Source organism: Streptomyces sp. SID8374, assembly GCF_009865135.1.
Taxonomy (GTDB): Bacteria; Actinomycetota; Actinomycetes; order Streptomycetales; family Streptomycetaceae; genus Streptomyces.
On sequence record NZ_WWGH01000002.1, the window covers coordinates 1,376,082 to 1,491,424 of the forward strand.

A 115,343-nucleotide genomic window follows, 5' to 3' on the forward strand; every position below is an offset into this window, starting at 1 on the left:
CCGATACGTCCCGTTCCGATGAGTCCGATGCGCATGGCCCCAAGGTGGCCTTCGCCCGGTCATCATGTCAAGCGTTTGTCCTGACAAATGAACCGGCACCCGCGGTGACCATGGCTTTGTCCGGACAATCGAACTAGGCTCGCCCCCGTGACCGCACAAGGAGCCGATCAGCCGCTGCCGCTGAGCGTGGACCGCACCAGCCCGGTGCCGCTCTACTTCCAGCTGGCGCAGCAACTGGAGGCCGCCGTCGAACAGGGCCGGCTGGCCCCCGGCACCCTGCTCGGCAACGAGATCGACCTCGCCCACCGCCTCGGCCTCTCCCGCCCCACCGTCCGCCAGGCCATCCAGTCGCTCGTCGACAAGGGGCTGATGGTGCGCCGCCGGGGCGTCGGCACCCAGGTCGTGCACAGCCAGGTCCGCCGCCCGCTGGAGCTCAGCTCGCTCTACGACGACCTGGAGGCGGCCGGCCAGCGCCCCGCGACCAAGGTCCTGCGCACCACCATGGAACCGGCCACCGCCGAGATCGCCGCCGCGCTGGGGGTCGCCGAGGGCACCGAGGTCCACCTGGTCGAGAGGCTGCGCTACGCCCATGACGAGCCGATGGCCCTCCTGCGCAACCACCTGCCCCCGGAGCTGCTCGCCCTCCCGGCGCAGGAGCTGGAGTCCACCGGGCTCTACCGGATGATGCGAGCCTCGGGCATCACGCTGCACAGCGCCCGCCAGTCCGTCGGCGCCCGCGCCGCCACGGCGGGGGAGGCCCGGGCCCTGGACGAGGAGCCGGGCGCGCCTCTGCTCACGATGGAGCGCACTACGTACGACGCGACGGGCCGCGCGGTGGAGTTCGGCTCCCACGTCTACCGCGCGTCGCGCTACGCGTTCGAGTTCCAACTCCTGATCCGCGCCTGAGCCCCCCCAGCCGGCCCGGGCGCCCACATGCAGCCTGTCCGGCGTTGCCCCGTCCTGTGCGGCCGCTCAATCCACCTGTTCGACGTCGATCCATCGTGCGCGGGTGCCCACATGCAGCCCGTCCGCGTTTGAGGACGGAACCCTTGCGTGGGTGGGCCCGCAGGCAGAGGATGCCTGAGGCACGGGCCCCTCATGGGCGACCGGTCCCCACACCGACGGTTCCGTCCTCAAACGCCGGACGGGCTGGGAAGGGGCACCCCGACCGGGCTGGGGGTGGCACCCCCGCCAGGCTGGGGGCGGCACCCCCAACAGTCTGGAAGGCGCCCCCCGGGCGGAAGCGCGCACGGCTCGGGGATACTGGGCAGCCGGCCCGGGGCCCCGTACACTCCCCGGCCCGGTCAAGCGCACAGCGAGCAGCAGCAGAAGGGCACGGGCGTCGTGGCAAGGGTTCGAACAGGGGTACGCGCACTGGGCGCCGTCCTGGCAGTGGCGCTGGCAGCCGCAGGATGCAGCAGCACCGGCGGCAAGCGGGCGGAAGAGCGCGCGGCCGAGGCCGCCGAGGGCCGGGCCGCGGTGAACACGCCCCGCTGGACCTTCGCCATGGTCACCCACTCGGGCGACGGCGACACCTTCTGGGACATCGTCCAGAAGGGCGCCGAACAGGCGGCCGTCAAGGACAACATCAACTTCCTCTACTCGCACGACGACGAGGCCAACCAGCAGGCCCAGCTCGTCCAGACCGCGATCGACAAGAAGGTCGACGGGCTGATCGTCTCGCTGGCCAAGCCCGACGCCATGAAGGCCGTGATCGCCAAGGCCGTCAAGGCGGGCATCCCGGTCGTCACGGTGAACTCCGGCTCCGCGGAGTCCAAGGAGTTCGGCGCCCTGACCCACATCGGCCAGGACGAGTCGATCGCCGGTGAGGCCGTCGGCGACGAGCTGAACAAGAGGGACCGCAAGAAGGTCCTCTGCGTCCTGCACGAGCAGGGAAACGTGGGCCACGAGCAGCGCTGCGCCGGGGCCAAGAAGACCTTCGACGGCACCATGCAGAACCTGTACGTCGACGGCACCAACATGCCCGACGTCACCGCGTCCATCGAGGCCAAGCTCCAGTCCGACAAGAGCATCGACGCGGTCGTCACCCTCGGCGCCCCCTTCGCCGACGCCGCCGTCCAGGCCAAGCAGACGGCGGGCAGCAAGGCCGAGATCGACACCTTCGACCTCAACGCCAAGGTCGCCACCGGCCTCCAGACCGACAAGCTCGGCTTCGCCGTCGACCAGCAGCCCTACCTCCAGGGGTACCAGGCCGTGGACCTGCTCTGGCTCTACCGCTACAACCGCAACGTGCTCGGCGGCGGCCTCCCCGTCCTCACCGGCCCGCAGATCATCACCAAGGACGACGCGGACGCCCTGGCCGACTACACCAAGCGGGGCACCCGATGAGCGGCTCCACCGCCGCGCCCGACCAACTCGACGAGCGGCTGGTCCGCACCTCGCCCCTGCGTAAGCTGCTCGGCCGCCCCGAGCTCGGCTCGGTCGTCGGCGCGGCAGCCGTCTTCCTCTTCTTCGCGATCGTCGCCGACAGCTTCCTCCGGGCCTCCAGCTTCGGGACCGTCCTGTACGCGGCCTCCGTCCTCGGCATCATGGCCGCCCCGGTCGCGCTGCTGATGATCGGCGGCGAGTTCGACCTCTCCGCCGGTGTCCTGGTGACCAGCTCCGCGCTGATCTCATCGATGTTCAGCTACCAGATGACGGCCAACGTCTGGGTCGGCGTCTTCGTGTCGCTGCTGGTCACGCTCGCCATCGGGGCGTTCAACGGGTTCATGTTGACCCGCACCAAACTGCCGAGCTTCATCATCACGCTCGGTACGTTCCTGATGCTCACCGGTCTGAACCTCGGCTTCACCAAGCTGATCAGCGGCACGGTCTCCACCAAGGCCATCGGGGACATGGAGGGCTTCGAGTCCGCCCGCGCCCTGTTCGCCTCGACGCTCACCCTCGGCGGCGTCGAGTTCAAGGTGACGATCCTGTGGTGGGTGGCGCTCGTCGCCCTCGCCACCTGGATCCTGCTCCGTACCCGCTTCGGCAACTGGATCTTCGCCGTCGGCGGCGAGGCCGACGCCGCCCGCGCGGTAGGCGTCCCCGTCATCCGTACCAAGATCGGGCTCTACCTGGGCGTCGCCTTCGCCGCCTGGATCTCCGGCCAGCACCTGCTCTTCAGCTACGACGTCGTCCAGTCCGGCGAGGGCGTCGGCAACGAGCTGACGTACATCATCGCGGCCGTCATCGGCGGCTGCCTGATCACCGGCGGCTACGGCTCCGCGATCGGCTCGGCGGTCGGTGCCTTCATCTTCGGCATGACCAGCAAGGGCATCGTGTACGCCGAGTGGAACCCGGACTGGTTCAAATTCTTCCTGGGAGCGATGCTGCTCCTGGCCACCCTGCTCAACGCGTGGGTGCGCAAGCGCGCGGAGGCGACAACATGACGGCCACGTCCGAGAAGAGCGCGGGCCCCCTGGTCGAGCTGGACGACGTATCGAAGTTCTACGGCAACATCAAGGCCCTGGAACATGTCTCGCTGGAGGTCCACGCGGGCGAGATCACCTGCGTCCTCGGCGACAACGGCGCCGGCAAGTCCACCCTCATCAAGATCATCGCCGGGCTGCACCGGCACGACGCGGGCCGCTTCCTGATCGACGGCGAGGAGACCACCCTCGCCAACCCGCGCGACGCCCTGGACCGCGGCATCGCCACCGTCTACCAGGACCTCGCCGTCGTCCCGCTGATGCCGGTCTGGCGGAACTTCTTCCTCGGCTCCGAACCGACCATCGGCGTGGGCCCCTTCAAGCGCCTCGACGTCCGCAGGATGCGCGAGACGACCCGTACGGAACTCCTCCGAATGGGCATCGACCTGCGCGACGTCGACCAGCCCATCGGCACCCTCTCCGGCGGCGAGCGCCAGTGCGTGGCGATCGCCCGCGCCGTCTACTTCGGCGCCAAGGTCCTCGTCCTCGACGAGCCGACCGCCGCGCTCGGCGTCAAGCAGTCCGGGGTCGTCCTCAAGTACGTCGCGGCCGCCCGCGACGCCGGGCTCGGCGTGGTCCTCATCACGCACAACCCGCACCACGCCCACCTCGTCGGCGACCGGTTCATCCTGCTCAAGCGCGGCGCGATGTCCGGCAGCCACACCAAGGACGACATCACGCTGGACGAACTCACCCGTCAGATGGCGGGCGGCAGCGAGCTGGAGGAGCTCAGCCACGAGCTGGAACGCACCCCCACCCCCACCCTCCCGGGCGGCCCCGCAGCGGCCGACGACGCCCCCTGACCGGAGACCCGCCCCGGCGCGGCCCGACCCCGGCCGACGGCCCCCGGGGCCCGGCAGTGGCAGAATCGGGCGCGGCGGGCGCCGTCCGCCGCCGGCCGCGACAGCGGCCCGGCCCCCCAGACCCCGCAGGGACGATGAGCACGTACCGCGACTTCGCACACCGCGGCTCCGCCCGCGCCACCGTCCTCAAGACCGTCGGCACCAAGGAGCGCCGCTCGCACCTCACCGCCCCCCGGGTCCCCACGGTCGGGATCGACATCGGCGGTACGAAGGTGATGGCGGGCGTCGTCGACGCCGACGGCAACATCCTGGAACAGCTGCGCACCGAGACCCCCGACAAGTCCAAGAGCCCCAAGGTCGTCGAGGACACGATCGTGGAGCTGGTCCTGGACCTCTCCGACCGACACGACGTCCACGCGGTGGGCATCGGCGCGGCGGGCTGGGTCGACGCCGACCGCTCCAAGGTCCTCTTCGCCCCGCACCTCGCCTGGCGCGACGAACCCCTCCGCGACGCCATCGCCTCCCGCCTGGTCGTCCCCGTCATGGTCGACAACGACGCCAACACGGCGGCCTGGGCGGAGTGGCGCTTCGGCGCCGGGCGCGGCGAGGACCACCTCGTCATGATCACGCTCGGTACGGGGATCGGCGGCGCGATCCTGGAGGACGGCCAGGTCAAGCGCGGCAAGTACGGCGTGGCCGGTGAGTTCGGCCATATGCAGGTCGTGCCCTCGGGCCACCGCTGCCCCTGCGGCAACCGGGGCTGCTGGGAGCAGTACAGCTCCGGCAACGCCCTGGTCCGCGAGGCCAAGGAGCTGGCCGCCGCCGACTCCCCGGTCGCGCACTATCTGCTGGACCGGGTGAAGGGCAACATCCCCGACATCACCGGCCCGCTCATCACCGAACTGGCCCGCGAGGGCGATGCCATGTGCATCGAACTCCTCCAGGACATCGGCCAGTGGCTCGGCGTCGGCATCGCCAACCTGGCCGCCGCACTCGACCCGTCCTGCTTCGTCATCGGAGGCGGGGTCAGCGCCGCCGACGACCTCCTGATCAACCCGGCCCGGGACGCCTTCAAGCGCCACCTCACCGGCCGCGGCTACCGCCCCGAGGCCAGGATCGCCAAGGCCCAGCTGGGCCCCGAGGCCGGTATGGTCGGCGCCGCGGACCTCGCCCGGCTGGTCGCCCGCCGCTTCCGCCGGGCCAACCGGCGCCGCGTCGAACGGTACGAGCGGTACGCGCAGATCTACGACCAGGCGGCGAGCACCATCCGCAACACCCGTTCGACCCGCACGGTCGACTGAACCGCGGCCGCCCGCCCGGCGTCCCAGTCTCCGTACCCCGCTCCGCAGCACGAGGGACCACCTGATCATGATCGCAGCCGACCACCCCGTGGTGCCGCCCCAGTCCGAGTCGCCGGGCGACGGCGGGGGCAAGCCGCCCGAGAGCCCCCGGCGGGTCTTCCGGCGGCGGTTCATCACGGCGACGATCATCGTGCTGCTGATCGGCATCCCGGCGGGCTACCTCCTGGTCTCCGCCGGCCAGAGCCGCCGCTCGGGCAAGGACAAGGAGGCCGAGGCGGCCGCCCAGGGCCTCCGTGAGGGCTGGCCCTCCAAGATGCAGCGCCGGATCTTCGAGATCCCGATCCCCGGCAACGCCGTAGGCGTCCAGTACTACGAGACGAACAACTGGAAAGCCAGCCGGATGTACACCAAGTTCCGGACGACCTCCGCCGGACTCGACCGCTTCCTGACCGGCATCGGCACCGGCCGCGCCGCCCTGGAGCCCGGGAAGGTCAACATCAGCGCCCGGGACATCAACGTCACCGGCTGGTACTTCGGGGCGAGCGAGAACTGGGCGAGCACCACGCACACCAACAAGAAGCCGCGCCCCACCCAGACCATCACGGTCAATATGACCGACCCGGCCAGCCCTGTCGTCTATGTCGTATCCGCGGCGACCCCCTGACCGGCACCTGGAGGGGCGCTCACTAACCTGGAGCGAGTGAGCGAAGTGAGCGAGACGACCCCACAGCCCGCGCAGGCCCCCCACCCGGGCGGCCCCGCCCCGCACCCCGGCCCGCCCGTCCCGGCGGCCCCGTCCCCGCAGCCGGGCACGGGAACGGTGCCGGGCGCGACAACGGCTCCCGGGTACGGCGCCTCGCAGCCCGGCCCCGGGCGCGCACCCGCCTACGGAGCGCCGCAGCCCACAGCGCCCGGCTTCCCGCAGCCGCCGGGTTCCGATTTCCCGCAGCCGTCGGGGCCGGGGTCCCCGCAGCAGGCGGGCCCTGGTTTCCCGCAGCCGACGGGCCCCGGCTTCCCACCGCCGTCCGGGCCTGGGGCCTCGCAGCCGACGGGGCCCGGGGCCCCGCAGCCGCCGACGCCGCCGCAAGCCACCCCCGTACAGGCGCCGCAGGCCACCCCCGTACAACAGACTGCCCCCACTCCACACACCCCCGGCCCCACCCTCACCCCACAGGCCCCACAGGCCCCACAACCGGCCGCCGACGCTCCCGGCACGCTCCAGTACCGCTTCGACGGGCCCGAGGACGCTCCCGTCCTGGTGATCGGGCCCTCCCTCGGGACGACCTGGCACATGTGGGACCGCCAGATACCCGAGCTGTCCCAGCACTGGCGGGTCTTCCGCTACGACCTGCCGGGCCACGGCGGCGCCCCCGCCCACGCGGCCTCCTCCGTCGCGGAGCTGGGGGACCGGCTGCTCGCGACGCTGGACGGGCTCGGGGTCCAGCGGTTCGGTTACGCGGGCTGTTCGATCGGCGGGGCGGTCGGGGCGGACCTGGCCCTGCGCCACCCGCACCGGGTGGCCTCGCTGGCGCTGGTCGCCTCCTCGCCCCGGTTCGGCACGGCCGACGAGTTCCGGCAGCGCGGGGTGATCGTCCGCACCAACGGCCTGGAGCCGATGGCCCGTACCGCGCCGGAACGCTGGTTCACCCCCGGCTTCGCCGCCGCGCAGCCCGCCATCGTGGAGTGGGCCGTACAGATGGTCCGCACCACCGACCCCGGCTGCTACATCGCGGCCTGCGAGGCGCTGGCGGCGTTCGACATCCGCGACCACCTGGGCCGGATCGGCGTCCCGACGCTGGTCCTGGTCGGCGCGGAGGACCAGGTCACCGGACCCGCCGAGGCGCGCACGCTGGTCGCCGGGATACCGGACGCCCGCCTCGCCCTCGTTCCCGGCGCCTCCCACCTGGCCCCGGTGGAGCAGCCGGCGGCCGTCTGCGACCTGCTCCTGACGCACTTCTCCACCGCCTGGCAGGACGCTCCCACCGCACGCCCCGTACCGCCGCTCGTCCCCGGGCCGGCCACACCCGCCACCCCGTTCTCGCCGCTCGCCGAGATCGCGGCGGCGCCCGTCGCGCCCGAGGCCGCCGGGGCGGAGCGGGACGACCGGTACGAGCGGGGCACGAAGGTACGGCGCGAGGTGCTGGGGGATGCCCACGTCGACGCGGTGAACGCCTCGGCCGACCCCTTCACCGAGGATTTCCAGGAGCTGGTCACCCGGTACGCCTGGGGCGAGGTCTGGAGCCGGGACGGACTCGACCGCCGTACCCGCAGCTGCATCACACTCACCGCGCTCGTCGCCTCCGGCCACCTGGAGGGCCTGGCCGCGCACACCCGTGCCGCCCTGCGCAACGGTCTGACGCCCGCCGAGATCAAGGAGGTTCTGCTCCAGACCGCCGTCTACTGCGGCATCCCGGCGGCAGGTGCGGCCTTCACGATCGCGCAGTCCGTCATCCAGGAGGAAACGACCCCGCCCGCGTAGCAGGATGGAGCCATGAACGCATCGCCTCAGGCACTCACACTGACCAAGAAGACCCACTCCTGCGTGCGGATCGGGAAGGAGGGGCGCGTCCTGGTCATCGACCCGGGCGGCTTCTCGGAGGACGACGCGGCGCTCGGCGCCGACGCCATCCTGGTCACGCACGAACACCCGGACCACTTCAACGAGGCCAGGCTGCGGGCGGGCCTGGAGGCGAACCCGGCAGCCGAGATCTGGACCCTGCGCAGCGTCGCCGACCAGCTCTCGGCCGCCTTCCCGGGCCGGGTCCACACCGTGGGCGACGGCGACGCGTTCTCGGCGGCCGGGTTCGACGTCACCGTGCACGGGGAGCTGCACGCGGTGATCCACCCGGACATCCCCCGGATCACCAACGTCGGCTTCATGGTGGACGGTTCGGTCTTCCACCCCGGCGACGCGCTCACCGTCCCCGAGCGCCCCGTGGACACCCTGCTGCTGCCGGTGATGGCCCCCTGGAGCAAGATCTCCGAGGTCATCGACTACGTACGCGAGGTCAAGCCGCGCCGGGCGATCGATGTCCACGACGCCCTGCTGACGGACCTCGCGCGCCCCGTCTACGACAACCAGATCGGCGCACTCGGCGGCGCGGACCACGACCGGCTGGCGCCGGGAGGCGTCACGGAGCTCTGAGGCGCGGCGGGCGTTCGGCGACTGTCAGTGGGAGCCGCTAGGTTGGTGGCCATGCGCATCGCCACCTGGAACGTCAATTCGATCACCGCCCGGCTGCCGAGGCTGCTGGCCTGGCTGGAGAGCAGCGGCACCGACGTGCTGTGCATCCAGGAGACCAAGTGCACGGCCGAGCAGTTCCCCGCCGAAGCCCTGCGCGAGCTGGGGTACGAGTCCGCGGTCAACGCCACGGGCCGGTGGAACGGGGTCGCGCTGCTCTCCCGGGTCGGCCTCACCGATGTCGTCTCCGGGCTGCCGGGCGGCCCGGATTACGACGGTGTCCAGGAGCCCCGCGCGATCTCCGCGACCTGCGGCCCGCTGCGCCTCTGGTCGGTCTACGTGCCCAACGGCCGTGAGGTGGAGCACGAGCACTACACCTACAAGCTGGCCTGGCTGGAGGCCCTGCGGAAGGCCGTGGCGGCGGACGCGGCGGGGTCGCTGCCCTTCGCGGTCCTCGGCGACTTCAACGTGGCCCCGACCGACGAGGACGTCTGGGACCCGGCGCTCTTCGCGGGCGCCACGCACGTCACGCCCGCCGAGCGCGCGGCTCTCTCCGCCCTGGAGGGGGAGGGGCTGGGCGAGGTGCTGCCCCGCCCCCTCAAGTACGACCGCGCGTACACCTTCTGGGACTACCGGGAGCTGCGCTTCCCCAAGAACAAGGGCATGAGGATTGACCTGACCTTCGGCAACCCGGCCTTCACCGCCGCGGTCAAGGACAGCTATGTGGACCGCGAGGAGCGCAAGGGCAAGGGCGCGTCCGACCACGCACCGGTCGTGGTGGACCTCGACCTCTGACGGAGCGGCCTCAGGCGCAACCCACGGTTGACACCCCTCGGGTGTCAACCTAAGGTTGACGCATGACGCAGCCACTGCCCGCGACACCGTCCGTGCGCCTCGACGACCTGATCGAGGCCATCAAGAAGTCCAACCCCGACGCACTGGAGCAGCTCTCCGGCGCGGTCATCGCCGCCGACCACCTCGGCGATGTGGCCGACCACCTCATCGGCCACTTCGTCGACCAGGCGCGCCGCTCGGGCGCCTCCTGGACCGACATCGGCCGCAGCATGGGGGTCACCCGCCAGGCCGCCCAGAAGCGCTTCGTCACCAAGAAGGGCGAGGAGGCCTCCGACCTGGACCCGAGCCAGGGCTTCGGCCGCTTCACCCAGCGCGCCCGGAACGTCGTCATGGCGTCCCACAACGAGGCCAAGACCGCCGGCCACACCGAAATCGTCCCGGCTCACCTGGCGCTCGGCCTCCTCGCCGAGCCGGAGGGCATCGCGGCCCGCGTCATCACGGGCCAGGGCGTCACATCGGCCGCCCTGCGCACGGCGGCGGAGGCAGCCTTGCCGGCCCCCGCCGACGAGGTCCCCGAGCTGATCCCGTACGACGCGGACTCCCGCAAGGTCCTGGAGCTGACGTTCCGCGAGGCGCTGCGGCTCGGCCACAACTACGTGGGCACGGAGCACATCCTGCTGGCGCTGCTGGAGTTCGAGGACGGCGCGGGCCTGCTGAACGGCCTGGGCCTCACCAAGGAGGCCACCTCGGCGGCGGTCGAGTCGGCGGTGACGGAAGCGGCGGCCGCACTCTGGCAGCAGAACTCCTGACACCCGCTCCGGGGTTCAGTGAACCGGGGGAGGGCGGCGGGCTCGAAGCGCCACGGGCCCGCCGCCCGGCCGTCGGTCTCCGCCGCCCCGGGGCTCAGTGAACCGAGAACCCGCCGTCCACGAAGAGCGCCTGCCCGGTGACGTACGCGGAGGAGGGCCCGGCCAGGAACACCGCGGCCCCCGCGAAGTCCTCCGCCAGCCCGTTGCGCCCGACGAGGGTGCGGGCGGCGAGCGAGGCGACCTTCTCCGGGTCGGAGGCGAGCCGTTCGTTGAGCGGGGTCAGCACGAACCCCGGGACCAGGGTGTTCACGGTGACGCCGTACGGGGACCACGCCTCGGCCTGCGACCGGGCCAGCGACTCGAGCCCGCCCTTGGACACCCCGTACGCACCGCTGTTCACAAAGGCGCGGTGGGCCTGCTGCGAGGTGACATGGATGATCCGCCCGTACCCGCGCTCGGCCATCCCCGGCCCGAAGCGCTGCCCCAGCAGAAAGGGCGCCTTGAGGTTCAGGGCCATGGTGGTGTCCCAGACGTCCTCACCGAGCTCGTCGAGATGCGGCCGCAGGTTGATCCCGGCGCAGTTGACGAGGATGTCCGGCTCCCCGAAGGCGGCAACAACCCCGTCCCCTGCCGCCCGCACCCCTTCGGCGCTCCCCAGATCGGCACTCACCCAGGCGGCCCGGCACCCCTCGCCGGCCAACTCGTCCACGGTCGCCTTGAGTTCGACCTCCCGCCGGGCCACCACAACCACGCTCGCCCCGGCCCGCGCCAGCGCCCCGGTGATGGCCCGCCCGATCCCGGAACTGCCCCCGGTCACGACGGCGACCTTGCCGGCCAGCGAGAACAGGTCGGACACATATGTCTGCGCACTCATGTCCGTAGCCTAAGCGCTCGTGTTTCCACGGCTGGGCGAGCGGCAGCACCGCCCCCAAGGCCCGCGCCCTCACCCCCTTCCCCCAGGGGTCCGCGCGCCCTGTGGTGCGGAACCTGGCGAGGATGGGACCCTAGTGGTATGAACATCCCTTTCTTGGACAACTGGCGTAAGCGTCAGGGTGGTACGCAGGGGCAGGCGCTCGCCGCCGCCGTCGAGGCTGATCCCGACGGTGTGGCCGAGCTGCTCGCCGAATGCGAACTGCTGCGTGCCCGGGCGGGGCAGCAAGGACTTGAACTCGACGACACCCCGGCCTCGTTGGCCGCCCTCGACCAGCTGCCGCCCCGCTGGCGCGACGACCCCGAGGAGCTGCCCTGGCTGGGCAATGACGCGGGCCTCTACCTCGGCACCGTCATCGTGCGCACCGTCCCGGGGTCCGCATGGGACATCTGGCCGAGCGGGCAGCCCGTGGTGCGGCTGGAGTCCGGGCGGGAGATCGACGTGGTCGCCGCCGGGCTGGACTGGGCGATGGCGGGCAGCCCCGAGCTCTCGCAGGTGTACGCGGAGTCGGCCGAGAACTGATCTCGAATGGCGATAAACAGCCTTATGTGCCATTCGCGCGTGTCGGGTGCGAAGTCCCTTTTCGGGATGGATAGTTTGCGCTGACCTCGACACAGCGACAAGTGGGTAGGGCAGCGCATGGCCGTCGATCCGTTGATCGAACTGAGGGACGTCAACAAACACTTCGGAGAGTTGCACGTACTTCAGGACATCAATCTCACCGTCGGCCGCGGGGAGGTGGTGGTGGTCATCGGCCCCTCCGGCTCCGGGAAATCCACCCTCTGCCGGGCGGTCAACCGGCTGGAGACGATCGAGTCCGGCTCCATCCTGATCGACGGCAAGCCCCTCCCCGCGGAGGGCAAGGGTCTCGCCCAGCTCCGCGCCGAAGTGGGCATGGTCTTCCAGTCGTTCAACCTCTTCGCCCACAAGACCGTCCTGGCCAACGTGTCACTGGCCCAGCTCAAGGTCCGCAAGCGCAAGAAGGAGGAGGCCGACCGGCGCTCCCGGGAGCTGCTGGACCGGGTCGGCCTCGCCTCCCAGGCCGACAAGTTCCCCGCCCAGCTCTCCGGCGGCCAGCAGCAGCGCGTGGCGATCGCCCGCGCCCTGGCCATGGACCCCAAGGCGCTCCTCTTCGACGAGCCCACCTCCGCCCTCGACCCGGAGATGATCAACGAGGTGCTGGAGGTCATGCAGCAGCTCGCCCGGGACGGCATGACCATGGTCGTGGTCACCCATGAGATGGGCTTCGCCCGGTCCGCCGCCAACCGCGTCGTCTTCATGTCCGACGGCCGCGTGGTCGAGGACCGCACCCCGGAGGACTTCTTCACCGCCCCGGAGAGCGACCGCGCCAAGGACTTCCTGTCCAAGATCCTCAAGCACTGACGGGGGGCTTTCCGTGTCGCGTACCAGCAGTTTGCGTACCAAGAGTGACCGTCACCGTCACCGCCGCAGCGCCGCCCTCGCCCTCTGCCTCCTACTCACCGTCCTCGCCGCCGCCTGCGGCAAGGAGGGCAGCCCGCCGGTCAAGGGACCGGCGCCCGAGGCGCTGCCCGTCTACCAGGTGGACCAGGGCTTCGAACTGCCCGCGTCGCCCACCTGGCGCAAGGCGGAGCGGCGCGGCCACCTGGTCGTCGGTGCCAAGGAGGACCAGCCCTACCTGGGCGAGAAGGACCCCGCCAGCGGCGTCTACTCCGGCTTCGACATCGAGATCGCCCGGATGATGGCGGCCTCGCTCGGCTTCGAGCCGAAGACCATCCGCTTCCGGACCATCGCCTCCGCCAACCGCGAGACCGCCCTCCAGAACGGCCAGATCGACTACTACGTCGGCACCTACACCATCAACGACATGCGCAAGAAGCTCGTCGGCTTCGCCGGGCCCTACTACATGGCCGGTCAGGGGCTCCTGGTGCGCACCGACGAGGACGACATCAAGGGCCCCCAGGACCTGGACGGCAGGACGGTCTGCTCGGCGGCCGGTTCCACGCCCTACCAGCGCATCGCCGAGGACTACCCCAAGGCGGTGCTCGTCGCCTACGACACGTACTCGATCTGTGTCGACAACCTGCTGACCTACCAGGTCGACGCCGTCACCACCGACGACGCGATCCTGCTGGGCTTCGCGGCCAAGGCGCCCGACGAGATGAAGGTCGTCGGCAAGCCCTTCTCCGAGGAGCCGTACGGCATCGGCGTACCGCGCAACGACAACGCGCTGCGGGCCGCCCTCAACGACGCGCTGGAGGCGAACGAGAAGAACGGCAACTGGAAGAAGGCGTTCGAAGCGACGCTGGGGCGCTCCGGCGTGCCCGCGCCGACCCCGCCGCCCATCGACCGCTACCCGGCCAACTGAGGGGGACGGCCCCACCCATGGACGTACTGACAGACAACTTCTCCCTCTACGGCAAGGGCTTCCTCGGCACCGTCGAGTTGACCGTCTACTCCTCGGCGCTCGCCCTCGCCCTCGGCTTCGTGATGGCCTCCTTCCGCGTCGCGCCCGTCGGCTCGCTGCGGGTGCTGGGCACGGTCTGGGTGACCGTGCTGCGCAACACCCCGCTGACGCTGCTGTTCTTCGCGGTCCTCCTCGGCCTGCCCCGTTTCGGCCTCGTGCTGCCCTTCCAGCTCTTCGCCGTCCTGGCGCTCGGCTGCTACACCTCCGCCTTCATCTGCGAGGTGCTGCGCTCCGGCATCAACACCGTGCCCACCGGCCAGGGCGAGGCCGCCCGCAGCCTCGGGATGACCTTCGGCCAGACCCTGAGCGAGGTCGTCCTGCCGCAGGCCTTCCGCTCGGTGATCCCGCCCGTCGGCTCCACCCTGATCGCGCTGGCCAAGAACTCCGCGATCGCCGGCGCGTTCAGCGTCACCGAACTGCTCGGCACCTACCGGACGCTCAACGAGCTGGGCTACAGCATCATCTGGACGTTCATCTGGATCGCCGTCGGCTACCTGATCATCACCCTCACCATCAGTGCGCTCTTCAACGTGATGGAGAAGCGCTGGGGAGTCGCACGATGACCCATGTCCCCTCGGCCACCGCGCTCTACGACATCCCGGGGCCGCAGACCCGTAAACGGCATCTCCTGTACGGGATCGTCTCGACGGCCGTGATCCTCGCCCTCGTCGGCTGGATCATCTATCTGCTCTTCGACACCGACCAGTTCACCGCCGAGAAGTGGCGCCCCTTCGAGTACAAGGGCATCCAGGAGCTGCTGCTGCGCGGCCTCGGCAACACGCTCAAGGCGTTCGCGTACGCCGCCGTCCTCTCCCTCGCACTCGGCGCCGTCCTCGCGGTCGGCCGGCTCTCCGTGCACCGCCCGGTGCGCTGGATCTCCACCCTGCTGGTCGAGTTCTTCCGGGCCATGCCGGTGCTGGTGATGATCTTCTTCATCTTCGTGGCGCTGAAGGTGCAGGCCCTGCCCGCCCTGGTCGCCGGACTGACCCTCTACAACGGCTCGGTCCTCGCGGAGGTCTTCCGGACCGGGATCAACTCCGTGGACCGGGGCCAGCGCGAGGCCGCGTACGCCCTCGGGATGCGCAAGACACAGGTCACGACGTTCGTCCTGGCTCCCCAGGCCGTACGCGCGATGCTGCCGACCATCATCAGTCAGCTGGTGGTCGCGCTCAAGGACACCTCACTGGGTTACCTGATCACCTACGAGGAATTCCTCCACGCGGGAAAGCTGATCGCGTCGAATCTCGACTACGATCTTCCCTTCATCCCCGTCGTGATGGTGATCTCTCCGATCTACATCGGCATGTGCATGTTGCTCTCGTGGTTCGCCACCTGGGTGGCGCGAAGGCAGCGGCGCAATCCGAAGACGGAGGCGGTGGGGGTGGCCCCGGCCGAGCCGGGGAAGCTGCTGCCGGGAGGGCAGTAGCGGAGCATGTCCCGCCCGGCAGCAGTCGGTGATCACTTCTCGCGCAGCGGGACCGAGAGATGACTCGGGTCCGTGGAGGGCGAGGAGAAGGTCAGCTGCGCGCCGGTCGGGTTGTGCTCGATGTAGAGCGGGTCGACGGTGTCGACCACCAGGGCGAGCCGGTGACCGGCCGGGAGGTCGTAGGCCGTGGAGAACAGCTCCAGGTCGACGGGGAACGGCCGGCCCGGCGTCTGCCCGTGGAACGTGTACGGGGCGTTGCTGACCAGCTTGCCCACGCCGAGCGGGCCGACGTCGTAGAGGTACGCGACGAAGGTGCCGCTGGACTTGGTGCTGGTGACGGTGGTGTGCAGCTCGGCCGTCCCCCGGATGCGCTGCTCGGAGCCGTACTTCTCCGACTGCCACACGCTCGCGAAGGTGCGTGGCAGAAGGGGTACGGAGACGGTCGGCGGGAGCTTGATGAGCTGGTCCAGCGCGTTGGAGAGCAGCGTGATGCCCCCGTTGGCGCCGGAGTCGACGTTCGCCAGCACCTTCTTCGTACCGTCGAGTTGTATACGGTTCTTGAGCGCGCCCACCGACTTCCAGTCCGCGTACCCCTCGTACCCCTTGTCCGTACGGGACTTGAGCTGGACCGGCTGCTCGGTGTCGATGCCGTTGCGCTCGCCCTTGAGGTAGCGGTCGAACCAGCGCCGTGTGCTCGTCCAGGTGTCGTTGGGCAGCCCGAACAGACCGGTCAGCTCGGCGGTCGCGTGGTCGCCGGGGCGGAACTCCAGCCGCTTGGGGCCGGTGAGCTTCTCGTAGAACGAGGCGTACTGGTTGGGCGGGAAGATCGTGTCGCCCCAGGCGTTGCCCATCATGATGGCCGCGCCGTTGGCGTTGATCCTGTCGAGGTGGGTGACGGGGGAGCGCTTGGCGCCCCAGGCGATCATCTCCGGCTCCTTGACCAGGTTGGAGCCGAGGAAGTCCTTGAGCGTCTGGGAGAGTTCGTCGCTGGGGCGGCCGGTGATCAGCCCGGCGCCGCCCAGCAGGGCGGCGGCCTGAAGGTGCTGGGTGCGGCCGCTGTAGATCGAGTCGATCAGGTCGGCCCAGCCGCTGAGCGCGGCGACCGCCTTGATACGGGGGTCGTGCCCGGCCGCCAGCAGGCTGATGCCGGCGCCGTAACTGACCCCGCCCATGCCGATGCGGTCCGGGTCGGCCGAGGTGTTCGCCAGCGCCCAGTCGATGACGGCGGAGGCGTCCGCGATGTCCGGGGGACCGGCCACCTCGATCTTCCCGCCGGAGAGCCAGAAGCCGCGTGAGGTGTAACTCACCACCACGTAACCGGAGTCGGCGAGCTTCTGGGCCTGCGCCAGATACTCGATCTGGGGCATGGCCCAGCTGGTCGGGAAGACGATGAGGGGGTGCTTGGCCCCGGCCGCCGCTCCGGACGGTCGGAACACATTGCCCTTGAGCGTGATGCCCCCGGAGCCGGGGATGTCGTGGAACGTCAGGCCCGGCGCGGAGGCGCTCGCCGAGGCGGGGGCGGGTGCGGCACCCGCCGCCGGAGCCGCGCCGAGGGCGGCTCCGGTCAGCAGGACGGCGGCGGTGGTGATCGAAGCGGTGGTGCGCAGTGCCGGTTTCGGACGTACCACGGGTCACTCCTCACGCGTGTCAGTGCAAAGTGACCCGACGGTAACCCCGGTTGTTTACCGCTGGTAACTACCAGGCGTGTTGCGTGAAGGTAACGATTGTTGGACGTCCTGTCAGTAGGCCTTCCGTTGTACGGAGGTGAGTGCGCGGCTCACTTCAGCGCACTCTTCGTCTGCCAGTCGGCCCAGGACACGTTCCACGCGCCGTACCCGTTGCCCTCGGCGACCGTGCCCTTGGCGTCGGCGCCGGTGATCTCGAACGGGTCGCCGACCCGCACCTGCCCGTAGAGCGCGGACGCGTTCGCGTCGCTCATCCCGAGACAGCCCGAGCTGCGGTTGGCGTTGCCGAAGTAGCCCGCGTTCCACGGCGCGGCGTGCGCGTACATCCCCGACCAGGTCAGCCGCATGGAGTAGTCGACCATCTTGTCGTAGGCGTCACCGAGCCCCACCGTCTCGGAGCGCATGTTGATCGTGCCCTCCTTCGACATCAGCACGGCCGTGCCCCGCCAGGACGCCTTGTCGCCGCCCGGGGTGCCGCCCGACATCGGCGCCTGGAACACCTGCTTGCCGTCGCGGTGGAGGGAGAGGCGGTGTCCGTCGAGGTCGACCTTGACCACCTGGGCGGCGCCGATGGTGAACGTCGTCGTGTAGTCCCGGACGAACCAGCCGCCGTCCGCGCCCGTGTCGATGCCGTTCAGCTCCGCGGCCAGGGTGACCTTCGTGCCGGGCTTCCAGTAATCCTTCGGCCGCCAGTCGATGCGGTCCTTGCCCGAGTAGTCCTGAAGCCAGCCCCAGGAGCCCTCGGTGCTGTTCGAGGTGGACACCTTCAGGGCCTTCTCCACCGCCGCCTTGTTCTTCACGGGGTGGTCGAAGACGACCGACAGCGGCTGGGCGATACCGACCGTGGTGTTCTTGCCCGGCGCGAGCGAGAGCTTGTTCACCTTCTCCGCCTCGGCGGTCGTGAACGTGGCGGTGTCGCTGCCGCCGTCCGCGTCCTTCGCCTCGACCGTGTACGCGGTGCCCGGCGCGGCGACCCGCTCGGATATCCAGGTCCGGCCGTCGGCGGATATCTTCCCGGCCAGCGCACCGCCCTCGCCCGCCGTCACGGACACCGACGCCAGCTTGCCCTTCGCCAGGGTGACCTTCACCGGTCCGCCCGGGGCCGCTGCCTTGCCCTGGAGGTTCACCGAGATGCTGGTCGCGGGCGCCTTGCCGTCCCCGCCTTCCTGTGCGGCGGAACCGGACGCCCCGCCGCCCGAACAGGCCGTGAGTGCGGCGGCGAGCAGCGCCGCCGGGACGGTCAGGGCGAGCCGGGTGCTCCGGCGGGCGGCCGGGGCGGTACGACGGGTGCGCGGGCGTGCAGAACTCAACGGAAAAACCTCCAGGGCGGCAAGACTCGACAGGTGAGAGGCGATTTCCCCCCTGTCGGGTTCCGTTTCCCTCATGTCGGGTTCCGACCGTGACCTTGCCGCGCTCTGCCCATGACCTCGCTCGTGCCCCGCCTCTGACCTCGCCTGTGCTGCCCGCGCCCCGCCTGCACCGGTGCTGGAGCGTGCGGAGTACCCTCCACCGTCGGCCGGAACTTCGGAACCCGGGAGAGCTCAGTGGGCAGAACCGTCGAACCCGGGGAGGCCGGGGAGGTCGGAGGGGCCGAGGAGACCGGGGAGGTCGGAGGGTCCGGCGTGCCCGAGGGGTCCGGGGAGGCCGGAAGGGCCGACGTGCCCGAGGGGGCCGCAGAGCACGGCCGGGCCGTGGAGCCCGACGAGGCGGGGGAGCAGCCCGGGATATCGCCGGCCCCGGCCCCGTCCGCCTCCGCCTCCGTCCTGCGCAGCGGGGCCGTGATGGCGGCGGGCTCCGTCGTCTCCCGCGCCACCGGCTTCGTCCGCTCGGCCGTCGTCGTCGCCGCGCTCGGCACCGGGCTGACCGCCGACGGCTACACGGTCGCCAACACCGTGCCCAACATCCTCTACATCCTGCTCATCGGCGGCGCGCTCAACGCGGTCTTCGTCCCCGAGCTGGTCCGGGCCGCAAAGGAGCACGCCGACGGCGGAGCCGCGTACACCGACCGGCTGCTCACCCTGTGCACCGTCGGGCTCCTCGCGCTCACCGCGCTCGCCGTGGCGGCGGCGCCCCTGATCGTCGGCGTCTACACCGACTACGACGGCCGCCAGGCCGAGCTGACCGTCGCCCTGGCCCGCTACTGCCTGCCGCAGATCCTCTTCTACGGACTCTTCACGCTGCTCGGCCAAGTCCTCAACGCCCGGGGCCGGTTCGGCGCGATGATGTGGACCCCGGTCCTCAACAACGTCGTGATCATCGGGGTGTTCGGCCTCTACATAGGGGTCGCCGCCACCTCCGACGGCACCCTCACCGACCCGCACGCCCATCTCCTCGGTTGGGGCACCACCGCCGGGATCGCGGTGCAGACCCTCGCCCTGATCCCCTCCCTGCGCTCCGCGAAGTTCCGCTGGCGGCCCCGGTTCGACTGGCGCGGCAGCGGGCTGACGCGGCCGATGCGCTCGGCCGGCTGGCTCGTGCTGCTGGTCCTCACCAACCAGCTCGCGTACTGGGTCGTCACCCGGCTCTCCACCACCGCCGGGCAGCTCGCGGACGAGCAGGGCGTGGCGGGCGGCGCGGGCTACACCGCGTACAGCTACGCCTACCAGCTCTGGGTCGTCCCGCAGGGCATCATCACCGTCTCGCTCGTCACCGCGCTGATGCCCCGGATGAGCCGGGCGGCGGCCGACGGGGACCTCGCCGGGGTGCGGCGCGATGTCGCGTACGCCCTGCGGACCAGCGCCGCCGTCGTCGTGCCCGCCGCCACGGCCATGCTGGTCCTCGCGCCGTGGGTGATGGGCTCGGTCTTCGGATACGGACGCACCACCGACGCCGACATCACGGTGATGGCCGGGATCATGATGGCTTTCGCGCCCGGGCTGATCGCCTTCTCCGGGCAGTACGTCCTCTCGCGCGGCTTCTACGCGATGAGCGACACCCGCACCCCGTTTCTGCTCAACCTCGTGGTCGCCGCCGTCAACGCGGGCCTCTCCGCCGCCGCTTACTGGCTGCTGCCCGCCCGCTGGGCCGTGACCGGGATGGCCGGAGCGAGCACGGTGGCCTTCGTCGTCGGCTTCGCCGTCACCGGGTACGTCCTGTCCCGGCGGGTCTCGGCCACGGGCACCGGGACCCTGCCGCGCTCGCCCACCCTCGGCGCCCACCTCCGGCTGATCGCCGCCTGCCTGCCCGCAGGGGCGTTCGCCTACGCGGCGGCCCGCGCGGCCGCGGGTGCGGGCGATGTGGCGGCCGCCGGAGCGGGGACCCTCGCGCTGCTCCTCGTCGTGGTGCTGCTGGCCCGGCCGTTCGGGATCGGTGAGATCACCGCGATGGTGGAGGGCGGCCGGGCCCGGCCGCGGCGCTGAGGGCGGCGCCGTACGCGTGGTGCTTCTGGGGGCGGTTCAGAGCTCCAGGTCGACATCGAGGCCGACGTTCTGGCCGCGCAGCCAGAAGTCGAGGGCGAGGACCAGCTCGGTCCCGGTCCGGTAGCCGGGGCGCGGGTCGTCGGCGGTGGCGGCGGTGGCGGCGGCGAGCGCGTCCTCGTCCAGCAGCTCGCGCACCGGCGCGTCCGGGCCCTCTGTGGCGCGCTTGAGGGAGGTCCGCAGCCCGTCGAGGTAGCGCCGGTCACGGCTGGTCGGGTACGGGGCCTTCACCCGGTCGGCGATCTCCGGCGGCAGCAGGTCCCGGGTGGCGGCACGCAGCAGGCTCTTCTCCCGGCCGTCGAACGACTTCATCGCCCAAGGGGTGTTGAACACGTACTCGACGAGACGGTGGTCGCAGAACGGCACCCGCACCTCCAGGCCGACGGCCATGCTGGCCCGGTCCTTGCGGTCCAGCATCCAGGGCAGGAACCGGGTCAGATGGAGATATCCGATCTCGCGCATCCGCCGGTCGGCGGCGGACTCGCCGGCCAGTCGCGGAACTTCGGCGAGTGCCTCGTGGTAGCGCTGCGCCCGGTAGCCCTGGAGATCGATCTTGGCCAGCAGCGCGGGGTCGATCAGGGATTCGCCGGGGCCGCTGCCGGGCCCGGAGATGCCGGTGCCGAACGGCGGCGCGAGCCACGGGAAGGTGTCCGCCGTGATGGTGTCCGGGTGGTTGAACCAGCGGTAGCCGCCGAAGACTTCGTCGGCGGCCTCGCCGGACAGCGCGACCGTGCAGTGGCGGCGGACCTCCTGGAAGAGCAGGTAGAGCGAGGTGTCGCCGTCGCCGAGGTCGAACGGCAGGTCGCGGGCGCGCATGATGGCCTCGCGGGCGCCCCGGCCGAGCAGATGCCCGGGGGAGAGCGTGACGACCTGGTGGTCGGAGCCGACGTGCCGGGCGAGCAGCTCGGCGAACGGGGCGTCGGGAGTGCCGCGCCAGTCGTCGGCCCGGAAGTCGTCGCCGTGCCGGTCGAAGTCGAGGGCGAAGGACCGGATCGGCGGGGCCCCGAGGGCGGTCCGGTGGCGGGCGGCGAGAGCGGTGATGATGCTGGAGTCCAGCCCGCCGGAGAGCAGCGTGCCCACCGGCACGTCGGCCACCAGCTGCCGGGCGACGATGTCCTCCAGCAGCTCACGGACCCGGCCGACCGTGGTCTCCAGGTCGTCGGTGTGCTCGTGGGACTCCACCGCCCAGTAGCGGCGCAGGGTGCTGCCGCCGCGCCCGACCCGGAGGGTGTGGCCGGGGAGCAGCTCGTACATGCCCTTGTAGACCGCGTGGCCGGGGGTCTTGGTGAAGCCGAGCAGCTCGGCGAAGCCCTCGGTGTCGATCGCGGGCCGCACCGAGGGGTGGGCCAGGATCGCCTTGGGCTCGGAGCCGAACAGTACGCCGCCGTCGGGAAGCGGCCAGTAGTACAGCGGCTTGATCCCCAACCGGTCGCGGACCAGCAGCAGTTCCTCGGTGCGGGCGTCCCACAGCGCGAAGGCGTACATGCCGTTGAGGTGCTCGGTGAAGTCCTCGCCCCACTCCAGGTAGGCGTGCAGCACGACCTCGGTGTCGCTGTCGGTACGGAAGCCGTGCCCACGGATCAGCAACTGCTTGCGCAGCTCCCGGTAGTTGAAGACCTCGCCCGTGTAGCTGATGGCGACGACCGGCTCACCGCCGTGCTCGAAGACCATCGGCTGGCTGCCGCCCGCCGGGTCGATGACGGAGAGCCGACGGTGGCCGAGGGCCACCGAACGGCCGAGCCAGAGACCGTGGGCGTCCGGCCCCCGGCAGGCCATGGTGGCGGTCATCGCGTCGGCCACCGGGGCGGTGACGGGGGCTGCCGGGTCGAAGGAGACCCATCCTGCTGTTCCACACATGGTGATGTGGCCTCTCTCGGACGTGGACGTGGTGGTACGGGGTCAGACCCGGGCGGCGGACCGTTCGGCCGGCGGCGGGCTGAAGCGCTTGAACGTCCAGGTCGTCCACATCACGACGAGGACGAGCAGGAAGCTCGCGGCGGTCGCCCAGGCCATCGCGAGGGACCAGTCGGCCGTGGCCGGCCGGTCGCCGGCCACCGTGAAGAACAGCGCGCCGATCGCCGCGACACCGGCTGCGCTCGCGAACTGCTGGGTGGTGGTGAGGATGCCGGAGGCGGTCCCGGCGTCCTGCGGCGGTACGTTGATGAGCGCCGCGCCGAACAGGGCGGGCAGCACGACACCGTTGCCCGCGCCGACCAGGCAGAGGCAGAACACCACCCACGGCAGGCCGACGGCGGAGTCCGATACCGCCAACGGCACGGCCAGCAGGGCCAGTCCGAGCGCGGTCACCCCGCCGGAGACCACCAGGGCGTTCATGCCCCAGCGCGCCGTGAGCCGCCCGCCGATCATCGAGGTGGCGGTGAACAGCACACCCATCGGCGAGAACATCAGCCCGGCCTGGAACGGGTCCAGCTTCAGCCCGGACTGGAGGAGCAGCGTCAGGGTGAACATGAAACTGCCGAAGTAGAGCATGAACGCCGCGCCCGCGATCACGCCACCGCGGAAGGAGTCGCTGCGGAACAGCGACAGGACGAGCACCGGATTGCCGCCACGAGCCGCCAGCGCCCGCTCCCAGCGCAGCGTCGCCACCATCACCGGAACGGCCAGGGCCATGCTGACCCAGGTCCAGGCCGGCCAGCCGGAGACATGGCCCATGGTCAGCGGCACCAGCAGCAGGGCGAGCGCGAACGAGACGCCGACCGCACCGACCGGGTCCAGACCGGCCCGGATGCGGCTGATGTGCGCGGGGAGCACCCGCAGGGCGGCGAACGCGATGACCAGGCAGAACGGCACGTTGATCAGGAAGATGGTCCGCCAGCCGAGCCCCGCGAAGTCCGCCGAGATCAGCGCACCGCCGAGCACCTGCCCGGCGATGGACCCCAGACCGGCGGCGGCGCCGTACCAGGCCATCGCCTTCCCCTTCTTCTCGTTGGGGAAGTACGCGGTGATGACGGCCAGGACCGGCGGCACCATGACCGCCCCGGCCAGACCCTGGGCCAGGCGGGCGGCGATCAACTGGCCCGGATTGACGGCCAGTCCGCACAGCAGCGAGGTGAACCCGAAGGCGAGCGTGCCGATGACGAACAGGCGTCGGTGGCCGTAGCGGTCGCCCAGCCGGCCGGCCGTGATCATCCCGCCCGCGTAGGCGAACGCGTAACCCCCGACGATGAGTTCGAGCGCCGCCGGGTCGGCGTTGATGCTGCTCTCCAGGGAGGGAGCGGCCACGTTCACCACGAAGAAGTCGAACTGGGCGAAGAACATCGCCGACAGCAGGACGAGCAGCACCGGCCCGGTGCGCAGCAGGAGAGGGGGAGCTGCTGCCGTCTCGGGTTCGTGCGGATCGTGAAGCGTGGTCATGGCACTCCTCGGGGCCTGCGGCGGCCCGACGGCTGGGACGGACGGGGGTGGGGACGGGGACAGGGCTTGTGCGGGAGGTGGGGCGGGGCGTCCTACGTGGGTGAGCGAGGCGCTACGGGGGCGGGGCAGGGGCTCGTACGGGGGCGGCGCGGGTGGACGAGGTGCGGGCGGCCGTGGCGGGCGGCGGCTGGTCAGCCGCGCTTGCGCCTCCCGTGGATCGCGCACGTGATCCGTGCGGTGCAGACCCGGCGGCCCGCCTCGTCCGTGATGACGACCTCGTAACTGGCCGTCGTCACGCCCAGATGCAGGGCCGTCGCCACACCGGTCACGGTGCCCGAGCGCACCGGCAGGTGGTGGGTGGCGTTGAGGTCCACCCCGACGGCGATACGGCCGTCTCCGGCGTGCAGCGCCGCGCCCAGCGAGCCCAGGGACTCGGCGAGGACGGCGGAGGCGCCGCCGTGCAGCATCTGCTGCAACTGGGTGTTGCCGGTGACCGGCATGGTCGCCACCACCCGCCGGGGGGCGGCCTCCAGGAAGGTCATGCCCATCCGGCCGGCCAGAGTGTCGGCGCCGGCCTCGTTCACCCAGGCCGCTGCGGCCTCCGGGCCCGCCTCGGGGGTGGGCGGCGCGGCGAAGGTGGTCATGCCGGGACCGCCGTCGGGCCGTGGTCGGCCGATACCGATACCGATACCGGCGCCGGAGCCGCCACGGCTACCGCCTTCGGGTCGGCCGGTTGGTACGTCTCCAACGCGGCGTACTTCTCGCGCAGTTGGCGCTTCAGTACCTTTCCGGTCGGGCCGAGCGGGATCGCTTCCGGGGTGGGGGCGATCTCCAGCAGGGCCAGTCGCGGTTGGCCGGCCCGGTCGAGGGCTGCGTTGGCCCGCCGTAACAGGTCATCAGCCGCGGCTTCCTGACGTAACGTCACCATGGCTGCCGCTACGGTCCGGCCACGGTCACGCGCGGCGACCACCGAGCAGTCCGCCAGCTCCTCGACGGCGAGCAGCAGCTCCTCCTCCATCAGCGCCGAGTAGCCGTCGCCCGCCTCGGTCCTGATCCGGTCGACCGCCCGGTCCACGTGGAAGAACTCGCCGTCGGCCGAGCGGCGCACGAGGTCGCCGGAGAGCCAGTAGCCGGCGAGCATCGTGCGGTACGTGGTGTCGGAGTCGTTCCAGTAGCCGTGCGCGAGCGCCTCGCTGCGGACCCCGAGCAGGCCCACCTCGTCCGCCGCCGCCTCGGTGCCGTCCTCGCGCAGGACCGCGACCTCGGCGATCGGCACGCGGGTGCCCAGATGCCGTGCCCGGGCCGGGGAGTCGGGGGTGAGCACGCGGCGCAGCGCGGCCCAGCCCAGCTCGGAGGAGCCCAGGCCGTCGTCGATGACCGAGCCCGGCGTACGGGTGCCATCGGGGTGGGTCGTGTGCCCCAGCCGCATCAGTCGGCGCATGTGCGCGTCGTGGCCGCAGTCGCCGAGATTCACCCACACCGCGACGGAGTCGAAGTCCGCCGGCTCGGGGTCGTGCGTCGCCAGGTGCGACAGCGCCTCGTTGAAGGCCAGCACGACGTTCGGCCGGTGGGTGGCGCAGCCGCGGGCGATACCGGGGCCGGTCGGGTCGGACCAGCCGACCGTGGGCACCCCGGCCAGCAGCGAGTAGAAGGTGAACGCGATGGCGCTGGAGTGCGACTGCGGGGCACCGGCGAGCACGACGGAGCCTGGCCGCTCCGGGTGGTTGATCAGCCGGTAGCGGGCACCGGCGACACTCTGCCGGTGCGCCCAGACGACCGGCTTGGGGTTGCCGGTGGTGCCGGAGGAGTGGCAGATGACCACCGGGTCGTCGTCCCCGTGCCGGTACAGCTGGGAGGGCTTGGGGGCACGTTCGCCGAGGGTGCCCACCTCCTCGTCCAGGGCGGTCCAGCGCAGCCCGGCGAGCGCGCGCTCACGCCCGGCGAGCAGGGCGAGCCGCTCCCCGTCGGTGAACAGGCCGACCGAGCCGGTGCGTTCGACCAGGCCGAGGGCGAGTTCGGGCCGCATGCGGCCGTTGATCAGTACGCCGATCGCGCCGATGCGGGCCAGTGCGGTCAGATGCACCTGGTACGCGAAGGTGTCCGCCAGATAGACCGAGACCCGGTCGCGCGGCCCCACGCCCCGGTCCAGGTACCAGGCCGACCAGGCGTCCGCCAGCGCGTCCAGCTCGCGCAGGCTGAACTCCGACCGCGGGGTGCCGTCCAGGCCGGTCAGCGGCAGGTCGGCGAGCAGCACCGGCAGGTCGGCCGCCGGGTTCGTCTCCGCGGCGATCCGCCAGGCGTTGCCACCGCCGAGACCGGGGAGCTCCGCGAGCCGGAGACGTGCTTCGGGGGACAGCAGCGTTGTGGACGTGAGCGGCATCGATTCCCCTGGCCTCGGTCGGACGAGCTCTCTGGCATGGACGGCGGAACCCCGCCGTGCGGCGCGTGCAGAAGTTATAAGGGGCTTCTCCGCCATCGCCATCGCCCGGCGAAAATGCGTCAGGTCGGCTTCCGTGTGAGGGCGTGGCGCCGGGTATGCGCCGTAATGCCTTGTTCCGTGGCCTCGTTGGGGTCGGCCGAAAGATATCTGTGAGCGGCTGAAACGGACTTGACGAACTTGGTGCCGAGTCGCTGACGGGCCGAGTCCCGCCCGGCTACGTTCCTGCCGAATTCCTCCCGAGCCGACCGGAAGCCGTGGCTGCCGGCCGTCGTGCAGCCCGACAAGGAGCGCGTCGCGTGTCGCCTGAACGGATATCCGATGCCGTGGAGCGGCTGCGCCACATCGTGGCATCCGTCCTCGAACTGGACCTCGCGGAGGTGTCGGCCGAGGCCTCCTTCCACCGTGACCTGAAGATGGACTCGCTGGAGAAGGTGGAGTTCGCGGCCCGGGTGGAGTGGGCCTTCGGTGTCGCGCTGAGCGACGAGGAGGCGAGCGGCATCGACAGCGCCCTTGCCGCCGCCGAACTGCTGGACGCCAGGGTCTCGCTCCCGGCGGGGGCGGGTGCTGGAGTGGCGGGGGCGGGGGCGGGTGTTGCGGGTTCGGTACGGCCCCCGGTTCCGGGAGCTGCCCGGTCGGCTGCGGGCACGCCTGCGGCGATCGGGTCGGTGCCGTCGTCGCCCGCCGGTCTTCGGACTGCGCCGTCTTCGCCTGTCCCGGCGCTGCCTGAGCCGTCCTCGCCGACACCTTCGTTTCCTACTCCGGCCCCGTCCTCGTCTGCCGGACTCCGGTCGGACCTGTCCTTGCCTGCACCCTCGCCGCGCCCCGCGCCCCGGTCCGCCGTTCCTGTGGCATCCACGCAGGCCGCCCGCCCGGCCACCGCACCCGCCTCCACGGACAGTGCCTTGACCACCGGCGGTGCCTTGACCACCTTCGGCGCCTCGACCACGGGCAGCAGCCTGACCACCGGCAGCGGCCGGGCCGCAGGCAGCGGCCTGACGACCGGCCCCGCCCCCTCCGCCGCGATCGACCTGGTGGAGCGGCTGACCGGCCGCCACCTCGCGGCCGGGCGCGGAGACCGTACCGCCTACCTCGACCCCGACCTCGGCGCCGTCTCCTACCGGGCCCTGCACGAAGCCGCCCGTGGCTACGCCGGGGCCCTCCTCGCCCACGGCGTCACCCCCGGCGCCCGCGCCCTCGTCGTCGCCGAGGACTCCGCGGCCACCGTCGCCGCCGTCCTCGGCCTCTGGTGGCACGGCTGCGTGCCCGTCCCGGTCAGCCCGATGCTCGGCGAGGCCGACCGAGCCCTCGTCGCCGCCGACTGCGCGGCCGAGGTCATCCACCTCGACACCGCACCGGCCGACCCGCCCGCCGGGACCGTGCTACTCACGGGCGACGCCGTACGCACCGGCATCCGCACCGGCCACCCCAACGCGGCGAACCGTCCCGACCTCGCCCGGCCCTCCACCGGCCACCTCCCCGGCCGGGCCGCCCTGATCCAGTACACCTCCGGCAGCACCGGCCGTCCCAAGGGCGTCCGGCACGCCACCTCCGCGATCACCGCCATGCTGGACGGCTTCGGCGCTCTGCTCGCCCTGCGCGCCGACGACACCGTGCTCTCCACCGCCCGGATGTCCTTCGGCTACGGCTTCGGCAGCTCCGTCCTGTGCGCCCTCGACGCCGGAGCCACCACCGCACTGATCCGCGGTGCCGTCGACCCGCACACCGTCCGGGCCGCGCTGCGCCGCCACCGGCCCACCGTGCTCTGCTCCGTCCCCCGCCTCTACGCGGCTCTGCTGGACACACTCCAGCCCGGGGACGACGCGGTGGCCGCGCTGCGCCTGTGCCTGAGCGCCGGTGAGAACTGCCCGGCCGCGCTCAACCACCGTATCCAGGACGTCTTCGGTGCCCCGGTGATGAACTGCCTCGGCGCCACCGAGGTCATGCACGTCGTCGTCGCCACCCCGCCGGACCGCCCGATGCCCGGACGGGCAGGCCTGGCCGTCCCCGGTGCCACCGCCACCGTCCGCGACGAGCACGGCCGACCGGTGCCCGACGGCACCGAGGGCCGACTGCACATCGTCGGGCCGACCGTGGCGCTCGGCTACCTCGACCGCCCCGACGACGACCGGATCACCTTCGCCGACGGCGGTGCCTACACCGGCGACCTGGTCCGCCGTGAGGCCGACGGCACCCTGACCCACCTCTGCCGGGCCGACGACATCCTCAACCTCGGCGGCTACAAGGTGCCGCCCGCCGAGATCGAGGCGGTGATCCGTACCGTCGCCCGCATCCGCGACTGCGCCGTCGTCGGCGGCCTCGACGCCGACGGCCTGGAATGTGCCGTCGCCTTCGTCGTCCCGGAGGCCGGGGCCGACGAGGAAACGATTCGCCGCGCCCTCCGGGCAGCGGTCCGCGCCGACCTCGCCCTCTACAAACGCCCGGCCCGGGTCGAGTTCGTCAGCACACTGCCCGCCACGGCCACCGGCAAGGTGGCCGCCTACAGATTGCGTGAGCAGGCATCATGACGTGGGACATCACAGGGATGGGAGCGGTGGCCTGCAACGGCACCACCCCGTCGGAGATCTTCGACGCGCTCTGCGCGGGCCGCGACGGACGGGGACCGCTCCAGGTCTTCGACCACGAGAAGTACCGTGCGCGGAACGCGTACGAGATCACCGACCGGGCCCGCCCGGGCGTCGACGAACCCGGCCGCGCCACCCGCTGGCTCATCACCGCGATCGACCAGGCCCTCGCCGATGCGGGCCACCCGCGCGATCTCGCCGGTGTGCCGATCCTGGTCGGCACCACCCTCCAGGAGCAGCGCAGCGCCGAACTCTGGTGGCGCCACGGCACCGCCCTCGACCCCGCCGACCTGCACTTCGGCACCGCGCTGCGGGAGCGGTACGGCGCCGCCCGCACCTACACCTTCGCCAACGCCTGCGCCGCCAGCCTGTACGCGCTCGCCATGGCCACCGACCTCATCGAACTCGGCGAGGCCGACACCGTCGTGGTGGCGGGCACCGACGCCATCGGCGAGAGCGCCTTCGGCACCCTGGACCGGGTCCAGAACGACGTGCCCGACACGCTGCGCCCCTTCGACCGCTCCCACCGCGGCATGCTGATGGGCGAGGGCGCCGTCGCCGTGGTGCTCACCCGCACCGCCGCACCGGGTCGCCCGGTGCACGCCCGGCTGCGCGGCGTCGGCGTCAACTGCGATGCCCGGCACTCCACCGCCCCCGACCCGGAGGGCATCACCCGCGTCCTGCGCGACGCCTACCGGCTGGCCGGGGCCGCACCCGAGGAGATCGACCTCGTCATGCTGCACGGCAGCGGCACCCCGAAGAACGACTCCACCGAGGCCGCCGTGCTCTCCCGGATCTTCCCTCGCGGGAGCGGCCCGCTGATGACCGCCGTCAAGTCGATGACCGGCCACACCCTCGGCGGCTCCGGCCTGCTCAGCCTGACGATGGCCGTGCTCGCCCTCCAGCGCGGTCAGGTGCCGCCCGTACTCGGGCTCACCGACCCGATCGAGGAGGCGGAAGGCCTACGACTCGTACGTGAACACGCCGCCACAGCACCAGAACTGACGCTGGCTCAGGTCGACGCGTTCGGCTTCGGCGGAATCAACGCCGCCGCGATCCTGGAGGCAGCCCGATGAGCACCGCGCACCCCGCCGCCGCGTCACCGCCCCGCGCGGCCGTCGTCACCGGGGTGGGGCTCGCCGTCCCCGGCCTCACCCTGCCCGACGAACTCCTCGGCACCGTCCGCGAGGGCGGCTTCGACCCCGTCACCGGACTCGTCGGCCGCGACCTGCGGCACAAGGACCGCGCCTCCCGGCTCGCCCTCCGAGCCGCCGCCCCCGCCTTGAGCGACGCCGGTCTGCTCGTCGACGGCAGCTACCACGGCCCCGGGGACACCACCGCCGTCCTCGTCAGCACCAACGTCGGCATCCTGGAGAACGTCTGCGGCTTCGCGGACACCATCGCCCGCGACACCGTCCTCGGCCTCAGCCCGCTCGGGCTGCCGCAGACCTCCAGCAACGTCATCGCGGGCTCGGTCGCCATGGCCCACGGCCTGCGCGGCCCCAACGTCACTCTGTGCAACGGGCCCACCAGCGGCCTCGACGCCCTCTACTGGGCCCGCGCCCTGATCGTCACCGGACGGGCCGACACCGCCGTGGTGATCGGCGTGGAGCCGGGCGGTGACATCGTCACCAAGCTGCTCGGCACTCCGGCCCTGGACGGCGCCGTGGCCCTGGTCCTGGAGTCGGCCACCCGCGCCGCCGAACGCGGCGCCAAGGTCCGTGCCACCGTGGCCGGTTGCGCCCGCGCGGCGGACCTGGCCGGTGCCGTCGCCCGTGCCGGAAGCCTGACGCCCGACCTATGGCTGACCGAGGCGGCGGACGACCCGGCCGCGCCGCCCGTCGCCTCCGTCCTGGACCCCGCCGCCGGACTCGGCGCCGCCTCCGGCGCCCTCGGCCTGCTCCAGGCCGCCGCCGCCATCGCCCACCTCGACGAACACGGCAGGCACACCGTCCTGGCCACCTGCGGCGGGCCCGAGGACGACGGCGTCGCCGCCGCGTTCCTCACCGGCCCGCACCACACCCCGTAAAAGCCCGACCCTTTCGACAAGAGGAGCGCCCCATGCCCACCCACACCCACACCGACCAGGCCTTCGATGCCGAGGAGCTGCGTACCGTCGTCGCCGAGGCGCTGGAACTGCCCGTCGACGAGGTCACCGACGACGCCCGCTTCAAGGAGGACCTGGAGGTCGACTCGCTGATCTCGCTGGAGATCGCCGTCCGGGTCGAGGAGCGTTACGGCGTGAAGATCGACGAGTCGCGGCTGGCCGAGATCGGCAGCTTCCGGCTCGTACGGGAGCTGATCGAGGCCGAGCTGAACGGCGCGTCCGCCACATGAGCGGCCTCGAAGCCGAAGCCACGACCGGTACCCAAGCCGAAGCCACCACCGCCACCGGCACCGAGGTCGTCGGCGGCCCAGCACCCGTCGAGCCGTCAACCCGCCCCGTAGCCCTGATCACCGGCGGCTCCCGAGGCATCGGGCGTGCCGTCGTCGCCCGCCTCGCCGAGGACGGCTACGACATCGCCTTCTGCTACCGCTCCGACGCGGAGGCCGCCGGGGAAGCGGCCCTGATCGCCGAGAAGGCCGGCGCCCGGGTCCACCACCGGCCGGTCGACGTTGCCGATGCCGCCCAGGTCAAGGCGTTCGTCGCCGAGGCCGAGGCCGAACTCGGCCCGCTCGCGGCCGTCGTCACCTCGGCCGGCATCACCCGGGACCGGCCGCTCGCCCTGATGGCCGAGGAGGAGTGGCGCTCGGTCATCGGCACCAACCTCGACGGCACCTACAACGTCTGCCGGGCCGCCGTCTACCCGCTGATGCGCCGCCGCCGGGGAGCCGTCGTCACGCTCTCCTCCATCGCCGGGGTGCACGGCAGCGCGGGCCAGACCAACTACGCGGCCTCCAAGGCGGGGATCATCGGCTTCACCCGCTCCCTGGCCCGGGAGTGCGGCCGCTACGGCATCCGCGCCAACGTCGTCGCACCCGGCCTGATCTCCACCGACATGACGGCCGACCTCCCCGCCGAGGTCGCCGAACGCCACCTCAAGAGCGTCCCGCTCGGCCGGGCCGGCACCCCGCAGGAGGTCGCCGACCTGGTCTCCTTTCTGGTCTCGGACCGTGCCGCCTACATCACCGGCCAGGTCGTCGAGATCAACGGCGGCCTGCCGAGCTGATCAGCTGACGCGAGCACTCAGCTCCCCGCCCGGTGGGAGGCGGGGGGCGTCGCCGGTTCCGGCGTCTGCGCCGCACGTGTCACATCGCCGACGACCTCCACCACATCGGGGCCGTACGCCTGGGAGTTGACCACCTTCAGCAGCAGCGCGAAGGACTTGTTGCCGTGCTTGCGCAGCAGCTTCTCGTAGTGGCGCGACACATAACGGGTCGCCGCCTGGTTGGTGATGGCCCGCTGTCCGCAGAACAGGAAGACAGGGCGCGCGTCCTGACCCCCCGTCAGCCGGGCGAGCAGGACGTACTCCGCGGTCCCCGGCTCCAGCCGGTAGCGCTCCGAGCCGATCTGGAAGGCGACCCGGTCCGGGCCGGGGTCCGGGTCGGTGTTGATCCGTACACCGGGGAGCAGGGTCCGCAGGTGGGCCGCCATCCGCTGGTTGGAGGTGGGGCCGCCGACGCAGAACTCCGTACGTTCCCCGAAACCCTGCTGCGCCACGTCGTGCGTGACGATCTGCGCGTTGGCCGCACAGTCCTTGATCAGAGCGGAGAGCTCCAGCAGCGCGAACACGTCGTACCGGTGCACGGACCCTTCGGCGCCCGCGTACCGGTTGACGACCAGCAGGCATTCGGAGTGGGCGGGGAGCCCGAAGAACGCCTGCTTACGGCGTAGCTTGCGCCGCAGGAGGTAGGTACGGGCCAGCCAGCCCAGCGATCCGCTGACCCCGGCGGCTATCACGCCCAGCACGATGTTGCGCACGTCGTCCGTCATGGCCGGGCATGTTATCGGTCATTCGGGTAACCGTTCGAGGCGGTCCTGACGATCCGGGTGCCCGCGGGCTAGCCTGCGCGGAGATCTGTTGACTGGAGGTTCGTATGCGCCGTTCCGTCGGCCGGAACATCTCGATAGTGGCCGCCCTCGCCGTGGTCGCCTCCCTCGGGGCCGCCGCCCCCGCGGGCTCCGCGCAACCCGCCCACCGGCACCCCGCCCCACCCAAGTCCCCGGTGGCGGTGGGGTACGGGGGAGCGGTGGCCAGTGTCGACCGAGACGCGTCGGCGGTCGGCATCGAGGTGCTGCGCAAGGGCGGCAACGCGGTGGACGCGGCCGTGGCGACCGCAGCCGCGCTCGGCGTGACCGAGCCGTACTCGGCGGGCATCGGCGGCGGGGGCTACTTCGTCCACTACGACGCCAGGAAGCGCACCGTCCAGACCATCGACGGCCGCGAGACCGCACCCCGCAGCGCGGACGCCTCCCTCTTCCTGGAGGACGGCAAGCCCATCCCGTTCGAGGAGGGCGTCACCAGCGGCCTCTCCGTCGGCACCCCTGGCACCCCGGCCACCTGGGAGCGCGCACTCGACGCATGGGGCTCCAAGTCCCTTCGTACGCTGCTGAAACCGGCCGAGCGCCTGGCCCGGGACGGCTTCGTGGTGGACGACACCTTCCGCTCGCAGACGGCTTCCAACCAGGCCCGCTTCGCCGACTTCCCGGCCTCCGCGAAGCTGTTCCTGCCCGGTGGTGAACTACCCGTCGTGGGATCGGTGTTCAAGAATCCCGATCTGGCCCGTACGTACGAGAAGCTCGGCCGCAAGGGCGTCGGGGAGCTGTACCGGGGCGAGTTGGCGGACGACATCGTCCGTACGGTCCGCAAGCCGCCCGTCGACCCGAAGGCGACCCGCGACGTCCGCCCCGGCGATCTGACCCGCAAGGACCTCTCCTCGTACCGCACGCTGAAGCAGAGCCCGACGAAGGCCGGCTACCGGGGCCTGGACGTGTACGGCATGGCGCCCTCCTCGTCCGGCGGTACGACCGTGGGCCAGGCGCTCAACATGCTGGAGCGCACCGACCTCTCGCGGGCGAGCGAGGCCCGCTACCTCCACCGGCTCATCGAGGCGAGCCGCATCGCCTTCGCCGACCGGGGACGCTGGGTCGGCGACCCCGCCTTCGAGAACGTGCCCACCAAGGAGCTGCTGAGCCAGCGGTTCGCGGACGCGCGCGGATGCCTGATCAGGGACGACGCGGTGCTGACCAGTCCGGTGGCGCCCGGTGACCCACGAAACCCGGCCCGCTGCGGGAGCGGTGGTACGGCGGCGCCCACGACGTTCGAAGGGGAGAACACCACCCACCTCACGACGGCCGACAAGTGGGGCAACGTCGTCTCCTACACCCTGACGATCGAGTCCACCGGCGGCAGCGCCATCACGGTCCCCGGCCGTGGCTTTCTCCTCAACAACGAGCTGACCGACTTCTCCTTCGCCCCGGCCAACCCGGCCGTGCACGACCCGAACCTCCCAGGCCCGGGCAAGCGGCCCCGCTCGTCGATGTCCCCGACCATCGTCCTCAAGAACGGCAAGCCGGTCCTGGCCCTCGGCTCACCGGGCGGCGCCACGATCATCACCACCGTGCTCCAGTCCCTCACCGGCCACCTCGACCGCGGGCTCCCGCTCGTCGACGCGATCGCCGCGCCCCGCGCCAGCCAGCGCAACGCGGCGGCCACCGAGATCGAACCGGACCTGTGGAACAGCCCGGTCCGCGCCGAGCTCGAAGCGCTCGGCCACGCCTTCCGGCAGAACCCGGAGATCGGCGCCGCCACCGGCGTACAGCGGCTCCCCGACGGCCGCTGGCTGGCGGCGGCGGAAAAGGTGCGGCGGGGCGGTGGCTCGGCCATGGTGGTGCAGCCGGGCGGCGGGAGCTGACCCGGCCTCATGCAGCAGGGGCGGCGGGCCGGTCGTACGCGGTACACACCGCGCGCGACCTGCACCGCCGCCGGGGGAGGGGAGAGCCGGAGATCCCGCGCCGGCGCAAGGAGGGGCCGCACGGGTCCCCCCGGTCGACTGGAAGGTCCGTCCCCCACGATGCGTACCCGAACGTTCACTCTGACCGCCGCCACCTCCGCCGTCTGCGGGGCCGCCCTGCTCGGCCCGGCGGCCCTGCCCGCCACCGCCGACGTCCCCGTACCCGGCACACCGCCGGACACCCGGGCTGGTCTTGCCCCGGAAGCCCTCACGGACGCGTCGGTGAGCGCGGAGGAACTGCTCGCCGAGGTCCGCTCCTGCCGGCAGATCTCGCGGGGCAAGTACCGTACGGACGCCAACAGCTCGAAGGCCACCGTCCCCGTCTGCGGCACCACGGACGCCGTGTTCTGGAAGGCGGACATGGACATCGACTGCGACGGCCGGAAGACGAAGGCCTGCAACACGCGGACCGACCCCTACTTCCAGTCGCAGACCGCGTTCCAGACCTCGCGCGGCAAACCGCTGGACTCGGCGCGGCTGCCGTTCGTGGTGGTGCCGGCGCCGGGCCGGATCTGGGACTACCGGAAGTCCGGGCTGACCGGTGGCAGCGTGGTCGCCGTGATCCACAAGGACCAGGTGCGGTACGCCGTCATCGGCGACACCGGGCCCGCCGGGATCATCGGCGAGGGGTCGTACGCGCTGGCGGAGGAGCTGTCCATCGATCCCCACCCGACGACCGGCGGGGCCGCGTCCGGCGTCACGTACATCGCGTTCAAGGACTCCCGCGTCTCACCGATCGAGAGCCGCGCCAAGGCGGAGAGCCGGGGCGAGGAGCTGGCGAGGGCGTTCGTCGGACGTGATGAGGGGGTCTTGCCGCTCAGAGGGCGGTGAGGACGCGCGGGCCGTCGTTCGTGATGGCCACCGTGTGCTCGGCGTGCGCGGCCCGGCTGCCGTCGGTCGTCCGCAGCGTCCAGCCGTCCTCGTCGTGGCGGAACTCGTCGAGGCCGCCGCCGAGCAGCATGGGCTCGATCGCGAGGACCATCCCGTGGCGCAGCGGCATGCCGCGCCCCGGCCGTCCCTCGTTCGGCACGGACGGGTCCTCGTGCATCGAACGGCCGATGCCGTGGCCGCCGTACCCGTCGAGGATGCCGTAGCCCGCCTTGCGGCAGACCGTGCCGATCGCGTGGGCGATGTCGCCGATCCGGTTGCCGACGACCGCCGCCGCGATGCCCGCCTCCAGCGCGGTGGTGGCCGCGTCGATCAGCTCGGTGTCGGCGGGGCGGGCCGTGCCGACGGTGAAGCTGACCGCCGCGTCACCCGCCCAGCCGCCCAGCAGGGCGCCCGCGTCCACGCTGACCAGGTCGCCGTCGCGCAGGGGCTCGGCGGAGGGGATGCCGTGGACGACGGCGTCGTTCACGGAGACGCAGATGACGGCCGGGAACGGGGTCGGCGCGAAGTGCGGCTTGTAGTTCAGGAACGGCGAGGAGGCCCCCGCCTCGCGCAGCACCTCGCGCGCCGCCTCGTCCAGCTCGCGGGGCGTCACGCCGACGGCGGCGACCTCCTGGGCGCGGGCCAGGATCCGCGCGACGACGCGTCCGGACTCACGCATGGCTTCGATGGATGTGTCTGTCTTGATGTGCACCATGCCCATTACTATACCGGTCGAAGCGGTATAGTAATGACGGTATAAGAATGGTGAACCGTAGTAGAGTGGGTCCATGGTCCGCACCCCACTCACCCCTGAAGAGCGCCTCCGCGGCGAACGGCTCGGCCGCCTGCTCCGTGAGGCGCGCGGGGAGCGCAGCATGGTCGCCGTCGCGGCGAGCGCCGGAATCTCCGCCGAGACCCTCCGCAAGATCGAGACCGGCCGCGCCCCCACCCCCGCCTTCTTCACGGTCGCCGCGCTCGCCGGGGCCCTCGGCCTCTCCATGGACGAACTGCTCGGCCGCTGCGCCCTGGAGTCCGCCGAACCCGCCGTCGTACCTCTGATCGCGTAACGGGCGCGCGATGCGTAGGGTCGCGTCCGTGACTCTCCAGGACTTCGCGCGCAGCGAATACGTCAGCCTGACCACCTACCGCAAGGACGGCACGCCCGTCGCCACGCCCGTATGGGCCGCGGCCGAGGGGGAGGTGCTGTACGTGTGGACCCGCTCCGACTCATGGAAGGTCAAGCGGCTCCGCAACAACACCGATGTGGTCATCACCGTCTGCGACGTACGGGGCAAGATCGCCGAGGGCGCTCCGAGTGCCGAGGGCACCGCACGCCTCCTCGACGCGGACGAGACCCGCCAGGTACGCAAGCTGCTGGCCCGCAAGTACACCTGGAAGTTCTGGCTCGTCGACTGGCCCGCCACCATCGCCCGCTTCGGCAAGCGCCCGCACACCGGGATCGCCGTCACCTTCTGAGGCCGACTGCCGGTCGCGTACGGGTTCCGAGTTCCCCCGCCGCATCGCGTACGGGGGCGCACGCCGTCGGCCCCCGTGCGCCCGGCGCAGCGCGGACGAAAGCTGCGTGTAGCCGTCCCGTAACACGCCTGCGGTCGAATGCCTGCGGACTGGAAGGCTCCAGTCGACAGTCGGCGAGGGCGACGATGACGGTGCATCAGCATGCGGTGGATGTAGGCACGTTCGCGCAGTACCTACAGGAACTGACAGCACGACTCGACCCCGGACGCGGGTGGTACGGGGTCTTCACCCGGCGCGACCCCCAGGGGATGCGGTCCTGCCTCGACGGGGTCGAGATACCGCCCTGGGACGTCGTGGAGTCCTTGCTCGCCGACCTGGCCGAGGTCCACGGCGCGTACTTCGCCGAGCAGGTCTCGGTACGGGCCGCCGCGCTGTACTCCGCCTCCGCGGCCGCCCACGACCGGCGGCCCGGCGGACGCCAGGAGCTGGTCCACCGGCTGGAGTTGATGATCCGCGAGCAGGGCCGCGCCGCCGAGCGGCTGCGCACGGCCGGGGCGGCGGCGGGCGGCGACCCGGCCGACCCGGAGGCGCTGGCCTGGGCCCACGACGACCACCGGCGCGCCTCGGCCAGATGCGTGGAGCTGCGCAAGCGGCTGGCGGCGGTGACGGTTCCGCAGCCGAGAGCCGGGGCTGACCCTGACCGCGAAGCCGGTCCGCGCGGTTCGGCGCGCTGGGGTTCCGACGGGCCGGCGTGGCGGGCCCCGGAGCACCCGCCGCAGGAAGCCGCGGAGACGCCGGAGGCTCCGGAGGCTCTCGCGCAACCGGTACCGCAGCCCATGGCTGAGCCCGTACCCGAGCCCGCCCCACCCTCGGAGCCCTCCGAACACCCCCTCGGACGTTCCCGGTCCCGCAGATCCGCCCCCGCGCCCCGGCGGAAGAAGTCGGGCGGCGCCCGGTTCGCCGGTCTCGACGTGGACGACGAGGAGGAGACGGAGTACGCCCCCTCGCCTCTCCCCGCCCCGCCCGCGCCCCCGCCGGCGGGCGGCTCAGCCCCGCGAGGCGCCCGCTTCGGCGGCGGGCCTGCGGAGGCGGCTGAGGAGGCCCCGGCCCCGGCCGCGCTGCCGGACCCGGAGGCCGGAGAGGCGGTGGCCGCCGCCGTCGCGCGGCTGGTCCAGCTGCGGGCGGAGGGGCGCAGCGGCGAGGCCCACGTGGTGCTCTGCGAGGTGGCGGCCTGGCCCGCGCCCCGGCTGCCCGTGCTCGCGGTCGCCCTGTACCGGGCCGGTCTGGCCGCCGACTGGACGACCCTGCTCTGGGAGGCGTCCTCGCTGCCGCCCGCCGGGTTCGCGGCGGCGGCGGGCGCGCTGGCCGCGGCGGGCCGGGACGAGGACTGCGGGCTGCTGCTCCGGCAGGGGGTGGCCAGGCCCGCCGCCGAGGTCGCCGAGGCGGTGCTCGCCCTGGACGGGGCGGGCCGCGAGGGCGAGGCGCGGGCGCTGCTGGGCGCCTTCGTCCGCGTACGTACGCCGCAGGAGGCGGCCGAGATCGCGGGCGGCGGGACCCGCATCCTGCCACACCTGCTGGCGGCGGCCCGTGAGGTGTCGGTGGAGCGGGAGTGGGACCTGGTCCACGCGCTGCGGGTGGCGGGCGTGCCGGGCGTGTGAGGCGGCGGGGGACCCGGACAGGCCCTGCCTGTGACGCCGCGCAGTGCCTCGGGCGTCCACCGACGATGCCGCGCAGTACCCCCGGCGCCCGCCCGCCGAAGCCGCGTAGTGCCCCGGGGCCTCACCGTCGCCCCGCAGCACCCGGGCCCCCACCGCCCCCCTGGCCCCCACCAGGGCGAGGGCTCAGAGCACCTCGGAGGTCGTACGCCGATAAGTGGAGCGCCGGTCCTCGATGGCCGCCCAGCGGTCCCCGTACACCGTCTCGATCACCCCCTCCTCGCGCAGGAAGTCGTGCGGGAAGCCCAGCGGCACCGCGCTCACCGTGTCCAGCCGCTCCACGGCCGCCGCGTCCAGCTCCACGTCCAGGCAGCCGAGGGCGTCGGTGAGCTGGTCCGGGGTGGACGGGCCGAGGATCGGGACGATGTTGCCCGGGCGCCCGCGCAGCCAGGCCAGCGCCACTGCGGCCGGGCTCCAGCCACCCTCCCGGGCGATCTCGACCACGGCCCGCACGGTCTCCCGCGCGCGCAGCTCCGCCTCGTCGGCCCCACCCGCCGCCGCTTCCTCCTGGCGGCCGGTCAGGCGGCCCCGGGCGAGCGGGCTCCAGGCGAAGACGGCCTGGTCGAAGGCGCGGGCCTGCGGGAGCAGTTCACGCTCCGGGGTCCGCTCCAGCAGGCTGTAGCGGAGCTGCGAACTGGTGAACGGCGTCCAGCCGCGCAGCTCGGCGACCGTACTGGCCTGGGCGATCTCCCAGGCGGGCCAGTCGGACACGCCGACGTACAGCACCTTGCCGCTCCGGACGAGGTCGTCGAGGGCGCGCATGACCTCCTCCACCGGCGTGAAGTTGTCCCGGGCGTGCACCCAGAGGACGTCCAGCCGGTCCGTCCGCAGCCGCCCCAGGCTCGCCTCCACGGACTGCACCAGGTTCTTGCGGTGGTTGCCCCCGGAGTTGAGGTCGCCCGGCCTGGTGGCGCAGGTGTACTTGCTGGCGAGGACGAGCGCGTCGCGGCGGTCGCCCAGCAGTTCGCCCAGGACGCTCTCGGATGTGCCGCCCGCGTAGATGTCCGCCGTGTCCAGGAAATTCCCGCCGGCCTCCAGGTAGGCGTCGAGGATCCGCCCGGAGGTCTCCCGTACGGCGGCGTGGCCGGATTCGTGGCGGCCCAGGGTCATGGCACCCAGGGCCAGCTCGCTGACGCGCATACCGGTCCTGCCGAAGAGTGTGCAGCGCATGAAGGATCCTTTCGCGCGACGGATGTGCGGTGATGCGGTCCGGGACGATTCCCGTCGGTGCTCGGAGGCTATGAGCTGGAGCGCACTTCAGGGCAAACCTTTTCCGGTTCCGGGCGACGTGCCGCGCCTGAGCGGAGTGATGCGTACCGTGAACGGTGTGGACCGCTCGGGTACGAAACATGATCGACTCAGCCGGTTCACGGCGATGGTCTTGCCCCGCCGGACACAGGGGCTTACGTTCTCCATCCATGCACCGATCTACGTGCGTAGAAAACGCGTAGAGGCTCTCTGACGCCGCGTCGAAGGAGCAGCTCATGTCCCACGTCGTACGCGCCGCACTCGTCCAGGCGACCTGGACCGGCGACACCGAATCCATGATCGCCAAGCATGAGGACCATGCGCGCGAGGCCGCCCGGCAGGGGGCGAAGATCATCGGGTTCCAGGAGGTGTTCAACGCCCCCTACTTCTGCCAGGTCCAGGACCCCGAGCACTACCGCTGGGCGGAGCCGGTCCCCGACGGCCCGACCGTACGCCGGATGCAGGACCTCGCCCGCGAGACCGGCATGGTGATCGTCGTCCCGGTCTTCGAGCTCGAACAGTCCGGCTTCTACTACAACACCGCCGCCGTGATCGACGCCGACGGCTCCTACCTCGGCAAGTACCGCAAGCACCACATCCCGCAGGTCAAGGGGTTCTGGGAGAAGTTCTACTTCAAGCCCGGCAACGCCGGCTGGCCCGTCTTCGACACCGCCGTCGGCAAGGTCGGCGTCTACATCTGCTACGACCGGCACTTCCCCGAAGGGTGGCGCCAACTCGGACTCAACGGAGCCCAGTTGGTCTACAACCCGTCCGCCACCTCACGCGGCCTCTCCGGCTACCTCTGGCAGCTGGAACAGCCCGCGTCGGCCGTCGCCAACGAATACTTCGTCGCCGCGATCAACCGGGTCGGCCAGGAGGAGTACGGCGACAACGACTTCTACGGCACCAGCTACTTCGTCGACCCGCGCGGCCAGTTCGTCGGTGACGTCGCCAGCGACAAGGAGGAGGAACTCCTCGTCCGCGACCTGGACTTCGGCCTGATCGACGAGGTCCGCCAGCAGTGGGCGTTCTACCGGGACCGCAGGCCCGACGCCTACGACGGGCTGGTGGAGCCGTGAGCGGACTGTACGAGCGCCACCTGGCCGTCAGCCCCGAGTGGCTGGCCCTCTACTACCGCCACCCCATCGAACTCACCCACGGTGAGGGGCGGTACGTCTGGGACGCCGACGGCAACCGCTACCTGGACTTCTTCGGCGGCATCCTCACCACCATGACCGCCCACGCCCTGCCCGAGGTCACCAAGGCGGTCTCCGAGCAGGCCGGGCGGATCATCCACTCCTCCACGCTCTACCTCAACCGCCCCATGGTGGAGCTGGCCGAGCGGATCGCCACCCTCTCCGGCATCCCCGACGCCCGGGTCTTCTTCACCACCTCGGGCACCGAGGCGAACGACACAGCGCTGCTGCTCGCCACCGCCTACCGCGGCTCCAACCAGATCCTCGCGCTGCGCAACAGCTACCACGGCCGCTCCTTCTCGGCGGTCTCCATCACCGGCAACCACGCCTGGTCGCCCACGAGTCTGTCCCCGCTCCAGACGCTGTACGTCCACGGGGGCGTCCGCACCCGGGGCCCGTACGCGGAGCTGAGCGACGAGCGGTTCATCCGGGCGTGCGTCGCCGATCTGGAGGACCTCCTCGGCCACACCCGGGAGGCCGCGGCACTCATCGCGGAACCCATCCAGGGCGTCGGCGGCTTCACCTCGCCGCCCGACGGGCTGTTCGCCGCGTTCCGCGAAGTCCTGGACCGCCACGGCATCCTGTGGATCTCCGACGAGGTGCAGACCGGCTGGGGCCGTACCGGCGAACACTTCTGGGGCTGGCAGGCGCACGCCGAGCACGGCCCGCCGGACATCCTCACCTTCGCCAAGGGCATCGGCAACGGCATGTCCATCGGCGGAGTCGTCGCCCGCGCGGAGGTGATGAACTGCCTGGACGCCAACTCCATCTCCACGTTCGGCGGTTCACCCGTCACCATGGCGGCCGGCCTCGCCAACCTCTCGTACCACCTGGAGCACGACCTCCAGGGCAACGCGCGGCGCGTCGGCGGCCTTCTCATCGAGAGGCTGCGGGGGATCGCGGCCGGTTCCGACGCCGTACGCGAAGTGCGCGGCCGGGGCCTGATGATCGGCATCGAACTGGTGAAGCCCGGCACGGACGAGGCGAACCCGGAGGCGGCCGCGGCCGTCCTGGAAGCGGCGCGCGCGGGCGGCCTGCTCATCGGCAAGGGCGGCGGCCACAACACCAGCGTGCTGCGGATCGCCCCGCCCCTGACCCTGACCGTCGCCGAGGCAGAGGAGGGCGCGTCGGTGCTCGCCGACGCCCTGCACGCCGCCGACTGAACGACGTACGAGCGCCGACCGGGAACGCCGTGCGAGCGCCGACCGGAACAGCGTACGAGCGCCGACCGGACGACGTACGGGTGCTGACCCGGCACAGCACGGGCGCTCACTCAGCACCGTCCGAGCACCGACCGAACACCGTGCGGGGGCCCACGTGCAGGGCCCCCGTACCGCCCCAGCGAGGAGGTACCCATGAGCCGCACCGTCATCCACGGTGGTCTGGTCATCACCGCGTCCGACGAGATCCACGCCGACGTCCTCGTCGAGGGCGGCCGCATCGCCGCGCTCGCCGCCCACGGCACCGACGCGGCGGAGTCCTGGAGCGCCGACCGCAGGATCGACGCCACCGGCAAGTACGTCATCCCGGGCGGCGTCGACGCGCACACCCATATGGAGATGCCGTTCGGCGGGACGTACGCCGCCGACACCTTCGAGACCGGCACCCGGGCCGCCGCCTGGGGCGGCACCACCACCATCGTGGACTTCGCGATCCAGAGCGTGGGGAAGTCCCTGCGCGAAGGGCTGGACGCCTGGTACGCCAAGGCCGACGGCAACTGCGCCATCGACTACGCCTTCCACATGATCCTCGCCGATGTGAACCCCTCCTCGCTCAAGGAGATGGACCGTCTCGTCGCCGAGGGCGTGACCTCCTTCAAGCTGTTCATGGCGTACCCGGGCGTCTTCTACTCCGACGACGGCCAGATCCTGCGGGCCATGCAACAGGCCTCCGGCAACGGCGGGTTGATCATGATGCACGCCGAGAACGGCATCGCCATCGACGTGTTGGTCGAACAGGCCCTCGCCGCCGGCCGCACCGACCCGCGCTACCACGGAGACGTCCGCAAGGTCGCCCTGGAGGCGGAGGCCACCCACCGCGCGATTCAGCTCGCCCGGGTGGCGGGATCGCCCCTCTACGTCGTCCACGTCTCCGCCGACGAGGCCGTCGCCGAGATCGCCGCCGCCCGCCACAAGGGGCTCCCGGTCTTCGGCGAGACCTGTCCGCAGTACCTGTTCCTCTCCACCGACAACCTCGCCGAACCGGACTTCGAGGGCGCCAAGTACGTCTGCTCCACCCCGCTGCGCCCCAAGGAGCACCAGGAGGTGCTGTGGCGGGGGCTGCGGAACAACGAGCTCCAGGTGGTCTCCACCGACCACTGCCCCTTCTGCTTCTCCGGCCAGAAGGAGATGGGCCGCGGCGACTTCTCCAAGATCCCCAACGGGATGCCGGGCGTCGAACACCGCATGGACCTGCTGCACCAGGCCGTCGTGGACGGGCACATCACCCGCCGCCGCTGGATCGAGATCGCCTGCGCCTCCCCGGCCCGCATGTTCGGCCTCTACCCGAAGAAGGGCACCATCGCCCCGGGCGCCGACGCGGACATCGTCATCTACGACCCGCACGCCGAGCAGACCCTGTCCGCCGAGACACACCACATGAACGTCGACTACTCGGCGTACGAGGGAAAGCGGATCACCGGCCAGGTCGAGACGGTCCTCTCGCGCGGCGAACTCGTCGTCGACGGGAAGAAGTTCACCGGCCGCGCCGGACACGGCATGTACACCCCGCGCGCCACCTCCCAATACCTGGACTGACAAACCGTCAGGCAGGTGGACCAGCGAACTGCCAGCACGTGGACTAGGAGATCCCGCATGGACTTCGGACTCGTCCTCCAGACCGACCCGCCCGCCTCCGCCGTCGTCGGCCTGATGCGCCGCGCCGAACGGAACGGCTTCCGCTACGGCTGGACCTTCGACTCGGCGGTGCTCTGGCAGGAGCCGTTCGTCATCTACAGCCGCATCCTGGAGCACACCGACCGGATGATCGTCGGCCCGATGGTCACCAACCCGGGCACCCGCACCTGGGAGGTCACCGCCTCCACCTTCGCCACCCTCAACGACATGTACGGCAACCGCACGGTGTGCGGGATCGGGCGCGGCGACTCCGCGATGCGCGTCGCGGGGCGGCGGCCCAACACCCTGGCCCGGCTGGGGGAGGCCATCGACGTCATCCGGGACCTCGCGGAGGGGCGGGAGGCGACGGTCGACGGGCAGCCGGTGCAGATCCCGTGGGTGAAGGACGGGCGGCTGCCGGTGTGGATGGCGGCGTACGGGCCCAAGGCCCTGGCCCTGGCCGGACAGAAGGCGGACGGGTTCATCCTCCAGCTCGCCGACCCGTTCCTCACCGAGTGGATGATCAAGGCGGTACGGGACGCGGCGTCCGACGCCGGCCGGGACCCGGACTCCCTCACCATCTGCGTCGCCGCCCCCGCTTACGTCGGCGACGACCTCGACCACGCCCGCGAGCAGTGCCGCTGGTTCGGCGGGATGGTCGGCAACCACGTCGCCGACCTGGTCGCCCGCTACGGCGAGCACTCCGGCCTGGTGCCCGAGGCGCTCACCGCGTACATCGCGGGCCGCTCCGGCTACGACTACAGCCACCACGGCCGCACCGGCAACCCGGACACCGCCTTCGTCCCCGACGAGATCGTCGACCGGTTCTGCCTGCTGGGGCCTGCCGAGGCCCATATCGAGAAGCTCCAGGCGCTGCGGGACATGGGCGTCGACCAGTTCGCCGTCTACAACATGCACGACGCCCGCGAGGCGACCATCGACGCGTACGGATCCACGATCATCCCGGCGCTGACAGGCTGACGCTCTGCGCGCCCCACGGTTCTGCCCCCGCCCGTAGCACCCGCCCGCACCGCCCCGCACGGCACCGCTCCCGAGCGAAGGGCTCATCCGCCATGACCGCCACCGTCCCACCCACCCCACCACCCTCCCCGCAGGACGCGATACCGGCAGCGGCCGCCGCGTCCGACCGCGTCGAACTGGCCCACGGATACGTCCCCGACGACGCCCGCTTCGCCAACGACGACCTGTTGCCCGTCCCCGTGGAGCGGCGCACCTGGACGACGTACAACTTCGCGGCCCTGTGGATCGGGATGGCCCACAACATCCCGTCCTGGCTGCTCGCCTCCGGGCTGGTGGCGCTCGGCATGGACTGGAAACAGGCCGTGTTCACCATCGCGCTCGCCAATGTGATCGTGCTCGCCCCGATGCTGCTCACCGGACACGCCGGACCCAAGTACGGCATCCCCTTCCCGGTCCTGGCCCGCGCCTCCTTCGGGCTGCGCGGCGCCAACCTGCCCGCCCTGATCCGGGCCGCCGTCGCCTGTGCGTGGTTCGGCATCCAGACCTGGATCGGCGGCGTCGGGATCTTCACCCTGCTCGGCAAGGTCTTCGGCGGCTGGGCGAACGCCGGGGAGATCGGCGGGCAGCCGTGGACGCTCTGGCTCTGCTTCACGCTCTTCTGGGCGCTCGAACTGGCCATCATCTACCGGGGGATGGACGCCCTGCGCCGGTTCGAGAACTGGGCGGCGCCCTTCGTCCTGGTCGGGGCCGTCGCGCTGCTGGTGTGGGTCGCGGTCAAGGCGGGCGGCTTCGGCCCGCTGCTGGACCAGCCGTCCGCGCTCGGCTGGGGCGCCGACTTCTGGCCGGTCTTCTTCCCGTCCCTGATGGGCATGATCGCCTTCTGGGCGACGCTCTCCCTCAACATCCCCGACTTCACCCGCTTCGGCGCGGGCCAGCGCGCCCAGATCTGGGGCCAGTCGCTGGGTCTGCCGACCACGATGACGTTCTTCGCCCTGCTGTCGGTCTTCGTCACCTCCGGCTCGCAGGCGGTGTACGGGGTCGCCATCTGGGACCCGGTCCAGCTCGTCGCCCGTACCGACAACGTCTTCGGGCTCCTCTTCGGCCTGGTCACCGTGTTGATCGCGACGATCTCCGTGAACATCGCGGCGAACGTGGTCTCACCGGCGTACGACCTGGCGAACCTCGCGCCGAAGTTCATCAGCTTCAAGGGCGGGGCGCTGATCACGGGCGTGGTCGGGGTCGTCATCATGCCGTGGAAGCTGACGGAGACGCCTGAGCTGTACATCTTCACCTGGCTGGGGCTGGTCGGCGGGCTGCTCGGTACGGTGGCCGGCATCCTGATCGCCGACTACTGGATCGTCCGCCGCACGGTCCTCGACCTGGCCGACCTCTACCGGCCCGGCGGCCGCTACTGGTACCGGGGCGGCTGGAACTGGCGGGCGGTGGCGGCCTTCGCGGTGGGCGGCGTCCTGGCGGTGGGCGGCTCCCACTCGGCGCCGGGCAAGGGTCCCTTCCCGGCCGACGGACTGATCCCGCTCCTCAAGCCGCTCGCCGACTACGGCTGGGCGGTCGGCCTCGCCTCCTCGCTGCTGCTGTATGTGGCGCTGACCGGGCGGGAGCGTCGGGCAGAGAAGTGATGAAGTGTCAGGCACGGCCGGGGAAACGCCTTTTCGGCGTACCACCGGCCGGGCCTGCGGCGCGCCCTCCTAGCCGGCGAGCGCGAAGGGCTGAGCCGTGGAGCCGCCGCACGCGTACTGCTGGACCACCGTCCCATTGGTCGTGGCGGCCGCCCCGGTGTCGGCGCAGCGGCCGTTGGCGGCGCTCGTCAGGCTGTACCAGGCGGTCGGTGAGATCGGGTCGTCGGGTCCGGGGGTGCCGGTCGATCCGGTGCCGAGCCAGGTGAGGCCGTCGATCAGGAAGGTGTTCTGGGTGGCGGAGGCGAAGGTGGACGACAGCGGGGTGTTCGTGGCGTAGTCCATCGCGTTGTGGCCGAAGTTGGCGTACAGCATGCGGTAGTTCTTGTTCGTCCACACGATGGGGTAATCACCGCTGTACCAGCTCTGATCGGGGTCGGTGCCCAGCGGGAAGCTCACCGGGTCCACCGAGGCCAGGACGTCGATGTCGGGGTTGGTCCGCAGGTTCCGGCTCCAGCTGTACCACTCGCTCACCGACGAGGTGAACGTGCCCGGAAGACGGCCCGTCGACGGGTGGGTGCGGTGGTCGGTGCGCAGGGTCGCGGTGGTGGGGCCCCAGGTGTTGGTGGCGAAGTTCCCGCTGCCCAGGAACTGGTTGTAGTACCAGGGCCAGTTCTGGGCGCTGGTCGTGAACGCGGCCACATGGAAGCCCATCCAGGCCCCGCCGCCCCTCATGTACGCCTCGAAGCCGCCGCGTTGGGCGGACGACTGCGGGGCGTCGTCCAGGAAGAGGACCACCTGGTACTGCTTCAGGGCCGCGCTGTCGGCCAGCAGGTTCCAGTTGCTGGTGGAGGTGTACGTGAAGCCGTGCTCGGCGCCCGCCCTCGGGAACCACTCGTCGGCTTCCTTCACGAAGCTGATGTGGGCCGCGTCCCAGGTCCCGTTGTAGAACGCGATGACCTTGAACGCCGGTGCCTCTGCGGGAGCTTGAGGAGGAGCCGCTCCGGCCGGTGAGGCGAGGAGCGTGAGGAGCAGGGCCGGCAGCGCGAGCAGGGACAGGCCGGCGCGCGGGCGGCCGTGGGGGCCTGAGGCATGGGTGTGATCCTTTGTCCGTCCATGTGGTGGACGTTCTTCCATGTGATTAAGAAGTGAACGGAACAAGGTGTCAAGGCTTTGGTCCGGGCCTGTTCCCATGCAGGCGCGGGGCGGTGTCCGTGCGGGCGGTGGCTAGCCCTAAAGGCCAGAGGTGCAAGGGAGTTGGCGCCGGGCTCCGCTGGTCGGCCCGGATTCACCCTCCGTACGCGCAGTCTTGACGTGTTCACGGAACGGGCCTAACTTCACGGCCTGAAGAAAGCCCCGCCCCCCACCCCGGAGACACATATGAGAATGCCCGGCCTCCTCGCGCCCCGAGGCCCGCGCCGCGACGGACACAGACCCCGGCGCCTCGCCGTTCCGCTGCTGGCCCTCGGCGGACTGGTGGGCTCCCTACTCACCGCCGTCGCGACGGCCCCCGCCGCCCAGGCCGCCGAACTCCCCACCGGATGAGCCACCGTGACGGCCGCTCATAGCGGCAAGTGCGTGGGCTCGGCGGCCGCCGGGACCGCCGACGGCACGGCGGTCCAGCAGTACACCTGCAACGGCAGCAACGCCCAGCAGTGGCAGTTCCGGTCCGTCGGCGGAGGCTATGTACGGGTCGACAACCGCAACGACGCGGCGAAGAGCTGGGACGTGACGAACGTGTCCACCGCCGACGCCGCGCCCGTACAACTCTGGTCGTACTCCGGCGGACTGAACCAGCAGTGGCTGCCCGTCGAGGAGCCCGGCGGGGCCTTCCACTTCGTGAACCGCAACAGCGGCAAGTGCCTCGACATCCCGGCCGCCTCCACCGCCGACAGCGCCCGCGTCCAGCAGTACACCTGCAACGGATCGGCCGCGCAGTCCTTCCGGGTCGGAGCCACCGGCGTACCGAACCCGCCCGGCACCCCCGACTTCGGCCCCAATGTCTCCGTCTTCGACCCCGCCACACCGAGGGCGACCATCCAGAACAAGCTCAACCAGGTCTTCGCCCAGCAGGAGACCAACCAGTTCGGCTCCCAGCGGCAGGCCCTTCTCTTCAAGCCAGGCCGCTACGACGTCGACGCCAACGTCGGCTTCTACACCCAGGTCGCCGGGCTCGGCCTCTCACCCGACGACGTCACGATCAACGGCGGCGTCCACGTCGAGGCCGACTGGTTCCAAGGGAACGCCACCCACAACTTCTGGCGCTCCGCCGAGAACCTGTCGGTCAACCCGCCCTCCGGCACCGACCGCTGGGCCGTGTCGCAGGCCGCCCCGTACCGCCGTATGCACGTTCGCGGCAACCTCCAACTCGACGACGGCGGCTGGTCCAGCGGCGGCTTCATGGCCGACTCCAAGATCGACGGCCAGGTCCGCTCCGGCACCCAGCAGCAGTGGCTCTACCGCAACAGCCAGTGGAACAGCTGGACCGGCTCCAACTGGAACATGGTCTTCGTCGGCGACGTCAACGCCCCCGCCAACAGCTTCCCCAACCCGCCCTACACCACGGTCGCCCAGACACCGGTGAGCCGTGAGAAGTCTTTCCTGTACGTGGACGGGGCCGGCGCCTACCAGGTCTTCGTACCGGCCCTGCGGACCAACACCCAGGGCACCAGCTGGGGTTCGGGCACGCCCGCCGGACAGTCGCTCCCCATCAGCCAGTTCTTCATCGTGAAACCGTGCGCCACCGCCTCCCAGATCAACGCGGCGCTCGCGGAGGGCAAGAACCTCCTCTTCACCCCCGGCGTCTACCGCCTCGACCAGACCATCAACGTCACCCGCGCCAACACCGTCGTCCTCGGCCTGGGGATCGCCACCGTCATCCCCGAGAACGGCATCACCGCGTTCGACGTCGCCGATGTCGACGGCGTCAAGATCGCCGGAATCCTGATCGACGCAGGGACCGTCAACTCACCGACCCTGATGCGGATCGGGCAGCCGGGAGCGAGCGCCCGGCACACCGCCAACCCCACCTCGCTGCACGACGTCTTCTTCCGCATCGGCGGCGCGGCCGTCGGCAAGGCCACCCAGAGCCTTGTCGTCAACAGCTCCGACGTCATCGGCGACCACCTGTGGCTCTGGCGCGGCGACCACGGCACCGGCATCGGCTGGAACACCAACACCGCCGCCACCGGCCTCGTCGTCAACGGCACCGACGTGACGATGTACGGGCTGTTCGTCGAGCACTACCAGCAGCACCAGGTCATCTGGAACGGCAACGGCGGCCGCACGTACTTCTTCCAGAACGAGATGCCCTACGACCCGCCCAACCAGGCGGCCTGGATGAACGGTTCGACCCGCGGCTACGACGCGTACAAGGTCTCCCCGTCCGTCACCCGCCACGAGGCGTGGGGCCTGGGCAGCTACTGCTTCTTCAACGCCAACCCGTCCGTGGTCGCCGAGCGTGCCTTCGAGGCGCCGAACACGGCGGGCGTGCGCTTCCGCAACATGGTGACCGTCTCGCTCGGCGGTACGGGAACCATCAACCGCGTCATCAACAACTCGGGAGGACCGTCCAACTCCAGTACCAACGTGGCCAATCTGGTGGCCTACCCCTAGGGCCTGTCGTCAAACTGCCGTCTGCCGTGCGACGCCTGGCACGCACGCTCGCGGCGATCGCACGCACGAGACATCGCGCGGCCGCCCTTCGGGCGACGACGGCATTTGACGACAGGCCCTGGGCTCCAAGCTCCCCACCTCTGCTGGGCCGCGCTCAGGTCGGTTTGACGCTGCGGCCCAGCAGAGCCGTCACATCCACCGTCTCGTCCGCCGACGGAGTCCGCGCGGGCACCGGACGGTCGAAGCCGGAGAAGCTCACGGACCCCTCCTCGTCCGCCCCGCGCACGGTGATCCGCACCGGGTACGGTTCACCCTCGGTGGCGACGTACACCGTCACCCGCTCCTCGCCCTGGGTGCGGGTCACCGGAATGACGGGCGCGCCGTTCACCTCGGTCTCCCGGCCCTTCGTCAGCGTGCCGCGCTCCGTGGCGTCGGGGTTGTCCTTGATCAACTCGCGGAAGGTGTCGAGGTCGCAGGTCTCGGTGACCGTCAGCAGGCGGGGGTCGTCGGCCTTCGCCTTCATGTAGCGGCCGTCGAGGATCGCGTCGAAGGTGGAGCCGCCGATCGGGACGTGGGTCTCCCAGAACGCCTTGTCCGGCTTGAGCCAGACGTCGTCGGCGCGCTTCACGATCTCCACGGAGCCGTCCTCGCCCATGTCGACGCCGCCCGCGCAGTTGCCCTCCCGGTCCAGCGTCAGATCGACGCTCATCCGGTCGCCGCTCCCGTCGAGACTGCCCCGTGCGCTCAGGTGCAGGGAGGAGACCCCGAGCAGCGCGTCGCGGGAGCGGTCCGCGATCTGCTCGGCGGTGAGCGAGGCGATGTCGTCGTCAGCCTGCGCGACCGCGCCACCCGTGACGGTGAGAGCGACGGCCGCCGCACCCGCTGCCGCCCGTGCGGCCCAACGGTGTCCGCTCACGTCGCCTCCTCGGAAAGGCCCCGGTCAGGGGCGCGCGAACCAGTGTGACCGGCACTTTCGAGCGTACGCCGGGAGTGGGGGCGCCGCCCGGCGCGCGTACGGAGAGTGAAGTGCGGCGGTGTTTTCGGCCACGGAGCGTGGGCAGAGGTGCGGCGATCCCGCTCGGGATCACGTACGGGACGCACCACGAAGGTCACGTACGCGCAGGTACTTCCACGAAGGAGAACCATGAAGCTGTTCACGGGGACGAGGAGCAAGGGCGCCACGGCTGCGGGCAAGCGGCCCCGGGCGGTCCTCCGGGCGCTCGCCGTCATCTCGACGGCCGTCGCGCTGGCGATCCCGGTCACCACGGCGACCGCGACACCGGCCGCCGCGCCGGCCGCGATTCCGCCCGGCCTCTCCTGCCACACCGGCAAGCACGCCATCGACGAGTACACGGGCTTCGCGCTCTGTCGCAACAACGGGAGCCGGACGCAGACCTTCTGGGTCCACCTGGTCTGCGGCTGGGCACCGGACGTCGACGGCAACCGTGTCACGGTGCGGCCCGGGGAGTCGGACCAGTCCACCGCGCACTGCGGGAAGATCGGCACGGGCATCGGCGAGGTCCACGTCCGCCCGTGACGCCGGGGCCTTGAGGCCCGTGGCGCCGAGGCAGCCGCAACGCCCCGGCGGCCGGAACGGCCGGAGTGGCCGCACCGGTTGAGCGCGCCGCCTCCTCTCGTTACCCTCCAGTAAGTACGTGTGGGAAGCGGCCGGGACGACCGGCCGACCCCGCGGCCACGAGGGAGGCGGCACGCCCATGTCCTCAGCGGAGCCCACCGAGCAGACCGGACCGGCCCTGCGGTCGCACCCCGAGCGCACCCCGCCCCCGGCGCCGATCCCCGGACTGGCGGAGAGCGCGCGCCTGCTCGCCGACTCCGCCACCACCTCCACCGCACTCGTCGCCGACGCCCTCGCCCGGATCGAGGCGAGCCGGCCCACCCTCAACGCCTTCCGCCATCTGCGGGCCGAGGCCGCCCTCGCGGAGGCCGCCGAGGCGGACCGCAGGCTGGCGGCGGGGGAACGGCTGCCGCTGCTCGGCGTGCCGGTCGCGGTCAAGGACGACACCGATGTGGCGGGGCTGCCCACCCACTTCGGCTGCGACGGCGAGCGGCCCCCGGCCACCACCGACAGCGAGGCGGTCCGCAGGCTGCGCGCCGCAGGGGCCGTCATCGTCGGCAAGACCAACTCCTGCGAGCTGGGCCAGTGGCCGTTCACCGAGGGCCCCGCCTTCGGCGCCACCCGCAACCCCTGGAACACCGCCCACACCCCCGGCGGCTCCTCCGGCGGATCGGCCGCCGCCGTCGCCGCGGGCCTGGTCCCCGCCGCCCTCGGCTCGGACGGCGCCGGGTCCGTCCGCATCCCCGCCGCCTGGACCCATCTCGTCGGCATCAAGCCCCAGCGCGGCCGGGTCTCCGTCTACCCGCACCACGACGCGTTCCAGGGCCTCACCGTCAACGGCCCCCTCGCCCGTACGGTGGCCGACGCGGCGCTCCTGCTGGACGCGGCCGCCGGTGCGCACCCCGACGACTTCCACCGCCCGCCCGCCGTCCGTGCCTCCGACGCCGCCCGCCGGGACCCGGGCCGCCTCCGCATCGCCCTCGCCTGGCGGCCCCCGCTCACCCTCACCGGCGCCGGACCCGACCCCGAGGTGCGCCGGGCCGTCACCGCGCTCGCCGAGACCCTGGCCCGGCTCGGCCACCACGTCGAGGAGGCCCGCCCCCGCTACGGGCTGATCGGCCTCACCTTCGTGCCCCGCGCCACCGCAGGCATCGCCGAATTCGCCGCCCGCCACCCGGAACCGGCCCTCCTGGACCCCCGCACCCGCAGCGCCCTGCGGACCGGGACGCGGCTCGGCGGCCGGGTGGTGCGGGCGGCCCGCGCCCGCGAGGTACGCCAGCACCGCCGCATCGGCGCCCTCTTCGATACGTACGACGTGCTCCTCACCCCGACGACCGCCGCGCCCCCACCCCGTATCGGCGCCTACGAGCACCTCAACGCCTGGCGCACCGACCTCTCGATGACGGCCGCCTGCCCCTACGCCTGGCCGTGGAACGTCCTCGGCTGGCCCGGCGTCAACGTCCCGGCCGGCTTCACCCGCTCCGGCCTCCCCGTCGGCGCCCAACTGCTGGGCCCCTCCCGGAGCGAGGAGCGCCTGATCGCCCTGGCCGCCCAGCTGGAGGACGACCTGCGCTGGTACGAGCACCGGCCGCCAACCCCGTAACCCAAGACGCCGAAAGAAACAGGTCCGCCGGGCACCACGACGACGCCCGTGGCGTGGCGGAGAGACGCCCGCCCACTCAGGGGTGGAGTGCCGGCTCTGTGTCCGCCACTGGCCATTTCTTGCCTGCCTGATTGACGAAAAACACCTATGGGTGACGGTAAAGCCCCAGGCAGCGCTCTTTCCTTGAGTTCCTGGTCCGCTTGCGGTCCGACAGCCGAATTTGGCTGGAAATCCCTCACGCCTGCGACCTGGAACTGGCCTTGTACTGATGTGCATCAGCCATAAAGATTGCGCCGTCTCGCACAAGGTCAACATGCTTTCCTTCGAAAGGAACGATCTGTGAAGCGCTATGGGCGAATAGTGAGCGTGATCGCGGCTACGGCTGTGGTCGGCACTGCGGCGTTCACGACCATCGGCAACGCCAACGCGGCTCCCACGAGGGTGGACACGGCGGCTGTGACGGCCGGTTCGGCGACCGCGCAGCAGACGAAGCTCTCGGCCGCCGAGGACGGCCACCAGCTCTTCGCCGGGCTCTTCTTCGGCCAGGGGCCGGTCGCCGCGAAGCTCGCGGCCGAAGGCAGTCTCAACGGCATCGAGCCGGGGGCGAACGACAACCCCAAGGCCGTCCGTGCCGTGGCCGAGCTGATCACCAAGATCGAGCGGAAGTCCCCCGGCATCTTCGCGGACTTCTCGGACAAGGCGCGCAGCGGCGATCCCAGACTCGTGGACCAGGCCATGACCGAGGTCTCCCGGACACTGGTCGACATCTCCAGCTCGACCAAGCCGGACCCCGGCAACACGGGCGCCTGCGCGGTTCTGGTCGTGACCGTGGCGGTGGCGGCTGTGGTCGTCGCCGTGGCCACCGGAGGCTTCTTCATCAACGCCGCCGCTGTCATCAATGTCGTGGTCGACAGCGAGGCACCGATGGAGAACCTGTCGAGGGACGAACTCGTGGCCGGGCTGACCAAGGTACTGCGGACCGTCTGACCGGACGACCACGCCCACGAGCAGGTGCCGGCTCCCGAACCCGCCGGCCGGGGCGCGGAACCGGCACCTGCTCACGGAACCAGGGAGAGACGAACAGTATGTGGTGGAAGGATTCCCCGCCCGGGCGGGGCCGTATCACCGTGGCGGCCCAGCAGACGGTCGGGGTACCCCGGGCGTGGATCACGGGGGCCGCCGTCGCGTGCGTCGTGGTGGCCCTGTACGTGGCTCAGACGCAGCTGCCCAAGAACGTCCTGTCCCTGCCCGGCCAGAAGTCGGTCAAGCCCGTCGCGGTCGCCGTCGCACCGCAGGGCTGGGCCTTCTTCACGAAGTCGGCGCGCAGTCCGGAATTCGAGCCGTTCCGGCCGGACGGCTCCACCTGGGCGAGTGCCTCGCTCGGCCCCCACTCCGAGCACGGGTTCGACCGGATCTCGCGTTCCCAGGGAATCGAGACCGCGCTGCTCCTCCACGAGGCGGGCAAGGTGACCCGTACCGCGTGCGAACTGAGTCCGGTCCAGGAGTGCTTGAAGAAGGCGCGGGTGTCCACCGCGGTGACGAACAGGACACCGGCTCCGACCCTGTGCGGGCGGATAGCGGTGATCGAGCAGAAGCCCACCCCCTGGGCCTGGCGCGATCTCCTGCCCGCCACCCACACCCCGCAGAACGTCATCCTGCTGGACGTCTCATGCTGAGGCAGGTGCCCGTCCCCTGGACCAACGTGTACGGACTGGCCCGCATGCTCCTCGCGCTGGGCACGTTGGGCACCCTGGCCTTCAGCAGCACGGGAACCCTCTTCCGCCCGGTGGCGACCCAGGGCGACTACCCCATCTGCACCGGGCCGATGCGCGCATCCGTGTTCTGCCTGGCGCCCGAGGACGGCCTGACCGCGACCCGATGGCTGTGTGTCCTCGTCCTCCTCGTCGTGGCCACCGGATGGCGTCCCGGATGGACCGCGCTGCCGCATGCCTGGGTGTCCTTCAGCGTCTTCTCGGGAATCGCCATCGCCGACGGGGGCGATCAGGTCACCGTGGTCCTGTCATCGCTGCTCGCCCTCACCGCGCTCGGCGATCCCCGGCGCTGGCACTGGCAGCAGCTCCCGGAAGGAGCCGCGGCGCGCCGCCGCCCGGCGGTGCTCGTGGGGGCGACGGGCCTGGTGCTGGTGCGCATCCAGATGTCCTTCCTCTACTTCCAGGCATGTGTCGCCAAGCTGCCCCACGCGGAATGGGCCGACGGCACCGCGATGTGGTACTGGGGTCACAGCCTCGCCTTCGGCGCTCCCGGCCCGCTCCGGCCCCTGGTCCACCCGGTCCTCGCGTCCCCCTGGGGAGTTGCTCTGCTCACCTGGGCGCCTCTGATGATCGAGATCGGTCTCGCCGCGAGCCTGCTGCTCGCTCAGCGCTGGCGTTGGCGCCTGTTCGCCGCAGGCGTCCTCTTCCACCTCTCCATCGCCGTCATGATGGGGCTGTGGAGTTTCGCCCTGGCCATGATCGGCGGACTCGTGGTGCTCTGTTTCCCGCTCGGCTCGCATCTCCATGTCACGGTGCCCGAAGCCGTCCGAGGAGCGCTCCGGCGGGGTACCGCCGTACCGGAGCTGACGGCAGGTGCGGACAGCGGCGCAAAGCCGGAAGCGGAGTACGAGCGGACGACCCCGCGCCACGCCTCCTCAGCTTCCCCGGGCCCCTCGGCACCCGTCGGCTGAGCGCCCGGTCGCCACGGCTCGGCTGCGCCCCGGCCCGGATGCCTTCACCCGGTGTGACCGGAAGCTCACAGGGACCCGTACGGACCGTGAAGCCGTACGGGGCCCTTGTGGAGCCGCGGGCGGCGAAGAGATATCTTGATGTCAAGCAATGTTGCAGACGTGGAGCGGAGCACCCGGTGACTGACTCGACCATCATCTATACGCACACCGACGAGGCCCCTGCCCTGGCGACCTATTCCCTCCTGCCCGTGATCGAGGCCTACGCCTCGACCGCAGGCGTCACGGTGGAGCGCCGTGACATCTCGCTCGCGGGACGGATCATCGCCGGCTTCCCGGAGCACCTCAAGGCCGAGCAGCGTATCGATGACGCACTCGCCGAGCTCGGCGAGCTGGCCAGGACGCCCGGCGCGAACATCATCAAGCTGCCGAACATCTCGGCGTCGATCCCGCAGCTCAAGGCCGCGATCGCCGAGCTCCAGGAGCAGGGCTACGCGCTTCCGGACTACCCGGACGACCCGCAGACCGATGAGGCCAAGGACATCCGCGCCCGGTACGACAAGGTCAAGGGCAGCGCCGTGAACCCGGTGCTGCGCGAGGGCAACTCCGACCGCCGCGCCCCCGCGTCCGTCAAGAACTACGCCAAGGCCCACCCGCACCGCATGGGTGCCTGGAGCGCCGACTCGAAGACGAACGTCGCCACCATGGGCGTCGACGACTTCCGCTCCACCGAGAAGTCCGCGGTCATCGCCGAGGACGGCTCCCTCCGGATCGAGCTGCACGGCGACGACGGCACCACCACCGTGCTGCGCGAGTCCGTACCCGTACTCAAGGGCGAGGTCGTCGACGCGGCCGTCATGCGCGTCGCCGCGCTGCGCGAGTTCTTCACCGCGCAGGTCGCCCGCGCCAAGGCCGAGGGCGTGCTCTTCTCCGTGCACCTCAAGGCCACCATGATGAAGGTCTCCGACCCGATCATCTTCGGCCACGCGGTCCGCGCCTTCTTCCCGAACACCTTCGCCAAGTACGGCGACCAGCTCACCGCCGCCGGCCTCACCCCGAACGACGGTCTGGGCGGCATCCTCAAGGGCCTCGACTCGCTGCCGGGCGTCGGCGCCGAGATCCAGGCGTCCTTCGAGGCCGAGCTCGCCGAGGGCCCCGCCCTCGCGATGGTCGACTCCGACAAGGGCATCACCAACCTGCACGTCCCCAGCGACGTCATCGTCGACGCCTCCATGCCCGCCATGATCCGCACCTCGGGCCACATGTGGGGCCCGGACGGCAACGAGGCCGACACCATCGCCGTCCTCCCGGACAGCAGCTACGCCGGTGTCTACCAGGTCGTCATCGACGACTGCCGCGCCAACGGCGCCTTCGACCCGGCCACCATGGGCTCGGTGCCCAACGTCGGTCTGATGGCCCAGAAGGCCGAGGAGTACGGCAGCCACGACAAGACCTTCGAGATCCCCGCCACCGGCACCGTCCGCGTCGTCGACACGAACGGCAACGTCGTGCTGGAGCAGGCCGTCGGCGCCGGTGACATCTTCCGGATGTGCCAGACCAAGGACGCGCCGATCCAGGACTGGGTCAAGCTCGCCGTCACCCGTGCCCGCGCGACCGGCAACCCGGCCGTGTTCTGGCTGGACGAGGGCCGCGCCCACGACGCCAACCTGATCGCCAAGGTCACCACGTACCTCGCCGACCACGACACCGACGGCCTGGACATCTCCATCAAGACCCCGGAGGAGGCCACCGCCTACTCCCTGGAGCGCATCCGCCGCGGCGAGGACACCATCTCCGTCACCGGCAACGTGCTCCGTGACTACCTCACCGACCTCTTCCCGATCCTGGAGCTCGGCACCAGCGCGAAGATGCTCTCCGTCGTCCCGCTGATGAACGGCGGCGGCCTCTTCGAGACCGGCGCCGGCGGCTCGGCCCCCAAGCACGTCCAGCAGCTCGTCAAGGAGAACTACCTCCGCTGGGACAGCCTGGGCGAGTTCCTGGCCCTCGCGGTCAGCTTCGAGCACCTGGCCACCACCACGGACAACGCGCGGGCCCAGGTCCTCGCCGACACCCTGGACCGGGCGACCGGCACGTTCCTCAACGAGGACAAGTCCCCGAGCCGCCGCCTCGGCGGCATCGACAACCGCGGCAGCCACTTCTACCTGGCCCTGTACTGGGCCCAGGAGCTGGCGCAGCAGACCGACGACGCCAAGCTCGCCGAGGCGTTCGCCCCGCTCGCCAAGACCCTGGCCGAGCAGGAGGAGACCATCGTCGCCGAGCTGATCGCGGTGCAGGGCTCCCCGGCCGAGATCGGCGGCTACTACCAGCCCGACCCGGCCAAGGCCGAGGCGATCATGCGCCCGTCCGCCACGTTCAACAAGGCGATCGCGTCCCTCGCCTGACATGAGGTGAGGGCGGCCGCGTCCGCCCTCGCTTGTTCCGCCCCGGTCGGCCCTGTGCCCGCCGGGGCGGTTCGCGTTCCGCCTCTACGCCGGTACGCGCGCCCACGCAGGCGAACCCCCGGGTTTCACGTGATCGGGTGATCGACCAATCCGCCCGCCCCACGGTTCCGAATGACGACCGTGAGGATCACCCGGACAGCCCTGACCCGCGGAACGCTCGCAGCCCTGAGCGGACTGCTGGCCGGATTCGCCGCACTGACCGTCGCCGAACTCGTCTCGGCCGCCGTCAGGCCCGAGGCGAGTCCCGTGACGGCGGTCGGCGGAGCGGCCATCGACCGGACGCCCGCCGGGGTGAAGGACTTCGCCATCCGGAACTTCGGCGAGAACGACAAGCTCGTCCTGCAACTCGGCATCGTCCTCACGCTCGCCCTCTTCGCCCTCGCCGTCGGCGTACTGGCGCTGCGCTTCCGGCGTACCGGCTCCGCCGCCGTCCTCGCCTTCGGTGTGGTCGGCGCCGCCTCGGCCGTCAGCCGCCCGGACTCCACCGGCATCGCCGACGGGCTTCCGTCGCTGGTCGGAGCGGTCGCCGGGGCGGTCCTCCTGTACGTCCTCATCGGCAGGCTCACCCGGCCGCGCCGGATCGCCGGGGAGGAGCAGGAGGCGGACGGCGAGGGCGGCTGGGACCGGCGGGGCTTCCTGATCGCCGCCACCGCAGCGGCCGCCGCCTCCACCGTGGCCGGAGCGGTCGGCCGGACACTCAACGGCCGCAGCGCCCGGGACGCCGTCGCCTCCCGTGAGGCCGTCAAGCTGCCCGCCCCCGCCTCGCCCGCCGAGCCGATCCCGGCCGGGGCACAGCTGCGGGTGCCCGGCCTCCCCCCGTTCACCACCCCCAACAACAAGTTTTACCGGGTGGACACCGCCTTGGTGGTCCCGAAGGTCGATGCCGACTCCTGGCGGCTGCGCATCCACGGCAAGGGCGTCCGCCGGGACCTGGAGTTCACCTACCAGGACCTGCTGGACCGCCCGCTGATCGAACGCGAGATCACCCTCTGCTGCGTCTCCAACGAGGTCGGCGGCCCCTACATCGGCCACGCCCGGTGGATCGGCGTACGCCTGGCCGACCTGCTCAAGGAGGCGGGCGTCAAACCGCCGTCGCGGGGCGGGAAGGCGGACCAGATCATCGCCCGCTCGGTCGACGGCATGACGCTCGGCACCCCCGTCGAGGACGTCATGGACGGCCGGGACGCGATGCTCGCCGTCGGCATGAACGGCGAACCGCTCCCCTTCGTCCACGGGTTCCCCGTGCGCATGCTCGTGCCCGGCCTGTACGGGTACGTCTCGGCCTGCAAGTGGATCGAGGACATCGAACTCACCACGTTCGACGACTACGACGCCTACTGGGTGAAGCGCAAGTGGTCCCGCAAGGCCCCCATCAAGACCCAGTCCCGGATCGACACCCCCAAGCCCTTCGGGCGCCCCGAGGCCGGCACGGTCATGGTCGCCGGGGTGGCCTGGGCCCAGCACCGGGGGATCGAGAAGGTCGAGATCCGCGTCGACGACGGCCCGTGGCGCCCCGCCCAGCTGGCCGAACAGGACACCGTCGACACCTGGCGCCAGTGGTCCTACCCCTGGAAGGCCACCGCCGGCGGCCACACCCTCACCGTCCGCGCCACCGACGGCAAGGGAATGGTCCAGACCGAGAAGCGCACCAAGACCGTCCCGGACGGCGCCAGTGGCTGGCACTCGGTCGTGGTCACCGTCGACTGACCCCCAACAGACCTACCCATAGCAACACTTCATCCCGTTTTCCCCGACGAACGATTCAGGAGAATTCCATGAACGCCCTTCGCCACCGCCGTGCAGCCGTCGCCGTCGTCGCCGCTGTGATGCTGCCCCTGACGCTGACCGCCTGTTCGGACTCCGGCTCGGACAAGGCCTCCGACAGCTCCTCCGCCGCGGGCTCCACCCCCGAGGAGTCGAAGCCGGCCGCCGGTGACGACGCCATGGCGGACAAGCCGTTCGGCCCGGCCTGCGCCACCGTTCCGCAGGACGGCGCGGGCAGCTTCGACGGGATGGCCAAGGACCCGGTCGCCACCGCCGCGTCCAACAACCCGGAGCTCTCCACGCTGGTCACCGCCGTGCAGAAGGCCGGCCTCGTCGACACCCTCAACAACGCCGAGAACATCACGGTGTTCGCGCCGACCAACGACGCCTTCGCCAAGATCCCGAAGGCCGACCTGGACGCCGTCCTCAACGACAAGGCCATGCTCACCAAGATCCTCACCTACCACGTCGTGGGCGAGAAGCTCACCCCGCAGCAGCTGGAGAACGGCACCTTCGACACCCTCCAGAAGAGCACGCTGACCACGTCCGGCTCCGGTGAGTCGTACAAGGTCGACGACAGCGCCAACGTGGTCTGCGGCAACGTTCCGACCGCCAACGCCACGGTCTACATCATCGACACGGTGCTGATGCCCAAGTAGCCAGGCCGGCGGCCTCGCTGCCGCCACAGACTGCCCGACTGCGGGAAGGCCGCCATGCATCCTCCAAGGCCCTTCCGCAGCGGGGTTCTGCCTTTACGGGCAGAATGCCCCTACAGTCGTTTTCAACTCGCCGACCGTAGGCACCCTCTGTCGCTGCTTGCGGGCTGCCGGTTCGACCCGCTCGCGTTGGGACCGGATGCGGCGTCCGCGCGGGTGTTCGCGGATCACGCGGGACGAGTGGGCTTTGTCCGCCAGGACCGCGTCGGGCCGAGTGCGGGGCCTGCCCCGGCGCTGCGGGACACGCAGGTCCTCCGCGGGACCGGCCGATGGCGTGGTCGGTCGGCTCGCCCGCCGAGCCCCTTTTCGCGGCCCCCGGCGGCGTGCTGGAGGCCACGGACGATCGTGGAGTCCACCGAGACCACCCAGTCGAGGTCGTCCTCCTCGTCGGCCTGGGCCATGAGCGCAGTGAACACACGGCGCTCCCGCGTGCCGTCCGCGACCCACATCCGCAACCTGTTGCAAAACGCCCCGCCAGTTGTCGTACTTCTCCGGCAGATAGACCCACTGCGTCCCGGTCTGGAACTTGTAGGCGATCGCGTCGATCACCTCACGGTGATCCCGCCACCACCCATCCCGCTTAGGTGTTCGGTCCGAAGGTAACGGCTCGATCCGCGCCCACTGGGTGTCAGTCAACGGCACAACCAGACCAACGATCGGATGATCTGAACAAAACGGCCTGGTAGAGATGCTGTCGGGAACATCCCCGCACCCGCAGGGTCAGTCCCCAGAGGCTGGCGTGCTCGGCGGAACTCAGAACCTGCTTCCCGCACCCGCAGGGTTCTTCCCTTTCTGGCGGAGCCAGAGAACGTCCGGGTAAACCCAGACAGACAGTGAACCGCCATCCGATCTCGCATAATCTGCGTCACATGCAGCGCCGTGGGATGGCCGTGGGATCGTCCCTGCGACGTTACGCCCTCGCTCCATCGAAACCCCAGGTCAAGGCGATCTCAGACCGCGTGGGCGAACGGCGCACCTCCATCCGCCACACCGATGCGAGGTGCTCGCCACACACGAAATCGCAGCCTGAGAGAGTTTTTGCAGGTCAGAACGTTTCACTTGATGGGGCGGGTGGGACTCAAACCCAAACAGGTGACACCTCTCACCTGCAATGATGCCGAAGGACCCGACATGTCATCCGTTTCCAGCCGACTCCATCCTCGTCGGCCCCACGCGATCGGAAACGGTTAGGCGTTCGCCACGCCAGGTCCCCAACGCCGCAGCTGAGCCCAGCACCTCTTGGACGACCTATTCGATGAGCCCTACCTGCACTACGAGACCAGACCAAGCGGCGCGTTAGACGCGAACACCCCAGAGCGATGCAACCATATCGGCAGCACTACTCTCCGTGTCCTCGGCCATGTTGACCGGCGGCCGGGCGGACATGGGGTTATACGGGTTTCAGTGCAACAGGCTGTCTCCGGAGTAGTCGGCGTCCCTGCCCTCGGGTAGTTCATGGCGGACGGGCCCAGCAGTGGTCCCGGCCGTTACAGCGGCACACCTCGGGCTCGTTCTAGGAGCCTGGTCATTCTGGGGGCGTACCGGTCCGCCACATCTAGGAAGGTGTGGTTGTCACGGCAGGCCTCCCGGCCCTTCTCCATGACGTCAGTGATCCTCCGTGCCAGCTCCGACAATTCATGGGCGGTCAGTAGCGGTTGGACGGCCTCAAGCCACTCAGTGCCCCGCTTCGACAGGACCGCGAAGGTGTGCGGGGACGCGCCGCCGTGCTTCACGGTGACCAACTCCAGGACGTGGACCGCCTCCAATGCCTTGGTCCGCAGTTCGTTGTCCTCCGGCCGTTGTGCCGACCGAGACAGCCGGATGGCGCCCCAGGCGGTGCTCACCTTGAAGTCGTCGGCACCTCCCGGACAGCCCCGGGCCGACTCCAGATGGTTCTGCGCGACGCCGAGATCGCCGCGTTCCAGCTCGTACTCCCCACGTTGGAGCCAGTAGTGGAAGTCGTCCCCGAGTTCGTCGAGCACCGAGTCGTAGATGGCCTGCACGAGGACCGGTCCGAGCCCGAGCTTGCGCATCATCGTGTGATTGAGCAGCCGGATCATGATGCGGCGGTAGGGGTTGTCAAGGTCCCGGATGTGCCGCGCCTGCCTCGCGTAGAACTGGAGGGGCAGGCGCACGGCTATCGCCAAGGAGTCGGGCATACTCTTCAGCACGGAGCCGACCACTTGGTCGGCGATGGTTCGGTGACGGCAGTAGAGCGCGCCGCCCTCTCCTCGGACCAGGTACTTCGACCGGACCAACTCCTCGACGCCGCGCCTGGTCCGCGCCATGGACACCGTCGGCGTCATGACACTAAGCAGATCCTCCTGCTCCATGCCCCGCCGCTTGTAGACCTGGTCCGCTTCCAGGACGCACATCACCGAGTAGATGGCCCGCTCCTCGACCGGTAGGTCGTCGAAGTCACTGCGAACCTTGTCCTCGAAGGACTTTCCGGATACCACATGGATCATCGCCGCAAGCAGGCTGCGTTCGCAGAGGTCGCGGAGCTTCTCCATCCTGGCGCGGGGCGGCCACTTGTACTCCTTGAGCAACCCCAGCAGTCCGTGCTTCCTGAGGACCTTCACCACCGAGCCCAGGTCGTCGTCGCTCAGCGGCTCGTCGGCGGAGACCACCTTCGGGCTGAAGGTCGCGTCCAGTTCCCTCACCCGGGTGGTCCGGATGGCAGCAATTACCTGGGTGCGGCCGTCGTCGCTCAGGCTCGCTAGAAGCGAAGCGGCCCGGCTGCCGAAGATGTCGACGTCATCGACGATGATCGTGTCGAACTCTATCCGGCTCGCCTGTTTCTTGATCTCGGAAAGCGGAATGTCGGTGTCCCGGTCGATCCACCCGACGGTACGGCCCTCCCGGTGCAGTCGGTAGGCGTGGTGCATCAGTGCCGTCGTCTTGCCCGTGCCAGCCCGCCCCTCCACCAAGACCACCGGGTACCTCCCCCGGTCGTTCTTCCTTGCCCCGGCCTGGATACGCTCCAGGACCGAGAGTTTGGCCGCGAAGCCGCCCTTAATGTCGCCCCAGGTGGGGTCGCTCCCCTTCAGGAAGTCGCTGCTGCCCTTGCGCGCGCTGTCCAGCAGCGTGGAGACCAGGCTGATCCCTGTGCCCTGGCGGGTCGCCGAGCGCAGCTCCACCACCCGCTGCTTCCCGTCCTTCAGCGACTGCACGTTGGACGGCAGCCGCCGGGCCGCGAACTCCTTGGGCGACTGCTGGATGTGGACGATTCCCTTGAGATGCATCCTCGCCTGCTCGCCGGCGCTGCCGGGCGGTGCGACCACGAAGAGGGGATAGCGGTCCGCGTTCTCCTCCAGCACAGCGTGCTCGAGCACCGCCCATAGGGTCGGGCTGCTCGGCGAGGCGGCCATGAAGACAGCCGGGCGCTCCAAAAGTTCGGACTTCAGACGCTGGAACCACAACGACCGTGGGTCGCCCCCCGCCTCCGTGGGCACGCCGAAGTCCACCGAGCCCGAGCCCTCGCGTACGGTGCCGTGCATCGCCACCACCCTGAGGCGGTTGGCCTGGCCCGGCACGTAATCGGTGCGGGCATCGACCGGTTCGACCGTCTCGGCGAGTGCCGCGTCGCCGCGGCAGGCCTCCTCCAGCACCCCCGAAACGGTGAAGTCATACACCTGCCACCAGGGTGCCTGGAGCAGTCGCGACAGCCCCGGCAAAACCTCTCCGGCCTCTGCACGCAGCATCCGTACGTGGCCGTCGAGCACGCCTGGGTCGAGCCGGTCGCGGGCCGCCGACCAAACCTCGGCCAAGGGCGGTACCATCCCCGGCATCTCGCCGTACAACTCCTCGACGAGGCGCCGGTGGAACCCGTCCACCTCAACGGGCCCGCCGGGGCTGTGCAGCCCCGAGGCGATGACGAGTACGGTGCGCCCGGTGGACATCTGTTCGTAGAACGACTTGACTGCCGCCGCTTCGTCGTACTCCTCGGCCCGTAGCCGGGGGCGGGGAGCGGGTGCCACGGGACGCGCGCGGCTCGGCAGAATGATCAGCTCCGGGGCGCCGGCCGCCGCGCAGTCCAGCACGCGGGTCGGGGCATCCCTGTCACACTCGATCCGCAGCAGCCGGTGGCTGCGGTTCCGCAGGTCGGGCAGAGCCGTCCACGTGCCGCTCGCAGGGTTCGCCGACACGGGCAACGTGCCTGCCGCCGCCAGGTCCAGGTCGGCGGGGAGCGCTGCGGCGTGGCCGGCCAGCACCAGGTTGAGCGCGTTGCTCCCGGCCCAGTCCTCGTACCGGCCGTCGACCGCGTGCGACAACTGCTCGCGAGACAGCGTCGCGAGGTCCGCGCGCGATTCCGCGGTGATCATCCGGAAGACCGAGTTGCCAGCCACCAGGCCGAGCGACCGGCCGTCCCGCTCCAAGCGCAGCGAGCCCTCGCCGGGCAGCAAGCCGTCGTGCCATCCGGTCAGGTCGGTGCGGAACCGGGCGGCCCAGCCCTCAAAGGCGGCGAACGGCCCGGTCCGCAGCAGATTGACGATGGCCTGATCTTCACCCGCCAGCAGGGCGGCGGCGTACTCCGCCCAGTTCCGACTCACGGCGTTCGCCAGCACGCCTCTCGGGGCCACGGGTGAGACGTCACCGAGACCGGGGACGACCACCACCGGAGGCACCTCGGCCTGCCCGGCGTCCAGACAGGCGTAAAGGAGTCCGTCGATCAGGTCGGTCGCCACCGGATATCCGGGGTCCCCACCGGCGGTGCCGAGCACGACCAGGGCGTCGACCTCCCCCCCGGCCGCCCGCAGGCCATCCAGACAGGGCGGGACACAAGCGGGATCCATCCGTGGGCCGACACACAGCACATGGAACACAACGGGCACCTCAATCTCCTTCGAGCCTCATGCCGGTCACCTCTGACCGTGGAATCTGCAGTACCGCGACCTTGCTTCCGCACGCTCCGGCGACCAGCTCGATCCGCACGAAGGGTCCTTTGAGGGTGCTCGTATCGACCTTGCCTTCCACGCGCTGAGGCAAGGAACCAGGCAAGGAGCCGCAGAGTTGCCGCAACTGCTGTGCGTAGGCGGGACGGAGCAGGACAGCGCCGGAAGCCGTCTCCTTCTCCGGGCCGTAGCCCAGCGCCAGCGCATAAGTGATAAGAGTAATCAGAAGTGCAGCACCTACGGTCCAACTCGCCTTTGTCTGCCAGGAATCGACATGCTCAGCCTCCTTCTTGCCGCGTTTGAGCACCTCGTTGACAAGATCGATACGTCGAGTGACATAGGCGGTGTCCGTCGGGTCGAACTTGGGCAGCGTGGCGACGGCCAGCACGTAGAGGAAGGCCGCGACCAGCCAGAGCAGAATGGCAGCGACCGCGAAGACGCGAGTGATGGCGGGGCGGTCGGCGAGCCCGGTGAAGGCCAGTGTCGCCACCAGTCCACCCGCGAAGAGCGTGACCGTGGATTGCGCAGCCTGGGCACGCAGCCGGGCGCCGCTCCCCGAGCGGACGCTTTCCGAGTAGTACGCCTCACTGATGGGGCCAAGTACTGCCTCCAGCACCCGATCCCGCTCGGCTTCCTCCTGCTGTGTCGCTTGCTCGGTCAAGCCCCACCCCCTCAGGTACGTGAAATCCTACATATGCCGAACGGCGATGTGATGCTGCATCACATCGAGCTGATTACTCACAGGACAGTCACGCCAGGCGGATCACGTTCCAGGACAGCGCTCCAGGGTGGCACGCAAGACCCGCAGTCGAGCGACGTGCCGTCGGTCTGCGGCGTTGTCAGCCTCGGGGTCGGCATCGGCCAGGACTCTGGGTTCGACGGCCGAGGCCTCGGGGTGCCGTGGAGGGCGAGCTCCAGAGGTAGGGCCTCGATCTGGCTCCGGATGGACGCAAGTTGGGCATGGCTGCGCAACGACGAAGCTCCTGGGGGCCGGGTTCTCGACCAAAATCACCCGTGTACGCCAGGAGCTTCGTGTGCTTCTCTATCCGTCGGTGATAGATCTGGCCAGCCGTACGCTGCGGTACCTGCAGGCATCTCGCCGCCCGGCACCGGGAGATCGGGACGCGATGGCGGCGCCTGCCCGCCGGCCACCAGGCCCTCGCCGTGGCTCACCTGCGCTGTGGCGACACCTACGCCCAGCTCGCCACCGGATGAGCTTGAGGCGTGGTGAAGGACGACGACGGTTGGAACACGCTTTAGCCAATGGTGCCGGTGTACGCAGCCGGGCCGGGAGGCGGTCCACGATCCGGCAGGAGACGCCCGAGCGCCGCAGCTCGGCGGCGAGCGTCAGCCCGACCGGGCCCGCGCCCGCGATGAGTACGTCGGTCGATGCGCTGCGTGTCACCGGCGCCTCCCGCCGTGGGCCCCCGCGTACGGTCCCCTCCGTCGTCCTGCCGCCGGCCGACCTCGGCACCCGGAGGGTCAGGCGGGCGCGGGCGGCGGGGTCATCGCCCACCGGATGGTCCGGGTCAACGCCTTCCCCGCGGGCCGTACGCAGACTTCCTCGACGACCGGGACCCGGGGCAGCCGCAATGGCTCCCGGGCCCAAGTCGGCAGCGCCGCCACCGCGTTGGCGGCGAGTACGGCGTACGGGGGACGGGCCGGCCAGGGCAGCGGCGGGTGCAGCAGGATGAAGCGGGCCGCTTCCAGCGCCTCCTCGGTGGCGCGCAGCTCCGGGCGGTAGGCGGCGATGCGGTCGGCCAGCTCCGCCCGGTCGTGCGGCGGGTCGGGCACTCCGAGGGCGTGGGCCACGGTCGCCATGTCGTGGATGTACCCGTCGCACCCGGCACCGTCCAACGGTCTTGCCCCGTACCGCTGGTGGGCGCGGAGGAAGCTGTCCACCTCGGCGATGTGCACCCAGCACAGGAGGTGCGGATCGGCCGCGTGGTACGGCTCCCCGGAGGGCGCGGTCCCGCGCACGCGCTCGTGCACGGAACGTACGCGGTCGACCGCCTCCTGCGCGTGCTCGGCCGTGCCGAACGTGGTCACCGCGAGGAACGTGCTCGTGCGCTGGAGCCGCCCCCACGGATCGCCCTTGAACCCCGAGTGGCCCGCGACGGCGGCCATGGCGAGGGGGTGCAGCGACTGGAGGAGCAGGGCACGCAGCCCGCCGATGAACATCGACGCGTCCCCGTGCACCCGGCGCACCGGCCGGTCCGGGCCGAACCAGCGGGGGCCGGGGGTGCCATGGATCCGGGCCCGGTTCTCCGGGCCGGAAGGCCCTGCGACCCGGGAGAACAGGGACCGGCCGAGCCGTTCCCGTACGCCGGAGCCTGGCTGCGCTCTGTTCATGCCTCCCAGTATGCGGGCCCGCGGAGCAGGCCCTACGGCACCCTGGCCGTCCACTCCGGTGTGGCGAACTTCGTCCGTACGAGCTCCTCGGCGCGCGCCAGCTCCGCCTCCGTCACGCTGCCCGTGGTCAGCCCGTGGCGCCTGCGGAACGACTCGATCATGCGGTCGATCACGGCCTCGCGCGGCAGGCCGGTCTGCCGCCGCAGCGGGTCGACGCGCTTCTTCGCCGACTTGGTGCCCTTGTCCGACATCTTCTCCTTGCCGATACGGAGCACCTCCAGCATCTTGTCGGCGTCGATGTCGTACGCCATCGTCACGTGGTGCAGCACGGCCCCCGGCCCGCCGTCCGGCCCCACCACCCGCTTCTGCGCCGCCCCGGCGATCTTGCCCACCTCGGTGGCGATGTCGTTGAGCGGCTGGTACCAGGCCTTGATGCCCATGTCCGCGAGCGCTTCGAGGACCCAGTCGTCCAGGTAGGCGTAGCTGTCGGCGAAGGAGAGCCCGGAGACCAGGGACTGCGGGACGGCCAGCGAATAGGTGATCGTGGAGCTCGGCTCGGCGAACATCGCGCCACCGCCGGAGATCCGGCGTACGACGTTCACGCCGTGCCGCTCCACACCCGCCGGGTCGACCTCGTTGCGCAGCGACTGGAAGCTGCCGATGATCACGGCGGGGGAGTCCCACTCCCAGACCCGCAGCGTCGGCGGCCGCTTCCCCGCCGCCACCTCGGCGGTGATCACCTCGTCCAGCGCCATGTGCAGCGCCGGCGGTTGCGGGGCCTCGTGGATCAGCTGCCAGTCGTAGTCGCTCCACTCCGTGGCCTGCGCCAGCGCCCGGCGTACGGCGATGGCGACCCCCTCCGCGCTCAGCCCGAGCATCACCGTGGAGTCGGCCAGCGCCGCCTCGATCCGGGCCGCGAGACCCGCCGTATCGGTGGTGGCCGGAGCACCCTCCAGCGCCGCGTCGATCGCGAGGATCGCCTCGTCCGGTTCGAGGAAGAAGTCCCCGGCCACGCGGACGTTCCGCAGCGCCCCGCCCTCCACCTCCAGGTCCACCACGACCAGCTTGCCGCCGGGAACCTTGTACTCACCGTGCACAGCGCCGCCTCCAGCTCCAGTCTCCTCGGCCCGGCTCGGTGATGAGCCGGACACAACCGGCTATAACGCTCGCGGGGGCGTCGATCATCCCCGCTCGTAGCTCATGCGCCGGTGTGCGCCGGGACGGTCCGCTGGTCAGGACCGTTGTAGACGCCGAGCGGACGGATCAGCGCGTTGTGTTCGAGCTGCTCGCTGATGTGCGCGGTCCACCCGGTGATCCGGCTCATCACGAAGATCGGGGTGAAGGCAGCGATGTCGAACCCCATCAGGTGGTACGCGAGCCCGGCCGGGTAGTCCAGGTTGGGGTGGATGCCCTTGCGGCTGATCATGGCGTGGCGGAGCGCGGCGTGCAGGGTCGCCAGCCGGGTCGCATCCGGGTCGCCCGCCCGCGCCACCAGCCGGTCGGTGGCCTCCTGCATGATCGGTACGCGGGAGTCGCCGTGGCGGTAGACGCGGTGGCCGAACCCCATGATCTTCCGCCCGGCCGCGAGCGCCTCGTCCAGCCACTCCTCCGCCCGGTCCGGATCACCGATCTCGTTGAGCATGTGCATCACGGCCTCGTTGGCCCCGCCGTGCAGCGGCCCCTTCAGCGCCCCGATCGCCGCCGTCACCGCGCTGTACAGGTCGGAGAGAGTGGAGGTGACGACCCGGGCGGTGAACGTCGAGGCGTTGAAGCTGTGTTCGGCGTAGAGGATCAGCGAGACCTCGAAGCAGCGCACCACCTCCGGGTCCGGCACGCTGCCGAAGCACATGCGGAAGAAGTTCTCCGCGTACCCGAGCGACGGATCGGGTGCTACGGGGGCGAGCCCGTGGCGCCGCCGGTGGTCGGCGGCCACGACCACCGGCAACTTGGCCAGCAGGGCGAGGGACTTGGCGTGGCGGGCGGCGGTGCTGTCGTCCTCCTCGGTCGGGTCCTCGGAGCCGAAGAAGCTCACCGCGGTCCGCAGCACGTCCATCGGGTGGCAGGTCTCCGGCAGCCGGGCCAGCAGCTCGGCGGTGGTGCGGTCCAGCGGCCGCAGCGCCCGCTCGCGCGCCTCGAAGGCCTTCAGCTCGGCGGCGTCGGGCAACTCGCCGTACCAGAGGAGGTACGCGACCTCCTCGAAGGAGCAGCGGGCGGCCAGGCCCTGGACCGGATAGCCGCGGTAGGTCAGGGAGTTGGTCTCCTGGATGACGGTGGAGATGGCGGTGGTGTCGACGGCGACCCCGGCGAGACCGCGGTGGATCTCAGGGGTGGCGGCGGATGCGGGCATGGTGAACCTCCGGGCATGCGAAGGGAAGGGGCGGGGTGGTGCGGGTGCCCGGCCGGGGACGGGTGCCGACCGGGCAGCGTGGGCTCGGGTGCCGGGCGGCGCGGCCGGGCGGCTCAGGGTTCCGAAGAGCCTCGCGGGCTCAGGCGTCCGGCGGCAGCGTGAAGTCGAAGACCGCCGAGTCGAACGCGCCGTACTCCTCGTAACCGAGCACCTCGTACAGCCGTGAGCGCGTCTGCATCCGGGGGAGCAGGGCCTGTTGGGTGCCGTCGGCGGCCAGGGTCCGCAGCCCGTCCTCCACCGCGCCCATGGCGAGGCGGAAGAGGGTGACGGGGTAGAGCGCGATGTTGTAGCCGAGGTTCTCCAGGGTCGCCGCGTCCAGCAACGGGCCCTTGCCGAACTCGGTCATGTTCGCCAGCAGCGGCACGTCCACCGCCGCCCGGAACGCCTCGAACTCGCCTTCGTCCGCCAGCGCTTCAGGGAACACGGCATCGGCGCCCGCGTCCACGTACGCCTTCGCGCGGTCGATCGCCGCCGCCAGCCCCTCGGGCCCCCGGGCGTCCGTGCGGGCCATCAGCAGGAAGTCCGGATCGCGGCGGGCGTCCACGGCGGCCCGTACCCTGCGGACCATCTCCTCGCGCCCCACGAGCGTCTTGCCGTCCAGGTGGCCGCAGCGCTTCGGGTTGACCTGGTCCTCCAGATGCAGGCCCGCCAGCCCCGCGTCCTCCATCAGCTGGACCGTGCGCGCCGCGTTCATGGGCTCGCCGAACCCGGTGTCCGCGTCGATCAGGGCGGGCAGATCCGTGACCCGGGCGATCTGCTGCGCCCGCGCCGCGATCTCCGTGGACGACGTCAACCCGATGTCGGGGAGGGCCAGTTCGGCGGCGAGGACCGCCCCCGACAGATACACCGCCTCGAACCCGGCCTCCTGGATCAGCCGCGCCGAGTACGGGTTGACCGCGCCCGGCATCCGCAACAGCCGCCCGGAGGCCAGCTGTTCGCGGAGCACACGGCGGCGCCCGGCCGGAGTCGTACGCGTGTGCAGCATCAGAACAGCCCCTTCGGCAGCCCCGCGTCGAAGGCGGCGACCGCCTCCGTGTCCACGGCCGGGAACAGCGCGTCAAGACCGTCCGCCGACAGCTCCGCGAGCCCCTCGGCCGCCGCCAGGAAACGGTCCTGGTCCTCGGCGGACACGATGCCCTCCGCGAGCGTACGGAACTTCGCCACGTACCCCGTACGGTCGAACGGCCGGGCCCCCGCGGGGTGCGCGTCGGCCACCGCCAGCTCGTCCTCGATCACCGTCCCGTCCACCAGCGTCACCACCGCACGGCCGCCGAAGGCCCGCCGCTCCGGGTCCGGGTCGTGGTAGCGGCGGGTCCACTCCGGGTCCTCCACCGTGGAGATCCGCTGCCACAGCTCCACCGTCCCCGGCCGCTGCGCCCGCTCGGGGGCGTACGACCGCTCGTGGTGCCAGGCCCCGTCCTCCAGCGCCACCGCGAAGATGTACGGCACCGAGTGGTCCAGCGTCTCGCGGCTCGCCGCCGGGTCGTACTTCTGCGGGTCGCCCGAACCGGAACCGATCACCTGGTGCGTGTGGTGGCTGGTGTGCAGCACGATCGACCGGATCTTCTCCGTCGGGCCCGTCCGCTCCCGCAGCCGCCGCGCCAGGTCGATGACCGCCTGGGCCTGGTACTCGGCGGAGTGCTCCTTCGTGTACGTGTCCAGGATCGCGCGCCGCGCCTCACCCGGCTCCGGCAGCCCCACCGTGTACGCCGCGTCCGGGCCGTCCAGCATCCGGGCGAGGAACCCGTCCTCACCCTCGTAGACCGGCGACGGCGACCCCTCGCCGCGCATCGCCCGGTCCACCGCCTCGATCGCCGCCTTGCCCGCGAACGCCGGGGCGAACGCCTTCCAGCTGGAGATCTCGCCCTTGCGGGACTGCCGCGTCGCCGTCGTCGTGTGCACCGCCTGCTGGACCGCCTGGTACGCCGTCCCCGTGTCCAGCCCCAGCAGCGCGCCGAGCCCGCACGCGGTGGCGGCGCTCAGGTGGGCCACATGGTCGATGCGGTGCTCGTGGAGGCAGATGGCCCGGACCAGCGCCACATGGATCTCGTACGCGGCGACGATCCCGCGCAGCAGCTCCGCGCCGCCACGCCCGGTGTGCTGGGCCACGGCGAGCAGCGGAGGGATGTTGTCGCCCGGGTGCGCGTAGTCGGCGGCCAGGAACGTGTCGTGGAAGTCCAGCTCCCGTACGGCCGTGCCGTTCGCCCAGGCCGCCCACTCGGGGGAGACCCGTACGCCGGGGGCCGCGCCGAAGACGGCCGCGCCCGGGGCCGCGCGGTGGGCCAGGGCCTGGCTGCGGGCGACCGCGACCGGGCGGCGCAGCAGGGAGGCCACGGCGACGGAGGCGTTGTCGACGACCCGGTTGACGGCCATGGCGGCCGCCTGCGGATCGAGGCCGGCGGCGTCCTGGGTGCCGGTGGCGGCAACCGCCAGCTTCCAGGCGAGCTGCTCCTCACGGGGCAGCCGGTCGGCGCTGGGGTGGACGCGGACGTGGTGGTCGATCACGGGGCTCCTCGCAACGTCGGTGGTGCCGTACGGAAGGAGCTTTCCCCGCTCCGGCCCCCGATGCGACCGGTCCACTGTGCACAATCCGTACAGCCCTGAGCTGCGAATCTGCGAAGGTTGCGAAAGATGCGGATGCTAGTTTCGCAGCAGGCCTCAGGGTGGAGGCCCGCAGCGGGCCTCGGTGCGGAGGCCGGGGCGGGGGAGAGGAGCCGCGAGCCATGGGACGGCCTGCCGGACGCAAGATCTACGCCCACGCCAAGCTGCGGCGGCTGCGTCGCGAGCGCGGGATGAACCAGGTGGAGCTGGCCCGCGCGCTCGGCCTCTCCACCAGCTACCTCAACCAGATCGAGCACAGCCGCCGCCCGCTGACCGCGCCCGTGCTGCTGCGGATCGCGGAGGTCTTCGGCGTCGACCCGGAGTTCTTCTCCGAGGCCGACGAGGAGCGCCTCGCCACCGACCTGCGCGCCGCTCTCGGCGACGAGGCGTGCGGGACCCAGGTTCCGCTGGAGGAGGCCGCCGACGTGGCCCGCGACCACCCGGAGGTGGCCCGCGCGCTCGTCGCCCTGCACCACCGCTACCGGGACGCGGCCGAACGCGTCGTCGCCCTCGCCCCGCCGCAGGACGGCGCATCGCTCCTCACCGCCGAACCCCACGACGAGGTACGGGACTTCTTCTACGCCCACCACAACCACTTCGGCGCCCTGGACGCGGTCGCCGAACGCACAGCGGCCGACCTCGGCATGGGCTCGGCGGGCCGCACCGCCGACGCCCTGAAGCAACGCCTCGCCGCCCGCCACGGCATCACCGTCGTCACCACCGACCCCGAACGGGCCGCCGACGCCCGCCGGTTCGACCCCGGCGCCGGGCTCCTGCTGCTCTCGCCCTGGCTCAGCGAGGCCCAGCGCGCCTTCCAGCTCGCCACCCAACTCGCCCTGCTGGAAAACGGATCGCTGCTGGACACCCTGGTGGCCGGCGGTGAACTCGCCTCCGGACAGGCCGCCGGACTGGCCAGGATCGGCCTCGCCAACTACTTCGCCGGTGCCCTGCTCATGCCGTACACCGCCTTCCACCGGGCCGCCGAGGAGCTGCGCTACGACATCGAACTGCTCCAGGCCCGCTTCGGCGTCGGCTTCGAGACCGTCTGCCACCGGCTCTCCACCCTCCAGCGGACCGGCGACCGGGGCGTGCCGTTCTCGTTCCTGCGCGTCGACCGGGCGGGCAACATCTCCAAGCGCCAGTCCGCCAGCGACTTCCACTTCTCCCGGCTCGGCGGCACCTGCCCGCTCTGGACGGTGTACGAGGCGTTCTCCGCGCCCGGCCGCATCCTCACCCAGGTCGCCGAAATGCCGGACGGCAAGCGGTACTTCTGGGTGGCCCGGACCGTGACGCGCGGCGGGTTCGGGCACCGGGCGCCCCGGGCCGACTTCGCCGTCGCGCTCGGCTGCGAACTCCGCCACGCCCACCGGCTGGTGTACGCCGAGGGCCTGGCCCTGGACGATCCCCGGTCGGCCACCCCCATCGGGCTCGGCTGCCGGATCTGCGAACGGCAGGACTGCGCCCAGCGGGCCCGTCCCCCGGCCGGGGGACGGCTGGCCGTCGACCCCGACCGGCGTACGCATGTGCCGTACCCGGTGGAGGCCGACGGCCCGAGGGCCGACCTCAGCGGTGGGTGAACTCCGCCGGCCGCTTCTCCGTGAACGCCTTCATGCCCTCCTTCTGGTCGGCCGTGGCGAACACCGCGTGGAACAGGCGGCGTTCGAAGCGGACGCCCTCGGCGAGCGTGGTCTCGAAGGCACGGTTCACCGCCTCCTTCGCCATCATCGCGACGGGTGCCGACATGCCGGAGACCGTGTCCGCGATGGCGAGCGCCTCCTCCAGCAGATCCGCGTCCGGGACGATCCTGGAGACGAGTCCGGCCCGCTCCGCCTCCTCGGCATCCATGTTCCGGCCGGTGAGGCAGAGGTCCATCGCCTTGGCCTTGCCGACCGCCCGGGTCAGCCGCTGGGAGCCGCCGATGCCGGGGATCACCCCGAGCCGGATCTCCGGCTGCCCGAAGACGGCGGTGTCGGAGGCGATCACCACGTCGCACAGCATCGCCAACTCGCAGCCCCCGCCCAGGGCGTAGCCCCGTACGGCCGCGATCGTCGGGGTCCTCAGCCGGCCGAGCCGGTCCCAGGCGGTGAACCAGTCGCTGAGGTACATGTCCATGTAGCTCTGCGGCTGCATCTCCTTGATGTCCGCGCCCGCCGCGAACGCCTTGTTCCCGCTGCCGGTGATGACGATGCAGCCGACGTCCGGGTCCCGGTCCAGGGCCTCGCTCGCCTCGACCGTCTCCCGCATGACGTCCAGGCTCAGCGCGTTGAGCGCCTTGGGCCGGTTCAGGGTGAGCAGGGCGGTACGGCCCCGGCGTTCGACCAGGACGGTCCCGTACGGGCCCGGGGTGGACGCGCTCTCGTTGTTCTCGCTCACGCGGTGGTGCCCTTCTGTGCATCGGTGGTGTTGGACGAAGCCGCCCGGATGGCCCGGACGATCCCGGAGAAGTCCTGGTCCGCCCCGGCTCCTTCCGCGAACCGGGCGTACAACTCGGCTGCCCGTAGCCCCAGTTCGGCGTCGATGCCGCCCGCGCGCAGGGCGTTGGCGGCCAGCCCGAGATCCTTCGCCATGAGCGGCGCGGCGAACCCGGGGCGGTAGTCGCGGTTGGCCGGGCTCGTCGGGACCGGGCCGGGGACCGGGCAGTTGACGGTGAGCGCCCAGCACTGGCCGGAGGCCGCCGACGCCACGTCGTACAGCGCCTGGTCGGTGAGGCCCAGGCTCTCCGCGAGGACGAACGCCTCGCTGACGGCGATCATGGAGACGCCGAGGATCATGTTGTTGCAGATCTTCGCGGCCTGCCCGGCGCCGGCGCCGCCGCAGTGCACCGCCTTCTTGCCCATCACGGACAGCAGCGGCTCGGCCTCCGCGAACGCGGCCTCCTCACCCCCGGCCATGAAGGTGAGCGTGCCCGCCTCGGCGCCCACCACCCCGCCGGAGACCGGGGCGTCCAGCGAGCGGTGGCCGACCGCCGCCGCTGCCGCGTGGGCGGCCCGGGAGTCGGCCACGTCGATGGTGGAGCAGTCGACGAACAGGGTGCCGGGGCGCGCCGCTTCGAGGAGCCCCTCCTGCCCGTAGAGGGAGAGGACATGGCGTCCGGCGGGCAGCATGGTGATCACCACATCGGCCACCGAGGCCGCGTCGGCGGCGGACTTCGCCCGCTCCACCCCGCTCTCCACGGCGGCGGCCAGACACGTCTCGACGAGGTCGTGGCCGAGCACCCGGTGCCCGGCGCGGACGAGGTTGGCGGCCATCGGGCCGCCCATGTGGCCGAGGCCGATGAACGCGACGGTCGTGGTCACCAGGGCACCTCCTGCGGGGAGTCGTCTGCGGCGAGGGAGAGGCCCTCGTCGCCGGTCGGAGCGAAGTACCTGGCCACGTCGGCGTCCGTGACCTCCACGAGCGTGCCGGGCGACCAGTGCGGTTTCCGGTCCTTGTCGATCACCTGGGCCCGGATGCCCTCCACCAGATCGGGGGAGGAGAGGGCCGCGTACGAGACGCGGTACTCCTGCTCCAGCACCCGTTCCAGCGGCCCGAGTTCGCGCGCCCGGCGCAGAGCGGCGAGGGTGACCTTGAGTGCGGTGGGCGACCGTCCGAGGATCGTGGCCGCCGCCTCACCGGCCGCCGGGGCGTCGGAGGCGAGCAGCCGCTCCACGATCTCCTCGACCGTGTCGGCGGCGTAACAGTGGTCGATCCAGGAGCGGTTGGCCTCCAGCACCCCGGGAGGCGCGTCCCGGACATGGCGGCGCAGCACCTCGGCGGGCGGGTCCGACCGCAGCCCGCCCAGGAACGCGGGCAGCTCTTCCGCCGGTACGAAGTGGTCGGCCAGCCCGCACAGCAGCGCGTCCCGGGCCCCCACCACCGCACCCGTCAGGGCGAGATGGGTGCCCAGCTCGCCGGGGGCCAGCGCCAGCAGATAGGTGCCGCCGACGTCCGGAACGAAGCCGATTCCGGTCTCCGGCATGGCCACCTTGGACCGCTCGGTGACGATCCGGACGCTGCCGTGCGCCGAGACGCCGACCCCGCCGCCCATCACGATGCCGTCCATGACCGCGACGTACGGCTTCGGATAGCGGGCGATCCGCGCGTTCAGCCGGTACTCGTCGCGCCAGAACGCGGCCGAGGCCTTGCCGCCCGCGCGGGCGTCCTCGTAGATGGACCGGATGTCGCCGCCCGCGCACAGGCCGCGCTCCCCGGCCCCGGTGATGACGACCACGGCCACCTCGGGGTCGTGCTCCCACCGGTCCAGGGCCGCCGCGATCGTCTCCACCATCGCGTGGGTGAGCGCGTTGAGCGCCTTCGGCCGGTTCAGGGTCAGCACCCCCGTACGGCCTTCGGTGTGCACCCGTACGAGCTCCTCGGTCATCGCAGGGCTCCCGTCAGGCTCCGGGCCACAATGACGCGCATGATCTCGTTGGTCCCTTCCAGGATCTGGTGGACCCGCAGGTCCCGCACGATCTTCTCGACGCCGTACTCGGCCAGATAGCCGTAACCGCCGTGGAGTTGGAGCGCCCGGTCCGCGACCGAGTAGCCGGTGTCGGTGGCGAAGCGCTTGGCCATCGCGCACAACTCCGGTGCCCCGCCCACCTTCCGGTCCAGCGCCTCGGCGGCCTGTCGCACCAGTGCTCGGGCAGCCGCCAGTTCGGTCGCCATGTCGGCCAGCCGGAACTGCAACGCCTGTGCGTTCAGCAGCGGGCTGCCGAACGCCTCCCGGTCCGCGAGATGGGCGAGCGAGCGGTCCAGCGCGCTCTGCGCACCACCCAACGAGCAGGCGGCGATGCCGAGTCGGCCGCCGTTGAGGCCGTTCATCGCGATCCGGAAGCCCTCGCCCTCCGCGCCGAGCAGCCGGTCGGCCGGGATGCGTACCCCGTCCAACATGACCTGGCGGGTGGGCTGCGCGTTCCACCCCATCTTCTTCTCGTTGGCCCCGAACGAGAGCCCGGGGTCGTCCCGTTCGACGAGGAACGCGGAAATCCCGCCGGGGCCGCTGTCGCCGGTGCGGGCCAGCACGATGTAGAGGTGGGTGGCGCCCGCGCCGGAGATGAACTGCTTGGTCCCCGTCAGCACATAGTGGTCGCCGTCGCGCACCGCCCGGGTGCGGAGCGCGGCCGCGTCGGAGCCCGCGCCCGGTTCGGTCAGGCAGTAACTGCCCAGCTGCTCCATGGTGCAGAGCTCCGGCAGATACCGGCCGCGCTGGGCCTCGGTGCCGTACTGGTCGACCATCCAGGCGACCATGTTGTGGATGGAGAGATAGCCCGCCACGGACGGGCAGCCGGTGGCGAGGGCCTCGAAGACGAGGACGCCGTCGGAGCGGGACAGCGCGGAGCCGCCGAGGTCCTCCCGGACGTACACACCTCCGAGGCCGAGCCCCGCCGCCTTCCGCAGGACGTCGACGGGGAAGTGCTTGTCCTGGTCCCAGGCCACGGCGTGCGGGGCCAGGTGCTCCTGGGCGAAGTCGAGTGTCGTCTCCACGACCGCGAGCTGGTCGTCGCTGAGCAGGGTGGTCACGGCAGTCATCCCATGGTCGGAATCGTGAAGCTCGCGCCGTCCCGGATCCCGGAGGCGGGCCAGCGCGAAGTGACGGTCTTCGTACGGGTGTAGAAGCGGATGGCGTCCGGCCCGTGCTGGTTGAGGTCGCCGAAGCCGGACCGCTTCCAGCCGCCGAACGTGTGGTACGCCACCGGCACGGGGATCGGCACGTTGACGCCGACCATGCCCGTGTCGACGCGGCGGGTGAAGTCGCGGGCGATGTCGCCGTCGCGGGTGAAGAGGGCGACGCCGTTGCCGTACGGGTGCTCCGAGGGGAGGCGCAGGGCCTCCTCGTAGTCGGCGGCGCGGACCACGGAGACGACAGGACCGAAGATCTCCTCCTGGTAGATCCGCATCTGCGGGGTGACCCGGTCGAAGAGGGAAGCGCCCGCGAAGAAGCCGTCCTCATGGCCCTCCAGGACGAAGTCCCTTCCATCGACGACGAGTTCGGCGCCCTCCTCGATGCCGAGGTCGACATAGCCGCGCACCCGGTCGACCGCGTCCCGGCCCACCAGCGGCCCGAAGTCGGCGTCCGGGTCGTCCGAGCGGCCGATCCGCAGCTCCGCGATCCGCTCGGTGAGCTTGGCCACCAGGGCGTCGGCGGTCTCCTCGCCGACCGGCACGGCCACCGAGATCGCCATGCACCGCTCGCCAGCCGAGCCGTAACCGGCGCCGATCAGCGCGTCGACCGCCTGGTCCAGATCGGCGTCCGGCATCACGATCATGTGGTTCTTCGCCCCGCCGAAGCACTGCGCCCGCTTGCCGTGGGCGGCGGCGGTCGCGTAGATGTGCGCGGCGATCGGTGTGGAGCCGACGAAGCCGAGCGCCTTGACGCGCGGGTCCTCCAACAGGGTGTCCACAGCCTCCTTGCCGCCGTTGACGACGTTGAGGACCCCGGGCGGAAGCCCCGCCTCCAGGAAGAGTTCGGCCAGCCGCAGCGGCACCGAGGGGTCCCGCTCGGACGGCTTGAGGATGAAGGCGTTACCGCAGGCCAGAGCCGGTGCGGCCTTCCACAGCGGGATCATCGCCGGGAAGTTGAACGGGGTGATTCCGGCGACCACGCCGAGCGGCCGGCGCAGCGAATGGACATCGATCCCGGAGCCCGCGTTGTCGCTGAACTCGCCCTTCAGCAGGTGCGGGACACCGGCGGCGAACTCCACCACGTCCAGCCCACGTGCGAGGTCGCCGTGCGCGTCGGCCACGGTCTTGCCGTGCTCGGAGGAGAGCAGCCGGGCCAGGGAGTCCTTCTCCTTCTCGACCAGCTGGAGGAAGCGCAGCAGGACGCGGGCGCGGCGCTGCGGGTTCCACTCGCCCCACTCGATCTGCGCCTCGGCGGCGTCGGCGATCGCCGCCTCGGTCTCGGACCGGCCGGCCAGCGGCACCCGGGCCTGGACCCGGCCGGTGTTGGGGTCGTAGACATCGCCGTACGTGCCCGAGGTGCCGGGCGTGTGCTTGCCGCCGATGAAATGGCTGAGTTCGCGGACCATGGAAACCTGCTCTCGTCGGTGAGATCGTCAGGAGAGATCCGGGGATGGCGCACGGGCCCCACCGCACACGGCGCCGGTCGGGGGCGCGCGGGGCGTGACAGGGCTCGCCGTCGGGGGACGCGGAGGGCTGGGGCCGTCAGGGGAAGGCGGGGAGAACCGCTCGCCGGGACGGGCCTGCGGGGCCGTGGGTGCGGACCGGTGCCATGCGTGTCTGCTCCATCCTCGTGGAAACACGGAACATCCCGCGGCCGGTATCCTGACTCCCGGATCAGCGCCCGCCCTCATGCCTTCCCGACGGCTGCTTCGCCGTCAGTGGCGTTTCCTACGAGGACGAACTCCCCGGTCACAGTGGCGGGACCGCGCCGGAATCGCACCGGCTTCCCTGACACCACGGGCCTTGAGGGTGCCCGGCTGCACGCCGGCCACCCCGCTGCTCACGAACATATAGTTGGACGTCCTAGTAAGTCCACCCCGCCTCGCCCCGGCCTCCCCTCGGGCCTGGCGCGATGGCCCGCCCCGCTCCTGGCATGATCGGCCGACATGAGCGACGCACCACGGCACATCCTCGTCATCGGCATGGGAGCCGGCGACCCCGACCATCTGACCCTCGCCGCGGTGAAGGCGATGCGCAGGGCGCGGGTCTTCTTCGTGCTCGGCAAGGGCCGGGAGAAGGAGTCCCTGACCCGGCTGCGGCGGGACATCCTGGCCGAGCACCTCACCGGCCCCTACCGGGTCGTCGAGGCCGAGGACCCCTGGCGGGACCGCACCCAGGACGACCGGGGCCGCTACACCTCGGCGGTGCACGACTGGCGCCACCGCCGCGCCGACATCTGCGAGCGCCTGATCATCGAGGAGCTGGCACCGGGGGAGACGGGTGCCTTCCTGGTCTGGGGCGACCCGTCGCTGTACGACAGCACCCTCGCGATCCTGGAGGACATCCGGGCCCGTGGAACGGTGGAATTCGGCCATGAGGTGATCCCCGGCATCAGCAGCGTCTCCGCGCTCGCCGCCCGCCACCGCACCTCCCTGAACCAGGTCGGCCGCCCCATCCACATCACCCCCGGCCGACGGCTCGCCGAAGGGTTCCCGGACGACGACGGGGACATCGTGGTGATGCTGGACGGGCACGAGAGCTTCACCCATCTGACGGGCAGGGGGCTGTGGATCTACTGGGGCGCCTACATCGGCACCCCGGACGAACTCCTCGTCTCCGGCCCCCTCGACGAGGTCGCCGAGCGGATCAGCCAGGTCCGCGCCGAGGCCCGCGAACGCCACGGCTGGATCATGGACACGTACCTGCTGCGCCACGGGCCGGAGGACCCGCACGGTCCGGAGAGCGCTGGCGGCACGGGGAGCGCAGGCGGTCCGGAGGGCGCAGGCGGTTCGGAGGGCGCAGGCGGCGCCCACAGCTGAGGGGCCCCGGCTGGGAGCGGGGCCCGGACAGGTGAGCGGTCATGTGACGCACGGCGGCGGGTCGCGTCGAGGCGCGGGCGGCCGCCGCACCTCGCCGTCGGACCGGCCGGAGGTCAGCTCCGGGACTCGTGCGCCCGGATCACTCCGAGCCCGTGCCCCAGGCTCGGGCACTCGGCGGTCAGGTCGTTGCCCCGCACCAGATAGTTGTGCACGCGCCCGTCGGCGGGCCGCTCCACGGCCCGGTACAGCGTGCCGTTCACGGTGATCGTCCAGTCGTCGCCGTCCTGGGCCCACCCGACTGTCTTCTTCATATAGCGCTTCCCTCACTCGTCGCCGCCGCGGGTCGGCGGCCGGGTATTGGCAAGAAGAACGGGCTGTGACGCTCTGTGGTTCCGGTTCGCCTACGCCATTCGGTTACATCTGTGTCACCGTGCCCCCATGACCTGACCGGAAGTCAGCGAACGGGCGAAGAGGAGCGGAACCCGAGGTCACCCGTTCGGAGTCCGTGTCTCACGTCACCGTCCGAAGTGTGAACAACGGTGTGCGCCCGGCGGTCGCCCCCTTAGGGTGGCCGGTGCAGCTGGTTCGCCCTGCCCGCCAGGCAGGGTGTCGTAAGAGGGAACCCGGTGGGAATCCGGGACTGCCCCGCAGCGGTGAGTGGGAACGACCGCCGTCATACGCACTGGGCCCGGCCGGGTCTGGGAAGCGACGGCCAGTAGGTGTCTGCCCCGGCAGGCGTGCCCGCGAGTCCGAAGACCTGCCCGTTGCCCGCACGCGACCGTTCGTGTGCGGAGTTCCCGGTGACCTCGTGGGCGGGTCGGCGTAACCGTCGGGTGGGCGGACACGGTCAACGTGTCGCGTTTCCGCCCGATTTCGTCACCCCTTCGCGTCCGCGTCCCGTCCCGGGATCAGCTGGAGACATGCTCGCGAAGGAGAGTCACGTGACAGCGAAGCCCGCAGCCGCGGCAGCACGGGCCACCGTGTACGGCTACCCCCGCCAGGGTCGGAACCGTGAACTGAAGAAGGCCGTCGAGGGCTACTGGAAGGGCCGCGTCGACGCGGACACCCTCCGCCAGACCGCCGCCGAACTGCGCAGGGGGACTTGGGAGCAGCTCGCCGAGGCCGGGGTCCACGAGGTGCCCACCGGTGACTTCTCGTACTACGACCATGTCCTGGACACCAGTGTCATGGTCGGCGCTGTCCCCGAGCGGCACCGTGAGGCGGTCCAGGCGGACGCCCTGGACGGCTACTTCGCCATGGCCCGCGGTACGCAGGACGTGGCCCCGCTGGAGATGACCAAGTGGTTCGACACCAACTACCACTATCTGGTGCCTGAGTTGGGGCCGGACACGGTGTTCACCGCCGACTCCGCCAAGCAGGTCGCCGAGTTGAAGGAGGCCCTCGCGCTGGGGCACACCCCGCGCCCGGTCCTCGTCGGGCCCGTCACCTACCTCCTGCTCGCCAAGGCGGCCCCCGGGGTGGCCCCCGACTTCGAGCCGCTGACCCTGCTGGACCGGCTCCTGCCCGTGTACGCCGAGGTCCTCGCCGACCTCCGGGCCGCGGGCGCCGAATGGGTGCAGCTGGACGAGCCCGCCCTCGTCCAGGACCGCACCCCGGCCGAGCTGAACGCCACCGCCCGCGCCTACCGCGAGCTGGGCTCCCTCACCGACCGGTCCAAGCTGCTGGTCGCCTCCTACTTCGGGCGGCTCGGCGAGGCCCTGCCGGTGCTGGCCAAGTCCCCGGTCGAGGGGCTCGCACTGGACTTCACCGAGTCCGGCGCCGCCAACCTCGCCGACCTCGCGGCGGCCGGCGGACTGCCCGGCAAGCGCCTGGTCGCGGGCGTCGTCAACGGCCGCAACATCTGGATCAACGACTACGAGAAGTCGCTCGCCACCCTCGGCACGCTCCTCGGCCTCGCGGACCACGTCGACGTCTCCGCCTCCAGCTCCCTCCTGCACGTCCCGCTGGACGCCGACGCCGAGCACGACATCGACCCGCAGATCGCCCGCTGGCTCGCCTTCGCCCAGCAGAAGACCGCCGAGATCGTCACCCTGGCCAAGGGGCTCTCCCACGGCACCGAGGCCATCTCCGCCGAACTCGCCGCCAACCGGGCCGACCTGGCCTCCCGTACCGACGCCGTCATCACCCGCGACCCGGCCGTCCGGGCCCGTACGGCCGCCATCACCGACGCCGACGGCCGCCGCTCCCAGCCGTACGCCGAGCGGACCGCCGCCCAGCGCGCCCACCTCGGGCTGCCGCTGCTGCCGACCACCACGATCGGCTCGTTCCCGCAGACCACCGAACTGCGCACCGCCCGCGCCGACCTGCGGGCCGGCCGGATCGACGAGGCCGGGTACGAGGAGCGGATCAAGGACGAGATCCGCGAGGTCCTCTCCTTCCAGGAGAAGGCCGGGATCGACGTCCTGGTCCACGGCGAACCCGAACGCAACGACATGGTCCAATACTTCGCCGAGCAGCTCACCGGCTACCTCGCCACCCAGCACGGCTGGGTCCAGTCGTACGGCACCCGCTACGTCCGCCCGCCGGTCCTCGCCGGGGACATCTCGCGCCCCGAGCCGATGACGGTGCGCTGGACGACGTACGCGCAGTCGCTGACCGAGCGCCCCGTCAAGGGCATGCTCACCGGCCCGGTCACCATGCTCGCCTGGTCCTTCGTCCGCGACGACCAGCCGCTCGGCGAGACCGCCCGCCAGGTGGCGCTCGCCCTGCGCGACGAGGTCGACGACCTGGAGGCGAACGGCACTTCGGTGATCCAGGTCGATGAGCCCGCGCTGCGCGAGACGCTGCCGCTGCGGGCCGACGAGCACGCCGCGTACCTTCAGTGGGCGACGGAGTCCTTCCGACTCGCCACCTCCGGGGTGCGGCCGGACACCCAGATCCACACCCACATGTGCTACGCGGAGTTCGGCGACATCGTCCAGGCCATCGACGACCTCGACGCCGACGTCATCAGCCTGGAGGCCGCCCGCTCCCACATGCAGGTCGCCCGCGAACTGGCCGCCCACGGCTACCCCCGTGAGGCCGGGCCCGGCGTCTACGACATCCACTCCCCGCGCATCCCGAGCACCGAAGAGGCAGCCGCCCTGCTGCGCAAGGGACTTGAGGCCATCCCGGCCGAGCGGCTGTGGGTGAACCCCGACTGCGGCCTGAAGACCCGCGGCTGGCCCGAGACCCGGGCCTCCCTGGAGAACCTGGTCGCCGCCGCGCGGGAGATCCGCGCGGAGCTGCCCACCGAAGCGGCGTGATCCCACCCGGTGCGGGAGCGGCCACCGCCGCTCCCGCACCGGGGCACGTGGTCCCGACTCGGTGCGGAGGCAGGCCGGTTCGGAGGTCAGGCCGGCCGGAGTGCGTTCTTCCCCAGCGGCGGAGTTAGGTTAGCCTAACCCGAATCCCGGTTGTGGATCTTGCACTCCGATCGAAGGGCTTCGCCATGGAGCGTGCTCAGGGCCTGCCGTCCGCCGAACTCCGCCTGGAGCGTGGGGTGTGAGCGCCGGTACGGGAACCTTCCTGGCGGGTGGCGTCCATGGGCCGGCACATCTGCGCGCCCTGACCGGCGTCGTCCTGGACACCCTGGAGACCGCGGCCCGGGCCCGGGGCGGGCCGCTCCCCGCCGGAGGGCCGGAGGCCGTGGCCCGGCGGACCACCGCCCTGGCCGCCCCGGTGCTGCCCGAGGAGGGCGTCGGGGCCGAGGCCGCGCTCGCGGATCTGGTGCGGGCTGTCGCCGAGGGGGCCGCCGATCCGGCCGATCCGGCCTGCGTGGCCCATCTGCACTGCCCGCCGCTGGCCGTGGCAGCGGCGGCGGAGCTGGCGGGGGCAGCCCTCAATCCGTCGATGGACTCCTGGGACCAGGCGCCCGCCGCCGGGGTGATCGAGGAGCTGACCACCGCCGCGCTGGCCCGGCTCATCCACCCGGACGCCCCCGCACCCGACGCCCTCATCACCAGCGGCGGCACCGAGTCCAACCTGGTCGCCCTGCTCCTGGCCCGCGAACGAGCGGCGCCCGGCCCCCTGCGCGTGGTGACCGGGGCCAACGCCCACCACAGCGTGCACCGGGCCGCCTGGATGCTCGGCCTCCCCGCCCCGGCAGTCGTCGCCTGCCACGACGGCCGCATCGACCCCGACGCCCTCGACCGCACCCTGGCCGGGCTCGGCGGCGGACCGGTCCTCGTCGTCGCCACCGCCGGGACCACCGACGAGGGGCGCATCGACCCGCTCCCCGAGATCGCCCGGATTGCGGAACGGTACGGAGCCGAGCTCCACGTCGACGCGGCCTACGGCGGGCCCCTGCTGTTCAGCGAGCGCCTGGCACCCCGTCTCGCGGGCCTCGACCGCGCCGTCTCCGTAACGTTCGACCTGCACAAGCTCGGCTGGCAGCCGGTCGCCGCCGGAGTGCTGTCCGTCGCGGACACCGCCCTGCTCGCACCGCTGTCCCTGCGCACCGACTACCTCAACGCCGACGACGACACCGAGGCCGGGCTCCCCGACCTGCTCTGCCGCTCGGTCCGTACGACCCGGCGCCCCGACGCACTGAAGATCGCGGTCACCTTCCGGGCGCTGGGACGCCGGGGACTGAGCGAACTGGTGGAGCACTGCGTACGTACGGCGGAGGAGTTCGGCCGGTCCGTCGACGCACGGCCCGCCCTGCGCCGTCGGCCGGGCGGGATCGGGATCAGCACCGTGCTGTTCCGGCCGGTGGTGGCTGACGCGTTGGAACCGGAGGCCGGGGACGCCGTCGTCGCCGAGGTCCGCCGCACGCTCCTCATGGACGGCCGGGCCGTGCTCGGGCGGGCGGTGGCCGAGGACGGCGACGGGCGGCGCAGGCTCTGGCTCAAGGCCACCCTGCTCCACCCGGCCGCCGCGAACGCCGAACTGCTGCCGCTCCTCGACCTGGTGACGGAGGCGGCGGAGCGGGCGGCGGCCGAAGGCGGCGGCACCGGAGATACCGACGCCCCGGCGGCGGAAAGGCTGTCGCCATGACGTTGCCGACGCGCACGAATCCTGTTGGAGGAACCCGATGACGCCCGCACCGCGAACCCCGCCCCTCGATCTGCTGGGGGTGGGCGCAGGGCCCTTCAACCTCTCGCTCGCCGCACTCGCCGACGGCGTACCCGGCCTGCGCACCGCCTTCCACGAACAGCGCACCGCCTTCCACTGGCACCCCGGGCTGCTCATCGAGGGGGCGACGCTCCAAGTCCCCTTCCTGGCCGACCTGGTGAGCCTGGTGGAGCCGACCAGCCCTTGGTGCTACCTCAATTACCTCAAGACGCGGCGCAGGCTCTTCCCGTTCTACTTCGCCGAGCGCTTCCACATCCACCGCTCCGAGTTCGACAACTACCTGCGCTGGGTGTCCACCGAACTGCCCTCCACCCACTTCGGCCACCGTGTCGACGCGATCGCCTGGGACGCGGAGGAGAGCGCGTTCGCCGTCGACTTCACCCGGCTCGGCCCGGACGGCGAGAGTCTCGGGAGCGGGCTCACCCACACCCGTAACCTTGCTCTCGGCGTCGGCACCGCGCCCCACATCCCCGAGCCGCTACGGGCCCTCGCGGCCGACCCCGTACCCCTCGTCCTGCACTCCGCCGACTACCTCGCCCAGCGGGACCGGCTCCTCGCCGCCCGGCACGTCACCGTCGTCGGCTCGGGGCAGTCGGGCGCCGAAGTCCTCCTGGATCTGCTGCGGTTGCGGCCCGAAGGCGCGGAGGGGCTCACCTGGCTCGCCCGTACCCCGGCCTTCGCACCCATGGAGTACAGCAAGATCGGGCTGGAGCAGTTCACCCCGGACTACACGCGCTACTTCCACGGCCTGCCGCAGGCCACCCGGGACCGGCTGCTGCCCAGCCAGTGGCAGCTCTACAAGGGGGTCAGTGGAGACACCCTCGGGGACATCCACGACGAGCTGTACCGTCGCAGCCTCGGCGGCGACTGGCCCGACGTCACCCTGACCCCCGGCATCGAGGTCACCGGCGCCACTGTGACGGACGGCGGCCGCATCGAACTGACCGTGGAGCACGGCCAGCAGGAGGCCAGAGGCAGGCTGACCACGGACGCGGTGGTCCTCGCCACCGGGTACCGGGAGCGCCCCGTCGACACGCTGCTCGCCGCTCTGGACCCGTACATCGTCCGCGACGACGCCGGGCGGCCCCAGGTCGACGAGGCCCAACGGCTCGTCCTCGCCCCGGAGATCGAGGGTGCCGTCTTCGTGCAGAACGCGGAGCGGCACACGCACGGGGTCGGCGCCCCGGACCTGGGCCTGGCCGCGTGGCGTTCGGCCGTCATCATCAACGCGCTGACGGGCAAGGAGACTTACCCGCTGCCGGACCGGACGGCTTTCACCACGTTCGGACTTGGCGCGGAGGACCGTGGTGGGGTGCCGGGGCGGATAGCCGAAGAGCGGCGGTGATACGGCGCTGGGCCGCGCGGTGGGGTGCACCGTGCGGCCCAGGGCGGGTGTTGGTGAGGGTGTGTGTCAGCCCTTGCGGGTGTTGATCTCTTCGGTGAGCTGGGGGACGACGGTGAAGAGGTCGCCGACGACGCCGTAGTCGACGAGGTCGAAGATCGGGGCCTCGGCGTCCTTGTTGATCGCGACGATGGTCTTGGAGGTCTGCATCCCGGCCCGGTGCTGGATCGCCCCGGAGATACCGGAGGCGATGTAGAGCTGGGGGGAGACGGACTTGCCGGTCTGGCCGACCTGGGATGTGTGCGGGTACCAGCCCGCGTCCACCGCAGCACGCGAGGCACCCACCGCAGCACCCAGGGAGTCGGCCAGCGCCTCGATGAGGGGGAAGTTCTCCGCCCCGTTGACCCCACGGCCACCCGAGACCACGATCGCGGCCTCGGTCAGCTCCGGACGCCCCGTCGACTCACGCGGGGTCCGCGCGGTCACCTTCGTACCCGTGGCACCCGCACTGAACGACACCGACAGCGCCTCGACCGCACCCGCGGCCGCAACGGGCTCGACGGGGGCGGAGTTGGGCTTGACGGTGATGACGGGGACGCCCTTGGAGACACGGGACTTGGTGGTGTACGAGGCGGCGAACGCGGCCTGCGTGGCGACCGGGCCCTGGTCGCCGGCCTCCAGGTCGGTGGCGTCGGTGATGATGCCCGACCCGATGCGCAGCGCGAGGCGGGCGGCGATCTCCTTGCCCTCGGCCGAGGACACCACCAGCACCGCCACCGGGGACACCGCGTCGAACGCCGCCTGCAAAGCGTCCACCTTCGGCACCACGAGGTAGTCGGCGAACTCCGGGGCGTCGGCGGTCAGGACCTTCACCGCACCGTGCTCACCCAGCACGGACGCGGCGGCCTCCGCACCAGCCCCCAGGGCGAGGGCGACCGGGTCACCGATACGGCGGGCCAGCGTCAGCAGCTCCAGGGTGGGCTTGCGGACCGCACCGTCCACGTGATCGACCAGAACAAGAACTTCAGCCATGACAACGCACTCCAGACGAGAAGAGGAAGAGAAGAGAAGGGGTGGGCCGAGCGTGCGGGCCTAGATGAACTTCTGGCCCGCGAGGAACTCGGCGAGCTGCTTGCCGCCCTCGCCCTCGTCCTTCACGATCGTGCCCGCCGTACGCGCCGGCCGCTCGGTCGCCGAGTCCACGGCCGTCCACGCACCCGCCAGGCCGACCTCGTCCGCCTCCAGACCCAGATCATCCAGATCCAGCGACTGAACCGGCTTCTTCTTCGCCGCCATGATCCCCTTGAACGAGGGGTAACGCGCCTCACCGGACTGGTCGGTCACCGACACCACCGCCGGCAGCGACGCCTCAAGCCGCTCCGAGGCCGTGTCACCGTCACGGCGCCCGGTCACCACACCGCCGTTCACCGCGACCTCGGACAGGAGGGTGACCTGGGGGACGCCCAGACGCTCGGCCAGCAGGGCCGGCAGGACACCCATGACACCGTCGGTGGAGGCCATCCCGCAGATCACCAGGTCGTAACCGGTCTTCTCGACCGCCTTCGCCAGCACCAGCGAGGTCCCGATCACATCGGTGCCGTGCAGATCGTCGTCCTCGACGTGAACAGCCTTGTCCGCACCCATCGACAACGCCTTGCGCAACGCGTCCTTGGCATCCTCGGGACCCACCGTCACCACGGTGATCTCCGCATCGTCCGCCGCATCCGCGATCTGCAACGCCTGCTCGACCGCGTACTCGTCCAGCTCCGACAGCAGACCGTCGACATCCTCACGGTCCAGCGTCAGGTCATCGGCGAAATGCCGGTCACCGGTCGCGTCGGGCACGTACTTCACACAGACAACGATCCTCAAGCTCACGCCGGCTCTCCTGCCTACCTGGGTGTGGTCCCCTGCCGATCGGGCCCGGTCCCACCTGGGTGTGGTTTTCTAAGGGTGACCTTATGGTACTCAGTACCCTCTGTAAAGGTACCCAGTGCCAAAACCCCCCTTCCGGTGCTACGTTTCGCCGCATGAGCGAGGCACGTGGACCCGAGAAGAAGGCACCCATGCGGGAGGTGCTCGCCCAGGCGGCCTTCCAGCTCTTCCTGGAACGGGGCTTCGAGCGGACGACGGTGGACGACATCGTGGCGCGGGCCGGAGTGGGGCGGCGTTCCTTTTTCCGGTACTTCCCCTCCAAGGAGGACGTGGTCTTCCCGGACCATGAGCGGTGTCTCGCGGAGATGACGGAGTTCCTCGCCGCCGTGGACGACGGTGATCCGGTGGGGGCGGTCTGCGACGCGGCGCGGATCGTGCTGCGGATGTACGCGGCCGACCCCGAGTTCTCCGTGCAGCGCTACCGGCTCACCCGGGAGGTGCCCGGATTGCGGACGTACGAACTCTCCGTGGTGCGCCGCTACGAACAGACGCTCGCCGGTCATCTCCGGGCCCGCTTCGGGTCGGACGGGGACGGGGAGCTGCGGGCCGAGGTGATCGCCGCCTCCGTGGTCGCCGCGCACAACAACGGGCTGCGGCTGTGGCTGCGTTCGGGTGGTGCGGGGGATCCCGAGGCGGCCGTGGACCACGCCCTCGATCTGGTGCGGGACGTGTGGGAGCGGCCCGCCGGGCCTTCGCCCGCGCTGGAGAAACGGACGGAGGGGCAGGCGGAGAAACGGGCGGAGGAACAGCTGGCGGAACAGGGGGCGGCCGGCGGCGTCACCACCGGCTCCGGCGACAACGAGGTCATCGTCATGGTGGCCGCCAAAGGGACCCCCATGTGGCGCGTCGTGCAGCAGATCGAGGCGGCCGTCGGCGAGAGCTGAGCGGTACCGGCGGCGGGACCGGGCCGCGGTTACGGCAAGAGCTCGGTAATAATCGGCACTCAGTGCCTTTACTCTCCGGCACTCAGTGCCATATGGTGCGGACGCGCCGTCAGCCAGGTGCGGCGCGTCCGAGTCGAGCGCAGGGGGTCGATCCGTGTCTCAGGCAGGAATGGGCACCGTCCAGAAGGCGCACGAGGAGTGCGGCCTCTCCTACAACCGCTGCCGTTGGTGCGGCACCGCCTCCTTCCGGCGGCTGCTGTGCCCGGTGTGCGCGTCCAGCGAACTGGAGCCGGAACGTACCACCGGCCACGGCGTGGTCGTACGGACCGCCGTGGTCCACCGCTACACCGAGGCGGCGCGCAACGAATCCCTGGTCCGCTTCCCCGAGGGCTTCGTCTTCCGCTGCCAGGTCGTCGGTGCCGCACCGCAGATGGTGACGGTCGGCGCCCGCGTGAAGCCCCTCGCGGGGGAGGAGCCGGACTCGGGTGCCGTGGTCCTGGAGCTCTGCGAGCCGCCGGCGCAGCGGGACTGGTGACGCCCGCACATGTCGGCTGTACGACGGGACCACGGGCCGGGGCGCGGGCGTCACGCGTGCGTCCCGGTCAGCCGATCCGCTTGAGCAGCTCCTCGGCCAGCGGTGTGGAGGACGCGGGGTTCTGACCGGTCACCAGGTTCCGGTCGGTGATCACGAACGGTGCCCAGGGCTCGCCCTCCTGGAAGTCCGCGCCGAGCGCCACCAGCCGGTCCTGGAGCAGCCACTTGGCCTTCTCCGCCAGGCCGGCCTGGGTCTCCTCGGCGTTGGTGAAGCCGGTCAGCCGGTACCCGGCGAACGCGTTGGTGCCGTCCGGCCCCGTGGCGGCCAGCAGCGCCGCCGGGGCGTGGCAGACGACGCCGAGCGGCTTGCCCGAGGCCAGGGTCTCGGTGAGCAGCCGCCCGGAGACCGGGTCCACCGCGAGGTCCTCCATCGGGCCGTGGCCGCCCGGGTAGAAGACGGCGTCGTACGCGTTCAGGTCCACGTCCTCCAGCGCGACGGGCCGCCGCAGCTCCTCGAAGGCCTCCAGCCCCGCCGCCACCTTGTCGGCGCCCTCCTGGCCGCCGTTGACGTCGGGGGCCAGGCTGCCGCGGTCCACGGTCGGGACGACGCCGCCCGGGGTGGCGACGACCACCTCGTGACCGGCGCCGGTGAACACCTGGTACGGGGCCACGGCCTCCTCGGCCCAGAAGCCCGTCGGGTGGGCCGTGCCGTCCGCGAGGGTCCAGTGGTCCGCGCCGGTCACCACGAAAAGGATCTTTGCCATGTCGTACATCTCCGTTGGTCGGGGTGGCTGACCAGGCCGACGGTAGGCCCGGTCCGGCCAGGAGCCGCGTCCCGCCGACGCGCGCCGGAAAGAGGCTTCCGACGGGTCGGCGGCGATCGGCCGTCCGGCGGATCGCCTGCCCCCGGCAGCCCGTCCGAACCATCCGGAGCGTGGCGTGGCTCAGTCCCGGGGCCCCGCCCCCGCCGCGCGGGCCATCAGCGCCTCCGCGTTGCCCGAGAGCCAGGCGGTGGTCACATCGGCGGGCAGCGGGAGCGCGGTCAGCTCGTCGGCCAGCGAGCCGGTCGGGGCCGGGTTGACCCAGGTCGAGGTGCCGAACAGGACCCGGTCACGGGCCATCCCCCGGGCGTGGTGGAGCAGCGGCTCCCAGCCCGATCCGGGCTTGTCCATGTGCCGGGGCCGGTGCGAGGAGAACTCCAGGAAGACCCCCGGATGCCGGGCCGCGGTGAGCAGCATCTCCTGCACATCGGGCCAGCCCGCGTGCCCGGCGACGAGGAGCAGCTCCCGGTGGCGGCCCGCCAGCGTCTCGACCGTACGCCAGCTGCCCAGGCCGCTCGGGTGGCTGCGGGCGAAGTGGTGGCCGGTGTGCAGCCAGACCGGCAGCCGCGCCCCGGCCGCCGCGTCCCAGACCGGGGCGAACCGCGGATCGGCCGGGTCGGTACCGTCCAGGAAGGGGATCACGCACAGCCCGGTCGCGCCCGCCGCCAGTGAACGTTCCAGCTCGCCCAGAGCGGCGGCGGGGTCGCGCAGCGAGAGCCCGGCCCAGACGTGGACCCGGTCGCGTACGTCCCGGACCGTCTCCAGCAGCCAGTCGTTGACGGTACGGCCGTCCGGCAGCCGCTCCTGCGAGCCCATGGCGAACTCGCCCGTCACGCCCTGACGTTGCCGGTCGGCGAGATGGGCGGCCAGGTCGAAGGGCGGCCGGCCGGGCGGCAGGAGCACATCGACCGCGTCCTGCCAGCGCGCGGCCAGCGCGTCGCGGTACGCGGTGTGCGCGGCGCCGAAGTACCGGCAGAACGAGGCGGAGAAGACGTCCAGGTACTCGGGGGCGTTCTCGCCGAGCCGGTGCAGGTACACCCGCCAGCCCGCGTCGTCGTACACCAGCGAGCAGGCGTCGACGACCGGCGGCCGGACGCGGACACCAGGGACCGCGTCCGCGTCTGTGTCGGCGTCCGCGTCCGGCACGGCGGTGCTCGCCGCCGACGTTCCGTTGCTGAGGGCAGGGCCGGACGACACGTTCACGGTCACTCCGTCGGAAGTCGTAAGTCGAAGTCGGGAGTCGGGAGTCGAGGTTGGAGAGGGGGAGGGGGAAGCCGCAGGTGGGTCAGGAAGCCGCGCGCCGGGTCTCCCAGTCGGCCACCAGCGCCTCGGTCTGCTCCACGTACCCGCTGAACAGGTCGGCGAGCGAGGCCAGCCGGTCCCGGGCCTCGCCGCGCGCCACCGGGATGCCCGAGCTCAGCGTCTCGGTGAACTTGCGCATGTGGGCGTTGTTCACCAGCAGCAGGTGCTGGAGGTCGCCCACCGCCTCGTAGTCGATCCGCCGGCTGCCGGGCCTGGTGGAGCGCCGCACCAGCGTCCAGGCCTCCAACTGGCGTGCGGCCACACTGAGTCCGCTCTTGGCCTGGCCGAGCTCCCGGGTCATGGTGTCGAGGTCCACCGGCTTGTTGCGCAGCAGGAGGTAGCCGAAGAGGCGTCCGGTGGCCTGGGGGAGGCCCCAGCGCTCCATCAGCGAACCCATCTCGCTGATGAAGGCGGCCTCCGCGTCGCTGAACCCTTCGGGGCCGGTGGGCGGGGAGGGGTCGGTGTCGGGGGTGATGTCGTCGTGGTCAGTCATGGTCTCGCTGGGTTCTCAGGCCTTCAGGAAGGCGAAGGAAGGCGACGGTCAGCCGGTTGACCTCGTCGGGACGGTCCAGGTTGGCGACGTGTCCGGCGCCGGGGATGACATGGAACTCGCTGTTCGGATCGCGTTCGCTCCACCGTTCCATCGCCGAGCGGATGTTACCCGTGCCGTCGTGTTCACCGCAGATCAGGAGCTCGCGCTTCTCGACACGGTAGTCCGGGGCGGGGTCGACCGCGCGGGTCATCCCGTCCCAGGTGGTGAGGAAGGCGCGCCGCCCGTTCGCCGCGAAGGCCTCGCGGAGGTACTCCCGGGCCCCGGGGTCCTCGGCCGACGCCCGGGCCATCCACCGGGTCAGCCGACGGTAGGGCATCAGCCGCATGAGGGTGCGGGACAGGGCCAGGCGGCGCCGCTCGCCGCGCGTGATGGGCAGGGTGCTGGACGTGGAGCCGATCACCACGAGCGCGGCGACCTCCTCGGGCCGCCGGCGCAGGTACTCCTGCGCGATGTTGCCGCCCATCGACTGCCCCAGCAGTACCACGGGCCGACGCACCTCGGCCGCGTCCAGCAGCGCCGCGAGGTCCTGCGCCGCGTACTCCGTACGGAATCTGCCGGTGCCGGAGGCGGACGCGCCGTGGTAGCGGACGTCCCAGCGCAGGGTGCGGTAGCCCGCGCGGACCAGCGCCGGGATCTGCGGGTCGAACATGCGGTGGTCGGCCCCGGCGCCATGGGTGAGGGCGACCGCCGGACGGTCGGCCGCTCCGGCGGTCCAGTAGTGCAGCCGGGCACCGTGGACGTCGAGGCTGTGGGCCGTCTCCTCGACCGGGGGTCCGGTGGGCGCTGGGCTGTCGGGGCCGGTCACCGGAGGGAATCCTCGGTCCGGCCGCCGGTGGACAGGGCGGGGGACAGGGGCGGCGGGGCCGCCGGACCAGGGTGCCGCAGCGCGTCGTTCATCAGAATCAGAATACTCTCTTCGTCGCGGCGGCGAAGGAAGGCGGCCGGCGGCCACCGGCGCTTACGCCCGGTCAGCCGCCCGTGAAGCGCGGCGGCCGCCTCTCCGCGAACGCGGCCATCCCCTCGCGGGCGTCGGCCACCGTGGCGTGCGTCTTCAGGTGGTACGCATCCTGGAGCCGCAGCCCGTACTCGGCCGGCTGCCCCCAGCTCCGCTCCCGCAACTCCTTGAACAGCCCCACCGAAGCGGTCGGCAGCGCGGCGAACCGGCCTGCCAGCTCGGCGAGTTCGCGGTCGAAGTCCTCCGGTTCGCAGAGCCGGTCGAACAGGCCCAGGCGCACCGCCTCATCCCCCGACACCATCCGCCCGGTGAGGTAGATCTCCGTCGCCCGCGCCGGACCGGTCAGCCGGGACATCAGGACCACGTTCCCCACATGGCCGACCCCGGCCAGACAACTGCCGATCGAGGCGCGGGTGTCGGCCAGCCGGTAGTCGGCGGCGCAGGCGATCTCCGCCCCCGCGCCCGCCGCCGCCCCGGTCAGCCCCACGATCACCGGCTTCGGCAGGTGGATGATGGCCTCGCAGACCCGCAGATAGTGGGCGTCGGAGGTGATCGGGTCGAAGGGGGTGTCCACCCGGTCGCCCAGCCGCCACCGCCGTACGCTCTCCACGTCGTCGCCCGCGCAGAACGCCCCGCCGTTCCCGGTGATCACGACCGTACGCACCCGGGGGTCGTCGCCCGCGCACATCAGGCCGAGCAGCAGATGGCGGGAGAGCGTCAGATCGAGGCTGTTGCGGCGGTGCGGCCGGTCCAGCGTCAGCGTGGCGACTCCGCCCGCCAGCGAGGCACGTAGCGGTACGTCCTCCTTGCCGTCCACCCGGTCCGCGAAGTCCGCGAACGTCTCGGTGGCCGCCCCCGCCCACTCGGCCCCGGGCCCTCGGCTCATGGCGGAGGTCTCCGGGCCCGCCCGAAAGGCTTCCTGACCGGCCGGGACGGCCTCTCGGCCCGCCCCGCATGCTTCCTGGCTCATACGATCTTCTCCCTGCGTATCCGGATGCCCGCCGCCTCGCGGTCCCACGTCCCCGCCACCACGCCCTCGGCGCGCAACGTGTGCTTGGTCGGCTTTCCGGTCGGCGTCTTGGGCAGCTCGGGCAGTACCCGGATGTAGCGCGGCAGCATGAAGTGGGCCAGCCGCTCCCGCAGGAACTCCAGCAGCGCCGCCGGGTCGACCGGGGCCGCCGGGTCGCGGTCCGCCACCACCAGCAGCACCTCGTCCTCGCCCTCGTCGCCGGGCACGGCCACCGCCGCCGCCTCCAGGACACCCGGGTGGGCGACCGCCTGGGCCTCCACTTCGAAGGAGGAGATGTTCTCGCCGCGCCTGCGGATGGCGTCCTTCTTGCGGTCCACGAAGACGAGGCCGCCGTCCGGGGCGCGCCGGAACGTGTCCCCGGTGTGGAACCAGCCGTTGCGCCAGGCGGCGGCCGTCTCGGCGGGCCGTCCCAGGTAGCCGCTGAGGAACGACCACGGACGGTCCGCCCGCAGCACCAGCTCGCCAGCCTCGCCGTCCGCCACCTCACGGTCGTGGTCGTCCACGACCCGGGCGGCGATGCCCGGCCTCGGCTCCCCGCAGTGCATCGGCACGCCTGGGTGGTGGTCCGGGGCGGAGAGCACCGGGCATGACACCTCGGTCATGTTGAACAGCGCGCGGACCGACACCCCGAACCGCTTGGAGAACTCCGTCGCCCCCTCGGTGAACGGGATGACGTAGGCCGCCCGCAGCGGGTGCCCGGTGTCCTCGGGCAGCGGTGGCTGCTTGAGCAGATAGGTCGCCATCACCCCGAGGAGCGTGCACAGGGTCGTTCCCGTACGCCGGATCAGCGGCCAGAACTCACTGGTGGTGAAGGCGGGTACGACGGTCAGCGAACCGCCGTGCACCAGCATCCCGTACGCGCCGATCGTGCCGCCCGCGTGGAACAGCGGCAGTTGCAGCAGATAGCGGTCCTGGGGCCCGGCCATGCTGTGGAAGGCCGCGGTGCAGCTGGTGTAGAGGTGCGCGTAGGAGGAGACGACACCCTTGGACGGGCCCGTCGTCCCCGAGGTGTAGATGACGGTCTGCGGGTCCCACGGCTGCGGTGCGGGCACCGGCTCGGTGAACCGCGCCTGTTCCGCGCGGAGTTCGGTCTCCACCCGGTAGCGCGCCGAGAGCCGCCCGGCGAGCGCTGTCACGTCCTCGGGTGCGTCCTCAGGTCCCGGCAGCAGGACCACCGTCCGCACCGCGCCCACTTCGCTCTCCGACTCCTCCAGCCGGGCCGCCAGCGACGGCCGGCAGATCAGCACCTGGGCTCCGCTGTCGGCGATCACCTGGCGCAGGATCGCGCCCCGGTAGGCGGTGTTGAGCGGGACCAGGACGGCACCGGCCGCGTTGACCCCGTACCAAGTGCGCAGCGCTTCGGGCCCGTTGGGCAGCCAGCTCAGCACCAGCTCGCCCGGGGTGACGCCGAGCGCCTGGAGCGCGGCGGCCGTCTCCTCGGTCTCGCGGAGCGTCCGCGCGTACGTCCAGAGGTCGCCGTCCGGCATCAACGCGTACGGCGCCTCCGGCGTGGCCGCCGCCCGCCGCCTGAGCAGGGGGCCCAGCACGCACTGCTCGGCGGTCGGCACGGCGGCGGACGCCGGGTCGAGTATGTCGTCGCTCACCGGGCCTCCCCGGAGCTCGGCGCACCCAGGGTCCGGAGCCGGAGCACGCTCTCGTACGGGCCGCCGTAACGGACCGACTGCCGGGCCGGTCGGCAGTGTTCCGCCTCGCCGATCGGCCCCGGAACGTTGGGGTGCCGGTCCAGATGGGGGAAGTTGCTGCTGGTGACATGGACCCGCAGCCGGTGTCCGGGGGCGAAGCGCCACGCGGTGTCCCCGAGCAGCAGATCGGCGTCGTACGGCTCGTCCGGCGGGCCGTCCCCCTCCGCCTCCAGCCGGAGACTGGCCTCGGCCACCAGCAGCGAACGCCCGTCCGGATGTACGTCGGTGAGCTTGGCGACCACGGCGGTGGCGGGCGCGTCCGAGCCGAAGCGGAGCCGCAGCCGCTGCCGGCCGACCACGTCCAGCGGCTCGGTGAGCGGCTCGGAGGTGTAGAGCAGCACGTCCGGCCTGCTCTCCAGATGCGCCTGGTTGAGCGGCCCCGCCGCCAGCCGACCGAGCTGGAGCACCCGCCCGCCGTGCGAGGGCACCGGGTCCTCCGGGTCGTAGGTGAACGTGTCCTGGCCCGGAGCCACTTGGGACGGCTCGGGCAGCAGTCGGCCGCCGTCCCCGTCATCGGCGGGTCCCGCCAGATACCAGGACGACTCGACGGTCTCCGGCGGTGGCCAGGCCGGGGCCCGGTGCCAGGTGTCGGCACCGAAGAGGAAGTACCGTACGCCCCCGCCGGAATCCTGGTCCGTGGCGCGCTCGCCTCCGGCCCTCAGGTGGCGGTCGAAGAAGTCCAGGTGCAGATCGGGCAGCCGGGCGCCCTGCGCCGAACCGTACAGCCCGGTGTTCACCTCGCCCTGCACCTGCGGCAGTTGGCCCGAGTGCACCCAGGGGCCCATGACCAGCTCGTGCCGTCCGGCCACCGGGTCCTGGGCGCACATGGCGCGGTGCAGTTCGATCGTTCCGTAGGAGAACACGTCGTACCAGCCGCCCACCGAGAACGTGGGCACGCCGACCTCCCCGAGGCGGTAGTCGGCCACCGTCGCCACGTGCCCGGCGAAGATGTCCCGCAGCCGTCCGGGGAACCCCTCGAAGTCGAGGACCGTCGACAACGGCCACCGCCGCAACGGCACTTCGGGCGTGGTGAGCAGCTGCACCACCTCCGCCACCACCGCCCCGTCCACCGGATCGCCCGCCGCCGCCCGGCGCTGCACCCACTCCAGCGCGGTCAGCCCGAGCCAGCTGGTGAGGTGGTCGAGGCGCAGCGAGCCGCCGAGCTGCTCGGCGTCGAAGGGGGCCGAGGTGGACATCGTGGGCGCGATGGCCCGCAGATGCGGTGGTTTCTCCATGGCGGCCAGCCACTGGACGATCGCCTGGTACGAGGTGCCGGCCATGGCCACGTTCCCGTCGCACCAGGGCTGTTCGGCGGTCCACTCCACGGTGTCGTAGCCGTCGGGCCCCTCCTGCGCCCAGTCCAGCGGCGCCCACGCGCCCTCCGAGCCGAACCGGCCCCGGGTGTCCTGCACCACGGCCGCGTACCCCCGGTCCACGCACTGGGCCGGGGTCAACGTGGCAAGCCCCAGCTGGGACTTGCCGTACGGGGTGCGGAAGAGCACGGCGGGCGAGGCCGGGGCGTCGGCGGGGCGCCAGACGTCGGCCCGCAGGACCGTCCCGTCGCGCATCTCCACCGGCACGTCGTGCTGGATGAGGGTGGTCCTGCCCATCAGCGGGTCTCCTTCGCGGCGGGTGCGGTGCCCGCGTTCTCGGCCGGACCGGTGCCCCGGTCGCGGGAACGGGTCAGATGGCGGGTCATGGCGTCACCGGCGGCGGCCCGGCTCGCCGAGGGCTCCACGCGGACCAGCGGGCCCACGCTCATCCGGGCCGGGCGGTCCAGCAGCCAGACGACGGTGTCAGCGATGTCCTCCGCGTCCAGCACCTCCTCCTCGGGGACTCCGAGGTCGGAGGGGCGGGCCGCGAGCCGGGTGGAGACCCAGCCGGGGGCGACGGTGACCGCGCGGATGCCGAGGTCGCGGTTCTCCTCGTGGACCAGCTCGGTGAGCCGGTGCACGGCGTGCTTGCTGACGCCGTACCCGCCGCTGCCCGGCACCACCTCGGAACCCACGCCCGAGCCGATGTTCACGACCCAGCCGTAGCGGCGCTCCCGCATCCCGGGCAGCACTTCCCGGGCCAGCAGGAACGGCACGGTGAGGTTCACCCGCAGCTGCCGCTCCCAGTGCCGTTCCTCGGTCTCGTGGATCGCGGCCAGCCGGATCGCGCCCGCGCTGCACACCAGCAGCCCGACCGGCCCCAGCGCGGCGGCCGTGGCGGCGACGGCCTCGGCGGGGGCGCCCGGTTCCGCCAGGTCCAGGGCCAGCGGCAGGGCGGTGCCTCCGGCCGTACGGATCGACTCCGCGACCTCCTTCAGCTCGGCCTCCCGCCGCCCGACCAGCGCCACGGCGCTCCCGCGCGCGGCCAGTCGGCGGGCGATGGCGGCCCCGATCCCGGAGGAGGCGCCCGCGACAAGGGCGACCGGCCGGCCGCCCGGCTCTCCGGCGGCGCTCACGGGCTCTCCACCTCCACGAACTCCGGGAACCCCGGCCGCAGCGGAGCCACGTCTCCCAGGCCGAAGCCGCCGTCCGCCCGCAGCACCGCACCGGTCACCCGGGCGGCCGAGCCGCTCAGCAGGAAGCCGAGGACCGCCGCCACCTCGCGCGGGTCGCCGACCCGCCCGGCGGGGATCCGGCTGATCCAGCCGCGCCGGTGCTCGGGCCCCGCCGCGTCGCCCATCGGCGTCTCGATGATGCCGGGCGCCACGCAGTTGGCGCGGATGCCGTGGCGCGCCACCGAGACCGCGAGGCAGCGGATGTACTGCGCCATCGCCGCCTTGCTCGCCCCGTAATACTCCAGCCCCGCCACCGGGCTGAGCGTGGAGCTGACCGAGGAGACCCCGACCACCGCGCCGGGCACCTTCTCCTCGCGCCAGCGAGCCGTCAGGTACTCGGTGACGGCGACGAAGCTGTGCAGGTTCACGGCGAAGGTCCGGGCGGCCGACGCCGGGTCGCCGCCCACCGCGCTGAAGCCCAGGTGCCCCGCCGCGTACAGCAGGGTGGTGACCCCGTCGGCCGCCTTCCAGGCACGTTCGCCCAGGGTGGCGGCGTCCTCGGCGTCGGAGAGGTCGCAGCGCAGGGTCCAGGCCTGACGGCCCAGCGCCTCGATCTCGGCGGCGACCTGCTCCAGCGCCTGCGTGCGCCGGGCCGCCAGGACCACATCGGCCCCGCGTCCGGCCAGGTGCAGCGCGGCGGCCCGGCCGATCCCGCTGCTGGCGCCCGCCACCAGGACCTTGTGCCCCAGCAGGTCCTGACCGGTGACCGGCTCCGGCGGCGGCTGGTCCTGCGGGGCGCTACGGCGGGGCGCAAGAGTCGGCGTACCGGCGGGCAGGGACGGGATCTGGCCGAGCCCCGCGCCCCCGTCCACCGGGACCGTCTCGCCGACGAGGTACGAGCACCCCTCGGAGACCAGGAACGCGACGGTGGCCGCCACATCGGCGGCCGTGGTGGGGCGGCGCTGCACGAGATAGCGCAGCAGTCCGGCCTCGGCGGCCTCGGAGAGGTGGTGGCCCAGGTCGGGGGAGTAGCCGGTGACCACGGTGTTGCCGGTGACGCCGCGCCCGGCCACCTCGGTGACCAGGTGCTGCCACCAGGCCCGGTCGGCGGCGAGCCGGGCGTACCGGTCGGGGTCGGTCCCGGCGTGCGTCTCGCCCGTCGCGTCGGTCACCAGGACGAGTCGGCCCCGCCCGGCCGCCGCCATCGCCAGCGCGGCGGTCCGGATCCGCTCGCGGTCCAGGCCCGCCGAGCGCTCGGCGCCGTACGCCTCCTCGCCGAGCAGCAGCGCGCAGTACGCGGCGGGGGCCTCGGATCCGGCACCGGCACCGGCGTCCGGGGCTTCGGGGGAGAGGCCGAGCGCGCTCAGCGCCTCGGAGAGACCGGTGGCCCCGGCCCCCGAGGCGTCGACGACCACGCGGGTGCTGATCGGCGCCCGCAGCGGGTCCCCTCCCGCGGCCGTCCCGGGCCGCGTCGCGGTGCTGTGAACGTGGGTCATGGCAAGTCGCCGCCTTCGTATTCGATGACCATGCTCGTGGCGTCGCCGCCCGCCCCGGAGGCGAGCACCAGCGCGCTGTCGCCGCCGGTCGCCAGGCCGCCCGCGAGCACCGGATCGCCCGGCAGACCCGTGTACGGGACAAGGGTGTTGGCGCTCGGGGCGATATGGCCGTGGCGCAGCATGAGCAGGCTGCCGAGGAGCTTGACCAGGCCGCCGGTCCCGGCGACATGGCCGAAGACCGCCTCCTGGTTGGTGAGCCGCAGCTCGCCGTCGTACGCGGCCGCCTCCCGTACCCCCGCCAGGGCCTGGCACAGGTGGTCCTCGACGAACCGGTTGCCGTCCGCGTAGTCGTTGACGAACGCCAGGTCGCCGAGGCCGCGCCCCGCCGACGCCAGCGTGGCCAGCACATCGCCCACCACGTTGGCGGGCGGGCCGGTGGCGACGGTGGAGGGGCCGTTGGAGCGCGAGGTGCGCAGGTGGGCGCGGTGGAGCAGCCCCGGGCGGTCCCCGGTCGCGGCCGGGTCCTCCAGGATGACGGCGAGCGCGCCCTCGCCGGTGGCGTTGCCGGTCTGGATCTCGTCGTGCGGCCGGACGTCGGCGGGGTTGTCGGAGAGCGAGGAGGCGCGGTAGCCGCTGCGGCCGGTGTGGCTGGTGCCCGCGACGAAGACCGGGTCCACGGTGGTGTCCACGCCCACGACGATCGCGCGGTCGATGTCCCCGCACCGGAACATCTGCTGTACCAGGTGGAGCGTCCGCAGCGCCACATTGCAGGAGCCCGCCACACTCAGTGTCTGGCAGGGGAGTTGGAGACCGGAGGCCACGGTTCCCACCACGCTGGGCGGGGTTCCGTTGAGCCAATACTCCATGCCGAGGGCGGCTACTCCCTTCTCCCGGGCCAGGGTGTAGTAGCGCTCGGTCTCCGGGAAGGCGAACTGGAGCGAGCAGGCGACCAGCGCGGTGCGCTCCGGATCGAGGTCGGCGGCGGTCAACCCGGCCTGTTCCAGGGCCCGGTGCACCGCCCCGGTGGCCATCAGCCCGGCGCGCGAGGAGCGTCGGATCTGCCGCTCCGACAGCGGCAGGGCGGCCTCCGGGTCCCAGCCGTTCACCGTTCCCGCGATACGGAGGGGGAGTTCGGGATGGGCGTACGGGGAGAGGCAGCTCGCCCCGTCGCGCACCACGCGCCAGAAGGTGTCCAGGTCGGTGCAGGCGCGGCCGTCCGGCCCCGGCAGGACGAACCCGGCACCGGACAGCCGCAGCAGCGGCAGCTCGGCGGGCATCACGACCACCCCTCACCGGCAGCACAGGGGGACACGGGCGGCTCAGCAGACATCGCCACCGCCCAGCAGCAGCGCGCTGTTGACCCCGCCCACCTGGTAGTTGAAGCTCAGCGCCCGGTCGAACCGCAGCGCCCGCGTCCGCGTGCCCGGCACCGGGTCGAACGTGCAGACGGGGGAGGGGGTTTCGCAGTTGGCCGTGGGGCAGACCTGGCCCTCGCGCATCATCATCAGCGTCAGTGCCGTGCCCAGGTTGCCGAGCGGGGCCCCGCTGTGGCCGAAGCAGGCCTCCTGCGAACTCACCAGCACCTGCCCGGACTTCTCGCCCCACAGCGCGCGTACGGCATTGGACTCGATCCGGGTGAACAGCGCGTCGCCCTCGCCGCCCCCGTTGACGTACGGGATCCGCTCCAGCGGGGTGTGGTCGCCCAGGGCGCGGCGGGCCGCCTCGGCCAGCCCCGTACCGCCGGTGTCGATGGCGACCGCGCTGTTCAGCCCGCCACGCGTGGTGGCCTGGCCGAGGACCGCGCCGTGTGCCCGGGCGCCGCGTGCGGAGGCGTGCTCGCGGCTCTCCAGGATCAGGGTCACCGAGCCGTCGCCGTAGTTCATGCAGTCGCCCGCCGCGTCGTACGGGCGCATCGGCCGGTCATGGCGGGGCGCGGCCGGCGGGTCGCTGTTGTGCCGCACCGTCACGGCCTCGCGCTCCACCACCTCCCGCAACCGGTGGCCGTGGAGCACCCGTTCGGTGTCGAAGCGGTCCACCCCGGTGACGACCACCAGATCACTCTGGCCCGAGGCGATCATCATGCGGGCGATGCCGAGCAGCACCGAGGAGGAGGCGCAGCCGCAGCTCACCGTGTAGTTGGCGCCGGTGGAGCCGAGCAACGCCGCCTGGACCGGGCCGACATCACTCGACGTACCCGCCACCAGCAGCCGTACGAACAGGGACTTGGCGTCCGCCGGGCTGACCGTCGCCGGATCGGCGTCGTGCCAGGCGCGGTAGCTGTCGTAGTTGCTGTCCACCCCGGCCCGGGCGGTCAGCACATCGGCTCCCCTCAACTGGCCTGCCTCGTAGTCGAGTCCGGCGTCCCGGCACGCCTCGACCAGCGAGATCAGCCCGTAGAGGTGGACGTCGGCGTAGCTGCGCAGATAGCGGGCCGGTATCTCCGGCAGCAGCTCCGCGAACGCCTCGCGGGCACCGCGTACGGTCCCGTGGTGGAAGCCGTCGCGTTCGACATGGCTCGTCCCCGTGGAGGCGGTCGCCCAGACGTGCTCGGCCTCGCGCACCGGTTCGTCGCCCGCGCCGGGCAGGCAGAAGCCCATCCCGGTGACCAGGGCGTCCCGGGGGCCGGGGGTCCACTCCTCGCTCACAGAGCCCCCGCGTCCACGTTGACGGCCTGTCCGGTCATCCCGCCGGAGAGGTCGGAGAGCAGGAACAGCACCTGGGCGGCGATCTCCTCGGGGCGCACCAGCCGCCGCAGGATCGTGGAGTTGACCGCGCGCTTGAGGTACCGCTCCCAGGTCAGGTCCGGCGGGCCGTGGTGCTTGGCGATGGCGGCCATGAAGGCGTCGCCGTACCGCCCGCCGTCCGTGGCGGCCGGACTGTCGGTCAGCCCCGGGCAGACCGCGTTCACCCGCACACCGAAGGCGCCCAGCTCGGAGGCGAGCGCCTGGGTCATCCCGTTCAGGCCGAACTTCGAGGCGCAGTAAGAGGTGTTGGCGGGCAGCCCGCGCTTCCCGGCGATGGAGGAGACCATCACGATGTTGCCCTCGCGGCGCTCCATCATCCCCGGCACCACCGCGCGGGCGACCCGGAAGGCCCCCAGCAGGTTGATGTCGAGGGTGGCCATCCACTGCTCCTCGTCCTGGTCGCAGAGGAACGCCTGGTTGCGGGCCTCGCCCGCGCAGTGCACCAGCCGGTCGATCGGGCCGAGCTGCTCCTCGGCCTCGCGGACGGCGGCCCGCACGCTGTCGGCGTCGGTGAGGTCGCCGGGGACCGCCACCGCCCGCCCGCCGTCCGCCTCGATCCGCTCGGCCAGCAGCCGCAGCTCCTTCTCGCTGCGGGCCATCAGCGCCACTTGCGAGCCGTGGGCGGCGAGCATCGTCGCCAGGACGGCGCCGATGCCACTGCTGGCGCCGGTCAGAAAGGTGGTCCTGCCTTCGAGCAGGGTGGGTGCGAAGCCGCTGGTCATGCTGTGTTCTCCGCTTTCTCGGGGAGGTCCGCGCGCGCGGCTGTCCTGCTCGCCCCGGTGGCCCGGCCGGCCGGGGGCAGGACGCGGGCGGGCAGTCCGCCCGCGTCGACCTCCAGCACGGTGCCGGTCACCGAGGGGTTGTCGGCGGCGAAGGCGACCGCCTCCGCCACGTCTTGCTCGTCGCACCAGCGGCGCAACGGCACATGGCGCTGGAGGTCCGCCATGTACGCGGCGTGCCGCTCGCTCGCCGCCGTACGTCTGCGCAGCGCCTCGCCGTCGATGACGCCGGGCGCCACCGCGCTGACGCGGATCCCGTACTCGCCGAGCTCGGTCGCCCAGGTACGGGTCAGCGCCTCCACCCCCGACTTGGCCGCGCAGTAGGCGGACTGCCCGTACGCGCCGTGGCGGACGGTGGAGGAGATGTTGACGATGGCCCCGGGCGTACCGGCGGCCAGCATCGTCTGTGCCGCGTGGCGGCCGACGAGGAAGGTGCCGGTCAGCAGGGACGTCACCACCCGCTCGAAGTCCTCCAGCGGGTGCGGGGTGAGCAGGGGCGGGCCGTCGGGCCGCTCCTTGACGCTCACCAGGCGGCGGGAGAAGTTGTTGCCCGCGTTGTTGACGCAGAGCCCGAGCGGCGGGGCGTCCTCGGCCAGCCGCTCGAAGAGGGCGGCCACCGACCGCTCGTCGGTGACGTCCGCCCGTACGGCATGCAGCACGAGCCCGTCGTCGGCCGCCGCCTTCACCCCGGCGTCCAGGCTCTCCGGGTCGCGCCCGCAGATCACGGTGTGCCAGCCGACGGAGGCGAGATGGCGGGCGATCGCCGCGCCGAGGCCCCGGCTGCCGCCGGTGACCAGGGCGGTGCCGCGCACGCCCCTGCTGAGCGGAGAATCAGACACGGAACAGCAGCCCCCCGTAGTACCAGCCCGACCCCACGGTCGGCGTGTAACAGAGGTCGCCGGGCTTGAGCCGGCCGTCCCGCGCCATCTCGGAGAGCACGATCGGCACCGAGGCGCTGCCGGTGTTGGCGCGCGTCTCGTAGTTGGTGACGAAGCGCTCCTCCGGGATGTCCAGACGTTCCCGTACGGCCGTGTGCAGCTGGCCCGTCCCGGGGTGGGGCACCACCCAGTCGATCTCGTCCATCTTGGTGCCCGAGCGGGCCAGCATCCGGGTCGCCAGGTCGGCGTGGGAGTCGGCGGCGATGGAGACCAGTTCGCGGCTGCTCTTGATCCACCCGTTGGGCGGGTAGACGGTGACCGTCTCCCGGCCGGAGCCGTCGCTGATCAGTAGCGAGTCCCAGAGCCCCGCGCCCGGCTCGGCGCCGCGCGAGAGCACCGCCGCACCGGCCGCGTCGCCCACGATCAGCTCGCCCTTGCTGCCGGGGCGCACCCGGCGCGAGAACCGCTCGCTGGAGACGACCAGCGCGTGGCGCCAGGTGGCGTGCGCCCCGAAGAGCGCCGCCGCCGTCTGGACCCCGTGGACGAACCCCGTACAGGCACCGCACACATCGAAGGCGAGCGCCCGGTCCGCGCCCAGCAGATGCGCGGTGTGCGGGCCCCACTCGGGGACGAACTGGCGGTCCGTCCAGTTGCTGAAGACCAGCAGGTCCACCTCGTCGGCGCCGATGCCCGCCTGCTCCATCGCGGCGCGGGCGGCGCGGACCCCCATGTACGCGGGGGTCTCCTCCTCGTCCGCCACATGCCGGCTGCGTACGTCGAGGCGGCCGATGACGGCCTCGTCCACGGCGTTGCCCGCCGGGTCGTCGGCGGTCTCGTTCCCGACCAGGAGGCGTGGGTAGTAGTGCCCGAATCCGGACAGGCGCAGACCGCTCTCGCGCCACAGGGAGGTCTCGTCGTGCATCTCTCGTCTTCCCGTACTCGACGGTGGTCGCCGGGGGCCGCCCGGCGTATCAGGAATGGCCGTGCTCACGGAATCCGCAGGAGCATCGCGCCCCAGCTGAAGCCGCGGCCGATGCCGATGGTCGCGACGAGATCGCCGGAGCGGATCTTCCCCGAGCGGAGGTTCTCGGAGAGGCAGCTGGGGATGGAGACGCTGGAGGTGTTGCCGCGCTCCTGGATGTTGGTGAGGAGCTTCTCGCGCGGGATCTCCAGCGTCCGGCACACCTGGTTGATCATGTTCAGGTTGCCCTGGTGGGGGACGAACCAGTCGATGTCGTCCACCGTCAGGCCGTTGCGCTCCAGGATCTCCCGGCCCACGTGGGAGAGGAGCTTCGGGCCGACCGCGCCGACCTCCCGGCCGCGCATCAGCATCTTGTCGTTCTCGTCGATGTCGAAGGCGTCGAAGTACGAGCCGTCCGCGTGCAGCGCCACATCCAGCAGCCCGCGCTCCTCGGTCCGAGCCGACCAGACGGCCGCCGCCGCTCCCGCCCCGAACAGCGCCGAGTAGCGGTAGTCGAAGTTCAGGATCGGGCGCGGGTTCTCCGCGCAGACGACCAGCGCGTTGCGCATCCCGAGGGCCGGGAGCATCGCGGCGGCGGTGGCGGTGCCGTACATGAAGCCGGCGCAGGCCACCGAGGTGACGTCGAAGCAGGTGGCGTGGCGCAGCCCGACCTGCTTCTGGAGCGGCAGCGAGATGTCCATGTAGTTGTTGGTCGCGCTGGAGGGGTTGGTACGCGGCCGGGTGGTGGAGGTCGTACCGATGACGAGGTCGATGTCGTCGGGGCCGAGACCGGCGGCTTCGAGGGCCTGGTCCACCGCCTTGGCCGCCATCTCCACCGCCCGCTCCTTCTCGTCGGCCGGCCAGTGGCGGCTGACGATCCCGGTGTTCTCGCGGATCCAGGCGTCGTCGATGCCCAGCGCCTCGATCTGCTCGAAGTGCGCGTTGGTGATCGGCTCGCCGGGGAAGTAGTGGCCGATCCCGGCGAGCCGCACGGGGGCGATCGCGGTGGGCGGCAGGGGGCGCAGGTGGGCGGTGGCCGGGTCGGGGGCGGTGCCCGTGGTGGTGGTCGTCATCGGTAGAAGCCTTCCGGGTCCATGGTGCGCAGGAGCGTGAGCTCTTCGGTGGTGACGGCCTTCTCGTCGGTCAGGGAGCCGCTGACGCCCACGGGCCAGCCGGTGAGGTCGCGTACGGCTGCCTCCGGCCCGTCGGGCAGGTCCTGTGCGGTGCGGCCCCGGCCCGGCTGCGGCGGCAGCCAGCTCGCCAGCTCGAAGGGGGTGCCCGCCCCTGTACGGGTGAAGCGGCCGAACTGGCTGACCACGTCACGGACGTTCAGGCCCGGGCTGGTGAGGTGGGTCAGGCGCGGTACGTAGCGGCGGGGCGAGGCGACCGCGATCACCACGCAGTCCACGGACGAGGCGATGTCGTTGGCCCCGCCGGAGCCGGTGATCCAGCGGCCGTCGGGCAGCAGCGTCGTGTTGATGCCGGCGTCCGGGTCGATCTCCGCCGCCGACAGCACGCCCAGGCAGCGGGGGTTGGCGGCGACCGCGCCGCCCAGCGTCTCCGCGACACCCGCGAGCATCTGCGAACGCTCGGCGTGCCGCTGGCTGAAGAGGAAGACGTCGCCGGGCTCGGGGTCCATCGACTGGAGGCCCAGCTCGGCGGCCACCTGCACCTGGACGCCGTCGGCCGCCAGCAGCCGGGCCGCCAGCCACGCGGACATGTGCGAGGTGCCGATCCCGGCGAGCAGCGTGTCGTAGCCGCGCTCCCGGACCAGACCGGCGACCGTGCGGGCGCCGAGCACGATGAGCTGCTCCTGCTCGGTGGGGGCGCCGGACACGTCGGCCGGGGGCCGGGGAGCGGCCGGGGGAGCGGGGAAGACCAGCGAGGCACGGCGCGCCTCGCCCAGCCGTTCCAGGTAGTCGGCGTGGCTCTCCACCCCGCCGACCCACTCCTCGTACCAGGCGGCGGCCGTCTCCGGGTCCTTGCAGGCGGTGACGATGTCGGTGAGGAAGCCGTAGTCGTCCAAGTAGCCCTCGACACCGGCCAGTCCACCCGTACGCAGCGACTGCGGGTGGGCGCCCAGCGGCGCCTCGCACAGCCCCAGCACCCGGGCGGCCGGGATCACCACCCGGTCCGGCATCGCCGCGATCACCTCGTCGTCGACGATCGCCTCCACGGAGGCCAGGACCCCTTCGGTGGCGGCGTACGCGGCCCAGGCGCCCTCGCCCAGCGGCGGTACGGCCACCACATTGCCGCGCCGGTCCGCGACGACGCCGTGGAAGAGGGTGAAGCGCGGGCGCAGCGGGCTGAGCAGGGTGACCGAGCGCTCCGGGTCCTCCGGGTGCGGCACCAGATGGAGGCTGCCCTCCTTGCCGTGCCGCAGGTCGGTCTCGGCGAGCAGGGAACCGGTGGTGGCGAAGGGCTGGCCGAGCGCGGCGGCCATCAGCCGCTGCGTGTAGCTGAGCAGCGACCACATCTCCACCTCGAACGGCCGGCCCTCGGCGAGTTCGCGGTAGAGGCGGTTGGGGCGCGGCGAGGGGAAGGTGTCACCGACGAAGCCCGTGATCACCTTCCGTACGGCACCGGAGAGGGCGAGCGCATGGGCGCTGGAGTGCACGGCGGTCGTGCTGACGGTCATGCTCTGCATTCCGGCGAAGGCCCGGCACACCGCGTTCAGCAGGGCGTTGGGCCGTGACATCGTCGCCGCCGCGTGCACGTGGTCGCCCGCCCGGACGAAGCGGCATATCAACTCGTCGGGCCCGGTGGCCATATAGGGGGCGGCGGGGGAGGGGCGTTCGGGGGCTGTGGTCATGCGTGCTCCAGGGCCATGACGGAGGTCTGCGAGCCGAAGGCGAAGGACAGCGAGACCGCGAGGTCGATCTCGGCGTCGCGCGGCCCCTCGGCGACATGGTCGTAATCGCACTCGGGGTCCGGCGTGCGGTGGTTGGCGGTCGGGGCCAGCCGCTGGTGGTGCAGCATCAGCGAGGTGGCGGCGACGTTGATGATCCCGGCCATGCCGAACGTGTGGCCGTAAATAGGCTTGTTGGAGCCGTGCGGCGGCAGGTCGGCGTCGTCGTGGCGGGGCAGCAGACGGCGCAGGGCCCGGCTCTCGGCGATGTCGTTGTACCGGGTGGCGGTGCCGTGGCCGCAGACGTAGCCGATCTCCTCGGGCTTGCGCCCGGCGTCGTCCAGCACGCCCGCGACGACCGAGGCGGTGACGTCGCCGACCAGGTCCATGCTGGTGGCGTGGTTGGCCTCGTTGAGGGCGCGGTGGCCCAGGATCCGGGCGTAGATGCGGGCCCCGCGCTCCCGGGCGGAGGACTCCCGCTCCAGGCAGAGTGTCATGGCTCCCTCGCCCAGGGCGAAGCCGCGCCGGTCGCGGTCGTAGGGGCGAACGGCGGTGGCCGGGTCGTCGCTCTCCGGCGAGAGCACCCCGTCGCCGAGGGCCAGATAGCAGCGGGCGACCTCGGGGGCGATCGGGAACTCGTGCCCTCCGGCGAGGACCACGTCGGCGCTGCCGGAGCGCAGTTCGCGCAGGGCGATGCCGATCGCGTGGTGGCCGCCGACACAGGCGCTGCTGACGGTGGTGACCAGGCCGCTCGCGCCGACGTCGATGGCGGCGAGGGTGGCCGGGCAGCCGGCGAGCCCGCGGAACATGGCCGTGGCCTTGCCTCCGTACGGGTCCTGCGCGGGGTCCGCCGTGATGGTCTCGGCCCACCAGGACAGGGGGCCGCGGGAGGAGGACTGGACGATGCTCAGGCGCTCCGGCGCGATCTGGCCCCGGGCGATCCCGGCGTCCTTCAGCGCGTCGCCCACGGCCGCCATGGTCGCCAGGATGTCGCGGCTGTACTTCGCGGCGTGCGCCGGGTTGAGGTCCGGCAGCCGGGCCGCGGTGTCGAACGCGCCGAGCTGGGCGGCCGCGTGGACGGGCAGCCCGGCGGCGGCGAACGCGGGCTTCGCCAACCGGCTCACCTGGGAGTTCCCGGTGGAGATGTGGTTCCAGAACGCATCGGCGTCGGGAGTGCCGGGCAGCACGCACCCGATGCCGGTCAGCACGATGGGATCGGAAGGGTCCGGGGGATGGGATCGGCTGCTGTCCATGGATCGAAGCTAGCTGCCCTTACATGAGCCTCGATATGGCCGTCAAGTACCCATGCACGCCTTTTTCGGTGACTGCCGGTACTCGATTTTTGGCCGGTTTCGTCAACGCCCCGAGGTACACACGACAGCGGCCCGGCACCTCCGCGGGGAGGTGCCGGGCCGCTGCGGGACCGTGCGGTTCAGGCGTTCTTGATGTCGCGCCGGTCCACGGCGTACGTACCGGCGGCGACGACCACGACCGTGACGGCCACCAGCAGCCCGACGCCGCCCCAGGGGACACCGTTGAGCAGCGGATCGCCGCCCAGCGCCCACTTCCAGGGCGAGATGTTCGCCAGCGGCTCCAGGGCGTCGGACATCGGCGCGATGCCGTGCAGCAGATACCCGAGGACGAGCACCCCCGCCGCCACGCCGAGCGCGGTACCGCGCCCGAAGCCGAACCCGACGACGGCGTACGCGATCCCCGCGTGCAGCACGGCCAGCAGGGCGACGGTCAGCGTCACCGCGGCCACCCCGCCGGTGGAGACGTCCATGTCGTACGAGACGACCGAGCCGTACACCGACAGCCAGACCAGGACGCTGGTGAGGGCCAGGCCGAAGGCCACGCAGAGGAAGCGGACCAGGAAGACCTGGCGGCGGGCGACCGGCAGCGCGAGCAGCAGTTCCAGCCGCCCGGCCTCCTCGTCGCCGCCGGTCAGGGCGGCGGTGGCGGTCACGGCCATCAGGCCGAGGAGCAGCGGCAGCAGGACCGCGTACAGGTTCCCCTTGAGGTAGCCGCTGGCGCTGCTGATCTGGTCGATGCCGAACGCCGTGGCCAGCTCCGGCGAGAGGCCGGAGGAGAAGTCCTCCAGGGCGCCGGAGCTCTCCATCGAGGGCCAGGCGCCGACGACGGAGAGGGCGAGCAGGACCAGCGCGGCAGACCAGGCGATCAGGGTGCGCTTCTGGATCTGTACTCCGCGCCGGAAGATCTCCGAGCTGGGCGATGACATGGTGTTTCCCTTCCGGCCGGCCCGTGGGACGGCCTTGATCACTGGGACCCGTCGCGGGCCGGGCGGTGCCGGACGGGGCACCACCGGTCGGCGGTCGCTACCGCACCGGGCCGGCGGCCGGGGAGGGCTCCTCGGCGGTGGCGCTCCGGCTGCCGGGGACGTCCTGCTGGTAGTACTCCAGGAACGCCTCCTCCAGGTCCGGTTCGGGCGCGGTGAGCGTCGTGATCCGGTGGCCCGCCAGGAACTTCAGCAGCGCGTCGGGCGATCCGGCCCACGCCAGCGAGACCTCCTGGCCCTCCGGCCGCCGCCGCTCCACACCCGATGCCCCGTCCAGGGCGGCCAGCCCTGCGAGCGGCACCTCCTCGCCCTCCGCGAAGGTGATGTGGAAGCGCTGCGCGGCCTGGCGGCGCAGCTCCTGGGTGGGCCCCGAGGCGGCGAGCTTGCCGCCCTGCAACACCGCGACCAGGTCCGCGACCCGCTCCACCTCGGAGAGGATGTGCGAGGAGAGCAGCACGCTCTGCCCGTTGTCCCGGGCCTCCTCGACGGTGGCGAGGAAGACCTGCTGCATCAACGGGTCGAGTCCGTTGGTCGGTTCGTCCAGGATCAGCAGCTCCGGGCGGGCCATGAAGGCGCCGACGAGGCCCACCTTGCGGCGGTTTCCGGTGGAGAGCCCGCGCACCTGCCGGGACGGGTCGATGCCGAACCGCTGGACCAGATCGTCCCGGTAGGCGGTGTCGGCCAGCCCGCGCAGCCGCCCCCAGGAGGTCAGGGTCTGTTCGATGGTCAGCCGCTCGTCCAGCCGCAGTTCGCCGGGCAGATAGCCGATGCGCCGCCGGACCTCGGGGGTGGTCGGGTCCTGGCCCAACACCCGGACCTGGCCCGATGTGGGCCGGGAGAGGCCCATGAGCATCCGGATGGTGGTGCTCTTGCCCGCTCCGTTGGGGCCCAGGTATCCGTAGACCACGCCCGGGGGGACCGTCAGGTTCAGCCGGCTCAGCGCGGTGAAGTCACCGAACTTCTTGGTGACATCAGTACATTCGATGAGAGGGGTCACGTCTCTTCTGCTCTCTCCTCTTGCGCCGGCGCCTGCCGAGTACGGCACGCACAGCTTATTCACTGATTACTGAATCTGATCAACAAGACTAGCGGCGGACGCCGCCTGCCACCAGTAGCCGTTCTCCACACCGAGCGCCGCCGTGCGGTCCAGATGGCCGGAGTCCCGCAGCAGCCGGACCCCCGCCTCCAGCAGCGCCGGATCCCCCTCCGCCACGGCGGCCGCCAGCGCCCGCGCCTCGGCGAGCGCCCCGCCGTCGGGCACTACGCGCTCCACCGCGCCCAGCCGGGCCAGCTCGTCCGCCCGCACGTGCTCCCCGGGGATCAGCAGCATCCTGGCGGCCACGCCGCGACCTGCCCGGCGCACCAGCGAGTGGACCGCTCCGCCGCCCGGTACGGCCCCGACCCCCAGCTCCGGGAGGCCGAACAGCGCACCCTCGCCCGCCACCACCAGGTCGCAGGCCAGGGCCAGTTCGAGCCCGCCGCCGAGCGCGTACCCCTCGACGGCCGCCACCACGGGGAAGGGCGCCTCGTGCAACGCCGCGAACACGGTACGGAAATGGGCCCGCCGCACCGCGCGGCGCGACAGGTCCCGCCAGTCGGGCTCGCGGGTGTCGGCGCCGCTGGAGAAGGTCCCGCCGGCCCCGGTGAGCACCAGGGCACCCGGCGTCTCCTCGCCCCGCGCGGTCAACTTCCGCAATGCCTCGGAAAGTTGACTCAGCATCAGAGTGGACATCGCATTGCGGCGGTGCGGCCGGTTCAGGGTGAGGGTGACCACCCGCCCGTGCCGCTCCAGCGACAAGGGGCTTTCCGTCGGTCCGGCCGCCGGCTCCTGAAGGGTCATGCGCAAGGCCTCAGCATCCTGAACAGCTCCTTGCGCCCGGAGACGCCCACCTTGTGGAAGACCCGGCTCGCGTAGTTCTTGACGGTCTGCTGGGTGAGGCACAGCTCATGGGCGATCTCCTCGTTGGAGCGCCGGCGGAGTAAGAGCCCGAGAATCTCCTCCTCGCGCCCGCTGAGCTTCCACTGCCTGCCCGTCTCGGCGCGCACCGCCACCGGTGCGCGTTCGGGCTCGTCGGCCCCCAGATGCCAGAAGCTGCGCCCGCTCAGGACGTCGTGCAGCCCCTTGACGATGGACTCGGGCGGGCACGACTCGTGCACGAAACCGGCGGCCCCGCCCCTGATGCAGTCCACCACGCTGCGGGGGGTGTTGTCCCTGCTGTAGAGGATGACCCGGGTGTCGCTCCAGTACGCCACATTGCCGCGCACCACCTGCCACTGCTCGTACTCCACCAGCGCGACGTCCGGCCGCTGGCGAGGGAGGCTGCCGACGGCGGTCGGGTGCGGACAGCCGCTCAGGACGGTGATCCCCGGATCGCCGTCGAAGAGATCGAGAATCGCCTTGCGTATCAAAGGTGACGAGTGCAGGACCAGGAGTCCGCGTCTGCCCTTCTCTGCCATACCAGAACCCCTCGTGCTCCAACATCGACGGCTGATGCCGTGTTGTCGTTCGGCATGTTGTGAATGTGTTGAACCATGTGTTCGGGGGCGCGCCTTCCCTGCCCGGTGGAGTTCACTCCCGATGTGGTTCCGGGCGGCGGGGAAAGGGGGATGCCGCACCCTCCGGGCGCATGACCGCATTACTGCGGGGATGCCGCAGCGTATTCAAACGGAATGCGTTTTCTCCCGACAGGCTTTTCCAGTTATTACCGGCGCGTAGATTGCCTGCGGGAGAATGCGAGTTCCCGTGCAAGACGCTTCCGCTCCGTGGTCGGTTCCACTGTCGCGGACATCTGATGCCAGCTCTCGGTGCGCACGTTAAAGCTCTGTGACATCCGTGGGAACAGTCGGCCCGGGGCCCGCGCGCGGTGGCACGGCGGCCGGTACCGGCCCGGGATGCGGCGGCGCGGCCGGGGGGTCCGCCTGGTCCCGGCGGGGTGGGGTAACTCTGGGGGGTCGACTGGCTGCGGCACGGTTTCCCCCTGGTTGCGCGTTCCGGCCCGGTGGCCGCTCAAGAACGTGCGGAGCGACCCATTGCGTGAGCTCCGGCCCCGAATCCAGGCCAACACTAACCGCAGGGACTCCACTTGTCACGCAG

Annotated in this window: 96 protein-coding genes, 3 pseudogenes and 2 riboswitches (1 of these 101 only partly in view); of the genes and pseudogenes, 49 read left to right on the top strand and 50 right to left on the bottom strand. The window is 71.7% G+C overall.

The genetic code is table 11. The features are described 5' to 3' along the window. A protein-coding gene (locus GTY67_RS29495) for a Gfo/Idh/MocA family oxidoreductase (RefSeq protein WP_161281035.1) crosses the window boundary here: on the bottom strand, positions 1-35 show its beginning. 979 nt of this gene lie to the left of the window's left edge; only the first 35 of its 1,014 coding nucleotides appear in the window; the start codon lies at positions 33-35; its stop codon lies beyond the left edge, outside the window. A 112-nt stretch (positions 36-147) separates the two neighbouring features. Between GTY67_RS29495 and GTY67_RS29500 the strand changes: the two genes are divergently transcribed. The 10 genes from GTY67_RS29500 (at position 148) to GTY67_RS29545 (ending at position 10,320) form a co-directional block, all read left to right on the top strand. Further along, positions 148-906: a GntR family transcriptional regulator gene (locus GTY67_RS29500; protein ID WP_093686609.1), complete on the top strand. Its 759-nt coding sequence runs from the start codon at positions 148-150 to the stop codon at positions 904-906. Between the two features lie 468 nt (positions 907-1,374). After that, on the top strand, positions 1,375-2,349 hold the full coding sequence (locus GTY67_RS29505) for a sugar ABC transporter substrate-binding protein (RefSeq protein ID WP_093686648.1): 975 nt from the start codon (positions 1,375-1,377) through the stop codon (positions 2,347-2,349). After that, positions 2,346-3,392 (top strand): ABC transporter permease, encoded by a 1,047-nt coding sequence (locus GTY67_RS29510; RefSeq protein WP_093686610.1) that lies wholly within the window; start codon positions 2,346-2,348, stop codon positions 3,390-3,392. The genes GTY67_RS29505 and GTY67_RS29510 overlap by 4 nt, the downstream gene beginning before the upstream one ends. Continuing rightward, positions 3,389-4,234 carry an ATP-binding cassette domain-containing protein gene (locus GTY67_RS29515; protein ID WP_161281037.1) on the top strand — a complete coding sequence of 282 codons (846 nt, stop codon included), beginning with the start codon at positions 3,389-3,391 and terminating at the stop codon, positions 4,232-4,234. Before GTY67_RS29510 ends, GTY67_RS29515 begins: the two co-directional genes overlap by 4 nt. Positions 4,235-4,368: 134 nt before the next feature. Beyond that, positions 4,369-5,535, top strand: coding sequence for an ROK family glucokinase (locus GTY67_RS29520; protein ID WP_093686612.1), 1,167 nt, complete (start codon positions 4,369-4,371; stop codon positions 5,533-5,535). A 67-nt stretch (positions 5,536-5,602) separates the two neighbouring features. Then, positions 5,603-6,199, top strand: coding sequence for a hypothetical protein (locus GTY67_RS29525; RefSeq protein ID WP_161281039.1), 597 nt, complete (start codon positions 5,603-5,605; stop codon positions 6,197-6,199). 591 nt (positions 6,200-6,790) lie between these two features. Next, positions 6,791-8,014 (top strand): alpha/beta fold hydrolase, encoded by a 1,224-nt coding sequence (locus GTY67_RS29530; protein ID WP_237503027.1) that lies wholly within the window; start codon positions 6,791-6,793, stop codon positions 8,012-8,014. Positions 8,015-8,026: 12 nt separating this feature from the next. Next, positions 8,027-8,680, top strand: coding sequence for an MBL fold metallo-hydrolase (locus tag GTY67_RS29535; protein WP_093686615.1), 654 nt, complete (start codon positions 8,027-8,029; stop codon positions 8,678-8,680). Between the two features lie 51 nt (positions 8,681-8,731). Beyond that, positions 8,732-9,511: an exodeoxyribonuclease III gene (locus GTY67_RS29540; RefSeq protein WP_093686616.1), complete on the top strand. Its 780-nt coding sequence runs from the start codon at positions 8,732-8,734 to the stop codon at positions 9,509-9,511. 62 nt (positions 9,512-9,573) lie between these two features. Next, entirely contained in the window at positions 9,574-10,320 is a 747-nt protein-coding gene (locus tag GTY67_RS29545; RefSeq protein WP_161281041.1) for a Clp protease N-terminal domain-containing protein, read from the top strand. Positions 10,321-10,414: 94 nt separating this feature from the next. Here the strand turns inward: GTY67_RS29545 and GTY67_RS29550 are convergent, their stop codons facing one another. After that, positions 10,415-11,194: an SDR family oxidoreductase gene (locus GTY67_RS29550; protein WP_161281043.1), complete on the bottom strand. Its 780-nt coding sequence runs from the start codon at positions 11,192-11,194 to the stop codon at positions 10,415-10,417. A 138-nt stretch (positions 11,195-11,332) separates the two neighbouring features. Here GTY67_RS29550 and GTY67_RS29555 point away from each other — a divergent pair, with 138 nt between their 5' ends. The 5 genes from GTY67_RS29555 (at position 11,333) to GTY67_RS29575 (ending at position 15,123) form a co-directional block, all read left to right on the top strand. Then, positions 11,333-11,773: a DUF6278 family protein gene (locus tag GTY67_RS29555; protein WP_093686619.1), complete on the top strand. Its 441-nt coding sequence runs from the start codon at positions 11,333-11,335 to the stop codon at positions 11,771-11,773. Positions 11,774-11,890: 117 nt separating this feature from the next. Further along, entirely contained in the window at positions 11,891-12,634 is a 744-nt protein-coding gene (locus GTY67_RS29560) for an amino acid ABC transporter ATP-binding protein (RefSeq protein WP_161281044.1), read from the top strand. Positions 12,635-12,665: 31 nt separating this feature from the next. Then, positions 12,666-13,598 carry a glutamate ABC transporter substrate-binding protein gene (locus GTY67_RS29565; RefSeq protein WP_161281047.1) on the top strand — a complete coding sequence of 311 codons (933 nt, stop codon included), beginning with the start codon at positions 12,666-12,668 and terminating at the stop codon, positions 13,596-13,598. Positions 13,599-13,615: 17 nt separating this feature from the next. Then, the gene (locus GTY67_RS29570; RefSeq protein WP_093686622.1) at positions 13,616-14,260 is read left to right on the top strand and encodes an amino acid ABC transporter permease; all 645 of its coding nucleotides are present in this window, start codon (positions 13,616-13,618) and stop codon (positions 14,258-14,260) included. Further along, positions 14,257-15,123: an amino acid ABC transporter permease gene (locus tag GTY67_RS29575; RefSeq protein WP_161281049.1), complete on the top strand. Its 867-nt coding sequence runs from the start codon at positions 14,257-14,259 to the stop codon at positions 15,121-15,123. The genes GTY67_RS29570 and GTY67_RS29575 overlap by 4 nt, the downstream gene beginning before the upstream one ends. Positions 15,124-15,155: 32 nt before the next feature. On the opposite strand, the gene GTY67_RS29580 is transcribed toward GTY67_RS29575, so the two are convergent. Both GTY67_RS29580 and GTY67_RS29585 read right to left on the bottom strand, forming a co-directional pair. Beyond that, on the bottom strand, positions 15,156-16,751 hold the full coding sequence (locus GTY67_RS29580; RefSeq protein WP_161281051.1) for a CocE/NonD family hydrolase: 1,596 nt from the start codon (positions 16,749-16,751) through the stop codon (positions 15,156-15,158). Between the two features lie 149 nt (positions 16,752-16,900). Next, entirely contained in the window at positions 16,901-18,118 is a 1,218-nt protein-coding gene (locus GTY67_RS29585; protein ID WP_161281053.1) for an Ig-like domain-containing protein, read from the bottom strand. A gap of 414 nt (positions 18,119-18,532) precedes the next feature. Here GTY67_RS29585 and murJ point away from each other — a divergent pair, with 414 nt between their 5' ends. Beyond that, a complete protein-coding gene (gene murJ / locus GTY67_RS29590; RefSeq protein ID WP_161281637.1) occupies positions 18,533-20,167 on the top strand; it encodes a murein biosynthesis integral membrane protein MurJ in 1,635 nt (544 codons plus the stop codon). A gap of 36 nt (positions 20,168-20,203) precedes the next feature. Here the strand turns inward: murJ and asnB are convergent, their stop codons facing one another. The 4 genes from asnB to GTY67_RS29610 all read right to left on the bottom strand — a co-directional run bounded on the left by asnB (position 20,204) and on the right by GTY67_RS29610 (position 25,979). After that, a complete protein-coding gene (gene asnB, locus GTY67_RS29595) occupies positions 20,204-22,081 on the bottom strand; it encodes an asparagine synthase (glutamine-hydrolyzing) (protein WP_161281054.1) in 1,878 nt (625 codons plus the stop codon). 42 nt (positions 22,082-22,123) lie between these two features. Beyond that, positions 22,124-23,599 (bottom strand): MFS transporter, encoded by a 1,476-nt coding sequence (locus GTY67_RS29600; protein ID WP_093686627.1) that lies wholly within the window; start codon positions 23,597-23,599, stop codon positions 22,124-22,126. 191 nt (positions 23,600-23,790) lie between these two features. After that, positions 23,791-24,243 (bottom strand): hotdog fold thioesterase, encoded by a 453-nt coding sequence (locus GTY67_RS29605; protein ID WP_093686628.1) that lies wholly within the window; start codon positions 24,241-24,243, stop codon positions 23,791-23,793. After that, a complete protein-coding gene (locus tag GTY67_RS29610; RefSeq protein ID WP_161281056.1) occupies positions 24,240-25,979 on the bottom strand; it encodes a class I adenylate-forming enzyme family protein in 1,740 nt (579 codons plus the stop codon). The genes GTY67_RS29605 and GTY67_RS29610 overlap by 4 nt, the downstream gene beginning before the upstream one ends. Positions 25,980-26,335: 356 nt before the next feature. On the opposite strand from GTY67_RS29610, the gene GTY67_RS29615 reads away from it, so the two are divergent. The 5 genes from GTY67_RS29615 to fabG are packed head-to-tail and all read left to right on the top strand — an operon-like array spanning position 26,336 to position 31,791. Beyond that, a complete protein-coding gene (locus GTY67_RS29615; RefSeq protein WP_343238784.1) occupies positions 26,336-28,564 on the top strand; it encodes an AMP-binding protein in 2,229 nt (742 codons plus the stop codon). Beyond that, positions 28,561-29,697: a beta-ketoacyl synthase N-terminal-like domain-containing protein gene (locus tag GTY67_RS29620; protein WP_161281057.1), complete on the top strand. Its 1,137-nt coding sequence runs from the start codon at positions 28,561-28,563 to the stop codon at positions 29,695-29,697. Before GTY67_RS29615 ends, GTY67_RS29620 begins: the two co-directional genes overlap by 4 nt. Continuing rightward, on the top strand, positions 29,694-30,650 hold the full coding sequence (locus GTY67_RS29625) for a beta-ketoacyl synthase N-terminal-like domain-containing protein (protein ID WP_161281058.1): 957 nt from the start codon (positions 29,694-29,696) through the stop codon (positions 30,648-30,650). Before GTY67_RS29620 ends, GTY67_RS29625 begins: the two co-directional genes overlap by 4 nt. 32 nt (positions 30,651-30,682) lie before the next feature. After that, positions 30,683-30,958 carry an acyl carrier protein gene (locus GTY67_RS29630; protein ID WP_093686633.1) on the top strand — a complete coding sequence of 92 codons (276 nt, stop codon included), beginning with the start codon at positions 30,683-30,685 and terminating at the stop codon, positions 30,956-30,958. Beyond that, positions 30,955-31,791: a 3-oxoacyl-ACP reductase FabG gene (gene fabG / locus GTY67_RS29635; RefSeq protein WP_237502949.1), complete on the top strand. Its 837-nt coding sequence runs from the start codon at positions 30,955-30,957 to the stop codon at positions 31,789-31,791. Before GTY67_RS29630 ends, fabG begins: the two co-directional genes overlap by 4 nt. Before the next feature lie 17 nt (positions 31,792-31,808). On the opposite strand, the gene GTY67_RS29640 is transcribed toward fabG, so the two are convergent. Beyond that, positions 31,809-32,555 carry a hypothetical protein gene (locus GTY67_RS29640; RefSeq protein ID WP_093686634.1) on the bottom strand — a complete coding sequence of 249 codons (747 nt, stop codon included), beginning with the start codon at positions 32,553-32,555 and terminating at the stop codon, positions 31,809-31,811. Between the two features lie 104 nt (positions 32,556-32,659). Between GTY67_RS29640 and ggt the strand changes: the two genes are divergently transcribed. Both ggt and GTY67_RS29650 read left to right on the top strand, forming a co-directional pair. Beyond that, the gene (gene ggt / locus GTY67_RS29645) at positions 32,660-34,477 is read left to right on the top strand and encodes a gamma-glutamyltransferase (RefSeq protein WP_093686635.1); all 1,818 of its coding nucleotides are present in this window, start codon (positions 32,660-32,662) and stop codon (positions 34,475-34,477) included. Positions 34,478-34,636: 159 nt separating this feature from the next. Beyond that, positions 34,637-35,407 (top strand): glycoside hydrolase family 75 protein, encoded by a 771-nt coding sequence (locus GTY67_RS29650; protein ID WP_161281059.1) that lies wholly within the window; start codon positions 34,637-34,639, stop codon positions 35,405-35,407. Here the strand turns inward: GTY67_RS29650 and map are convergent. Beyond that, entirely contained in the window at positions 35,394-36,167 is a 774-nt protein-coding gene (gene map, locus GTY67_RS29655; RefSeq protein WP_176727370.1) for a type I methionyl aminopeptidase, read from the bottom strand. The two genes, GTY67_RS29650 and map, sit on opposite strands and share 14 nt — an antisense overlap. A gap of 67 nt (positions 36,168-36,234) precedes the next feature. On the opposite strand from map, the gene GTY67_RS29660 reads away from it, so the two are divergent. From GTY67_RS29660 to GTY67_RS29670, 3 genes are all read left to right on the top strand, one after another. After that, positions 36,235-36,513: a helix-turn-helix transcriptional regulator gene (locus tag GTY67_RS29660; RefSeq protein WP_093686637.1), complete on the top strand. Its 279-nt coding sequence runs from the start codon at positions 36,235-36,237 to the stop codon at positions 36,511-36,513. Positions 36,514-36,541: 28 nt separating this feature from the next. Further along, positions 36,542-36,922 carry a PPOX class F420-dependent oxidoreductase gene (locus tag GTY67_RS29665; protein WP_161281060.1) on the top strand — a complete coding sequence of 127 codons (381 nt, stop codon included), beginning with the start codon at positions 36,542-36,544 and terminating at the stop codon, positions 36,920-36,922. A 185-nt stretch (positions 36,923-37,107) separates the two neighbouring features. Then, positions 37,108-38,580, top strand: coding sequence for a hypothetical protein (locus tag GTY67_RS29670; RefSeq protein WP_161281061.1), 1,473 nt, complete (start codon positions 37,108-37,110; stop codon positions 38,578-38,580). Between the two features lie 183 nt (positions 38,581-38,763). Here the strand turns inward: GTY67_RS29670 and GTY67_RS29675 are convergent, their stop codons facing one another. Then, the gene (locus tag GTY67_RS29675) at positions 38,764-39,807 is read right to left on the bottom strand and encodes an aldo/keto reductase (protein WP_161281062.1); all 1,044 of its coding nucleotides are present in this window, start codon (positions 39,805-39,807) and stop codon (positions 38,764-38,766) included. Between the two features lie 314 nt (positions 39,808-40,121). On the opposite strand from GTY67_RS29675, the gene GTY67_RS29680 reads away from it, so the two are divergent. From GTY67_RS29680 to GTY67_RS29700, 5 genes are all read left to right on the top strand, one after another. Then, on the top strand, positions 40,122-40,964 hold the full coding sequence (locus GTY67_RS29680) for a nitrilase-related carbon-nitrogen hydrolase (protein ID WP_161281063.1): 843 nt from the start codon (positions 40,122-40,124) through the stop codon (positions 40,962-40,964). Then, positions 40,961-42,244, top strand: a complete 1,284-nt coding sequence (locus tag GTY67_RS29685; protein ID WP_093693989.1) for an aspartate aminotransferase family protein — start codon at positions 40,961-40,963, stop codon at positions 42,242-42,244. Before GTY67_RS29680 ends, GTY67_RS29685 begins: the two co-directional genes overlap by 4 nt. 192 nt (positions 42,245-42,436) lie before the next feature. Then, positions 42,437-43,837 (top strand): dihydropyrimidinase, encoded by a 1,401-nt coding sequence (gene hydA, locus GTY67_RS29690; RefSeq protein ID WP_093693988.1) that lies wholly within the window; start codon positions 42,437-42,439, stop codon positions 43,835-43,837. A gap of 57 nt (positions 43,838-43,894) precedes the next feature. Then, entirely contained in the window at positions 43,895-44,896 is a 1,002-nt protein-coding gene (locus GTY67_RS29695; protein WP_093693987.1) for a TIGR03842 family LLM class F420-dependent oxidoreductase, read from the top strand. 92 nt (positions 44,897-44,988) lie between these two features. After that, positions 44,989-46,533, top strand: a complete 1,545-nt coding sequence (locus GTY67_RS29700) for an NCS1 family nucleobase:cation symporter-1 (protein WP_093693986.1) — start codon at positions 44,989-44,991, stop codon at positions 46,531-46,533. Between the two features lie 84 nt (positions 46,534-46,617). On the opposite strand, the pseudogene GTY67_RS29705 reads toward GTY67_RS29700, so the two are convergent. Further along, a pseudogene (locus GTY67_RS29705) lies at positions 46,618-47,648 on the bottom strand (ThuA domain-containing protein); the annotation flags it as partial. A 262-nt stretch (positions 47,649-47,910) separates the two neighbouring features. Here GTY67_RS29705 and GTY67_RS35590 point away from each other — a divergent pair. Both GTY67_RS35590 and GTY67_RS29710 read left to right on the top strand, forming a co-directional pair. After that, positions 47,911-48,075, top strand: coding sequence for a hypothetical protein (locus GTY67_RS35590; RefSeq protein ID WP_343238785.1), 165 nt, complete (start codon positions 47,911-47,913; stop codon positions 48,073-48,075). 6 nt (positions 48,076-48,081) lie between these two features. After that, positions 48,082-50,145 carry an RICIN domain-containing protein gene (locus GTY67_RS29710; protein WP_343238786.1) on the top strand — a complete coding sequence of 688 codons (2,064 nt, stop codon included), beginning with the start codon at positions 48,082-48,084 and terminating at the stop codon, positions 50,143-50,145. 154 nt (positions 50,146-50,299) lie between these two features. Here GTY67_RS29710 and GTY67_RS29715 read toward each other — a convergent pair whose 3' ends face one another. Beyond that, entirely contained in the window at positions 50,300-51,061 is a 762-nt protein-coding gene (locus GTY67_RS29715) for a hypothetical protein (protein ID WP_161281064.1), read from the bottom strand. A gap of 228 nt (positions 51,062-51,289) precedes the next feature. Between GTY67_RS29715 and GTY67_RS29720 the strand changes: the two genes are divergently transcribed. The 8 genes from GTY67_RS29720 (at position 51,290) to GTY67_RS29755 (ending at position 60,889) form a co-directional block, all read left to right on the top strand. Then, positions 51,290-51,682 carry a hypothetical protein gene (locus GTY67_RS29720; protein ID WP_161281065.1) on the top strand — a complete coding sequence of 131 codons (393 nt, stop codon included), beginning with the start codon at positions 51,290-51,292 and terminating at the stop codon, positions 51,680-51,682. Positions 51,683-51,860: 178 nt separating this feature from the next. After that, the gene (locus GTY67_RS29725; RefSeq protein ID WP_161281066.1) at positions 51,861-53,324 is read left to right on the top strand and encodes an amidase; all 1,464 of its coding nucleotides are present in this window, start codon (positions 51,861-51,863) and stop codon (positions 53,322-53,324) included. A gap of 339 nt (positions 53,325-53,663) precedes the next feature. Beyond that, positions 53,664-54,311 carry a sporulation delaying protein family toxin gene (locus GTY67_RS29730; protein ID WP_161281067.1) on the top strand — a complete coding sequence of 216 codons (648 nt, stop codon included), beginning with the start codon at positions 53,664-53,666 and terminating at the stop codon, positions 54,309-54,311. A 98-nt stretch (positions 54,312-54,409) separates the two neighbouring features. After that, entirely contained in the window at positions 54,410-55,000 is a 591-nt protein-coding gene (locus GTY67_RS29735; protein WP_161281068.1) for an SdpA family antimicrobial peptide system protein, read from the top strand. A 5-nt stretch (positions 55,001-55,005) separates the two neighbouring features. Continuing rightward, entirely contained in the window at positions 55,006-56,007 is a 1,002-nt protein-coding gene (locus GTY67_RS29740) for a sporulation-delaying protein SdpB family protein (protein WP_343238787.1), read from the top strand. 176 nt (positions 56,008-56,183) lie between these two features. Beyond that, positions 56,184-58,406, top strand: a complete 2,223-nt coding sequence (locus GTY67_RS29745) for an NADP-dependent isocitrate dehydrogenase (protein ID WP_093693979.1) — start codon at positions 56,184-56,186, stop codon at positions 58,404-58,406. Positions 58,407-58,577: 171 nt separating this feature from the next. Further along, the gene (locus GTY67_RS29750) at positions 58,578-60,173 is read left to right on the top strand and encodes a molybdopterin-dependent oxidoreductase (RefSeq protein WP_161281070.1); all 1,596 of its coding nucleotides are present in this window, start codon (positions 58,578-58,580) and stop codon (positions 60,171-60,173) included. Between the two features lie 68 nt (positions 60,174-60,241). Then, the gene (locus GTY67_RS29755; RefSeq protein ID WP_093693977.1) at positions 60,242-60,889 is read left to right on the top strand and encodes a fasciclin domain-containing protein; all 648 of its coding nucleotides are present in this window, start codon (positions 60,242-60,244) and stop codon (positions 60,887-60,889) included. A 1,544-nt stretch (positions 60,890-62,433) separates the two neighbouring features. Here GTY67_RS29755 and GTY67_RS29765 read toward each other — a convergent pair. Together GTY67_RS29765 and GTY67_RS29770 are read right to left on the bottom strand one after the other, a co-directional pair. Continuing rightward, positions 62,434-65,514, bottom strand: a complete 3,081-nt coding sequence (locus GTY67_RS29765; RefSeq protein ID WP_237502950.1) for a hypothetical protein — start codon at positions 65,512-65,514, stop codon at positions 62,434-62,436. A gap of 268 nt (positions 65,515-65,782) precedes the next feature. Further along, positions 65,783-66,502, bottom strand: a complete 720-nt coding sequence (locus tag GTY67_RS29770; RefSeq protein WP_161281073.1) for a hypothetical protein — start codon at positions 66,500-66,502, stop codon at positions 65,783-65,785. A gap of 373 nt (positions 66,503-66,875) precedes the next feature. On the opposite strand from GTY67_RS29770, the pseudogene GTY67_RS35210 reads away from it, so the two are divergent. Further along, positions 66,876-67,053: pseudogene (locus GTY67_RS35210) on the top strand (IS5/IS1182 family transposase); the annotation flags it as partial. Positions 67,054-67,120: 67 nt separating this feature from the next. On the opposite strand, the pseudogene GTY67_RS29780 reads toward GTY67_RS35210, so the two are convergent. From GTY67_RS29780 to GTY67_RS29805, 6 genes and pseudogenes are all read right to left on the bottom strand, one after another. Then, positions 67,121-67,246, bottom strand: a pseudogene (locus tag GTY67_RS29780) (FAD-dependent monooxygenase); the annotation flags it as partial. Between the two features lie 77 nt (positions 67,247-67,323). After that, positions 67,324-68,193 (bottom strand): oxygenase MpaB family protein, encoded by an 870-nt coding sequence (locus GTY67_RS29785; protein WP_161281074.1) that lies wholly within the window; start codon positions 68,191-68,193, stop codon positions 67,324-67,326. Positions 68,194-68,225: 32 nt separating this feature from the next. Next, positions 68,226-69,290 (bottom strand): biotin/lipoate A/B protein ligase family protein, encoded by a 1,065-nt coding sequence (locus GTY67_RS29790; protein WP_161281075.1) that lies wholly within the window; start codon positions 69,288-69,290, stop codon positions 68,226-68,228. 101 nt (positions 69,291-69,391) lie between these two features. Further along, a complete protein-coding gene (locus tag GTY67_RS29795; protein ID WP_161281076.1) occupies positions 69,392-70,540 on the bottom strand; it encodes a bifunctional 2-methylcitrate synthase/citrate synthase in 1,149 nt (382 codons plus the stop codon). Positions 70,541-70,679: 139 nt separating this feature from the next. After that, the gene (prpB, locus tag GTY67_RS29800; RefSeq protein WP_161281077.1) at positions 70,680-71,585 is read right to left on the bottom strand and encodes a methylisocitrate lyase; all 906 of its coding nucleotides are present in this window, start codon (positions 71,583-71,585) and stop codon (positions 70,680-70,682) included. After that, complete coding sequence (locus GTY67_RS29805; RefSeq protein WP_161281078.1) at positions 71,585-73,105, bottom strand: MmgE/PrpD family protein; 1,521 nt, start codon at positions 73,103-73,105, stop codon at positions 71,585-71,587. Before GTY67_RS29805 ends, prpB begins: the two co-directional genes overlap by 1 nt. Positions 73,106-73,323: 218 nt before the next feature. Here GTY67_RS29805 and GTY67_RS29810 point away from each other — a divergent pair, with 218 nt between their 5' ends. Beyond that, on the top strand, positions 73,324-74,778 hold the full coding sequence (locus GTY67_RS29810; protein WP_161281079.1) for a short-chain fatty acyl-CoA regulator family protein: 1,455 nt from the start codon (positions 73,324-73,326) through the stop codon (positions 74,776-74,778). Here GTY67_RS29810 and GTY67_RS29815 read toward each other — a convergent pair. Genes GTY67_RS29815 through GTY67_RS29835 form a run of 5 tightly spaced genes read right to left on the bottom strand, consistent with a single transcriptional unit; the run spans position 74,765 to position 80,211 of the window. Then, positions 74,765-75,574: an enoyl-CoA hydratase gene (locus GTY67_RS29815; RefSeq protein WP_161281080.1), complete on the bottom strand. Its 810-nt coding sequence runs from the start codon at positions 75,572-75,574 to the stop codon at positions 74,765-74,767. The two genes, GTY67_RS29810 and GTY67_RS29815, sit on opposite strands and share 14 nt — an antisense overlap. After that, complete coding sequence (mmsB, locus tag GTY67_RS29820) at positions 75,571-76,497, bottom strand: 3-hydroxyisobutyrate dehydrogenase (RefSeq protein WP_161281081.1); 927 nt, start codon at positions 76,495-76,497, stop codon at positions 75,571-75,573. Before mmsB ends, GTY67_RS29815 begins: the two co-directional genes overlap by 4 nt. After that, positions 76,494-77,561: an enoyl-CoA hydratase/isomerase family protein gene (locus tag GTY67_RS29825; RefSeq protein ID WP_161281082.1), complete on the bottom strand. Its 1,068-nt coding sequence runs from the start codon at positions 77,559-77,561 to the stop codon at positions 76,494-76,496. Before GTY67_RS29825 ends, mmsB begins: the two co-directional genes overlap by 4 nt. Next, the gene (locus GTY67_RS29830) at positions 77,558-78,712 is read right to left on the bottom strand and encodes an acyl-CoA dehydrogenase family protein (protein WP_161281083.1); all 1,155 of its coding nucleotides are present in this window, start codon (positions 78,710-78,712) and stop codon (positions 77,558-77,560) included. The genes GTY67_RS29825 and GTY67_RS29830 overlap by 4 nt, the downstream gene beginning before the upstream one ends. Further along, a complete protein-coding gene (locus GTY67_RS29835) occupies positions 78,709-80,211 on the bottom strand; it encodes a CoA-acylating methylmalonate-semialdehyde dehydrogenase (RefSeq protein WP_161281084.1) in 1,503 nt (500 codons plus the stop codon). The genes GTY67_RS29830 and GTY67_RS29835 overlap by 4 nt, the downstream gene beginning before the upstream one ends. Before the next feature lie 228 nt (positions 80,212-80,439). After that, a riboswitch (cobalamin riboswitch) is annotated at positions 80,440-80,619 on the bottom strand. A gap of 132 nt (positions 80,620-80,751) precedes the next feature. Here GTY67_RS29835 and cobF point away from each other — a divergent pair. Next, entirely contained in the window at positions 80,752-81,624 is an 873-nt protein-coding gene (gene cobF, locus GTY67_RS29840) for a precorrin-6A synthase (deacetylating) (RefSeq protein ID WP_161281085.1), read from the top strand. Positions 81,625-81,737: 113 nt separating this feature from the next. Here the strand turns inward: cobF and GTY67_RS29845 are convergent, their stop codons facing one another. Further along, positions 81,738-81,935, bottom strand: a complete 198-nt coding sequence (locus GTY67_RS29845; protein ID WP_073881506.1) for a hypothetical protein — start codon at positions 81,933-81,935, stop codon at positions 81,738-81,740. A gap of 301 nt (positions 81,936-82,236) precedes the next feature. Then, positions 82,237-82,383, top strand: a riboswitch (cobalamin riboswitch). Positions 82,384-82,565: 182 nt separating this feature from the next. Between GTY67_RS29845 and metE the strand changes: the two genes are divergently transcribed. From metE to GTY67_RS29860, 3 genes are all read left to right on the top strand, one after another. Then, on the top strand, positions 82,566-84,890 hold the full coding sequence (gene metE, locus GTY67_RS29850) for a 5-methyltetrahydropteroyltriglutamate--homocysteine S-methyltransferase (protein ID WP_161281086.1): 2,325 nt from the start codon (positions 82,566-82,568) through the stop codon (positions 84,888-84,890). 238 nt (positions 84,891-85,128) lie between these two features. Next, positions 85,129-86,622, top strand: coding sequence for an aminotransferase class V-fold PLP-dependent enzyme (locus GTY67_RS29855; RefSeq protein WP_161281087.1), 1,494 nt, complete (start codon positions 85,129-85,131; stop codon positions 86,620-86,622). 37 nt (positions 86,623-86,659) lie between these two features. Beyond that, on the top strand, positions 86,660-88,045 hold the full coding sequence (locus GTY67_RS29860) for a SidA/IucD/PvdA family monooxygenase (protein ID WP_161281088.1): 1,386 nt from the start codon (positions 86,660-86,662) through the stop codon (positions 88,043-88,045). 66 nt (positions 88,046-88,111) lie between these two features. Here the strand turns inward: GTY67_RS29860 and GTY67_RS29865 are convergent, their stop codons facing one another. After that, complete coding sequence (locus GTY67_RS29865) at positions 88,112-89,074, bottom strand: electron transfer flavoprotein subunit alpha/FixB family protein (RefSeq protein ID WP_161277552.1); 963 nt, start codon at positions 89,072-89,074, stop codon at positions 88,112-88,114. Between the two features lie 60 nt (positions 89,075-89,134). Continuing rightward, the gene (locus GTY67_RS29870; RefSeq protein WP_161281089.1) at positions 89,135-89,920 is read right to left on the bottom strand and encodes an electron transfer flavoprotein subunit beta/FixA family protein; all 786 of its coding nucleotides are present in this window, start codon (positions 89,918-89,920) and stop codon (positions 89,135-89,137) included. A gap of 188 nt (positions 89,921-90,108) precedes the next feature. Between GTY67_RS29870 and GTY67_RS29875 the strand changes: the two genes are divergently transcribed. Both GTY67_RS29875 and GTY67_RS29880 read left to right on the top strand, forming a co-directional pair. After that, entirely contained in the window at positions 90,109-90,861 is a 753-nt protein-coding gene (locus tag GTY67_RS29875) for a TetR family transcriptional regulator (protein WP_093693856.1), read from the top strand. 169 nt (positions 90,862-91,030) lie between these two features. After that, positions 91,031-91,396 carry a zinc ribbon domain-containing protein gene (locus GTY67_RS29880; RefSeq protein ID WP_093693855.1) on the top strand — a complete coding sequence of 122 codons (366 nt, stop codon included), beginning with the start codon at positions 91,031-91,033 and terminating at the stop codon, positions 91,394-91,396. Positions 91,397-91,463: 67 nt separating this feature from the next. Here GTY67_RS29880 and GTY67_RS29885 read toward each other — a convergent pair whose 3' ends face one another. The 21 genes from GTY67_RS29885 to GTY67_RS29985 all read right to left on the bottom strand — a co-directional run bounded on the left by GTY67_RS29885 (position 91,464) and on the right by GTY67_RS29985 (position 114,706). After that, positions 91,464-92,159, bottom strand: coding sequence for a type 1 glutamine amidotransferase domain-containing protein (locus tag GTY67_RS29885; RefSeq protein ID WP_093693864.1), 696 nt, complete (start codon positions 92,157-92,159; stop codon positions 91,464-91,466). Between the two features lie 180 nt (positions 92,160-92,339). After that, positions 92,340-93,419, bottom strand: a complete 1,080-nt coding sequence (locus GTY67_RS35595) for an amidohydrolase family protein (RefSeq protein WP_343238788.1) — start codon at positions 93,417-93,419, stop codon at positions 92,340-92,342. A gap of 82 nt (positions 93,420-93,501) precedes the next feature. Continuing rightward, on the bottom strand, positions 93,502-94,011 hold the full coding sequence (locus GTY67_RS29895; protein WP_161281091.1) for an ArsR family transcriptional regulator: 510 nt from the start codon (positions 94,009-94,011) through the stop codon (positions 93,502-93,504). Next, on the bottom strand, positions 94,004-94,876 hold the full coding sequence (locus GTY67_RS29900; RefSeq protein ID WP_161281092.1) for an alpha/beta hydrolase: 873 nt from the start codon (positions 94,874-94,876) through the stop codon (positions 94,004-94,006). The genes GTY67_RS29895 and GTY67_RS29900 overlap by 8 nt, the downstream gene beginning before the upstream one ends. Positions 94,877-95,039: 163 nt before the next feature. Then, positions 95,040-95,912, bottom strand: coding sequence for an enoyl-CoA hydratase-related protein (locus GTY67_RS29905; protein ID WP_161281640.1), 873 nt, complete (start codon positions 95,910-95,912; stop codon positions 95,040-95,042). Between the two features lie 80 nt (positions 95,913-95,992). Further along, positions 95,993-97,660, bottom strand: a complete 1,668-nt coding sequence (locus GTY67_RS29910; protein ID WP_161281093.1) for an ATP-dependent acyl-CoA ligase — start codon at positions 97,658-97,660, stop codon at positions 95,993-95,995. Beyond that, a complete protein-coding gene (locus GTY67_RS29915) occupies positions 97,657-99,369 on the bottom strand; it encodes a CocE/NonD family hydrolase (protein ID WP_161281094.1) in 1,713 nt (570 codons plus the stop codon). The genes GTY67_RS29910 and GTY67_RS29915 overlap by 4 nt, the downstream gene beginning before the upstream one ends. Then, positions 99,369-100,208, bottom strand: coding sequence for an SDR family oxidoreductase (locus GTY67_RS29920; protein WP_161281095.1), 840 nt, complete (start codon positions 100,206-100,208; stop codon positions 99,369-99,371). Before GTY67_RS29920 ends, GTY67_RS29915 begins: the two co-directional genes overlap by 1 nt. After that, positions 100,205-101,743 (bottom strand): SDR family oxidoreductase, encoded by a 1,539-nt coding sequence (locus GTY67_RS29925; RefSeq protein WP_161281096.1) that lies wholly within the window; start codon positions 101,741-101,743, stop codon positions 100,205-100,207. Before GTY67_RS29925 ends, GTY67_RS29920 begins: the two co-directional genes overlap by 4 nt. Next, on the bottom strand, positions 101,740-103,020 hold the full coding sequence (locus GTY67_RS29930; protein ID WP_161281097.1) for a beta-ketoacyl synthase: 1,281 nt from the start codon (positions 103,018-103,020) through the stop codon (positions 101,740-101,742). Before GTY67_RS29930 ends, GTY67_RS29925 begins: the two co-directional genes overlap by 4 nt. A gap of 42 nt (positions 103,021-103,062) precedes the next feature. Beyond that, on the bottom strand, positions 103,063-104,340 hold the full coding sequence (locus tag GTY67_RS29935) for a beta-ketoacyl synthase N-terminal-like domain-containing protein (RefSeq protein ID WP_202462642.1): 1,278 nt from the start codon (positions 104,338-104,340) through the stop codon (positions 103,063-103,065). 44 nt (positions 104,341-104,384) lie between these two features. Next, a complete protein-coding gene (locus GTY67_RS29940) occupies positions 104,385-105,209 on the bottom strand; it encodes an SDR family NAD(P)-dependent oxidoreductase (RefSeq protein WP_093693845.1) in 825 nt (274 codons plus the stop codon). Then, a complete protein-coding gene (locus GTY67_RS29945; protein ID WP_093693844.1) occupies positions 105,206-106,105 on the bottom strand; it encodes an SDR family oxidoreductase in 900 nt (299 codons plus the stop codon). The genes GTY67_RS29940 and GTY67_RS29945 overlap by 4 nt, the downstream gene beginning before the upstream one ends. After that, positions 106,098-107,066, bottom strand: coding sequence for a ketoacyl-ACP synthase III (locus tag GTY67_RS29950; RefSeq protein ID WP_093693843.1), 969 nt, complete (start codon positions 107,064-107,066; stop codon positions 106,098-106,100). The genes GTY67_RS29945 and GTY67_RS29950 overlap by 8 nt, the downstream gene beginning before the upstream one ends. 65 nt (positions 107,067-107,131) lie before the next feature. After that, entirely contained in the window at positions 107,132-108,178 is a 1,047-nt protein-coding gene (locus GTY67_RS29955; RefSeq protein WP_161281099.1) for a ketoacyl-ACP synthase III, read from the bottom strand. Next, positions 108,175-109,917, bottom strand: a complete 1,743-nt coding sequence (locus GTY67_RS29960) for a CoA-transferase (RefSeq protein ID WP_161281100.1) — start codon at positions 109,915-109,917, stop codon at positions 108,175-108,177. The genes GTY67_RS29955 and GTY67_RS29960 overlap by 4 nt, the downstream gene beginning before the upstream one ends. Next, complete coding sequence (locus GTY67_RS29965) at positions 109,914-111,206, bottom strand: beta-ketoacyl-[acyl-carrier-protein] synthase family protein (protein ID WP_161281101.1); 1,293 nt, start codon at positions 111,204-111,206, stop codon at positions 109,914-109,916. Before GTY67_RS29965 ends, GTY67_RS29960 begins: the two co-directional genes overlap by 4 nt. 179 nt (positions 111,207-111,385) lie before the next feature. Continuing rightward, the gene (locus GTY67_RS29970) at positions 111,386-112,192 is read right to left on the bottom strand and encodes an ABC transporter permease subunit (RefSeq protein ID WP_093693839.1); all 807 of its coding nucleotides are present in this window, start codon (positions 112,190-112,192) and stop codon (positions 111,386-111,388) included. A 97-nt stretch (positions 112,193-112,289) separates the two neighbouring features. Next, positions 112,290-113,246: an ABC transporter ATP-binding protein gene (locus GTY67_RS29975; RefSeq protein WP_161281102.1), complete on the bottom strand. Its 957-nt coding sequence runs from the start codon at positions 113,244-113,246 to the stop codon at positions 112,290-112,292. A 66-nt stretch (positions 113,247-113,312) separates the two neighbouring features. Next, the gene (locus tag GTY67_RS29980) at positions 113,313-114,089 is read right to left on the bottom strand and encodes an enoyl-CoA hydratase/isomerase family protein (RefSeq protein WP_161281103.1); all 777 of its coding nucleotides are present in this window, start codon (positions 114,087-114,089) and stop codon (positions 113,313-113,315) included. Then, complete coding sequence (locus GTY67_RS29985; RefSeq protein WP_093693836.1) at positions 114,086-114,706, bottom strand: response regulator transcription factor; 621 nt, start codon at positions 114,704-114,706, stop codon at positions 114,086-114,088. Before GTY67_RS29985 ends, GTY67_RS29980 begins: the two co-directional genes overlap by 4 nt. Positions 114,707-115,343: the final 637 nt, after the last annotated feature.

Excerpts from the sequence above, each read along its gene's own strand:
- GTY67_RS29510 (WP_093686610.1), top strand. The coding sequence starts at position 2,346 with ATGAGCGGCTCCACCGCCGCGCCCGACCAACTCGACGAGCGGCTGGTC.
- GTY67_RS29515 (WP_161281037.1), top strand. The coding sequence starts at position 3,389 with ATGACGGCCACGTCCGAGAAGAGCGCGGGCCCCCTGGTCGAGCTGGAC.
- GTY67_RS29520 (WP_093686612.1), top strand. The coding sequence starts at position 4,369 with ATGAGCACGTACCGCGACTTCGCACACCGCGGCTCCGCCCGCGCCACC.
- GTY67_RS29525 (WP_161281039.1), top strand. The coding sequence starts at position 5,603 with ATGATCGCAGCCGACCACCCCGTGGTGCCGCCCCAGTCCGAGTCGCCG.
- GTY67_RS29535 (WP_093686615.1), top strand. The coding sequence starts at position 8,027 with ATGAACGCATCGCCTCAGGCACTCACACTGACCAAGAAGACCCACTCC.
- GTY67_RS29540 (WP_093686616.1), top strand. The coding sequence starts at position 8,732 with ATGCGCATCGCCACCTGGAACGTCAATTCGATCACCGCCCGGCTGCCG.
- GTY67_RS29545 (WP_161281041.1), top strand. The coding sequence starts at position 9,574 with ATGACGCAGCCACTGCCCGCGACACCGTCCGTGCGCCTCGACGACCTG.
- GTY67_RS29550 (WP_161281043.1), bottom strand. The coding sequence starts at position 11,194 with ATGAGTGCGCAGACATATGTGTCCGACCTGTTCTCGCTGGCCGGCAAG.
- GTY67_RS29555 (WP_093686619.1), top strand. The coding sequence starts at position 11,333 with ATGAACATCCCTTTCTTGGACAACTGGCGTAAGCGTCAGGGTGGTACG.
- GTY67_RS29560 (WP_161281044.1), top strand. The coding sequence starts at position 11,891 with ATGGCCGTCGATCCGTTGATCGAACTGAGGGACGTCAACAAACACTTC.
- GTY67_RS29570 (WP_093686622.1), top strand. The coding sequence starts at position 13,616 with ATGGACGTACTGACAGACAACTTCTCCCTCTACGGCAAGGGCTTCCTC.
- GTY67_RS29575 (WP_161281049.1), top strand. The coding sequence starts at position 14,257 with ATGACCCATGTCCCCTCGGCCACCGCGCTCTACGACATCCCGGGGCCG.
- asnB (WP_161281054.1), bottom strand. The coding sequence starts at position 22,081 with ATGTGTGGAACAGCAGGATGGGTCTCCTTCGACCCGGCAGCCCCCGTC.
- GTY67_RS29600 (WP_093686627.1), bottom strand. The coding sequence starts at position 23,599 with ATGACCACGCTTCACGATCCGCACGAACCCGAGACGGCAGCAGCTCCC.
- GTY67_RS29605 (WP_093686628.1), bottom strand. The coding sequence starts at position 24,243 with ATGACCACCTTCGCCGCGCCGCCCACCCCCGAGGCGGGCCCGGAGGCC.
- GTY67_RS29610 (WP_161281056.1), bottom strand. The coding sequence starts at position 25,979 with ATGCCGCTCACGTCCACAACGCTGCTGTCCCCCGAAGCACGTCTCCGG.
- GTY67_RS29620 (WP_161281057.1), top strand. The coding sequence starts at position 28,561 with ATGACGTGGGACATCACAGGGATGGGAGCGGTGGCCTGCAACGGCACC.
- GTY67_RS29625 (WP_161281058.1), top strand. The coding sequence starts at position 29,694 with ATGAGCACCGCGCACCCCGCCGCCGCGTCACCGCCCCGCGCGGCCGTC.
- GTY67_RS29630 (WP_093686633.1), top strand. The coding sequence starts at position 30,683 with ATGCCCACCCACACCCACACCGACCAGGCCTTCGATGCCGAGGAGCTG.
- fabG (WP_237502949.1), top strand. The coding sequence starts at position 30,955 with ATGAGCGGCCTCGAAGCCGAAGCCACGACCGGTACCCAAGCCGAAGCC.
- GTY67_RS29640 (WP_093686634.1), bottom strand. The coding sequence starts at position 32,555 with ATGACGGACGACGTGCGCAACATCGTGCTGGGCGTGATAGCCGCCGGG.
- ggt (WP_093686635.1), top strand. The coding sequence starts at position 32,660 with ATGCGCCGTTCCGTCGGCCGGAACATCTCGATAGTGGCCGCCCTCGCC.
- GTY67_RS29650 (WP_161281059.1), top strand. The coding sequence starts at position 34,637 with ATGCGTACCCGAACGTTCACTCTGACCGCCGCCACCTCCGCCGTCTGC.
- map (WP_176727370.1), bottom strand. The coding sequence starts at position 36,167 with ATGGGCATGGTGCACATCAAGACAGACACATCCATCGAAGCCATGCGT.
- GTY67_RS29660 (WP_093686637.1), top strand. The coding sequence starts at position 36,235 with ATGGTCCGCACCCCACTCACCCCTGAAGAGCGCCTCCGCGGCGAACGG.
- GTY67_RS29670 (WP_161281061.1), top strand. The coding sequence starts at position 37,108 with ATGACGGTGCATCAGCATGCGGTGGATGTAGGCACGTTCGCGCAGTAC.
- GTY67_RS29675 (WP_161281062.1), bottom strand. The coding sequence starts at position 39,807 with ATGCGCTGCACACTCTTCGGCAGGACCGGTATGCGCGTCAGCGAGCTG.
- GTY67_RS29680 (WP_161281063.1), top strand. The coding sequence starts at position 40,122 with ATGTCCCACGTCGTACGCGCCGCACTCGTCCAGGCGACCTGGACCGGC.
- hydA (WP_093693988.1), top strand. The coding sequence starts at position 42,437 with ATGAGCCGCACCGTCATCCACGGTGGTCTGGTCATCACCGCGTCCGAC.
- GTY67_RS29695 (WP_093693987.1), top strand. The coding sequence starts at position 43,895 with ATGGACTTCGGACTCGTCCTCCAGACCGACCCGCCCGCCTCCGCCGTC.
- GTY67_RS29700 (WP_093693986.1), top strand. The coding sequence starts at position 44,989 with ATGACCGCCACCGTCCCACCCACCCCACCACCCTCCCCGCAGGACGCG.
- GTY67_RS35590 (WP_343238785.1), top strand. The coding sequence starts at position 47,911 with ATGAGAATGCCCGGCCTCCTCGCGCCCCGAGGCCCGCGCCGCGACGGA.
- GTY67_RS29720 (WP_161281065.1), top strand. The coding sequence starts at position 51,290 with ATGAAGCTGTTCACGGGGACGAGGAGCAAGGGCGCCACGGCTGCGGGC.
- GTY67_RS29725 (WP_161281066.1), top strand. The coding sequence starts at position 51,861 with ATGTCCTCAGCGGAGCCCACCGAGCAGACCGGACCGGCCCTGCGGTCG.
- GTY67_RS29735 (WP_161281068.1), top strand. The coding sequence starts at position 54,410 with ATGTGGTGGAAGGATTCCCCGCCCGGGCGGGGCCGTATCACCGTGGCG.
- GTY67_RS29750 (WP_161281070.1), top strand. The coding sequence starts at position 58,578 with ATGACGACCGTGAGGATCACCCGGACAGCCCTGACCCGCGGAACGCTC.
- GTY67_RS29755 (WP_093693977.1), top strand. The coding sequence starts at position 60,242 with ATGAACGCCCTTCGCCACCGCCGTGCAGCCGTCGCCGTCGTCGCCGCT.
- GTY67_RS29785 (WP_161281074.1), bottom strand. The coding sequence starts at position 68,193 with ATGAACAGAGCGCAGCCAGGCTCCGGCGTACGGGAACGGCTCGGCCGG.
- GTY67_RS29795 (WP_161281076.1), bottom strand. The coding sequence starts at position 70,540 with ATGCCCGCATCCGCCGCCACCCCTGAGATCCACCGCGGTCTCGCCGGG.
- prpB (WP_161281077.1), bottom strand. The coding sequence starts at position 71,585 with ATGCTGCACACGCGTACGACTCCGGCCGGGCGCCGCCGTGTGCTCCGC.
- GTY67_RS29810 (WP_161281079.1), top strand. The coding sequence starts at position 73,324 with ATGGGACGGCCTGCCGGACGCAAGATCTACGCCCACGCCAAGCTGCGG.
- GTY67_RS29825 (WP_161281082.1), bottom strand. The coding sequence starts at position 77,561 with ATGACCGAGGAGCTCGTACGGGTGCACACCGAAGGCCGTACGGGGGTG.
- GTY67_RS29830 (WP_161281083.1), bottom strand. The coding sequence starts at position 78,712 with ATGACTGCCGTGACCACCCTGCTCAGCGACGACCAGCTCGCGGTCGTG.
- GTY67_RS29835 (WP_161281084.1), bottom strand. The coding sequence starts at position 80,211 with ATGGTCCGCGAACTCAGCCATTTCATCGGCGGCAAGCACACGCCCGGC.
- cobF (WP_161281085.1), top strand. The coding sequence starts at position 80,752 with ATGAGCGACGCACCACGGCACATCCTCGTCATCGGCATGGGAGCCGGC.
- GTY67_RS29845 (WP_073881506.1), bottom strand. The coding sequence starts at position 81,935 with ATGAAGAAGACAGTCGGGTGGGCCCAGGACGGCGACGACTGGACGATC.
- GTY67_RS29860 (WP_161281088.1), top strand. The coding sequence starts at position 86,660 with ATGACGCCCGCACCGCGAACCCCGCCCCTCGATCTGCTGGGGGTGGGC.
- GTY67_RS29865 (WP_161277552.1), bottom strand. The coding sequence starts at position 89,074 with ATGGCTGAAGTTCTTGTTCTGGTCGATCACGTGGACGGTGCGGTCCGC.
- GTY67_RS29875 (WP_093693856.1), top strand. The coding sequence starts at position 90,109 with ATGCGGGAGGTGCTCGCCCAGGCGGCCTTCCAGCTCTTCCTGGAACGG.
- GTY67_RS29880 (WP_093693855.1), top strand. The coding sequence starts at position 91,031 with ATGGGCACCGTCCAGAAGGCGCACGAGGAGTGCGGCCTCTCCTACAAC.
- GTY67_RS29885 (WP_093693864.1), bottom strand. The coding sequence starts at position 92,159 with ATGGCAAAGATCCTTTTCGTGGTGACCGGCGCGGACCACTGGACCCTC.
- GTY67_RS29895 (WP_161281091.1), bottom strand. The coding sequence starts at position 94,011 with ATGACTGACCACGACGACATCACCCCCGACACCGACCCCTCCCCGCCC.
- GTY67_RS29905 (WP_161281640.1), bottom strand. The coding sequence starts at position 95,912 with ATGAGCCGAGGGCCCGGGGCCGAGTGGGCGGGGGCGGCCACCGAGACG.
- GTY67_RS29915 (WP_161281094.1), bottom strand. The coding sequence starts at position 99,369 with ATGGGCAGGACCACCCTCATCCAGCACGACGTGCCGGTGGAGATGCGC.
- GTY67_RS29925 (WP_161281096.1), bottom strand. The coding sequence starts at position 101,743 with ATGACCCACGTTCACAGCACCGCGACGCGGCCCGGGACGGCCGCGGGA.
- GTY67_RS29930 (WP_161281097.1), bottom strand. The coding sequence starts at position 103,020 with ATGCCCGCCGAGCTGCCGCTGCTGCGGCTGTCCGGTGCCGGGTTCGTC.
- GTY67_RS29935 (WP_202462642.1), bottom strand. The coding sequence starts at position 104,340 with ATGGGCTTCTGCCTGCCCGGCGCGGGCGACGAACCGGTGCGCGAGGCC.
- GTY67_RS29940 (WP_093693845.1), bottom strand. The coding sequence starts at position 105,209 with ATGACCAGCGGCTTCGCACCCACCCTGCTCGAAGGCAGGACCACCTTT.
- GTY67_RS29950 (WP_093693843.1), bottom strand. The coding sequence starts at position 107,066 with ATGCACGACGAGACCTCCCTGTGGCGCGAGAGCGGTCTGCGCCTGTCC.
- GTY67_RS29955 (WP_161281099.1), bottom strand. The coding sequence starts at position 108,178 with ATGACGACCACCACCACGGGCACCGCCCCCGACCCGGCCACCGCCCAC.
- GTY67_RS29960 (WP_161281100.1), bottom strand. The coding sequence starts at position 109,917 with ATGACCACAGCCCCCGAACGCCCCTCCCCCGCCGCCCCCTATATGGCC.
- GTY67_RS29965 (WP_161281101.1), bottom strand. The coding sequence starts at position 111,206 with ATGGACAGCAGCCGATCCCATCCCCCGGACCCTTCCGATCCCATCGTG.
- GTY67_RS29970 (WP_093693839.1), bottom strand. The coding sequence starts at position 112,192 with ATGTCATCGCCCAGCTCGGAGATCTTCCGGCGCGGAGTACAGATCCAG.
- GTY67_RS29980 (WP_161281103.1), bottom strand. The coding sequence starts at position 114,089 with ATGACCCTTCAGGAGCCGGCGGCCGGACCGACGGAAAGCCCCTTGTCG.
- GTY67_RS29985 (WP_093693836.1), bottom strand. The coding sequence starts at position 114,706 with ATGGCAGAGAAGGGCAGACGCGGACTCCTGGTCCTGCACTCGTCACCT.